Genomic DNA, 115,343 nt, shown 5'->3' with positions numbered 1-115,343 from the left:
TGCCCCGAAAGGGCAAATCCGCGGCTACAGCTTCCGGGAGAACGATTTCTTGCTCGAGCCGGCTGCTGCGCTTGGGGAATCATAGTATGACAGCTTATCCGATTGAGCTGGCAGGATACTTGAGGCGGAAAGTGAATATATATATGCAATACAGGTATCAGGAGGTGCCACATTAACGGCGTAATGCTACCTTATTATTTTCCAGGTTACTCACTATGTTTTCTGTATTTATTTAGCGACCGGGAAACGATATCTCATTGAAGACATTTAAAGGCAGCCGGCTTGTTGGTCGGCTGCCTTTTTCTCTTCATGTCTTTTTCCATATCTTTGACCATTTATGTAAGCGAATACATCTTTAGATGATACACTGTAAGGCAGGTACTACGGCTATGACAATAACCCGAAAATGGAGGAGGAAAAGCAAATGAGTAAGTGCATTCAAACCAATATCGATTGGCCAGTATTCCTGTCCCGTCACGATATGTTATGGCAAACCAAACCTATAAGTTGGGATGAAGGTGTTTTTATAGGCAACGGTCTTCTTGGAGCCATGATATATAGCGAGGAGCATCGAGATCAACGACATGTGTTGAGATTCGTGCTTGGACGGACCGACGTGACGGCTTCGCGTGAAGGGGGGCCTAAGGCGTTTCCTGTGCGCGTCCCAATTGGCGAGATCACGTTGGAGATGGAGGGGTGGATCTATCAGCCTTGTGAGATTCGGCTTGATCTTTGGAATGCTGAAATGCGCGCAGTGATCCCTACGACGAAGGGAGAGGTCAGATTGAGGGCATTGATCCATGCCTTATGTCCGGTTCTGGCCATTGAACTTGATAGCGATGAAGGTGAGCAAAAGGCGAAAATGAGATGGTATTCCTATCCTGAGGTCGATCCCATTCTGAAAAATGCCGATGGAATCAACCTGAACCAACACATACCTGAGATCACTGTTGAACGGACGGAAGAGGAAGGGACTGGATTTGGTGTTCAATCCTATGGCAAGGGTGAAGGCTGCACAACGGCTTGGAAGGTTCATAATTACGGAAAAGTGAAGGAACGAAAAGGGGAACGCGAAAACGAAGTATGGTATCGCCGTTTATGTCTGTTGACGGTGATCAATGGAATATCAAGTGAAGTCAGGGAAATTGCACGCCATGAACTTGAGAAGGTGCCCCAGGAAGACATGACTTCATGGATTTCAGAACATCGCAGTTGGTGGCATGAATACTATCCGGCAAGCTTCGTATCGATTCCGAACACGCAGCTCGAAAGCTTTTACTGGATCCAAATGTACAAGCTGGCCTCTGCAACAAGAAAAGATCTCCTTCCAATAGATAACCAAGGCCCGTGGATGACCTCAACGCCATGGCCGGGATTATGGTTTAATATGAACGTCCAGATGAGCTATTCGCCGGTATATTCCGCGAACCGTCTTGAGCTGGGACAATCCCTCATTGCTTCGCTGCGGCAGCATCAGGAGCAATTAATTCTTAACGTTGCTGAATCTTTCCGCAGCGATTCGGCCGGCCTGGGGAGAAGCAGCAGCTATGATCTGAACAGCCCGGTTGAAGATGAGATCGGAAATTTAACGTGGATCATGCATAACTGCTGGAGGCAGTACCGCTATTCGATGGACGAGACGCTGCTTCATGATGTTGTTTATCCGCTTTTGCGGCGAAGCATCTGCCTCTATATACATCTTCTGGAGGAAGGTCCGGACGGCAAACTCCACCTGCCACCCACGGTATCACCTGAATACGGCTCATTTAAACAACTCACAACCCCCGATGCCCATTACGACCTCTCCCTGTTACGCTGGGGCTGCGAAACTCTGCTGTATGCTGCCAAAAGGATGGGGATTGAAGATCCGCTGCAGGCGTGCTGGGCCGATATTCTTGCCAGGCTTACTCCACTGCCGGTAGACCAAACCGGATACAAAATCGGAAGGGATCTCAGCCTGGATTTCGGCCATCGTCATTTCAGTCATTTGATGGCTGTATTCCCGCTGCATATTGCCGGAAATTCTGAGGAAGAAAGGGATTTGGCCATCCGTTCCCTCAGACATTGGATATCCAAGGAAGGCGATCTGCGCGGCTTCAGCTTCACGGGAGCTGCTTCCATTGCAGCAGCAATGGGTCTGGGCGATGAAGCACTAGCCTATTTGCGAAGCTTAATGCATTTGATTAAACCGAATACGATGTATAAAGAGGCGGGGCCGGTCATCGAGACGCCTTTAGCCGGGGCGGAAGCGATTCACGACATGCTGCTGCAAAGCTGGGGGAACATCATTCGGGTATTTCCTGCGGTTCCGGCGAAGTGGCAGGAGGCTGTATTTCACAATTTGCGTGCTGAAGGTGGATTCCTTGTAAGCGCTGCCTGGAAGGCGGGACAAACGACTTTTATCCGCATTCAGAGTCTTGCGGGGGAACCCTGCAGATTGCTTACGGATCTTGCACACTCAGATCAAGGGTTTGTGATCGAAGTTCAAGGTAAGCCGGCCCATTATATATTACATGAGGATCGTTCGATCGAAATCATGCTGAAATCGGGCGATGAGGCTGTGCTGTATGCTGCAGACGATAAGCGCCCACTGGTAATTGCACCTGTGCCGGCTGAGCCAGGCATGCAGCACTTTTTTGGAGGCAGGAAGCCATGGCGATTGTATGGATTTCCGAAATAACTTCAAGGAGGCATGAGGATCATGTTTAAGCAGCTGCGCAAATACAACCGAAGCGTGATAGTCACTTGGCTGATTTCCTATATAACCGTGTTAATGGTACCCATTCTCATCAGTTTTGTTCTGTATTTCATTACATATCAACAGGTCAAGACGGAAACAAACCGTTCGAATGCGTTGTTATTGGAACAGATGGAGATGTCGATTGACAGCAAGCTGAAAGGGCTTGAGCAGTTGAGCCTGGAGATTGCTTTAAACCGGAATATCTCCAGCTTCTCGAGTGTCGATCCCCCGCTAAGCGATGCCCATTATTATGATTTGTTCCAAATTTCCGAAAGCCTGCGCACGTATAAAAACGCGAATGATTACATTGAGCAAATTTATGTCATGTATACGAACAGTGACACGGTGATCTCCACCTACGATCATATGAACCGCCAGGGTTTGTTTCAAAAGCTGCGCCAGCAGGATAATACCTCTTTTGACCAATGGAATAACTTATTTGAGCGAAAATATGTAAACGACTATACGCCGATGACGTTTTGGGATGGAGGGACTTCAACGCCGGTTGTTGTATTTGCTAGATCCCTTGTTTTTAACACACCGGGGCAGCCGCCGGCAATCGTACTATTTGTCATGAAGGATTCGAAATTAATCGAAAGTGCCCCGCGGCATCCGGATGCAAGCATGTTCATTCTGGATACAGAGAGCCGGTATATTGCCGCTCGGAAAGATCTAGGCCTCCTGCCGCAGCATCTCACCTACGGGGAGCTTCAAGATCAACAGGGCATGGTGTATATGGATGTGCAGGAGCATCAAGCGGCTGTTTCCTATATCACTTCAAAAATAACGGGCTGGAAATACGTTTCCGTGTTACCGGCATCCCTCTTTAACGAGAAAATGCAGTATATGCGGAAGCTTATATGGATCAGCATCGGGACGTGTTTCCTGGTTGGAGGAGTGATCTGCGTACTTTTTCTGCGGAAAAATTATATGCCGATCCAAGTGATGCTCCAAAGTCTCTCGCATAAATTTGGATTGCGGTTTGACGGAGGTTCAAGTGAATATTCCTTCCTTCAAGGGGCCATTCAGCATTATTTTACGGAAAAGGAAGATATGCGTGCCCGTTTTGATCAGCACCGCAACACGATTCGGGCCCATCTCATCCGCAGGCTTCTTAAGGGATCCATAGAAAAGGAAGCCCTCTTTCACGAATCCCTTGCTGCCCATCATATTGAGTTTTCATCCGACCGCTTTGTGGTCATTCTCATGTCCGTGGACGATTTCGGAAAATTTGAACAGTACGGCCAGAACGACCTGTCCGATAAAAAGGAGCAAATGCTGCATTTTATTCTGACGAATGTCCTGGTGGATGCAGCAGCGGGTGATGCCGCCGTATACACGACGGAAATGAATGATGTTCTTGCGTGTGTTGTGAATTTTCAAAAAAGCGACTCTGAAGAGAGGGAGCGGCTTACTCTGCATCGCATATCCGCTCAGGTTCGTGAGTTTATGCAGGAACAGATGCAGGTTGAGCTGACGATCGCGGTCGGAGAAGTCTATTCGGACATATACGGGATCGCACAGTCCTATCATGAGGCACTGGATGCCCTGGAGTATCGGATTGTACTTGGAAGCGGACAGTTCATCCGGTATGGGGATACTCAATTGAATCAGGCGCCGCCGCATCATTATTATTTCCCGCTCAGCGTCGAACAGCAGCTTATCTATGTAGTGAAGAGCGGAAATTACGCGAAGGCTGAGGCGCTGATTGAAGATATTTTCCAGAAAAACTTCTCGGGACATCCGGTATCCGTCCCACTTGCCAAATGCTTAATGTATAACATGGCCAGCACGATGCTTAATACGGTTGATGAAGTCAGCGTTACGGGCAAACGATCACTGGAGTCGCATCTCTTGGATGTGGAACCGCTGCTTTCATGTGAGCATGTCCCGCAAATGAAGGAACAATTGAAGGATAAGCTGAGTCAGGTCTGCGGCTGGATCCAAGCCGAGAAAAGGGACCACCACCGGTATTTAATTGAAGATGTACAGCGCTACATAGATAACCATTTGCATGATCCGAATTTGAATATTTCCATGATCGGTGATGTGTTTCGGATGACGCCGTCCTATATCTCGCGTCTTTATAAAGATCATACGGGGGAAGCGCTGCTGGACACGATTAACCGCTCGCGTCTGGCTGAAGCCAAAAGCCTTCTGACATATAACAAACTGACCGTCAATGAAGTTGCTGGCCGTGTCGGTTATGCGGATGTCAGCACGTTTGTACGAACCTTTAAAAAGTTTGAAGGCATGACTCCGGGAGCATTCCAAAAGGCGGCGCAATGACTCGGAGGACAGACAAGATTACGGGTTTTTAATGAATTGCCTATCATTTTATGTTTTGTCTATGTTCACTTTCGCGAATTTGTTGAACAATGGCTTCGGATACTTTGTTGTGAAAGGGTATTCATCATACTATCCTGAATCGGGGGAATGGCAATGGATCGACGTTTGCGGATAGGCAAAATCTTATTAAGGCGTTTTAAAGCGGGTGTCTCTTCTGTCCTGCTCATGAGCTTGATCCTGGCGGGATGCTCACCAGGAAGCAGCGAGGAGGGTGAACCGAAAGATCAAGCAGGCGCATCTTCAGATATCGGTTCGACCTATCCGCTGAAGACGAGCGAGGGGTTCACATCATGGGAAAGTTTGAACAATAATGCCGTCACTTTCTATTCCAATCTAGCCGAAACGCCGTTTGGAAAGGCGCTCGCGGAGAAAACCGGAGTGAACGTGAAGTATGTCCATCCGAATGATCAGCAGACGAAGGAACAATTTAATCTGATGATCGCTTCAGATGAGCTGCCTGATACGGTCGAATATGACTGGACCGGGCGAAGCGCAGGCTCTTATCCCGGAGGGCCGGAGAAGGCGATCAAAGATGGGGTCATTCTGGAACTCAATGATCTCATTGACAAGTATGCGCCAAACCTCAAGAAAAAGCTGGAAGCAGACAAGGAACTCGACAGGATGGTGAAAACGGACAGCGGCAAATATTACGTATTTCCGATGATCCGCAACCCTTCCGGGCTGGTGTTCCGGGGCCCGATGATCCGAAAAGACTGGCTCGACGACTTGAATTTGCCTGTGCCCGCCACGATTGCGGAATGGGAAACCACGTTGAAAGCATTCAAAGATCAGAAAGGGGCGAAAGCTCCGCTTAGCGTCACGTACACGGGAGGGAATTTTGAAATCCGGGATGCTTTTATCGGCGCCTATCACACATCTAACTCTTTTTATATCGATGATGAGGGCAAGGTGAAGTATGGTCCGGTCGATCCACAGTATAAGGATTTCCTGGCGCTGTTCCGCAAATGGTTTGCCGAAGGCTTGTTCGATAAGGATTTTGCGCTTACGGACGGCAAAGCTCTGGATAACAAGATTTTGACCGGCCAGACCGGAGCAACGGTATCGCTGCTGAGTGGCGGTCTGGGAAAGTGGATGGATGCCATGAAGAAACAGGACCCGAAGTTTAAATTGGTGGGTGCCCCTTATCCAACGGTACAGAAAGGGGAGGTTCCATTTACGGGTCAACGTGATTTTAAATACAACCCCGGACCAAGCAAAGCGATTACAACCGCCGCCAAAAATCCGGAATTGGTCGCAAGGTGGCTGGACTACGCATACAGCGATGAAGGTGCCATGCTGTTCAATTTCGGCATTGAAGGCGAGAGCTATTCGATGGACAACGGAACTCCGGTGTATACCGATTTGATCAAAAATAACGAGAAATACAGCCTGCAGCAAATGGTATCCCAATACTCCAAACCGAATGGCCCGTACGAGGCGGATGAGCGCCGCAATTGGAATACGTTCCCTGAGCAGGATGAGGCCGTTAAAATATGGTCTAAAACAGACGCGGAAAAACACACACTGCCCGCTTTCCTTACCCCCACGGATGAGGAGAGCAAGGAGCTCGGCAAAATCTTGACGGACGTAAGCAACTATAAGGAAGAGATGTTCGTGAAGTTCATCGTCGGCAAGGAACCGATGGAGAATTACGATGCCTACGTCACGCAGATTAAGAAGCTCGGGATTGATCGGGCGGTCGAAATCTATCAGAATGCGCTGGATCGCTATAACGAGCGGTAAGTGTTGATCAGCCCGGAGGAGGGCGATGACCGCCGGATTCCTCTGGGCTTAGATTGATCATGAGGAGTGACAACGGCATGGCGAAACATCCGCCTCAAAAGCAGCATGGGGCTCTATTGACCTCTTCCGGAAGCAGGAGCCTGATCCGCTGGGGAATTCTGAAGGATATCCGAAAAAACCCTTGGCTCTATATGATGTTGACACCGGTTCTGCTCTATTTCACCATTTTTCACTATTATCCGATGTACGGCGCCATGATTGCTTTCAAAGATTTTTCCCCGCGATTAGGAATCATGGGAAGTCCATGGGTGGGCTGGGAACACTTCGAGTCATTTTTTAATGGCATTTATTTCTGGCGTGTCATTAAAAATACGTTGTTGATCAGCTTCTATGAGTTGGTTTTTGGATTTCCCGCTCCCCTGATTCTCGCACTCCTGCTGAATGAAGTGAGAAAGACGGTATTCAAACGGACCGTTCAGACCTTTACCTATATGCCGCACTTTATCTCGCTTGTTGTCGTATGCGGTATGATCAGAGAATTTACGATGAGTGATGGGATCATTAATGACCTTCTGGCGTTATTAGGCTGGGAACGGGTATCTTTACTGCTTGAATCCCAATATTTCCGTACGATCTTTGTCTCATCAGGAATTTGGCAAAATATCGGATGGGGTACCATTATCTATTTGGCAGCGTTAGCCGGTATTGATCAGGAGCAGTATGAAGCCTCAAAAATGGACGGTGCAAGCCGCTGGAAGCAAATGCTCCATGTGACATTACCGGGAATCATGCCCACGATCATCATCCTGTTCATTCTGGAAATGGGCAGGGTCATGAATGTGGGAGGGGAGAAAATCATTCTCCTATACAATCCGTCCACGTATGAAACCGCGGATGTGATTAGTTCTTACGTGTACCGTGTAGGACTGCAGGAGTTCGATTACAGCTTCAGTTCGGCCGTAGGACTGTTCAATTCCGCCATCAATTTTATGCTGGTCATTTGCTCCAATTGGCTGAGCCGGAGGATGAACAATACGGGCTTATGGTAGGAGGAATCTGCTCATGAAACGAAGAATTGGCCGACCATCTTTAGGTGAGAGAGCATTCGATGCCTTTAACTATACCTTATTAACGGTCATCACAATTTGTACGGTTTACCCTTTGGTCTATGTTTTATTCGCTTCTTTAAGCGATCCGACGCTGTACATGCAGCATTCCGGGATTTTATGGAGACCGTTAAAATTCAGTTTCCATGCTTACCAGCTGGTGTTTGAAAACCCGATGATTATTAAGGGTTATGTCAATACCTTCATTATTCTTGCCGGCGGACTTGTCCTCAATATCATCCTTACGGCCTTTGGAGCGTACGCGTTATCGCGCAAAGGACTGCGTTACCGTAAGCCGCTCATGCTGTTTATCGTATTTACGATGTTTTTTAACGGAGGCCTGATTCCATTATATTTCACGGTAAAAGGGCTTGGCTTGACGAATTCGCTGTGGTCTCTGATGATCCCCCAGGCGATTTCGGCGTTTAATCTGATTATTATGAGAACGGCGTTCGAGGCTGTGCCTGACAGCCTGGAGGAATCGGCAAAGATCGATGGGGCTCATGAGTTCGTCATTCTCTTCCGGATCATGATTCCACTCTGTATGCCGGTGATGGCCGTGATGCTGCTTTACTACGGGGTCAGCCACTGGAACTCATGGTTTAACGCAATGATCTATCTGCAGGATCGATCCCTTTATCCGCTTCAGTTGGTTCTCCGCGAGCTGCTGCTGCTCAATGATGCCAGCTCGATGGCTACCGGAGCCAGCGGCGGAGAGGTTGCCATTATCGGTGAAACGCTCAAGCATGCGACGATTATCGTGGCTACTGTTCCGATTCTGCTCGTCTATCCATTTCTTCAGAAGTATTTTGTCAAAGGGGCCTTGATTGGGGCGGTTAAGGGATAAAAAGAGGTTGAGTAGCTAAGGGAGGTTTACGATGAATAAACTAGGGATCACAAATGACCCGCAGTTGGAGACATGGTGGAGGCAGGCTCAGCAAAAGGTAGAACGTTTGATGCAAAAGGATCCTCAGCTTGCACCGCATGCGGCAAAATCCGGAGAGTACGATGGGTTGACATTGGATAACTGGATATCGGGGTTTTGGCCCGGAATGCTTTGGATTTATTACGATATGACGGGAGATAAAAGGTACCTTGATGGAGCTTGGGACTGGGACATCCGAATGGAGCGGCTGACGCTGGAGGAGAACCGCTTTCATCATGATGTCGGATTTCAATATTTGCCGACCTCGATCTTGAAATATAAGCTAACCGGCGACGCCGATGGCAGAAGGAGGGGATTGGCAGCTGCCAATTTTCTGGCAGGTCGGTTCAACCTGGCTGGCCAGTACCTGCGGGCTTGGAACCGCGATCTCCCGGGATGGGCAATCATCGATTGCCTGATGAATTTGTCCATTCTGTTGTGGGCGGCTGACGAGAGCGGGGATCCGAGGTTCAGCCATATTGCTAAAGCGCATGCCGACATGGCCTTACGGCATATGATCCGGCCAGACGGTTCAACGTGCCATGTGGCCGTGTTTGATCCCGCAAGCGGCGAGCTGCTGGAATATAAAGGCGGACAGGGCTATGCTTCGGATTCCTGTTGGTCCAGAGGCAATGCTTGGGCATTGTACGGCATGGCAAACCTATACCGGTACACGAGGGAGCCCAGATATCTGCAAGCATCGCAGCGTGTGGCACACCACTTTATCGCTTCATTGCCGGAGGACATGGTTCCTCCTTGGGATTTTCGCATGCCGAATCAGGAGACCGAGCCTCGGGATACCTCTGCTGCGGCCATTGCAGCATCAGGCCTGCTGGAGCTCGCGGAATTAACATCACCCGAAGTAGGGGCTGTATATCATCATGCAGCCACACGTGTTATCGCTGCTTTATCTGCACGCTATTCCACTTTCGGCGACGATGAGCACGAAGGGATTCTGCATAGTGCGACAGGGCATAAGCCGGAATGGGTCAATGTCAATGTATCCTTGATCTACGGGGATTATTATTATGTGGAGGCGCTCGCGAAACTACGGGGCTGGTCTCATCGTGTATTTTAGTGCCTTACAACGTTAATTGAGGTAAGGGGTGTGGCGATTTGAGTACGTTACTGAAAAAAACGGTCAGGCAGAGGCTTACGGGCCGAGTGGGGATAGGGCTTTTACTGACGTTGTTATTAGGGTCATTAACGTTACAACCTTCACAGGTGAATGGAGCAGCGAATGAAACGGGAGGCAGCCATATGAAATTAGCAGTGAGCGGTGTGACGGCCAGCTCATACCAGGCGAACACGAATTATGCACCTGAAAATGTAGTGGATGGGATCTGGGGAGAAGACACGGTAAGTCAGCAAAGCCGCTGGTCTGCATCCGGACAAGGGGAATGGCTTCAGTTTGATCTGGGGCAGCCACAACAGGTAACCTATGCAAACATTGCTTTTTTAAACGCGCGGGAACGGCTCTCCAGTTTTGAAATCACTGCGTCGGATACGCCTGATTTCGAGCCTGGTACGGTTGTTCTTGGCAAGCAGTCCAGCCGTCAGCTTCAGCCGGAGGACAGTATCCTCCAGACCTATGTGTTTGATCATCCGGTGAAGGCGAGATACCTCCGTCTTACGGGATACGGAAACAGTGCCAGCGGAAGCTCGGGAAATTGGAACAGCATTATGGAAGTGGAGCTGTATGCAGGAAAACCGCCTGAGACAGGGGGAACTGCCCCTCCTCCTCCGGACGCGGGAAGTGTTAAGGAAGGGGAGGTCAAACCTCCTGAATTCAATCATATTAAGGTCCGAACGGCCAAGGAGCTGCAGTTGGCCCTTGATGAGGCCGTCAGCGGAACATGGATTGAGCTTCAGCATGGCAGCTATGAACAAAATGGCCCGTTCGTCATTAAAGATAAGCATGGCACCGCAGCGTATCCGATCCGGGTAACGGCAGCGAAATCCGGCAAAGCGGTGATTGCAGGGAACAGCTACATGCACATTGAGAATTCTAGCTACATCGAGGTAACGGGACTCCAGTTCCGGAATGGAATCGGAGATGAAATGGGTGATCAAACCCTGATCGAACGCGGATTAGAAAACCGCTCCTTGACGGGTGTCCATCCCGGCGTGCAGCTGCAGAGTTCCAGCCATATCTCCATTGTGGGGAACACCTTCGCACTCGATGAGACCGGTCAACGCTACCGGTTCAAGGCAGATAAGCGTTCCGTGTGGTGCCTGGTCAACATCAAAGGGAGCTGCCGCTATGGAGAAAACAGCTATGATCCGAGCGGTGAAGTTTACAGCGGGTCAACACCGTATGAAGATGATAAGCTGCTGACCGACAATGGAACCAACCGGCACTATATCCGGGTTGAAGGTACGAGCAGCCATAACCGCATCGCTTATAATGACATCGGTCCCAAGAAGGGATTTGGGGCTGTGGTGATCTATGACGGCGAGGGCCACAGCGGGCAGAGCATTTCGCAATACGATGTGATTGAATACAATCATTTTCATGATATCGGCCCCCGGGTCAGCAACGGTCTGGAAGCGATTCGCCTTGGGTTATCCAGTTTGTCATTATCCTCAGGCTATGTGACAATCCAGCATAATTTATTTGACGGGTTAAACGGCGAAGACGAGATCATTTCGGTTAAAAGCAGCGATAACGTCATCCGCTACAATACGGTGCGCAATTCGTATGGCGGGATCGTATCCCGTCATGGGAACCGCAACCGCTTTTACGGCAATTTTATTCTCGGCGACGGAAAAACGTCGGGGCTCAGCGGCTTCCGGATCTATGGCAACGATCATCAAATCTTTAACAATTATATGGAGGGGCTAACGGATAAAATCATCCGACTTGACGGCGGCACGCATGACGGGGGACCCGAAGGCGGAACGAACCCGACCGTCCGCTGGGGAGGAGAGAATGAACAAACCGCCGTGTTGAACAGCCTTCCGGAAGAAGAAAGAACAGAGCTGCTGCGTGGACACTGGCGGCAATATAACGTTCAAATTTACCATAATACGATTGTCAATGTAGGCAACAACACGCCTGCATTTACCCTCGGTGGAAGAACCTATCAGCCGGTTGGGACGAAGATCTATAACAATCTGATCTTCAGTCATGCGGGCACCATGTTTAATGAGACCGAAGCCATGATGAAAGCATCGGCCCAGGAACGACCCGAATACAAAGGGAACAAGGTGGAGGGCATTGCGCCTGTTTCGAACAATCCCGTTGTCGGCGGGGCAATCCGCCAAGAGGATCTGCGGCTGGTACGCGGTACTGACGGGTTAATCCGATTGTCGGTTTACAGTCCGGCCATCGATGCGGCCATCAGCCCGCTGCTTGCTCTGGACGACATGGACGGTCAGATGAGATACGCGCCGGATGTAGGCGCAGATGAATATAGCTCCGGCAGATCCGTAACGAATCGGCCGCTCCCGACGGTTGATGTTGGACCCCAGGCATTATTGAAATAATGTGCAGCCATTTCCTGGCTGAATCACACCTATTATGAGCGATTTAGAACGGGACGACAATATTGGGGCTGCGCCGATCAATTTTCCTTGGGAGGATTGATGAATGGCACCCTCATTCATTGAAGTCCCCATTTTTTTACTTGATTACTGGATTGCCAGAATGAACAGAGCTAAATCATACGCTTAGTATGGATCCTAAAGTCGTTTTGCATTGGCTTCCGTTTGCGGCTGTACAACTTGAATTCGGTACTTTATTTCCTTGATCGAATCTGGGTTTATCGCGGGTTCTATTGCACTCCGCAAACCATTTTGAAGGGCACGATCCCATTCCACTTCATTCTCCTGTAAGTATTCATATACCTCATTCGGGAGATCTACGACTAACTGAACCTGTTTGGGATCTCGGGAGGGACTGATTTCGGCCAACCATTCAAGCTCGTTTTCAGATGCATTGATATGCACCGGTTTATTACGGGACTTGAGCCGGGGTGAGACCGATTTTGATCGTTCCTTATTTTTCTTGTTGTTCGCCATATGCCTTTTCCTCCTTACTCACATTCCTGGATAAATCAGTCTATGCATCAAATGGGATTTTGGGCTGGGCGGTAAGGCTCTTAGCGTAATCGAGGCATGGAAGGGGCACTAAACTCCTAGATTTTGATCATTCTAAAAGCTGTACCATGTTCTTTAATGACGCTCATCAAATCATCGGGCGATAGCCAAATCGTAGCTGTATTCTCGTTAGGGTGAATGCCTATATTGGTCTTTTGGAACAAATCTTCATCCACAATAAACACTACTTTTCGTTCCGTGTCGTTCAGGATGCCAAAAGGGGAAACTGCGCCTTTCTGCAAGCCGAGATAGTTGGACAGATCTTCTTCTGAAGCGAAACTTAGCGGCCTAGAATCAAGTGTTCCACGTAGTTGCTTCAGGTTGACCGTTTTATCCTTTTGAAGGGTTATCAAAAAGTAACCTCTTTTTTTGTCGTCCCGAATAAACAAGTTTTTTGCGACTTGGTGTGCATTGGGCAATGCAAAACTGTCCATATCTTCGATTGTGTATGCGGCTGGATGCTCGATATAATCATAGCTGATATTCAATTGTTCGAGCATGTTCAATATCTCTAATTTGTTCATGTAATTCACCTTTCCTATAAATGATGATTTAGTCAAAATACATCCCCTTACCGAATAACGGGCTCCTAACCAAAACAAATTGTATAAGAAGCTGTGCCATCGTGTAAAATAGTTATAAATAGCGAAAGGTATCAGAATGAATAATACCTTGCTTAATATAGTGAAGAATCTCTTCGGATTTTTCCTAGTGGAAGGGGAGGTAAGGTGGAGATTCAAGATATTAAGATATTTATGGCTGTTGCCAAACTTGGGGGAGTGAGCAGTGCGGCCAAACATTTAGGCTATGTTCAATCCAACGTGACTGCACGAATACGCGCGATTGAAAAAGAATTGGGTTGTCCACTTTTTAACCGTCACTGGAGAGGCATGACGTTAAATGCCGAAGGCTATAAATTCCTGATATATGGAGAAAAAATAATAAAGTTAATGGATGAACTGAACGACGCTTTTCATGATGAAGATGATCCCACGGGGTTATTGAGGATTGGATTGATTGAGACCATTAGCGGAGTTCCTAAGATTCTATCATCATTTCATAAAAAGTATAAAAAAGTCGAATTGTCGATCTTATCAGGAGTAAGTAAAGATTTGATTCAAGAAGTTTTAAATGGCGGGTTAGACGGTGCATTTGTGGCAGGGCCGGTGGAGGATCCTCATATTCAAGAGATTCCTGTTTTCGAAGAAGAGGTTGTACTTGTGTGCAGTAAAATTGCGGAAGAATTTCAAAACATACAAAGTACAAACGAACTGTTACAGCAACCATTGCTTTTATTTAAGGAAGGATGTGCCTATCGATCACGTATTTCAATGGGCTTATGCAAGTGGTATGGAACCGGGAAAGATTATGGAGTTTGGAACCTTGGAAACCATTACAGGTACCCTAGTTTCTGGTCTTGGCATATCTCTCCTTTCAAGAAAATCGGTAGAAAAACTAGAAAGAGAGGGGCTAGTTCAATTATTTGCTGTTCCATATGATTTCCGTTTCATTAAGTTTGTATACATACGACGTTCCGACGCTTATATGGGATCGGCAGAGCGGAAATTTATAGATGAACTCCAGGAATTTGTCAGTTTAGGGGAGTACCAGGTTAGCTGCCCCCACCCGTCGGAGTACCAGGTTAGCTGCCCCCACCCGTCGGAGTACCAGGTTAGCTGCCCCCACCCGTCGGAGAAACAATAGCTCAATCATGACACGACGGCAGCCGGCCAAAATCATCGGCTGCTGTCGTTATGTTAACGGACTGAATAATACAATCCATTATTGAATGCACAACGGATTACTTTTTTTCCAAACGGGAAGAGTTAGTCCTTGTGTCTATTTATTTTCGCTTCGTTAAAAATGGATAAGAACCTCGCACCAAGGCAAGAGCCCCCCAAAACAATACAAGCGCCAGAACGGGATGTATCGCGCCTGCAATATGGAGAGCCGTAATATATTGAAAACTGATAAGGACGAACAGACCAAGACTCCCCCAGATCATTTTCCGGTTAAGCTTCCCGATGATGCCAAGGATGAACAGGATGACCGAGATATATCCGAACATGGGAACGAACGACCGATGCCATTTCCAAACTTCCGAATTCCCGAACAAAGCCATTCCGGCCAGAAATACTTGCACAACGATACAAATCAAAAATACTAACGCAAGAATGGAAAACGCCAATCTGCAATATTTCACTCGGGAAGGCTCCTTTTTTAACGCTTCAACGTTCAATGTTCAAGCTCCTTTCATTACATGTAATTGACCATACCTAATTTTGTAGTTCTTCGGCGATCTGGACATAATAATGTTTCAAGTCTCCAGGGTCGTTTGCCGTAATTTTTAGCTCCGTAAGCCCCATATAGCCGCGTCCAATGATTATGCATGTCAAGACGTTCATCTATCCTCAGCTCCTTTACGTTTTGCACATATGACGTTGTTAAGTTCTGATTTGTGACATGTTTGAAAAATTTATATTCCATTGAAGCGAAAAGGGATTATCGGACCAAACGATCAGAATTATGTACCAACTGGAAAAGACTTGTGAGATGGATTCAACAAAAGCAGTCCTCCGTTCGAGACAACATTTACTACTATGAACTTATTGACATATCGATTGAATGGTTAGATAATAGTTCGCATGCGAAATATTTGGCGAAGGGAGCTTGACGTTGGGAGAACAGCGGATCCTGGAAATATTCCAAAGCTACCGCGAGGTCCATCAGGCGTTCTTCCAGCTGATGACCAAAGCGGCGAGCAAGCATAATCTTACGGCGATACAGCTTGTGGTGCTGAGGGTGCTGCAGGAGCACCCCGAGATCCGCCTTTCAGACCTTGCCGAAAAGGTGAAACTCGGCAACAGCACGACAAGCGGAATCGTCGACCGAATGGTCAAGGCCGGTCTCGTGGACCGGGAGCGGACCGAAACAGACAGGCGAGCGATGACGCTGACCCTTTCCGAGAAAGGGACGGCGCTCTGGCGCGAAACGGAAGCCACCCGCCTGCACATGATGCGGTCCCTGCTTGAGCTGCCCGAGGAAGACCAGCGGGAGCTTGACCGCATCCAGCAAAAAGTATTGCGTCTTTTAAGAAAATCTAGAGAGGAAGCTTAAGCCATGACCAATATAGTATCCAATCACTTGCGCAAAGGGCCGATCATGGCCTCCTTGCTCATCGCCGCGTTCGTGGCGCTGTTAAGCCAAACGGTGCTTAACGTCGCGCTTCCGAAAATGATGGCGGATCTCAACGTAACGGAAAGCACAATCCAGTGGCTGTCTAACGGCTATATGCTGGTGAACGGCGTACTCGTGCCGGTCAGCGCCTTCCTGATCAACCGGTTTACGACCCGGAAATTGTTTCTTGTTGCCTCATCCATGTTCGCGCTGGGCACGATCATCTGCGCGTTATCCGGCGATTTCAGCTGGCTGTTGGTCGGCCGTCTCGTGCAGGCCAGCGGCGCCGGCATCCTGATGCCGCTTATGACGGTCGTGACGCTGACCATCTTCCCCGTCGAGGAACGCGGTAAAGCAATGGGCCTCATGGGGGTCGCGATGATCTTCGCGCCGGCGATCGGACCGACGCTTTCCGGCTGGATCGTCGAGAATTACGACTGGCACGTGCTGTTCTACATCGTGCTGCCGCTTGCGATCATCGCCGTAATTTTCGGCGCCTTCTCGATGAAGGACGTCATCAAGACGTCTCGTCCGAAGCTCGACGTCCTAAGCGTAATCATGTCGACGCTCGGCTTCGGCGGCCTGCTGTACGGCTTCAGCGAAGCCGGCACGAAAGGCTGGGATTCGCAGGAAGTCATTATCTGCCTAGCCGTCGGCGCGGTCGCGCTCATCCTGTTTATCGTGCGCTCGATCATGGTGAAGAACCCGCTGCTTGAAATGCGCGTGTTCAAATATTCCATGTTCTCGCTCACGTCTCTAATCAACGCCATCATCACGATGGCGATGTTTTCCGGCATGATCCTGCTGCCGATCTTCCTGCAGAACATCCGCCACTTCACGCCGCTCGATTCCGGTCTTCTGCTGCTGCCGGGCGCCATCCTGATGGGCATTATGTCCCCAGTCACGGGCATGGTGTTCGACAAAATCGGTGCGCGCTGGTTGGCCGTTGCCGGCCTCATCATCACGACCATCACGACGTACGAGTTTAGCCATCTGGAAGCCGATTCTTCGTACAACCACATGATGATCATTTATACGGCGCGGATGTTCGGGATGTCCATGCTGATGATGCCGATCCAGACGGCCGGCCTCAACCAGCTGCCGCGCCGCTTGAACGCGCACGGCTCGGCGATGTCCCAGACACTGCGGAACGTATCAGGCGCGCTCGGTACCGCCTTGCTCGTCACGGTCATGACGAACAAAGCAGCCTCGCATGCGAAAGACCTAGTCATCGCGGGCCAAATCAACCCGAATGACGCGGCCAAGATGGCCGAAGTCACGCAGCAGGCCACCATCTACGGCATCAACCAATCTTTCGTCGTTGCCACCTGGCTGACTGTCGCCGCGCTCGTCCTGGCATTCTTCATCCGCAAGGTGAAGCCGCAAGAGGATACGGTGCAGGTGCCGGTTAAAACGCAGGAACCGGTTAAAGCGTCGGTAGCGAGCGAGTCGGCGGCTCAACCGGCGCTCGCAGAGGTAGCTGCTCACGTGGATTTGCCAAACAAGGATAGCGAATTCCGCAATGCCCTTCGAGGGTTTTTAACCCCGTCTCAGCCCGCGAAAGAGGATGGGCATTTCACCGATAAAGAATATCGGAAGGCGTTGCTGAAGCTGAAGGATGCCACCAACAAGGAAGCGGACCAGAATGAAGAGATGTCCCCCGATAAAGCCTACCGGGAAACGCTCAAGAAATTGAACAGGCTCCGAAAGGAAAATGAGTAAGTAAGCGCGTTTGAATAACCAGCATGAGAGGAGATCAATCGATGAAAATCTATATTGTGTATGATAGTGAAGCGGGGCATACAGAACAGCTGGCCCGTTCCATTGCCAAAGGAGCCCAAAGCGTGGATGGCACTGAGGTGTTCATCAATCACGTTAATAAGGCGAACGTCAAAGATCTTGCTGATATGGATGCGATTATCTGGGGGTGTCCCGGACACTTTGGTACGATTAGCTCTGGTTTAAAGGAATGGATCGATAAGCTCGGGTATTTGTGGGCAAATGGGACGTTAGTGGATAAAATCGGCGCGGTATTTTGTACGACGGCAACCATTCATGGCGGTATCGAAGCGACCTTGCTTAACCTGATTACGCCGATGCTGCATCAAGGCATGATGGTTGTCGGCTTGCCGGCGACTACTCCGGAGAATGCGCTGTACGGCAGTTATTATGGAGTCGGGGTGACTTCTCCTGTCGAAGATACCCACGATGAGCTGATCCAATCGCTATTCGCGAAGGGCCTCGTGCTAGGAGAAACCCTAGGAAAGCGCGTGGCTAATACGGCAAATACCATTGCGGCAGGCAAGAAATTGCTTGGCAATCCTTGAATAACCTAAGGTAAGTACCCGCTATGACATTTATATCAACGAGAGCGCAGTCCCAGTGAATGGGCGCGCTCTTCTTTTTGTTTGCGCAGGATGGCGCCTTTCGGCCGGCTTGCCGGTATTCCGGATATCAAAATATATTTTTTGGATGGTTACCTCCATTTTTGCTATACTAAAGGCATGAAAAATTTAAAGGATACCTCAACCCAAACAGAAACTAAAACCGCACTCCCTACCCATATCCAGAAGCTGACTAAAAAAGGGCAGGCGACACGGGCACGCATCGTGGCCGCTGCCGCAAAGCTGATGTATGAACGCGGCGTTGCCGGCACCAGCGTGGAGGACGTTCAGCAGGAAGCGGGCGTCAGCTCTTCCCAGCTTTATCACTATTTCAAGGAAAAAAGGGAGCTTGTCCTTGCTGTGATTCTCTTCCAGAACGAGCTGGTACTTGGCTCCCAGGAGCCGCTGTTAAGTCACCTCGACAGTATGGAAGCTCTGCAGTCCTGGCGCGATGCGCATGTTCAGTACCAAACGGAACAAGGCTTCCAGGGCGGATGCCCGATCGGCTCGCTGGGCAACGAGCTGGCTGACCTGGAGCCTGCTGCGAGGAAGGAGGTGGCAGCCGGATTTATGCAGTGGGAGCTGGCGATCCGCCAAGGGCTCCGGGCGATGTACGACCGCGGTGAAATGCGGAGCGACGCCCAGCCGGAGCGGCTTGCTCTTGGTCTGCTCGCCGCACTTCAAGGCGGGCTGCTGCTGGCCAAGGTTCGGAAGGAGGCCGGTCCGATCGAAGCCGGTCTGGACGTTATGCTGGACCATATCAGGTCTTTTCTTATTGAGACTTCGCCTGAGTAACCAAAACACAAAAAAGTCTAATTTTGACTTTAATCCCCAAGGTGAATGTCATGCCTTGGGGATTTTTTTGCTACTGTTCATAAGGAAGCATGCAGCTGCCGTTCATTTAACATTTTGGAGTTGACACTCCAAAATAATTCAGGTAGTATAAATCCAAGGGAAAATGGAGTGTTCAATCCAAAATATTTATATTTCCTTACATACTTTTTTAATGCAGACTTACCGGCGATTTACCAGCATCTTTAACTGAAATTTAGCCTGACAATTAAATGAACAAGCAAGTCTAGTTAATTTTTAGCGGTTCAATTGAGAAAGTGTTAATTAAAAAGGAGGAGCAAAACATGTCATTAACTCAAACTTTAGCGGAAGCCAAACAGGAATTTATCGCACATACCCCTTTGGAGATCCAAACAGAGATGTTCCGTCAGATCCGGGAGCAGCAAGAATCCGGTATTCCTTACGGCCGGCAGGAAGGGGAGAAGGCCAAGGATTTTACACTCAAGAATGCTTTGGGAGAAACGGTTAACCTTTATGATGAACTGTCCAGAGGACCTGTTGTCCTGACTTTCTACCGGGGCGGATGGTGCCCGTTCTGCAACAGTCAGCTGAAGGCCTATCAGAAGTTACTGCCGGACATCGAAGCGCTTGGGGGCCAGTTAATCGCGGTCAGCCCGCAAAGCCCGGACAACACACTTTCCCAGCAGGAGAAAGAAGAGCTGACCTTCCAAGTACTTAGCGACACAAACGGTCTCGTGGCCGCTTTCTATAACATCCTTTACGACGTTCCAGATTACATCCAGGACATGATGAAACAAATGGGCATGGACCTGGCGGAATACAACGCGACGAACCGCTGGATCCTGCCGATACCTTCCACCTTTATGATCGATGAATCCGGCATTATCCGTTCCGCCTACGTGAATCCGGACTTTATGCAGCGCTTGGATCCGGAGAATATTCTGCATGAATTGAGAAAGCTGTAATTATTGATGTTATAAGGTTCGTTGTTTCCAAACTTTCGGCTTGAGCAAGGTGTCAATACAGACTCCAAGTATTCTCTCCGAATGGCCGGTAAATCTGCATAATAATATTTAACCAAGGGTAATAGGAGGTATCTGTGTCGTGAAAAGGAGGACCAAGACATGCAGTGGAGAATAAGAGAGGCGAAACCTGCAGATTTTGATGCCATTAACGAGCTCGCCGGACAATTATACAGCATCCACTCAAAGAACCGTCCGGACATTTACAGACCTTGCGATAACCCGCTCGAATACGATTATTTTGTTTCATTGTTGGACGACGACAACGTAAAGGTCTATATCGGGGAAGACGGTGACCGAATAATAGCCTATACGATATTACTTTTCACGGATGCACCGAAGAGGGCTGCTTATAAAGAAAGAAGTTATATAGAGTTAGATCATATCTGTGTGTCGAAAGAGTACCGAGGAAAGAGCATCGGAAGCAAGTTTATCGACTATATTAAAGAGCTCGCAAAATCGCAGCAGATTAGCAGTATCGAATTGCATGTAGCGGAATTCAACGAAGATGCGATCGGATTCTATGATGCAAAAGGATTCAAACCAAGGAGCAGGACACTGGAATTGCCTATCGTATAATATAACGCGTCAGAACTGCACACTGATGTGTAAGGTGACAAGAGCATAAACGCTTAAAAGCCGCGTATCTGCGGCTTTTTTTGTATTAACGAATTAAGTTCTTCTTGAATACACGGCCAATCGATGACGGTGCTTATGATGGCGGAGAGTCTGGAGTATGTGTAGGTGTTGAGGCGGCATTGCGGTATTGGCTGGGTGAGAGCCCAACCGTATTCTTAAACATTTTATTAAAGAAACTTAAGTCCTCGTAGCCGACATCCTGCGCAACTTCCATAATTTTGCGATCGGATTGCTCCAGCAGCTGCTTCGCCACTCGAATGCGTATTTCATTGCGGAATTCAGTGAACGTCTTGCCGATATATTGCTTGAATTTGGTCGAGAATCCGCTCTGACTCATCCGGCACATCGTGCTAACCTGAGCAAGCGTTAACGGCTGTGCGTAATGCTTGCGAATAAACTCGCTGATGTGCAGGATGACCTTCTCGTCGGACGATAACCCCTGCAGGGGGGAATGCTTCCGGTCGTGATGGCAGCGGCTTAAAAAAATAAAGAGTTCAATCAGGCGCGTCTTCGTCAAAATACGATATCCAAGCTTCTTCTCTTTGAAATCGAGAATCAAGCGATGGAGCAGGGATTCCATTTCGATCTGTTCATAGGGCTTCAACCGGAGATGCCCTTGGAAACGTACTGTCTTTCGAAGAAAGGGTTCCAAGTAGAAGAAGTCTACGAAGGAAGCGACATCGGCGAGCGGTTCCAATTCGCGCCGTAACAACTCGGGTTGAAAGAGCACGTTATAAACGACAGGGAGATGCTCCTTGCCCGCTCGATAAGCATGTTCCTCATCCGGCTCGATCATGAAAACGTCGCCTTCCGCGATATGGTAGTATTCTCCTTTATAGTAGTGCTCTCCTTGTCCTTGGGCAACGTAAGCAAGCTCGATGAAGTCATGCGAATGGGAGGGAACGATCTCTCCCGAACTGAATCGGTAGGGAGCGGCATGAAACAGGAAATCACGGCTTTCTAGGAACATTCCGCTGTCCATTCGTGTCATGGGATCATCTCCAATATTTAGCATAGGACTATTCATGACTAAATTATAACGCTTTGCTGGCAATCGGGTAAGACAGAAAAGGCGGGCTGGATCGAATGACCCGCCCGCTTTCGTTCTTATGGCTGTTTGGCGACCAAAGGAAATAAACCGCCGCCGAACGGTTGCCCGCCCTCAAGACCTGCATGTTCTGTCACTAGGTGGCTTTTGCCGCTGTAAATGGTTCCGTCCGGCATGTAAATGATTGCCAATACACGCCTTGGTTCGTCGCTCTGATTCGCGTGCGCGAAGTGGAAGGTGAGACCATGGTGGAACGTGCAGCTGCCTCGTTTCAACGGGACTTTCACCGGCTTCGTCTTCTCCAGCTCTGTTCCCTTGATCTGATCATATAGATCCTGGGGATCCGCTAAGTCAATCCCCCGCAGCGTGCCCACCTTATGGGAGCCGGGAACAAACATCATGCAGCCGTTGTGTTCGTCGACATCATGCATTGGAATCCAGACTGACAAGGCGCCGGGTGCGGTCATCGGCCAATACGGAAAATCCTGATGCCAGGCCGTCGGCTTGGAGTCCTGCGGCATCTTCCATAATCCGTGGTCATGGAAGATGCGAATGCCGCTCGCGCCGCTTAGCTTCATTGCCATCTTAGCCAGCTTCGGGTGAAATGTGTAACGGCTCATGCCGCCATGATCACGCCAAAGGTTTACCTTCTGGTTTAATACCTTATAGTAGCTTCCGCCTTTGACAGAGGTGGCTACCGAATGGTTGCTCTCCTGTGTCATGGCTTCCTCCAAAAACTCGGATAATTCATTCATTTCTTCTTCCGTAAGGGCGTTCTCGATTTCGACGAAACCATTCTCCTGATAAAAATCAATTTTGCTTTGCGGTAACAGTACATCCATCGCGATAACTCCTTCCAACGTATAGGGTGGTAATCTTGATAACACATTACCAAAGGAATATGTTCTAATTCTTGGTGTTTTCTACAATAAAATAAGGTTATTTTTCAAGGTGAAAATGTAAGAACTCGCCTATTTCTTACAGGAGGCAAGATTAAGGGTGGTCACCATGAAAATCGGGCGGGAATAGCGATGAAGGACTTAGTTAAATGCTCGTCGAATGTTTTCCTATTCGAGCCTTTTTGAAGAGGTGTTGAGACGAAATGCATAGGAAACCATCGGACAAGGATCTAGAGAAGTACATCCAAGAAATGGAAGGGATTTTACGAGAGCAGCAAGGAATGACTTTCAAATTTATAAAAGACCATGGGCGGTTTGTTCATACTTTTTGCGCCGGTCAATTAATGTCAAAAATGGGTTTGGATTATAAGGAAGTCGTAGGAAATGAACTAAAGGACTTCCTCCCGGCTGAGGCAGCGGCAATCAAGGAAGGGTACTATGCTAAGGCCTGGGAAGGAAGTGAAGGGGTCACATATGAAGGGGAGTCGCAAGGTGTATATTATTTGGCATCTTTAAGACCAATTCGACAAAACGGTAAGGTCATCGAAGTTATTGCTTCATGTGTGGATATTACCGAACGGAAAAAGGCGGAAATAGAGCTGCAAAGAACAAAGAAACTGCTGGAATCTATCATTGATGACTCAGCAGATGGTATTTGTATCATCGATACAGGGGGAAATGTGGTACGTGTAAACCATTCCTTTGAAATGTTGTACGGTTGGTCTGAGAAAGAGCTAGTTGGCAGGCAGTTGCCAATTGTCCCGCTGGAAATAGAAGATGAACTCAAAGCAATTACCAAAGAAATACAAGGTGAAATGCAGGCAAAGACTTATGAGACGACTCGATTGAAGAAAGGCGGGGAGTTAATCCATGTTTCGATAACCCTTTCTCCAATTAAAAATGATTGCGGTGAAATTATTGCATTAACAGGCATCACCCGGGACATCTCGGAGCGAATAAAATCTGAGGAGTTGTTCCGGAAAGCAGATAAACTAAATGTTGTGGGACAATTGGCTGCAGGATTAGCACACGAAATTCGCAATCCTTTAACATCGTTAAAGGGCTTTCTCCAGATCATGAAGTCATCTGAAATGAGAAAAGTTGAGCACTGTGAGATCATGTTATCTGAGGTTGACAGAATGAATAGTATTATCAATGAGCTATTGATATTTTCCAAACCACAGCCGAAGGTTTTAAAAAAGAACGATATCGGTATCCTTTTGCAAAGTGTTGTAATATTATTAGAAGCCCAAGCGACAATGAGTGGGGTTCAAGTTTACGTAGAAATACATGAAGATCTTCCACCAATTGATAGCTCGGAAGTGGATATTAAACAGGTGTTTGTCAATGTGCTAAAAAATGCAATCGAGGCAACTCCCAAAGGTGGGAATATTCATATTGTTGCCTTTGTGCAATTGAATGACATCATTGTCCGTGTTACGGATGAAGGTGTGGGGATACCTACGGATAACATTCATCGTTTAGGGGAGCCGTTTTATACAACAAAAGAACAGGGTACAGGGCTTGGATTGATGATGTGCTATAAAATTATTCATGACCACAAAGGGAGCCTGCTCATTCAAAGTACCCTTAATCAAGGGACAACGGTCGATATTACATTGCCTTTTGCGAATTGATTTCATCGAGATTGCAAACCGATATTTCGTGTTTAATAGTCAAAATTTAATAGACAAATGGAAACGAGAGGGGCGAGATCTATATCTCGTCCCTTCTTTGTTGTGGATGAATGTTTTTGGACATCGCCTATATGGTTAACCGTAATTGGATAGCTCTTGATTCTATATGAAAAAGAGTGAATTAATTAGGGTAGTATATCGTAAAAACCTCCCTTAATATTGACGGAGATCACTTGTACTTCATAAGGCAAGCGAAAATCCTAATACCTTAAAGGGAGTGTACATAGTGGATAACCTGAAAATTTGGTTTAACGAACCAGCAAAGCTTTGGGAAGAGGCTTTACCGTTAGGTAATGGAACATTGGGAAGTATGGTTTTCGGAAGTCCGAGCATGGAACGAATACAGCTTAATGAGGACAGTCTTTGGTATGGTGGCCCGGTGAACAGGAACAACCCGGATGCTCTCAACCATCTGGATGAAATACGCAGATTGGTGTTTAAGGGGGAAATTTCAAATGCGGAAGAATTGGCCTCTAAAGTGCTGATTGGTGTTCCGGATGGGCAGCGCCATTATGAGCCGCTTGGTGACCTCTATTTGGTTAGACAACATTCTGATCTGGACGTGGTAGATTATCGGAGAGAACTTGATCTAGAAAATGCAATTGCCTCCGTGAGATATACATCAGGAGGCGTCGATTATGATAGAGAATATTTCACGAGTTATCCGGATCAACTTCTGGTTATTCGCCAATCCTCAAGCATTTCTGGCAATTTATCTTTTTCAACAATGTTCGGAAGAGGTACGGTACTAGAGCCTACCCCATGGTCGGATATATTGAAGCGTCCGGTGGGATTTCAAGCTTATCTAGACAGCATCAAAAACAACGAGCAAGGGGACATGATTATACACGGTCGAAGCGGAGGAGAAGGAGGAATTCGCTTTTGCTGTGCCATCCGCGTATTAACAGAAGGGGGACGCCTTTCCTGGAAAGGGAATCAAATTGTTGTAGAAGAGGCTGATGCTGCAACGATCCTGTTCACAGCATGCACAGACTTCCGTATCCAGAAAGAGGAGATGGAAGCCGAGTGCTTGAAAAGAATTCATATTGCTTCAGCCAAGCCATACGAGCAATTGCGAAAGGATCACACAAAAGATTATCGGAATTTGTTCAACCGGGTGGAGTTGTCTATACAAGGGAATGAGGATACCGCATTTCTTTCTGAATTGCCGACGAATCAACGGTTAGAACGTGTCCGGGCAGGAAATGATGATCTTGGCCTCGTAAGCTTGTATTTTCAATTCGGCCGCTATCTGCTTGTCTCCAGTAGTCGTCCTGGCTCGTTACCGGCTAATCTTCAAGGCATATGGAACAAGGATATGCTACCGATATGGGACAGCAAATATACCATTAATATCAATACACAAATGAATTACTGGCCTGCTGAGGTCTGCAATCTGTCAGAATGTCATACACCGCTTTTCGATTTTATAGAAAGACTTCGAATTCGGGGAAGGGAAACAGCCAGGGTTATGTATGGCTGCCGAGGCTTCATGGCTCATCATAATTCCGATATTTGGGCGGATACGGCCCCTCAAGATGTTTGCATCACTTCTACTTTCTGGACCATGGGGGCAGCTTGGCTGTGCCTTCACCTATGGGATCATTACGAGTTCGGGGGTGATATGGAGTTCCTACGTCGTGTTTACGGGACGATGAAGGAAGCCGCGTTGTTCCTGCTCGACTTTTTAGTAGAAGACATGCAAGGGCATTTGGTCACGTGTCCTTCTTCATCGCCGGAGAACCGCTATGTCCTTCCGAATGGGGAATCGGGGGCACTGTGCTTCGGTCCTTCAATGGATAGTCAAATTATTCGAGAGCTTTTTACAAATTGCATTGCTGGCACAGAAATCCTGCAAGAAGATCTAGCATTTGGCCAAACATTACGAGAAGCGCTAGAACGGATCCCTCAGATAAGTATTGGAAAATACGGACAAATCCAAGAGTGGAGCATGGATTACGAAGAACTTGAGCCGGGTCATCGACATATCTCACATCTCTTCGCACTACACCCAGGATCCCAAATCTCATTGAAATCGACGCCGAACTTGGCAAGTGCAGCAAAGACTACGCTCGAGCGGCGCCTGAAACACGGTGGCGGTCATACAGGGTGGAGTCGGGCATGGATTCTTAACATGTGGGCGCGGTTGGGAGAGGCAACGTTATCCCACGAGAACATCTTGGAGCTTCTTCGCTCATCGACACTACCCAATCTCTTCTGTGATCACCCTCCGTTCCAGATCGACGGAAATTTCGGCGGGACAGCGGGGATTGCGGAAATGTTACTGCAAAGTCATGCAGGAGAGATTCATCTGCTTCCGGCGCTGCCAGCCGCATGGCATCATGGGTATGTTCGAGGTCTTAGGGCACGCGGTGGGCTCGAGGTTGATATCGAATGGAAGGAAGGACAGCTGCATAAATCAATCATTCGATCAAAAAGCGCAGGCAACTGTACGGTATCTTATCGAGGGAAAACGGTGGTGTTGGTATTTCCTGAGCCAATGTGGTCCATACAATTGCACCCGGATATGTGGACCAAATAGATGCTGAATCATAAAAAAATTTAATGGCAGGAAGTGCCGTGAGCTTTTTACGGCACTTTTTTTGTTAATCGGTCAGCGGGAGATTTCAATATATTATTGCCTGAATAAGATGGAGTAAAGGCAGGATACTTATTTTAAGTATGGATCAACTCCGTCCAAATTTTTTGTGCCATCATTATTTTTATATATGAAAATCCTTAGCATAACTTATAGTTTATATATTTTTCAGATCGTAATCATTCATGATAGTATATCGATACCGAAACGATAATAGGGAATCGAGATCTCGCCATTCATGTTGATGATTGGACATTGATGATGACTGAGGGGGATAACAAGTTGTGAAACTGCTCGCGGGCACCCTTTTTATATGTTAATTGGATTTAGAAATGGAGGGAACAGCAGCGTGACCGAGAAGCTAATTAGCAAAGAAGAGTGTGACAAACTTTCAAAGAACAGATACGTTATTCGAATTAGCGAAAAATCAATCACGTATTCAGATGAGTTCAAGCGGCTGTTTATCGATCAGTATATGATGGGGAAAACACCCAAAGAGATTTTCGAGACGCATGGTTTTGATGTGAACATCATTGGAATAAATCGGGTAAAGCAAAGTGCGAGTCGTTGGAAGAAGACGATATTATAAATTGTTTTGGGTTCGAGAAGCATCCTTGCGTCTTCAAGTATCTGGAGTTTACTTACAGTCTCAAAAAAATCATGTGAGGCCGCAGCGGATACGGATAAAAGGAGAGATCATGTGTGGAAAATAAATCATTAAACGCCGAACTGATTTATGTAAGTGAGCGGGGAGATGCGGCTGCTGTCGAGAAGCTTCTGAGCGAGGGAGCCAGCATTGATTATAAAGACGTTAAAGGCCGGACGGCGCTTATGGCAGCGACTCAGCAAAACCAGATCGGCGCGGTTCGTTTATTATTGGAAGCCGGTAGTGATGTCAACACGAGAGATATAACCGAGTTAACCCCGTTTATTTGCTCAGGAGCAAACGGATTTCACGAAATTTTAGGCTTGATGCTTGGATATGGGGCGGATCTGGGCAGTGTAAATCGGTTCGGCGGCACAGCACTTTTGCCATCCAGCGAAAAGGGCTATCTGAGAACGGTCCAAGTTTGCCTGGATGCAGGAGTTCCGGTCAACCATGTCAATCATTTAGGCTGGTCCGCATTGATCGAGGCCATTATTCTGGGCAACGGCGGACGCCTTTATTCCGATATTGTCGAGCTGCTCGTGCAAGCCGGAGCGGATGTCCATTTGCCTGACAGGGACGGGAAGTCGGCGCTTCAACATGCCGAAGAACTTCAACAGCACAAGGTCGTAAAGATTTTGATAGGGGATTATTCGGAAGGCAATACGCATATCCGCAGGGCCAAATCGCTTGCTAAAATAAACAATTATCCAGAAGCCCTACTTGTAATCAATCAGGCGCTGGAAGTTAACCGCGAAAACATTGATTTGATTTATTACAAAGGATATTACCTGCAAGAATTAAATCGTTATGAAGAGGCATTGGAAGCATATAACGAAGCACTCGACATCGCTCCGGCGGAGCTGGATTTCTACTTTTATACGACAAATTGTTTACGGCTCATGAAGAAAGCTGAGGAAGCATTGGGCGAATATGATACCGTTTGCGCCCTTGCTCCCCAGGAGACCTTCTACAGATATCATAAATCCAACTACCTAAGAGAACTTGGAAGACATGAGGAGGCGGTGATTGAAATGGATGAGCTGCTCGAGTTGCAACCGTATCGATACGATTTTTCACTCCATTTGGCCAACAGTCTGAGATCCCTAAGCAGGCACGAGGAAGCCATTAGAGCCATTGAAAAAGCGATCGAATATGATCCTGATAATCCTTTTTACCAATTACATAAAGCCCAGTCGTTTGAGCTGCTGGGAAAACAAATTCGGAAATAATAGGAGGGCACCGTCGGCATCAGAGCTCTTGGTGGAACCTGGCTGTTTAGTTACTATCAGTTCTCTCACTTATTTTCTTATTTACCTGCATATCTTCAAGCAGCTGGTTAAATTTTTCGGTTGCCCGCTGGTATGCGTCGGATCCTAAAAATAAGCAGGTCGGTGGGTTGTCGGATTCTACCAACTCGATGAAAACTTCGGCAGCCTTTTCCGGATCACCCAATTGCTTGCCATGATTCGCTACAAATTGTTTAATCCCCTCATGCAGAGGAAGATAATCCGCAATTTTATTATCCGCTATAACAAGAGATTCGGCAGTATTAAACTCTGTTCTAACCCCCCCCGGCGCAACAACCGTTACATTAATACCCATAGATTTCACATCCTGGGCTAACACATCAGACATCCCCATAATAGCTGATTTAGTAGCAGCATAAATACTCCATCCCGTATGCGGAGCAAGTCCAGCGATGGAAGAAATATTAATGATGTGGCCATAGCGTTTCGCCCTCATGTAGGGTAAAACACTTTGGATAACGTAAATACTGCCAAACACATTAACTTCGAAGCTTGACATGATCTCTTGGTTGGAAAGTTCCTCTATAGCTCCACCAATTCCGTATCCGGCGTTGTTGACCGCTACATCTATTTGTCCGAAAAATTCGTATGCCAATTTCATAGATTGATCAATAGACTCGGAACTTTTTAAATCCACTTGAAGTGGCAAAAAAAGATCCTCCGAGACCTGACCAACAGCTCGTTTCAGCTCCTCTACGTTTCTTGATGTAGCAGCGACCCTGTAATTGTTATCTAACAACTTTTTTACAATGGCAAGTCCAAGACCTTTCGAAGCCCCGGTAACATACCATACCTTTTGATCCAGCAATGATATCTCATCCTTTCATGTAATGTGTTTTTATTATGTATCTGCACCTGCTCTGACCTGTATAAGAAAACTTTCAACTTTATGCCTATTCTTGTCATACTATTAACAAACACAATGCTTTACCTTATATTTAAAGCATGAGAGACATCAAATTAGAGCAGAGGTGTTCCGTGTGACCGAAATCGCTTTGCAACAGCGAGAGTTAGCGGGACTCATCAAAAAGTTTACTGGAAAAGATGGGGATCATAATACATTAATTCCTTCACTCCATCTCATCCAAGACTCCAATGCAATGGTCCCAATATGCAGAATTCAAAAGCCCTCATTATGCATAGTTGCTCAAGGTGAAAAAGTAATCATTCTGGGCAATGAAAGTTACAAATACGGTGTTTGTGATTATTTGGCTGTGTCTTTAGATGTGCCAATATCGGGACAGGTGATCAAGCCTTCGCCGGAAGCTCCCTTTTTGTCAATCCGGCTTGATCTTGATGCAGGAGAGATCTTTGAAATCATGAAGGAGACCCATCTTTTTCCCGAAAGCATAGATCATTATCCGAAAAGCTTATTTGTTGGGAAGATGAACATGAGTCTTCTTGATGCGGTGATTCGGCTAGTAAGACTATTGGAAACCCCAAAAGATACACCAGTGCTGGGACCATTAATAATTAAAGAAATCATATATAGGCTGCTTAGTGAAAAAGAGGGCGATGTTTTCAAGCAAATTGCCACCTCCGGTAGTCATTTTGCAACGATTGCAGAGGTAGTAGAACGGATTAAAACAAACTTTAACAAACCTTTACGCATTCATGAATTAGCGCAGATCGCCAATATGAGTTCTTCATCGCTGTACCGGCATTTCAAGCAAGTCACTGCGATGACCCCCGTTCAATATCAGAAACAGCTGCGATTACAAGAAGGGCGGCGACTTTTAATGACTGAAAAATACAACGTCGCGGATGTCGCATTTCATGTCGGCTATGAAAGTCCTTCTCAATTCAGTCGCGAATACGCCCGATTATTTGGGTGTTCTCCGACTACCGATATTTTGCGAATACGGGCAGTCTCGACCAAACTGTGATAAAAGGTCATTTTTATCCGAATGACATTTCTTTTGAAGGAAGCGGCCAACCGAATGTCGATATACCCGGAGTTGCGGTGTCCGGGCAGCGCTTATTCTAAACTGTTGTACCGAAGCCGCCGATCGCGCTAAAATGGCTTTAAATGAAACGCTTTAAAAAAACGGAGGCTTCGCCGTGACGATTAAATGGATCGACTTATCCAGGAATGCGATAGATTTATACGAGCAGAAGCATACGGGCGGACATCTCGTGTCCGAGCACTATCACCAGACGCACCAGCTGCTATTTGTGCTGGAAGGAGAAGGCGCTATCCGGCTGGAGGGGGGAGTACGGGAACTGGCGGTCGACGATACGGTGCTGATCGTGCCGTATTCCGTCCACTCGGTCATGTCCGACTTCAGGCTGACCTTGTTAGTGTTGGCGTTTGATGAGGCGGTGCTCGATCCGGATATGAGGGAGCAGCTGCTCCACGCCTATTTCCCGGCCTCCTGTCTGATGAAGCCGGGATTGTTTGCCGCGAGCGAACTGCGTCAGCTGCTGAGGAAAATGCTGTTCGAGCAATCCAGGGGACTGTCGCCGCTCGTCCGGCTTTCGCTCAAAGTCCAGCTGTCTCAGCTGCTGCTCTTGCTGGTTCGTGCGGCCGGAACGGAGGCCGCCGGAACGGGCTCCAGCTCCAACTGGCTGCGCGCCGAGAAAATTCGCAGCTATATCGATTCGAAGTATTTTGATCCGCTGACTGCAGGGGACATCGCCTCCAAGCTGGACATCAGCACGCGGCACGTGAACAACATCTTCAAGGAACGTTACGACATGACACCGATGCAATATTTGACTGAAGTACGCATCCGCGTCGCCCAGAAGTTGCTGGTGGAAACGGGCAAGGACATTATTTCGATCTGCTTCGAGGTCGGTTACGATTCCGTGTCCACGTTTTACCGGTCGTTCAAAGCTGTTGCCAAGCTGTCGCCGAAAACGTACCGGGAGCTGAACGCGCCCGCGCAAGCCGAGTAGGCAGAGAGCCTTCCGTCAAAAGGAAAAGCGAGCGCACAAACATACGATCAAAGGTACGAGAATGCGAACAGCGGACGACCGGCCGATTGATTGAAACGCAATTTACCCTGCATCCCCCATCGGCTAAGCTCCGGCGGGGGATATTGTTTTTCGCTCGAACAATTCGCTTCCAAAATTGAGAATCGTGTTCCCGGAATCGTAAGAAAAGCGGTTTCACATCGACTACAATACGGTTATACGAAGCGAAGGGAGCAATGAACGATGGCAGTTCGCAATATCGGCATTATTATGAACGGCGTTACCGGACGGATGGGAACCAACCAGCATTTGATTCGTTCGATTCTTGCGATTCGCAAGCAGGGGGGCGTCGCAATACCCGGCGGAGACGTCATCATGCCCGACCCGATTCTGGTCGGCCGGCAGGAGAGCAAGCTGCAGGCGCTGGCCGCCGCCCACGGCGTCGAGCGTTGGAGCACCGATCTTGAAGCATGCCTCAACGATCCGTACAATGAAATTTATTTCGACAGCCAGACGACGGTGCGCCGCGCGGAAAGCATCAAGCAGGCGATCGCCGCGGGCAAGCATATTTATTGCGAGAAGCCGACGGCCGTCGATTTTGAAGGGGCGCTCGAACTGGCACGCATCGCCGCCGAGGCCGGAGTGAGAAACGGCGTCGTGCAAGACAAGCTGTTTTTGCCAGGATTACTCAAGCTGAAGCGCTTGATCGATTCCGGCTTCTTCGGGCGCATCCTGTCCGTGCGGATGGAGTTTGGCTATTGGGTGTTCGAGGGCGACTGGCAGGAGGGTCAGCGGCCTTCGTGGAACTACCGCAAGGAAGACGGCGGCGGCATTATCGTCGACATGTTTGCACACTGGCGCTATGTGCTCGGGAATTTGTTCGGGGAAGTGAAGGCTGTTTCCTGTCTTGCCGCTACACATATTCCGAAACGTCTGGACGAGCAGGGCATTCCGTATGATTGCACGGCGGATGATTCGGCGTACGCCATGTTTGAGCTGGAAGGCGGCATTATCGTGCAGGCCAACTCGTCCTGGGCGGTGCGCGTAGACCGCGACGATCTGCTCACGGTGACTGTCGACGGCACCGAAGGCAGCGCCGTGGCGGGTTTGCGCGACTGCAAGACGCAGCATCGGGTCAACACGCCGAAGCCGGTATGGAATCCGGACATTCCGAATCCATTTCAGTTCCGCGACCAATGGGTGGAAGTACCGGACAACGCGTCGTTCGACAACGCGTTCAAGGTGCAATGGGAAATGTTCTTGAAGCATGTCGTCATCGGCACACCGTTCCCGTGGGATCTGCTTGAAGGCGCGAAGGGCACCCAGCTTGCCGATCTCAGCTTGCAGTCGTGGCAGGAGCGCCGCTGGATCGACGTGCCGAAGCTGAGCCTACGTGAGTAGCGGAAGGCCCGGCTGAATTCAAGATTCGATGTCGAGTAATCTTCATAGCTATACTTCGTGATCAAAAGCCGATTTTTTAATTACCTCTTAAGGAGGGGAATACAGATGACCAAATCGCTGCTCCTCCCCCGCTCAGGGGGAGCGTTGTACGAATATGCTCCGGGCAAAGCCGGCTCGTTCTCCGTTCCGGCCAAGCCGTTTACGGGCCGTATTGCCTTCTCGGCCGCCCATGTCGTCTGCGATCCGTTTGCCGACACCGATCCGCTGCATCACGCGCAGATCGATTGGAACTCGACGCTCGCCTACCGGCACCATCTATGGTCGCTCGGTCTGGCCGTAGCGGAAGCGATGGATACCGCGCAGCGCGGCATGGGCCTCGACTGGAACCGCTCGAAGGAGCTTATCCGCGCTTCGATCGCGGAAGCGCGCTCGGTCGGCGGCAAAATCGCCTGCGGCGCGGGAACCGATCATCTGCTTCCGGGACCGTCGGTCACGATCGCCGACGTGGAAGCCGCCTATGAAGAACAAGTCGGCTTCATCGAAGGCGAGGGCGGTCAAGTCATTCTGATGGCCAGCCGCGCGCTTGCCGCTTGCGCAAAAGGTCCCGAGGATTACGAGCGGGTGTATGGGCGCATTTTGGGGCAGGTGAAACAGCCGGTCATCCTGCACTGGCTCGGCGACATGTTCGATCCCGCTCTGGCCGGCTATTGGGGCTGCAAGGACGATCCGGACGAGGCGATGGACGTTTGCTTGCGCATCATTCGGGCAAATGCGGATAAGGTCGACGGGATTAAAATCTCGCTGCTCGATGCCGGTAAAGAAATCAAAATGCGCCGGGTACTGCCGGAAGGCGTCAAGATGTACACCGGCGACGACTTCAACTACCCGGAGCTGATCAAGGGTGATGAGCAGGGCTACAGCCATGCGCTGCTCGGCATATTCGACGCGATCGCGCCGGCCGCCGCCCAGGCGCTCCATGCGCTAGACGCGGGCGATCTCGTCAGTTATGAGGCGATTATGGAGCCTACCGTCGCATTGTCGCGCCATATTTTCCAGAAGCCGACGTACGCCTACAAGACGGGGATTGTGTTCATGGCCTACTTGAACGGCCGTCAATCGCATTTTCGCATGATCGGGGGAGCGGAGGGATCGCGCTCAATCATCCATTTGGCCGAGCTGTTCGTGCTTGCCGACCGGGCCGGGCTATTGGCCGATCCGGAGCTTGCCGCCGAACGGATGAAGCCTGTCTTGGCGCTGGCGGGTATTCGGCCGTAATAATTTATTGCGATGTTTGAAATCCGGGAGGGATCAGCATGGAACCGCTTCGTTCCATAGACAGACTCAGTTTGAACCAGATTACGACCGATCGGCTGAATATGCGTGAGGCCGTGGAAGCATGCGTTCGCGCCGAAGTGCCTTGGATCGCGCTGTGGCGGCATAAAGTGGCCGAGACCGGCCTGGCCGAGAGCAAGCGGTTAGTGCGGGACGCGGGCCTGCGCGTCTCCAGCCTGTGCCGCGGCGGTTATTTTCCGGCGGCAACCGCGTCTGGGCGCAAAGAGCGGATGGACGACAACCGTCGCGCCGTCGAGGAAGCGGCCGAGCTCGGCACCGACGTGCTCGTGCTCGTTTGCGGACCGGCGCCGGACCGGGATATCGATTTCGCCCGCAAGACGGTCGAAGAGGCGATCGCGGAGCTTGTGCCGTTCGCCCGCTCGCACGGAGTCAAGCTCGGCATCGAGCCGTTGCACCCGATGTACGCCGCTGAACGCTCCGTCATCAATACGCTGGCGCAAGCCAACACGCTCGCAGAGCAGCACGACCCGCAGGACGTCGGCGTCGTCGTCGACGCGTTCCACGTCTGGTGGGACCCCGAGCTGTACGCGCAAATTGAGCGGGCCAGAGGGCGGATACTCGGCTTCCATGTCTCCGATTGGATCGTGCCCGTACCCGACCTGCTGATGGGCAGAGGGATGATGGGGGACGGTGTCATCGAGCTGCGCCGGATGCGTAATGCCGTCGACGCGGTCGGTTACTCGGGGGCGATCGAGGTGGAAATTTTCAACCAACAAGTATGGGATATGCCGGGAGACGAAGCGCTCGCGCTAATCAAGGAACGTTATTTGCAGCACGTATGAATTATTATTTGCAGCTTTGGCGGGCCGGGAGATCGCTTCCCGGCTTGTCAAGGCATAGGTTATGGAGGGAAAGAATGTGAAGATTTGTCGCACCGCGCTGATCGGGATCGGGGGATTCGGGGTTGAGCATGTGAAAGTCATGCAGAAGCTGGCCGGAGAGGGGAGCCTGCAGGTTGTTGCTTTTGCGGAACCGAATGTCGGCGCTCATCAGGAGTCCTACGGTAAGCTGACAGCGCTTGGAGCCATCCATTATACGGACTATGTACAGATGCTCAAGCTTCATCCGGATATCGATTTCGTCGTGATCGTCACGCCGATTCCCAACCACAAGCCGATGTGCATCCAGGTGATGCGGATGGGCTTTCATGTGCTGGTGGAGAAGCCTCCGGCGATAACGATTCAAGACCTGGACGAGATGATCACCGTGCAGCGGGAGACCGGCCGCTTGTGCCAGGTGAACTTCCAGACTACGTCTGGCCAGGCGTTACGAACACTGCTGGAAAAGCTCGGCACCGGCGTGCTCGGGCATGTGCAGCATGTGGTCGGCGTTGGCATGTGGAAACGGCTGCGCTCGTACTACGATCGAACCCGCTGGGCTGGCAAACTGGTCAGCGACGGTCAGTTTGTGTTGGACGGGACGTTCAACAATCCGTTCGCCCACTTGCTGCACAATTGCTTGCTGGCGGCCGGAGTCGAAGGCGCCCCAGGTTTGTACCCGGAATCGGTGCAGGCCGAGCTTTACCACGTCAACGACATCGAGGGGGATGACGTCTCCTGTATTCGCGCCGTTATGGCTAACGGTGTGAGCGTTTATTTTTACGCCATGCTTTGCCACGAAGCGAACGAAGTGCCTTCCATTGCCGTGTACGGAACGCGCGGGGAGGCGCATTGGAATTACCAGAACAAGTTGACGATTCGCGCGCAGGACGGCGAGGAAGACTTGGCGTTTGGTCCGGCCGATTTGATGCGCAACATGTATCTGAACCTGATGGAAGCGATCGAGACCCCGGGCAAATCGCTCTTCTCGCCGATCGAGGCGTGCCGAAGCTTCGTATTGGTATCCAACGGTGCCTATGAGTCGGCCTGCGCCGTTCGCGCCATTCCCGGCCGGTTCGTGACCGAGCGGGAGGATGGCGACTCCACGGTGCGCTTGCTGCCCAGCTTGTCCGAGAAGATGAGGGACGCGGCGGCGAAGCGGCAACTGTACAGTGAATACCCGCTTCCTTGGGCGACGCCGACTCGTCCGTTCCGGATGGAGGGCTACAGGCGATTCGAGCTGTCTGCCGACATCCGCGCAAGTAATGGTCGACCGACTAATTAGAGGCATCCCTTTCGGGCTCTCCAAATTTACCGCCGGTAATTTTATAATACGAAAGTAGAGCAGTCTGCCGCGGCAATTGATGTAAAGTATGAATTATCATTTTAGAAAATGTGATCTCTTATTGAATGAAACACAATGACATTTTGTTCATTCGTTAAGACCTCCATCTCTTGCAAAAAGGGTTGGAGGTTTTTTGGTTCGTAACAGAAGCTAACAGCGTTTTGATAACAATGTTCTATCAGTAGGTGGACACCACTTGTTTAGAGAAAACGGACCAATAGCTTAGGAGAATGGTGTAACGGAAATGTCGGAAGCATTCGGTAGCTGTTTAGACTAATGATGCTTAGTTATTAAAAAAAAGATCGAACGTGCATTAAAAAAAGTTGAATAGCTGTACAGAAGAGTCGCTCATTACGAGCGGCTTTTTTTATTAGGCGGAAAGCAGATGGTAACCAAATATGTAGAGCGTTCGCCTCCTGTGCTGCTGTCGAAGTGCAGAAGGGAGGGATACCTTGCCAGACAAAGCAAAGCGTCAAAGCGTTCATGCAGTAAGTCAGGATACCGGCAATTGCTCTGCCACGACTCGCTATTGACAATTTACCTACTAGTAGGTAGACTGAAGATATGAAAAATTCATCTAATACTTATAACGACATCCTGGCTTGTGCACAATCTCTGATCATCACTGGCGGATACAACGGTTTTAGTTATGCCGACATCGCTGATGTGATTGGGATTCGTAAGGCGAGCATCCATCACCATTTCCCAAGCAAGGTCGATCTGGTCCGAACGCTGGTTGCGCGGTATCGGGAAGAAGCTGAAGCGGGGATGACGAATCTCGAACTCCAGGTATCCAAACCGCTCGAACAGCTTCGGTTCTATGTTGGTTATTGGGAAGCCTGCATCGCGGACGCCAGCGCTCCGTTTTGTGTCTGCGCGCTGTTGGCAAGCCAGCTCCCCGATCTGCCCGAGGAAGTTGGCTTAGAAGTCCGGGCGCATTTCCGCTCCCTGTCGGCGTGGTTGACATCTGTGCTGGAGCGCGGCGCGCAGCACGGACAACTTCAACTGGTGAACACCCCTCGTGACGAGGCCGAAGCTTTCATGGCGACCGTTCACGGCGCGATGCTTTCGGCACGGGCCTATGGCGATCCGAAAATATTCGGCGTCGTGACAGGCCCGCTCTTGGAGCGACTCGCTTGTGGTGAAAGCCGCGATAGCGATGGTTTCAGTCATGATCAAGATGAAAAGAGGTGAACAATCCTTAGCTTAACCCATCTAGAGAGGAGGCTACGTACTATCGAGGTTAAGCTCGATAATTACGAATAAGTCGCATCATAACTGCCAAGTGCCGAAACACGGCATGCCGACTACACATCGTCAGTTTACGATGATCGGGAGAGTGGAAATCCGCGTTGGCAGGCGCGAATGCCGATGCCTCCATCCATCAGCGATTCGATCAGAGATGCTGTAAGTCGCTAGTATCGGCTCGAGACAAGAACAAATTCACCCTTGTCCTTAAGGACTGGAAGGAGACAATTATGTTTGGAATTTCATCACTCGGCTGGGTGCATACGCTCAGCAGCTTGCCCGCCATTCCGCTGGCTGTATATATGTTTGCTCGTTACGGACGGATTGTGCCTCGATCGAGGCCAGGTGTCGTCTACTTCATTTCGATGCTGATTGGCGCTATCACAGTATTTCCCATTGCACATCAGTCGGTCAGTTATATCATTGGTACGGCAACGATCCTGCTGCTGCTCGCCGGATACGGCATCGGGCGTATTTCGGGCTTTGGGCGTGCGGGCAAGTACCTCGAAACAATCTTCCTGAGCCTAACGGCGTTTCTGCTGATGTTGCCGACCGTTACCGAAATTCTGACCCGTGTTCCAAATGGCCACCCCTTGGTCGCCGATCTAAATTCGCCAATTCTCCTCGGCTGTCAAGCCGGTCTCGGCGTCATTCTCATTCTTGGTTTGACGGCCCAAATCATCCATTTGCGCAGGCAAAACAGGCTTGGGGCATTCGCCCCGGAAGCCAAGATGGCTGCCGAATGATGTGGGCGGGCAGATCTTGCGGCGATGGCGCACAACACCGATGATCGAACGACAATGAAGAGTGCTGACATCGCTAGGGTCGCCCTCGCCAGACGCTCACCGTCGCCGAATACATAAATTTTCCGCCATGTAGACCGGAAGACGCTATTCCCCTCAACGATGTATTGTTATCGCGAATCCGGCGAGGAGGGAAGAGACCGCCAAGATGCTGGCTAAGCTGCTGCATTTAATGGCTGGATAACAGCAGGAATCCATAAAAAACCGGCAGTCGGGATCCTTATTCCCGTCTGCCGGTTTTTTAATGGATAAATTTAGTTCAGGACGCCATTCAAGCCGATTACGCGCCTGGCGTCGACTCTCCGTATTCCCTCACCGGTTTCAGCTGCTTCTTGCGCAGCACACTGGTGACCGCGCTCCACTACTTCCAGTGGGCGAACCGCGGCACCGGCGCGGATCAGGTGGGGGTTACCAGTCTTTACCCGCGCCCGCCTGGGATTTGATGTAGTTGGGAATATCCTCGGTCTCGGTGACGGTCAATGCCCCCTCAACCGTCATCGCGTCTGTCAACACATGCTGCCGGAACACGGAATACAGCGGAATATCCCAGTACTCGGTGTTCTGGTAGTTCTTTACGACAGCATTGGAACCCCAGTAAACACCCGAGGTATCGACATTGGCCAGCCCTGGCACATCGTCACCAAAACTGTCCACGACTGCTGGCGTCTCCAGGACCCCCTTGATGGCATGGCGAGACAGCTCTATCTGTCCCTCCTCCGAGACCAGCCATTTCACGATCTGGAGAGCCTCCTCCTTATGGCGCGCCTGCGGTGGAATGAACGCCGCCATCGTGTTGGGCTGGTACGTCGTCTCTGAATTTTTCTTGAATACTGGCACCGACGTGACGCCGACATCGATACTCTTCAACCACTCATTGTATTTCGCTTCGTCCCCATCCTTGATAAAGAGTTCGTCGCCAACGTATGCCGGCAGCTTCTGCAACGAATCCACCGCCATCGCGACATGCCCGGGACGGCTCATGTCACCTTTGAGGAAGTCGGTGACCGTGGTGAACCCGTTACGCGGAAGCCAGAGGAAGCGATCGATGTTCTCTCCCAACTGGTTCCACCCTGGTGACGTAATGTCTACCTTCACGTCCTCTGGTGCGGGCTCCTCGCTGTCGGTCGGCTGGAACGGATACAGCCCGAGCTGGTTATACTGCATGTAGTTGTCGGGATGCTGCATGTATCCTTTGTATGCGTCGAGCCCATCCTGCCTGGTCAGCTTCTTAGCCAGCTTGAAGATCTCATCGTACGTCATGCCCGGCGTCGGGTACTTCTCGCCGAACTTATCGAAGATCTTCTTGTTGTAGTAAAGCATATAGTCGTCGATAAAGAGCGGAACGCCGTAGATCCCGCCATCGGACCGTGACTTTACCATCTCCACTGCGGCCGGGTTGAGCGTGCTCAGGTCGATCCCGCTCTGCTCGATCATAGGAGTCATGTCCTGGACCCAGCCAAGAGGTTCGAGGTCACGGTCGATCCGGTTGTACGGGTTCTCGATGACGATGTCGGGCACGACCCCGGCTTTATCCAGATCCTCATAGCGGACCGGATAGTCCCAGGTGCCATACTTGATCTTTAGTCCAGGGAAGGCTTCCCGAAGCTTGTCGCCGATGATCGTGTTAAATACCGTGTCGCCGCCGGTGTGGTCGCCCTCGTCCGCGCCATATTCGAACGGTTTGTAGTTAGCAGCGAAGATGTAGATCTCATCGTCATCGACAGAGTAGGGTGTGTTGTACCGGTTGGGTATGTTTACGCTGCCTGTCCCGTCCGCGGCCGCTGCGCCAAGGGGCGCAACCAAAGAAAACGTTAGCATCAGGCTTAATGCTTTTTTGAAATTGAACATCTCAATCCTCCTTGTAATATGGATACTATTTTTTTACTGCTAATTCTTTACCACTGCCTTTGCAATAAAATCCGCATGTGCCAGAGCTACATACAGTCTGTGAAGAATGCTCAAGATGAACTCTTTCAATGACCTCAGGTTTTTTCAAAACGACGGATACTCTTTAATAATTCATTTGCATTCACCAATTTTTATCACCTCCTTACAAATCTTTCGATATAACGGACACCATACGCGGATACTATCGATTTTCCACGTCCTTTTATTGTCATTCACATAGAATACGGAACCAATCATTTTCCACGATTAATAATCAATAACGGGAAGGCCACAATAAAAGCCACCGCCATTTACAAAATGTTCTTTAAAATGGATAAAAACACAATATATCCTTGGAAAGTATCCATTTGTTATAAATTGGATTATAGATAAGGATCACAGCAATAAATATGGGTGAATGAATATATTACATGGGTCGATACAACCTATATACTCTATTAAATAGTTTTAGGATGGCGTGCCCTTTTACATACTTGCCATTCCTGCTGTCAAGTCGGGACGATTATATTTCTTACTTGATCCTGTGCACGGAGCGGCGGACATACATTTCAATGGCTGGTTGGAAGTGAAAAGGAGGGCGGTAGAAAACAGCATTCGGACCAGTATAGTCGTACCCATTTAGGCAGGCAGTACTGGCATCTGTTTTTGTAGGAGGGGATCCGCTTAACAGGAAAGGGGAAATTCATCCCGTTTATTACAGGATGTTAATCGATATACAATAACCACAGATATCATTGGGGACGTAAAAAGATAACTCCTGTACCGGTACAGGAGTTATCTTCTATTTTAGTGGCTTAAAAACCACACTCGGATTTATATCGAACATAGGTGTGTTTTCTCCAGGCTTAAACGGGTATTGCCGAGGAAGGCATACACCTACTTTTTTAAGTTATTACCAAATTGATTTAAGGGAGTACATTTTTTTATTTGATCCCGAATGTAAAATGATAGACATAAGAGCTCCTTAATACAGTCGGAGGGATGAGAGGAATGAAAGCGGTTTTAGACAGCTCCCGAAAGTACGGTGCAACAAAAAGGAAAAATAACTTTATGCACTACATCAAAAGAGACGGTCTTTTATATTTTCTTTTGCTGCTGCCTATGGCGTATATCCTGATTTTCAAGTATGCCCCCATCTATGGCCTTGTTATGGCATTCCAGGATTACAACATTTTTGAAGGAATTAGAGGGAGCGAATGGGTAGGACTGGATGTGTTCCGGTTTATTTTCGAGCAGGACAGCTTCTACCGTGCATTGAAGAATACGCTGGTCCTGAATGTTCTGGACTTGATCGCGGGATTCCCGGCGCCCATACTTCTGGCGGTGTTGCTTAATGAAGTGAGACAGGCAAGATTCAAGAAAATGACCCAGACCGTGTTGTATCTGCCCCACTTTTTGTCCTGGGTTATTATCGGCGGTATGGTCTATCTGATGTTTTCTAACAGCGGCATGGTCAACAATTTCCTGTCGAGCTTCGGTTTGGAGAAGATCGAGTTTCTATCGCGGAAAACACCTTGGTTGATTACTTATATTGCCGTTGGCGTATGGCAAAATATCGGATGGGGCACCATCATCTACTTGGCGGCCATAACCGGAATCAATAAGGAATTGTATGAGGCCGCCGATATTGACGGCTGTACGAGGCTTCGCAAAATGTGGCATATTACACTGCCCGGCATTAAATCAACCATCAATATTTTGCTGATTCTCCAAATAGGCAGAATGGTTTCCATCGGGTTTGACCGTCCCTTTGTGATGGGGAATTCACTGGTTAGCGATTACTCTGATGTGATCAGTACTTTCGTGTACAGAGTTGGTATTAGTTCGGGTGATTTCTCCCAGGCAACAGCGGTAGGATTGTTCCAATCCGTGGTTGGCCTGATCCTGCTGTTATCTGCCAACTTTATTGCGAAAAAATTAGGCGAGGATGGGATATGGTGAGGATGGCGAGCACTAGGGGCAAGAAGAAAAAAATGACTGTAGCGGATATTGCCATTATCGTATTTATCGTGGCATTGTCCTTCACTTGTATCGTTCCGTTCTTGTATATGATTGCGCTTTCATTCAGCTCCAACGAAGCGATTATTTCCCAAAAAGTAGGACTGTGGCCAGTAGACTTCACAGCAGAAACCTACAAAACGATTTTGAGCGATATGGATATGCTGTATACGCTTGGATACAGTATTGTGCTTACGATTTTTTATACTTTGGTATGTATGTTACTGACCATTTGTGCAGCGTATCCGTTAACGAAGAAGCGGCTGAAGGGAAGAAACTTTATTTTGACGGCGTTGGTCTTCACCATGTATTTCAGCGGCGGTTTAATTCCCTCCTATATTCTGGTTAAAAACCTGGGAATGATGAATTCGGTTTGGAGCTTGGTTTTACCGGGTGCCATGAGCGTGTTTAATTTGATCATCCTGAAGACCTTCTTCAGCAATCTTCCGGAGAGCCTGGAAGAATCGGCCGCCATTGACGGGTGTTCGGATCTGGGCATTCTCATCAAGATTGTGCTCCCCCTTTCGCTGCCTTCGATCGCCACATTAAGCCTTTTTTATGCGGTGGACAGATGGAATGGATTCCAGGATGCGCTGTTCTACATTACGAAAAAAGAGCTGTATCCTATGCAGATGAAGCTATACCAGATCATATCGGCCAATCAGCAGCTGGATAGCCAACAAGGAGGAGAAGGAAGTGTCGGTTCCTATATTGTCCCTGAGTCTCTGAAAGCGGCCAGCGTTATGTTTACAACCATACCGATCTTGTTGATCTATCCCAAGCTGCAGAAGTATTTCGTAGATGGTGTGATGACCGGAGCTATCAAGGGCTGATGGGGGACGGATCAAGATGATGGGGGGTGATTCCCGGGCTGGCGGATGATGGATATAAAGAGGAAAGGGATTTACAGCTTAGATGATTCACAATGAATTCAACGTGAAAGGGTGGTTTAAAGTGAATACGGGCATGAAGAAGAAATTAGCAATTCTATGTAGTACAGCGCTTTTGGCCATTGTTACGGCAGGCTGTGGAAGTGTTGACAAGAAGAGTGGAGAGACGGCATCATCGGCCGAATCAGCAGCATCTTCCGGTTCCCCTGTAACCTTAACAGTGGAAGTGTTTGACAGAGGTATTCAGGGACAACCGGACTTGAACAACAACACATGGACCAAATATGTCAATGAAAAATTCGGCAAGCCTAATAACGCCATTGTAAAGTTTGTTCCTGTACCCCGTTCCCAGGAAGTCGACAAGCTGAATGTGTTGATGGCTGCCAACGAAGCTCCTGATATTTCCTTCACCTATGACGGTAATACCGTAACCCGTTTCGCAAAAAGCGGTGGCCTCTATACACTGGATGAATTGTTGGAGAAGCATGGCCAGCAATTAAAGTCTTACCTGGGCGAGAAAGTTCTTTCCTACGGGAAATATGAGGGCAAACAAATCTCGATCCCAGGCAAGCGGACTCTGATTGCTTGGAACGGCATGTTTATCCGCAAGGATTGGCTGGATAAGCTGGGAATGCCTGTTCCAACGAATCGGGATGAATTATATAATACCCTTGTTGCTTTCCGTGACAAGAACCCGGGTAATGTGGATGGTGTCCTTCCGTGGGCAACAGCGGCTTCCGGCATGAACTACACCTTTGGCAACCTGATTCCTTCGTTCTGGGGTCCGATGTCCGAGGAGGAATTCGTTACCACCACCAATTGGCTGAAGCCCGGCACCAAGGATGCTTATAAATGGCTGAACAAACTGTACAATGAAAAGCTGATCAGCCCCGACTTTGCACTGGATAAAACAACCAAACAAGCGGATGCCGATGTGACCAATGGCAAGGTAGGCTTCTACGCTGCCAACTGGGATTATCCACTTTCACAAAAAATTCGTGAACCACTGAAGCAAAATGCACCTGATGCCAACTTTGTTGCTGTAGATACCTTCAAAAACGATGAGGGGAAATACCTGAAAGAGATGTACAATGAAAACGGGATTTTCTCCTTCATCCCGAAAAGCAGCAAGAATGCGGAGCTGGCCATAAAGTATCTGAACTGGATGGCTGATCCGGAGGTGTTGTTCTTCCTTCAGTTTGGTGAAGAAGGCGTCAACCATAAGCTGGTAAACGGCATCCCGCAAGGGATTGCGCAAACCGGCGAAAATATGCAAACGAGCAATCTGAATATGGATTATACTCTAATTGTAAACGGTGCAGAGTTGGGCGATACCGAAAAGAATGTCCGAACGTACGCAGCAGCCTTAGCAGCCGGAGATCAGAGCTATGAAAAACTGGCTGTCGATTCATACAAAATCAATACGACGGATGGTTATACAGGCTTCTATTATGGCGTCTCGAACGAAGCCAGTATTAAATACGGCAAAACATTGGGTGACATGAACAAGCAAATGAGTGACAGGCTGGTCGTTGCCAAGCCGGCAGAGTTCGACGCCTTGTATGACAAGCTGGTGAAAGAATATATGGATGCCGGCGGTAAGGCAGTTCAAGACGAGAATATAAAGAACTATAGAGAAGTCAAAGCACAGAGCAAGTAATCCATTGCATACGGATAAACCAGTCTGTGGTTTATCCGTATTTCGATTGCTGTTCCCGAATAATTTTGCTATTATTCGGAAGAATCCATATGTTCAGGAGGATACCCATGTACAAGGTCATGATTGTCGATGATGAGCCGTGGGCAATTAAAGGAATCCGCAACGCCTTCGATTGGCATAAGTATGGATTTGAAATTACCGGACAATTTAAAAGCGCTTACAAAGCGTGGGATGCCATAAAAGCGGATGAACCAGATTTGGTATTTACGGACATCCGTATGCCGGAGATTTCCGGACTGGATCTGATGAAGAGAGCCAAAGGAGAGGGGCTGAACATTGAGTTTGTCATCGTAAGCGGATATGCGGAATTTGAATACGCCCAGGAAGCGCTGCGCTACGGCGCGCTGGATTATTTCCTGAAGCCTTTGGATATTGATAAGACTGACCCGTTCATTGCGAAGCTGGCCATGCACTTCTCCCGGAGAAGCACAGCACGCAACCAACTCCTTCTGGATGCGCTGACCTCGGCGGATGAGGACGAGATAAGGCGCTTTCTACCGGTTTCCGATGATGCAGCCGTATGCTATTATCAGGTGCTTGTCATCTATTCCGAGGGAGAAAAGCAGGATTTCAGAAAGCAGCTGTTTTTGGAAGGGAAGCCTGTTAATGCTGTGGGAGTTGAAGCCGGAACCGGAAAAATGCTAGTTGTTCTGATGACAGAGCAAAGGGCTTATCTGGAAGGACATTGGGATGAATGGGTTTTGAATAAGACGGGTATACATGCGGTGGGCATCAGCAGCATCTCCAGCCAGCTTCAGCACATGAGCAAGCTGATTAAAGAAGCGGACCTGTCCGCGTCCCAGTTTTTTCTGGAGGAAGCCGGAGGCATCGTTCACTACGAGCCGAGGCTTCATCTGGTGAAGCCGTATATCGATGAAATCTACCATATCCTTCACGGAAATCAATTAGACGACGTGGATGCGTACATTAAAAGGCTGCAGGCATATTTCAGGGATTTTCATCTGGGCATGACTGAGGTTGTCTACTTGTGGAATCAAGCCGTAGGGATTCTTATCAACGCATATTCTGAGGAATTGAAGGATATGGAACTGGAATTCCTGAATTATTCCGAGATCAAGGAACGATTTGAACACTTTGAGTCTCTATGCAGCTTTTTACATGAGGTCCTCGTCTCCATCAGGATAGGAAACAGCCGCTCTTTGCAGGAAGGGGACATTCAGTCCTGCTTCAACAGGATGATAAATTATATTAACCAGCATTTTGAACAGAAATTGTATCTGAAGGATTTATCCTCCCAATTCTTCATTAATCAGGTGTATTGTTGTCAATTATTCAGAAAAAATCTGGGAAAAACCTTCTCTGAGTATGTGTCGGAGCTCAGAATCAAGAAAGCCCGTGAGCTCCTCAGGCAAACGGATCTATCGATCGAGGAAGTGGCCATTAAGGCCGGGTATGTCGATTATTATTATTTCAATAAAGTGTTCAAGAAGCATTGCGGGATGACGCCCACCAAATTCAGAAAAAGTTAATATGAACGGAGCGGCGGGCCATGAAGATCAGTAAACTGAAATTGAAGCATCAGATATGGCTTATCTTTTTATTCTCTATCGTTATATTTACTGTCATGGAGTTTTATTACTATTATAGTTTCTCGAATTTAACCCAGAAGAGAGCCGCCCATTACAGTAACCAGATGATTGAACAAACACGCCGCAAAATTGATTCTGCGTTTAGTGATATCAGGGTCAGCACCAGCATTGCGGTCAATAGCAAACGGATTCAGGAATTTTCTGTAGTGGATGATGATTACATAAGGGCGTTTAATAGCGGTCCAAATGCATTGGATCTCATGGAATATATGAGATCCTTTAATTCGTATGTGGACGGAATTGTAATTAATGACATTCAGGGTAGACGTCTCTACAGCTTGGCGTCAGCAAGCGGAGATATTTTTTTTCTCGATCGTTATGATGCCTTTATCCAGAAGTATAAGGATGATCCTTCGCTTCGGGACAAAGGGATGTTCACATCGATTCTAAAAGATGACAGAACAGAAACAGAACAGTTCTTTTATATAGCGCCGATTGTGGAGGCCATCGGGGGAATCCATTTCTCCCAGATTACAGGTTACTGTACCGTTTTGGTCAATATGGAAAAGATGCAAGGGCTTGTGGAAAATACGGAGCTAACGCCCAACTCCACCTTGTACATTCTGAATAGCCGGGATGAGGTGATTGCTTCCACCAATTTCAAAGCCCGAGGCGCGTTATTCAGGGACGTTCTGTCTATGGATAAGGGCATCCTGCTTAACGGGGTCAAAACAACCATCGACAGGGAAGATATTCTTGTCCAGGTCAAGGGTTTGGAGCAGGCAGACGGGTGGCGGGTTGTGAGTATGATTCCGGTGCAAGAACTTACTTCGGATATGAACCCCATGCGGAAAGTCAGCATTATCGTGGGAATTGGGATTATTCTAAGCATGCTTATCATGGGCAGTTTCTTTATGAACAATCTGATGCGCCCGGTGATGGGACTTGTTCTGGATATGAAGAGAGTGGGGAGTCGGGACATTGGCTTCCGCATTAAAGTCCGGTCTACCAATGAGGTAGGCATGCTGGCCTGTGACATTAACCGGGTGATCAATGAAAGGGAGGAGATGGCAAGGGATATGTTCAATACCCAGGCCAGATTATATGAATCCGAGCTGAGTCAGAAGCAGGCGGAGTTTTCAGCCCTGCAAAGCCAGATCAACCCTCATTTTCTCTATAATACGCTGAATTGCATCAGCAGCATCGGATTGGAATATGGAAGCAGGGAGATCGCGCAAATTGCTTCTTGCATGTCCAAAATATTCCGGTACAGTATAAAAAAAGATGACCTTGTGCGGATAAGGGAAGAACTGGACTGTATTCAGGCTTATATGAACATTATCGCCATCCGGTACGAGAATAAATATATCATCGACATCGATGTGGAAGAGGGACTCTTGGAGATGAAAACCCCCAAGATGATTCTTCAGCCCATTGTGGAGAATGCGGTCTATCATGGGCTGGAGCGGATGGATCAAGGGGGAGGGCTTCAGATTACCGGAAGCATGGATGCGAATGGGGATGTGTGCTTCCAGATCACGGATACCGGGAAGGGAATGGAGCCGGAGCAATTGGCTTCCCTACAGGCTAAACTGGGCATGGTGTACCCGGAGTCTGCACCAGATGGCCAACCTGCTACAAGCATCGGACTATCCAATATCCATAACAGGCTCCGGCTGCTGTTCGGAGACAATTACGGGATCGCCATTGAAAGCCGTTTCGGCCAGGGAACAACCGTGACCGTAAAGATTCCGATGCTGTTAAACCACCGCAAACCTTCGGGAGAATAGGGTTATGCCCGCTGTGCCGGACACACCACTACACCGTAATGGTCACCCGGATATCCTTGGATCGAAGTATAATAACAATGAGTATGTAAAGGTTATCCTTCAGGACACATCCCTTAATCGGGGATGGTGTCCTTTTTATATTCGGCTTTTCTAAAACGATTACAAAAAACAATTTAAGATAGTACATTTTTTAAATTTTCTCGGAAAGTAGAATGAGGACATGGCTGGAAAAATCAATGCGACTGGGGGATGGGTAATGTTGAAAGCGGTTTTATGGGCTAGAAAAAGATTCAGGTATCTGCTGTTTTGTCTCGCAGTGCTGCTGATGCTGTCGCAATGGAATGGAGCGGCTATGGCGGCAGAGTCGACGCCGGATCGAGCGGATAAGGCATCCGATTTGGCATCCCGGCAGGGGGGAAAGGATGTATCTGATTTCTACAATGTTATCATGCAAACCGGGGCCGACCCTTGGGTTTATAAGCATACGGACGGCTATTACTACAATGTATTTGTCAATGGCAGCGGCATCATGATCCGCAGAGCGAAGACCATTACCGGCATTGATGCGGGCGAGAGAAGCCTAGCCTGGACACCGGTTAAGGGCACCATGTACAGTTCCGATGTTTGGGCCCCTGAAATGCACTATCTCAGAGATAGCGATGGCCAATTCAAATGGTATATTTACTTCGCAGCCGATGACGGAACCAACGCAAACCACCGCATGTACGTACTGGAGAACGCCAGTGATAATCCGATGACAGGAACCTGGGAGTTCAAAGGAAAGATCACCGATTCCACCGACCGCTGGGCAATTGACGGCACTGTGCTGACTGTAAATGAGAATCACTATTTCATTTGGTCCGGGTGGGAGGAAACGGACGGAAGCTTCCAAAATTTATATATCGCAAAGATGAGCGATCCACGGACCATCGGTTCGGAACGGGTACTCATTTCGACGCCTGAACATGACTGGGAAACGTCTCCGGGCAGGATCAATGAAGGCCCCGAGGTCACGATAAAGGGCGACACCATCAATCTGATCTATTCCGCCAACGGAAGCTGGACAGACAGTTACTCCCTCGGGCTGATCACGGCCAAGATTGGCGACGATGTAATGAACCCCGGCTCCTGGGTAAAACGGGATAAGCCAATCTTTTCAAGCGCCAATGGTGTTTACGGCCCTGGCCACCATAGTATCGTCTCATCTCCTGACGGCGTGGAGGACTGGATCATTTACCATGCTGCCCGCTGGTCGGGATCAGGCTGGACCCGCAAAGTCTACACGCAGAAATTCACCTGGAACGACGACAATACGCCGAACCTGGGAGAGCCCGTAGATCCGAACATACCGATTGCCACGCCTTCCGGCGAGCCGATGCGGATGCGCTATGAAGCGGAAAATGCGTTGCTGGTGAAGGATCCGTATGGCGAAACTTATCCGGCTGTCCGGCGGGAAAGCACCGCTTCAGGCGGGATGAAGATCACGGGCATCAAGAACGCCAATGATTACGCCCAGTTTACAGTAAATGTGCCGGATGCGGGATTTTATATGCTGTCCGTGCGCAATGCCAACGACTCCCCCAATGCAGCGGAAGCCTCCCATATCTTATCGGTCAACGGCAGCTCCGGTACCAAATTGAGCATCGTCTATTCCGGTCCGAATCGTTGGGGAGCCTCCACGGCGAAAGTCTACCTGAAGGAAGGCGACAACATCATCCTCTTCTCGAAGGGTAACAATCTGGCCGAGATCGACAGTATGGATCTATTCAAGCTGGATACATCGGAAATTTTATTTGAATCTCCGGGATTCACCCTGGGGTTGAACGAAACCCGTAGTTTGTCCCTGTATACGGTAACGGGCGCTACCTATACCGCTATTGACACAGGTGCTTCCTTCAGTTCTTCCGACACGAAGGTAGCCGTTATTGACGAAGGGGGTCAGGTCAAGGCTGTAGGGGCGGGCAGTACGACAATCACCGCGGCATATAACGGGAAAACGACTACGGCCGCGGTAACCGTTGTCGCAGAGCCTAAATCTGTGCAGTCCCTTGACATGAGCGGATTGGACAGCATCCTGACCAGCGGACAGAAAAGCAGCCCATTGCAGTTAACTGCACGCTATAACAACTATGAAATGAGGAATGTGACAGCTGATGCTCAGTATACCAGCAGCGATCCCGCGGTGGCCCGGATTGATTCTGTCTCGGTCATCCCATCGGTATACGCAGTTAAACCGGGCACAGCTCTTATTACAGCCGAATACAACGGCAACAAAACGGCAATCCATTTGACGGTAATCGAGGCTTCTGATACGGTTCAGGTGGTTTCAGCCGTGAAGACTCCTTCCGGAGTGACTCCTGATCGGCCCAGCGTTGTAGATGTTGTCTACAATAGCGAGTCGATGACGGCGGAAGTTGTCAGCTGGAAGCCGGAGGGAATGGATTTCAGCTCTCTTGGCACGGTTCAAGTGCCAGTCACCCTGAAGGTGGATGGCCATGATATTCCTTCCACTGTAGCCGTAGAAGTTATTGCAGGATGGGGCCTTGATGACATTGTGAATCAACTCCGCAATAGACTGGCGAATTTCTCTTATCCTTTGGGCGATGGGCTAGGCAACTATAGCCAATCCAAGTATGACGCCTTCGTGGCCGAGGTGGACAAAGCGGAGGAGATGGCCTCCAACGCGGATCTGAGCAAAGAGCAGATTGACGGGGAACTGGATAAACTTGCTCAGGCGGAAGCGGCTCTGTTAGGTTCGCTTAACAGCGTGCAGGATGGCGTTGTCTATAACGCTTATCGGGATTTCTCCGGCGATACGGTGGGCAAGTACCCTTATGGCATTACCACCGAAGATCTGACCAATGGCGCCGCCGCAACTGTACAGGAAGAAGACGGGAATAAATTTCTTCGACTGACCACAACCGCTACTTCGGGCAAGGCAAACCTGCTCCTGCCATATACAGGCGAGGTAAAGGCTGAGCCGGATCAGCGCATCGTCATCGAATATCGCGCCAGATTAAACAGCAGCTTCCCGTACGCCAATGGCGCCATGATGAGAAATGATAGCGGTACCGACAATTATTCCATGGTCACGGCTTTTGATTCCGGTAAGTTTATCGTACAGAACGGTGGATCCAAAAAAGCAGTCCAAAACGTCTCCTACAATACATGGTACAACATCAAAATGGTAGCAAACTGGGATGCCAAGACTTACACCGTCTATATTGACGATGTTCCGGTGGCCACGGATTACAATTTCCGCCACACAGGCGGCGACAAGCTGATCGGTCAGCGGTTCGGTATCGACGGCTACGCCAATGCCTCCATAGACTTCGATGATTTCAAAGCGATGGTTGCAGGAGGACCGAAGGCTGCGCCCGAAGGTCTTGGGCAAGTCAATGAAACAGCGGTTGGGGCCAATGATGGACGTATCAACGGGGTGAATGATTCCATGGAATGGTCTTCCGACAATGGGGGCACCTGGTTCAATGTAGAAGGTGATGCTCTTGTTAAGCTGCGGCCCGGGACATATTGGGTTCGATACCGCGAAACAGACACTCATAAAGCAAGTCCTTATGTGGAGTTCACTATTATGGCCTTTAATCAACCGATTCCAGTCAACGGTGTGAGCCTGAACCTAACCAGTGCACAATTGTATACCAACCATGGGCGCTCTACTGTCCAGCTCACCGCACATGTGGAACCCGCTGAAGCAGCTAATAAGACTGTAACGTGGAGGTCGTCAAACCCGGCTGCAGCTACTGTGGATGAGAACGGTCTGGTGAGTGTTCACGCCTCCGGCACGGCTGTGATTACGGCGACCACTGCAGACGGCAGCTACACAGCGTCTTGCGTTGTGACTGTCGGTGTATATGCGAGCAGCGGCGGCAGCAGCTCTGACAACGAGCTTGCCGGTTCGACCGCCCCGACCACGCCTGTCATGACCACTAAGAATGCGGACGGAAGCACAACCACCAGCGTCACCGACCAGACAACCGGAACGGTTACGAAGACCACCGTCTGGCCGAATGGCGACCGTAAAGTCTTGATGAAGGAACGCAATGGTACCCTGACAAACTGACCGGCCAGAGGTTTGGACTGGAAAACATGTCCAACGTATAGTAAATGAATGAGTGAAGACGAAAAAGCGTACAAAGGTCATAAAAAGGCCAATTTCATCGCTTTAGAAAATGCGAGACTTGTCTTGGGGTATCTGATATCCACATTTAAAGGCAGCCGGCTTTTTGGTCGGCTGCCTTTTTATCAACTAACGGGCAGGATAGTTCATTTAAAGCTATTTTTTATTTTAATCAATCAATTGATTTCGACTAGAATTATACTACATTACTTTTTGGAGTTGATCGAAGAAACTACGCACACGAAAGTGATTGTCCCAGGTTATGCGAACGAAAGTTACTTGAAATATAACGTCCGATAAAACCGTTTGAAAGAAAAACAATAGAATCCTCATCTGTTGTCCCAAACAAACAACCTAGGCTCTTTTGTAGCTATCAACAGAGCCGGAACAAGAAGGAGGGATTAGTATGTTATATGATTTGAATGTGTATGAGCCGGATCAGTTGGTTCAGGTTGCCCACGCATTGTCCACTCGGGCGAGGGTGGATATGCTGAAGTTGCTCTATACCCGTAGCATGAATATTATCGAAATTTCGGAAGCGCTCAAATTACCGGTTTCGACTGTGGCGAACAACGTCAACATTTTGGAGGCGGCCAAGTTGCTCACGACGGAGCTGAAGCCTGCAGCTCGAGGGGCGATGAAGGTATGCACCCTCATTTATGATGACATTCATATGAGCATCAACCCGGCCATACCATCCAGCAAGGAAAATGACGTCGTGTATGAGGTCTAAATCCCGATTGGATTGTACAGTGATTGCGAAGTATACCCTACCTGCGGTATGGCAAGCGACACAGAAATGATCATCCGTGATTCCGAGCCGGCGAGCTTCTACCATCCGAAGCATATACATGCGCAGATTATTTGGTTCAGCAAAGGTTATTTGGAATACATTATGCCGCTGGAGCTCCCGCTAAACGTTACAATTAAATCGCTTGAGCTGTCCATGGAACTCTGTTCGGAGGCACCCAACTTCGATAACGAGTGGCTGTCGGATATATCGGTCCGGGTGAACGGAATTGAAATCGGAATGTGGACGAGCCCGGGAGATTTCGGAGATCACCGCGGCAGACTTAACCCTTCCTGGTGGCTCGATAGGATGACGCAATACGGCCTCTTGAAAACATGGCGGGTCGAAGGGGGCCGAACAACAATGGACATGAAAAAAGTATCGGGTGTAGGTATCGGTGATCTTCAGTTGGAAGGTCGTCCGTATTTGCGCCTGCAGATCGGAGTGGATTCGAATGCTGATCATAAAGGAGGCATGAGTATATTTGGCCGGCAGTTCGGGGACTACGAGCAGGACATCAAGATGCGGATTCATTATGTTCCCCATAACAGGTGAAGTATAAATAACCATTGAAGATCGTTTCACTCAGTCGTGGAACAAAGGACTGGAAGCGATACAAAAAAGATTCGACAATGTCAGGCGACTCAGCTGCTAACAAATCCATGTGGTTCATACCATCCGAAATATACATTTACCTTCACGGATAAGAACCTGTTCCGGTTCCCGATAAGGTGATGCAGAAAACGTGATGAATAAAAAACAAGACATTATTTATTCATCAAAGTTATACGGACGCATATCTGTAGATGAGAGAATTGCATCCTAACCTACTGCTCACCCTTTATTTTTTGAGTAGCTTAGTATCCTGTGGTACATCGTTTTGTTCTTCAAAGTGTTAAAGATGCTCATATCAGGCTTGGTATTAATCTCCAAAACCCAGGGTTTCATTTTGTTATCAATGGCTATATCTACTCCGAAAGCTCGTTTACTTCTATATTTTTCACCAAGAACAGTGCTAGCATCTTTCCCTAATCTCTCAATGATTTGAATATACTTTTTCCTTGATTCGCCACTCAGATATGATTTAAGTAAGGTATCTATAGGTAAGGGAGTTCCTCCAGAATGAAAATTCGTTACTATTTTATTACGTTTCGCTTGTCTTCCAATAATCCCAGTAACATCTAATGTTCCTTTTCTATTCTTTTGTACCATGACTCTAATATCGAACGGACGATGATTGTGTTTTAACAGTTCAATTCCTTCTTGAACAATATATTTATCCCTAATTAGAATACTTTGAATTGGAGTATATAAGTCATTTAATGAGCTGAAAATACGCGAATTCGAACCGGTACGTAAAATAAAGCTATTCTTGCCCTTCGTGATTTTATATATCCCATGACCACCCGTTCCCTCATCGGGTTTTAAGTAAACTGATCCATACAATGTCAGCATTATTTTAATGTTAGACAAAGTTGCTTTTCGAGTGTCTGGCAAAAATATGCGTATCATTTTATATTTCTTCATGAATTCGTACTTTCCCAATTTCCCCATTTTATATTTTACCTTCTTCACTAGATCTACCTCCAATTGTTTCGCAAAGGTATAAAACCATTCATATTTCTAGCTCGCGTAAGTTTTTCAACGATCTGCATTCCTCATACCGGTCGTTTGGATCCACCTCCTTTCTTCACATACATTACGCTTCAGATTCTGTTCAGGACTGTGCAGATACCTATCTGTTTGCACGACTTAGGCAAAAGCCGCCGCTTTTTCTAGTGAGCAATATAAAATAAGGCCACGTGCGAGTAAGTACTAGCCATGGAAAGTCTCCAAAGAAGTACCCCCACCGATGTTCGAATTGATTACCGAGGACGTTAAGGGATTTTTCAAAGTATTACAAGAAGAAGGCATAAAAGTAATCGGAGACGTAAAAGAGAATGTCTGTGGGGACCGTTTTCAAGTATGCGATCCAGACGGAAATAGAATCACGATTATTCAATTTTAACTTACTCTGATTTCTGCAGCTTTTATTTATAAGCTAATGCACAACAGCAGCCGGCAAGTAATCGGCTGCTGTTTTAGTTAAACTAAAGGGCAGAATTGCTCAATACAATCATAGAATACCTAATATGGAATTTGCCGTTTGGAGGGCGGAAAATGGAATTCATATTTATTCGGCATGGTCAGGGAGAACATCTCAACGATTATCCAAATCGGTTGAATACTCCGCATCTTAGTTTTACAGAGTACGGCAAATTTCAAGTAACGAGCTACGAAAATGAAATAAAAATAGCAATGGATGTTTCTTTATTCAAGTTCTGAGGGGCAAGCCTTGGTCACGTTGGAACCTGAAAATTGGAGGGCGTTATTGAGATGGCTAACCTGATCAACGCTGCTAACGTATCATCTTCACTACCGCGTGATCGTCTGACTGCGACGATAGAGTGGAATTCAGGAGATACGCTTTCGGGATTACTATAATCAGGTGAAATTACGGAAGCCGGAAGTTATGAGCGGTAAACTACGGGATACCTTAGTTCAACAAATAAAGGAGCAGTCTTGCCCGCGGGCAACTGCTCCATTTTTTTATTACGCTAAGGGTATAGATCATAAATAATCGGCTGACTTCATTCAACAAACGAAAGTTATTAACTGTTAGAGGCATCTTGTAATAACACACACGGCTCTAGCGGCCTCACAAGCAGGCGCACACACGCTATCAAAAAAGCAGTCATCATTACATTTTCGCGCAATTTTATTGCATTCCTCAAGACATGTTGGGTTAGAGGTTCCGAACTTTTTGATTGCTGCAGCCATTTCCAAATTAAACTTCGCAAAAAGCCGTTTTAAAGCGCAATCTAGCTTCTTATTGATCGTGAAATTGAGTTTCGTACCATTTTGTAACTGTATGGATTTTGAACCGCAGCTGCATCGTTTACATTTACATCCTGGAGTAAAAGCTTTGATCCGCTCTCCATTGATGAGTCCACTAATAACCGTTTTATTATTTCTTCTGGTTTGTTTTAGCATTAGATTCCTAATACCCGGCAAAAATCCCTTGCCAAAAGCTGCCTTTTGCCTAACAACATTCCCGTTGATTATTTTTGTTCTTATCGTTGCCAGGTTTTTATTACCCATCTTCAGAATTGTAACAGCCTCGATCTCATTCGCCGCAACCTTTGAAACAAGAACGACCCTTAAATGGAGTTTTCCGAAATTCTTACTCTGAATACTAGTGTTCCCACAGAATTTGGTGACACCTTTTATGGTTTTAATGAAGGTGGCCATTGTACTACCTCCTTTTATCATTTACTAGTACTATATGAACTTGAAAGGGGGAGGGGTTGGACACATGCATACCATCCAAACAAAAATGTTAACTAGATGCTAGACCAATAATTAATAAAGGCAATAAGTCTCACAATGGGGTAAAGCGTGTCATCGATTTGCGCAACCGCGCAATCTTCATCGTTCTCTCATTTAATACAATAATATTGTATTAAATGCCGATAAAGTGAATATTTAATTAAACGATTCAAGAATATTGGAGAAAAACGTTGACTTTGCATAGAAAATGCCGATATACTCGCGATATATTACAAATATATTGTATGAATTGAGGTGATGAGATATCGGTGGCAGGTGAAAATCTATACGATCATTCATCTATGAAAGCGTTTTAATATAATCGATGAGGTGATAAGTTTGAACTTAAAAAGAAGTATTGCGGTCGTGCTGTGTGTGCTGCTCTTGATTGCCCCTCAGGCGGCATTCGCCTATAAGAATCCGACAACACTGCCGGATGAATGGGGACAATATGGACTTGGCGACCCTTACGTGTTGAAGTTTAACGGTACATATTATTTATATGTGAGCACGAGAGATACCGATATCGGAGTCAAAGTGTGGAGCTCGCCAGACCTTGTCCACTGGAGCTATGGAGGATTGGCCGCAACCGACCCGGTTACGAAGGGAGCCTACGCTCCTGAAGTCGTTTATTGGAACGGATATTTCTACATGTATACCTCTCCTGCCGGCAATGGTCATTACGTGCTGCGCAGTGAGAGCCCGACCGGTCCGTTCACGGTGCAGACGGGAAATTTGGGCCATTCGATCGATGGCAACGTCTTCATTGACGATGATGGCAAGTGGTATTTCTATCATGCGAACGGAGAGGGCATTCTCGCGGCTGAAATGCCTACGCCGACGACGATCGGCACCAGCGTCAAAACAGGTGCAAGCATGAACGGTTGGACGGAAGGATCTACCTTGTTCAAGCGAGACGGCAAATACTATATGACGTATACCGGCAACCATGTATTCAGCAAAGGCTATCGGGTCGACTACGCTGTCAGCACAAACCCGCTCACGGGATTCGTGCGAGATACCGATAACCCGATTCTGATCAGTACGGAAGGTCCGACAGTCGGTCTTGGCCATAATACGGTCGTCGTTGGCCCGAACTTGGATTCGCGCTATATTATTTACCACAATCTCGAAGGAAAGGGCATTGTCGGACCTCTTCGCCATATGGGGATGGACCGGATCGTGTTCAACGGGGATAAAATGTCAGTGCTCGGACCGACGGCAACCGACCAGCCGGATCCGGAGATGCCGGATTTCGAGGACCGGTTCAATGGTACGGAACTCAGCACGGCATGGACGAATGCGGACGGTGTCGGCTTGAGCATCGATTCCGGACTTCTGCGTCAGCAAGCTGCCGGTACAAGCAGATTGTTGACCACTGCTGCGGCCGGAAGCAGCTATACGGCAGAATTTAACCTGCAGCTGGCTGAGTCCAGCAATACCGAAGGCCAGCGGCTCGGGGCCGTATTCTCCTACAAGGGGGATAACGATTTCGGCACAGCGCTGTTAGATCCGGCGAGCAATTCTCTGAAGACACAGTTCCGGGTGAACGGCGCCGATCAGGGATGGGAGGAGAGCACGCTTCCGGAAGGGTACGATTATACAAAACTGCATAATATCCGGGTTGAGAAAGCAGGGGACACGTTCAAAATCTACGTCGACGGCATGCTGAAGCAGACGCGCAACGTGAAGCTTGGCGGCGGCAGTATCGGTTACGTCACAGAGAACGCGAAGGCTAATTTCGGTTATGTCGCTTTCAGCAACGACGTAAACGGAAGCAGCGATTTTGATGCCGCGAAACCGGTGCCGGGTCAAGTCGAGGCAGTTCATTATCTGTCAGGCGGCGAAGGGGTCGGGTATCACGAACAGACGCCGGGTACAATCGGCGATTACCGCGGAGATGGCGTGGATACGGGCAAAGCAGATGACAGTACCTCACATATTACCGCTTTCGAAAAAGGCGAATGGCTGCAATACCGGCTGAACATCGCGGAAACAGGCAAATACGATATCGATCTCTCTTATGCAGATGCAGCACTGGGCAGCAAAGTGCAGCTCACCCTGGATGGTGGACAGCCGCTGGGCGAGTTTGAACTGACAGGTGACACTGACGCTGCTGATGCAGAATGGCTAACCGCACAGCTGAATGGAGTAGAATTGCCGGCAGGTAAGCATATCTTGAAGCTGACTGCCGTAACGGGCACAGCCTCGCTAGACAAGCTGTCGTTCCACCGACACGTGGACGTTCCGGTTCTCTATGATAACTTCGATGATGGCCAAGATGACGGCTGGAATCGGTATGAAGGCTTCTGGAGCGTGAAGAGCGACATTGCCGAGGAGGAGCAAGCTTACGACGCGTATCATCCGATACCGGGTACGATTGGCACAGTCCACTATATCTCCGGTGGCGAAGGTGTCGGTTATCATGATAATACACTCCAAAACATCGGCGGCGAGTACCGGGGAGATTCGGTCGACATCCGCTCCAATCCGGTCAGCGGCGGTTACAACGTCGGCTGGAACCAGACGGGCGAATGGCTGAAGTTTAACATTGACGTAGCGGAAGCGGGAACCTATAACGCAGAGTTTAAAGTGGCTACTACGATGGATGGTGGTCAGATCCGGCTATGGCTGGATGATACGACGGATCTAACAGGTATCGTAGACATTCCGAAGACCGGTGACTGGAACATCTGGAATGTGGTGCGCAAATCCGGTGTTACCCTGCCGGCAGGCAAGCATACGTTGAAAGCCGAGACGGTCCGCGGAGAATTTGATTTTGCAAGTATAGCGATGACGAGGACGGATCAGCCGATACCGGTACCCGGCGTCATCGAAGCCGAGCATTACAAGCCCGGCGGTGAAGGTGTAGGCTACCATGATTTGACGCCTGCGAACATTGGGGGCAAATACCGCACCGATAGCGTCGACATTCGATCCGCTGCATCCGGTGATCAAATCGTGGGCTGGAATCAAACAGGCGAATGGCTGAAGTACAACATAAACGTTGCGCAAGAGGGACTGTACGATCTCGACTTGTGGGCGGCTACGACGTCCACGGATGCACAAGTCCGGCTATGGTTGGATGACACAACTGATTTGACAGGCGTACTGGGCGTTCCTTCTTCCGGCGACTGGAATAAGTGGAAGTCGGTGACGAAATCTGGTATTAGGCTGCCGGCCGGTGATCATGAACTGAAGGTGGAAATTGTCAAAGGCGAGTTTGACATGACGAGACTGTCGCTCAGCCAGTTCGATAAGCCGCATGTGCTGCCCGGATTCATCCAGGCAGTTGATTATAAGGCAGGCGGCGAAGGTACGGGATACCATGATCTGACTCCCGCTAATATCGGTACGGAATACCGGAATGATGCGGTCGACATCCGCCGGAATGCGGGCGGCAGCTACAATGTGGGGTGGAACGCTACCGGCGAATGGTTGGCCTACAACGTAGATATTGCCAAGGCCGGCGTGTACAACGTCGATTTCGTGACCGCTACCTCGATGGACGGTGCGAAGGTCCGGCTATGGCTCGACGACGCAACCGATCTAACCGGTGAAGTCGATATTCCGAATTCCGTCACCTGGGAGAACTGGGCGACAACAACGAAGCAAGGCATCTATCTCCCGGCGGGCGCACATACCTTGAAGATCGAAACCGTGAAAGGCGAATTCGACTTCCAAGGAATACGCATTCATCAGAATCCGGTCGAACCGAAGGTTGCTCATACCGGCGAATATCAAGCAGCGGTCGGCAGCTTCGGGAAAACCTTGATCGGAGATGCCAATTGGTCGGATTACAGCGTGGAGTCTGATATCAAGCTGATTAGCGATACCGGTGACGGAGGCATTCTGTTTCGGGCGAGCAACCCGGCTCACGGCAAGGAGCTGAATCAGAACAATGCGGATTTCGTGCAGGGATATGTCGCGTATCTGAACAAACAGGGCGTTCATCTCGGCAAGCTGAATTACAGCTGGACCTATTTGACAGGGGCGCCGCTTGAAGTGAAAACAGGCGAATGGAAGCATGTAAAAGTCGTTGCGCAAGGTGCGCGCATCCAAGTGTATGTCGATGATATGAGTAAGCCGCTTATCGACTATACGGACCGCAGCGGCAATCCATTCACACACGGTAAGGTCGGCATGCGGACGTTTATGAATGAAACGAGCTACGACAATTTCACGGTTCTCCCTGCCCCCATTAACGCTCCTGCTATCGGTAAGCTGCTGGAATGGTTTGGCTCAGCCGGACAGTTAGACGAGAAGACCTCGAAGCTGCTGGATAAGGAGCTTGAGCATGCAGCCGATGCGGTCAGCAAGAATAAGTCGGACTGGAAGCAGGGGATCAAACATCTGGAGAATTTGCTGAAGCAGCTGAATAAAGAGAAGAAGCAGGAAGAGGTTTCTGATCAAGCAAAAACCACGCTCAATCGGAGCGTTAACGCACTTATTGAGGTGTGGAGCGCAAATCTGGGCAAGTAACAAGCCAAGTGGCGATTAACTAATAAAAACGTCCCTGTACCGAAGGAGTATCGGTGCCGGGACGTTTTTGCATTATTGTATCGGAAAATGAATTGAAATCAGGAGGAGGTTCTCATGATGTCAGGAGCTCGCGAATCAAACCTGTTTACACCAATTACACCAATTACACCAATTACACCAATTACACCAATTACACCAAAAGAACAATTGATACAGTTGGTATATTATAATAAATCTGCAACATTATCCATTAGGATTGCGTTTACCTAACTGAAAAGAGGTATCGCAAATAAGTTTTGACTACAGAATTGAGCTAGGGTCCAAAGTATAATAGAACCGTGGGAGTAATCATCTATGAAAAAAACAAAAATCGCATTAACACTTTCTTTAGTGTGTACCTTACTAAGCGGTAATCCCGCGATAAGCTTCGCCAATAATTTTTCGAATACGGTTGACAATGGAAAAATTGAAAATGGACGATTGCTTATTCCACTACGTGCTGTTTCAGAGAGATTCAATTCAGAAGTGACTTGGAACCAGGCAAAAAAAAGCATTACGGTTATTCGTGGCAAACAAGAGCTATTGCTGCTTGTTAATTCTCGTACTGCTTTATTAAATAACGCTGCTCTCAGCCTTGATGTGCCAGCAAGAATGGATAAGGGAACAACCTATGTTCCTGCACGTGCTTTTGCTGAAGCCTTTGGCGGTACAGCGCTATGGTCCGAACTAGAACGAAAAGCAACCATTACGATCGGTTTGCAACAGGTCTTTATCCATACAGAGCCGCTCAAGTCTTGGAGAATGAGTCAGGAGAGAATAAATGTACTTAATGCAAAGATAAATGAAGCCACCGATCTCTCAAGCTTTTCGCAAATTCGAACATACTTCAGCCCTTATTTCACTGACTCATATATAAACAAGATCATTTACAGTAATGGCATTAAAAATAACGCTATACTAACAAAAATGGCCGATATTACCTACAGCAGCACGACAGCGGCGAGAATGCACCAATCTGCTTACTTTGAAAGTGGTCCTATCAATCTCGAGCTCGTTGATCGTTATGTATTCTATAAATTTGTTGATAACAAATGGAAGGTAGACGATGTGAATGTGGGCAGACAAATCATTGAACCATAATACGGATTAGCAGTTCATGAAGAGTCTGTATCGAGATACCATTTTTAATGGGTCAAGAGAGGATGGTTTCCAAGTCATTGGATTTTGGATGTACTGAAAAACAGTAATTCCGGATGCCACGAATCTATCAGTCGTACCTCTGTAATTCATATGTTTGACAATACGTAAATGTCTGATGATTGAATATGTTGTCAAGAATAACAAGGGAATCATCCACGATTTTGGCCATAGCTACGTTCAAAATGTAAGTGTAATGCCCATGGAATTGAGCATTGCGTTATCGCATGAAGTGATATCGGCAGCGATACCGCAATAAGCATCGTTGTATTATTGATGTGGCAGATTCATTTCAAAAGAGAAAGACAGGGGATTGAATTGCAGATAAAGGTTGTTACTTTCAATATTCATCATGGGAAAGGGACGGATGGAAAATTAAACCTGAACAGAATAGCCGAAGCGATAGAAGAAAGTGAACCTGACCTTATCGCTCTGAATGAAGTCGACAGACATTTTTCCAAAAGAAGCCATTACTTGGATCAAGTATCATGGTTAGCCGGACGATTAAAGATGAATGCGGCTTTTGGTGCGGCGATCAACATCAAGAAAAAGAATCGTACCATGATTAGACAGTACGGAAATGTCCTTTTGTCTCGTTATCCCATTGTGTCGGAGAAAAACCATCCTATGAAATCCGGTATGATCGAAGGCCGATCTTTATTGGAAGCTGATGTACTCATTAATGATAAGCCACTCAAAATGTATGTCACCCATCTCAGTCTGAATCCACGCAGACGTAATAAACAAATTGAATTTATTGCGGGCAAAATTAAGGAGGATCGTTCGCCTGTTGTCATCGCGGGAGATTGGAATATGAAACGGGGGGGTAAAGCATGGAGCACCATAGCGGGAATTGTTCAGGATTGTCATATGGCGGCAAAAACACCTTGCAATACGTTTCCATCGTCACATCCCGTCTTGCAGATTGATTACATTTTCACTAGTCGGAATATAGATGTTACTTCCGTTGAAGTCATTAACAAGATACCAGCAGCCTCAGACCATCTACCGTTAATCGTAACATTGAATTTGGATTGATGCTTCCGCTTAGGCGGTTCAATGATTGTGTTTTATGAAACAGTTTGCTTTCTAGGGAAACGGATTCTTGACCCCGGTGAACGGATATGCTAAGTTGTGTTCATATTCATGAGATCTCGAGGGGAGGGATAAAGCGATGTCGGAATTAGAGGTTGTGGATGTTCAAGTGAACCTGTCATATCCCCGTTTTTTTGGCATGGTTCACCGAATAAACAATCAGTTACCGGAGCTTTATCCCCCATATATACATCTGCCAAGCGATTTTTGAATGGATGACGCTCGGTTTATTTATTGTATGGTCGGGTTACGTGAGCGCCGAGAAGCACTGGTTGGACTGGTGTTTTTTCGGCGTTTTTTCTTGGCTTCCGTGTAACGGGCGGGATAGGTTTATTTTTCCCGCCAACACTTAGCTGGAGGTCGATTTGATGTCACAGATTTATGTTTCGAACCTGACGTTTGCCTATGAGGGTAGTTACGACAACATTTTTGAGAACGTCCATTTTCAGATCGATACCGATTGGAAATTAGGATTTACGGGCAGGAATGGAAGAGGGAAAACGACGTTTCTCCACCTGATGCAGGGGCAGCTCGAATACAGCGGGACCATATCCGCGAACGTCGAATTCGATTATTTCCCGTTCGAGGTACAACATAAGGAATACCTTACCATAGATGTAATCGGCGAGGTCTATCCGGACTATCTTCACTGGAAGCTGATTCGGGAGCTTAACTGGTTGAAGGTATCGGAGGATGTGCTGTACCGCCCGTTTAATACTTTGTCGAACGGAGAGCAGACGAAGGTGCTGCTGGCAGCCTTATTCATCAAGGAAAACCGTTTCTTACTGATTGACGAGCCGACGAATCATCTCGATATGCACGCGAGAAAGCTGGTCGCCGATTACCTCGACCGAAAGAACGGGTTTATTTTGGTCTCCCACGACCGGGCCTTTCTGGATCGCTGCGTCGATCATATTTTGTCCATCAACAAAACCAATATCGAAATCCAGAAGGGGAATTTCTCGACATGGTGGGAGAACAAGCAGAGGCAGGACCAATTCGAGCTGGCTCAGAACGAAAAGCTGAAACGGGACGTTCAACGCTTATCGGATTCCGCCAAGCGGACGAGCGGCTGGTCGCATGAAGTGGAAAGTACCAAAAACGGAACGAGAAATTCCGGCTCCAAAGTGGACAAGGGGTATATCGGTCATAAGGCAGCCAAAATGATGAAACGCTCGAAAGCAATCGAGCAGCGGCAACTCTCTGCCATTGAGGAGAAAAGTAAGCTCCTCAAGAATATCGAGAACGCGGAGAGTCTCCAAATTTCTCCGCTACCATTTTACAAAAAGCGCATCGCCGAGCTGGACCGCATATCGGTTTCATACGGGTCGAATACGGTATGTGAAGGCGTGACTTTCGAGATTGAACAAGGGGAGCGGATTGCGCTATCTGGTGCAAACGGTTCAGGCAAGTCCAGTATTTTGAAGCTGGTCTGCGGCGAGGGTATCCCATACAGTGGAGGGTTCCATAAGGACGCCCAGCTAAAAATATCATACGTAGCCCAGGATACGTCCCACCTTCGAGGGGATTTGTCCGAATATGCGAAAAGCCGCGGGATTGATGAAAGCCTGTTTAAGTCGATATTGCGAAAGCTTGATTTCTCGAGACTGCAATTTGAAAAGGATATCTCGACCTACAGCGGCGGTCAAAAGAAGAAGGTATTGATCGCTAGAAGCCTCAGCGAAAGAGCCCATTTATATATTTGGGACGAGCCGCTTAATTTCGTTGATGTCATCTCCCGCATGCAAATTGAAGAGCTGCTGCTCGAATACACGCCGACGCTTCTGTTTGTAGAGCATGACAGCGAATTTGTGAACAACGTTGCCACCAAGGTTGTTGAACTATCTAGGTGATGATTCAGTAATGCCGTTTTCGCTTTTAAGTACAGGTTGGAAATGACGATTACAGCATAACTCAAGCCTCTCATGGATGGATTTGTAGCGATCCGTCATGAGAGGAGTTAGCTGGGATGTAAAGCGACAAGAACATATAAACGCTTATTAGCCGCGCGTGGCAGCGGCTTTTTTTGTTTTAAAGATATAAGTTCTTGTCAAAACCCGATGAAAAGAACATATATCGTTAGCCGAGAAAGATAAGAACATGTGTGGTTAGGCGTAACTGATTCGGATCAACAATTACGAGGTTGGCGCTTAAAACGTGACTACAAAATCGGGATACTTAAGCTAACAGGCAGGATAGCTTAATCGATTCGCGAATATGAAAATATAGAATCGTAAATAGTCATTTTCCGATTCAACGCATATCGTTTTTTTTCCGTACATATCGATTCGAGAAAGGAGTGGAAGTCTAATGAAGTACGCAAAACTCGGCAGAACAGACATGGAAGTGTCCCGCATTACGTACGGCGCAATGGAACTGGGAGGAGGCAACGCCTTCTCAGGCGGATTGACTCGCTGGGAGCTGAGGCCCGAAGAGGACAATATCCGGCTTCTCCGCCAGGCTTTTGATAACGGTGTAACTTCGTTCGATACCGCTGAGCTCTATGGGGCAGGACGCTCAGAGTTTATTGTAGGAAAAGCCCTAGTCAATGTAAGAAAACAATGCGTAATCGCAACGAAGGTTAGCGCTCATCACCTACGGCCCAAAGATATCCGTACGGCCCTGTGGCAAAGCATGTTCCGGCTGAATACGGACTATATCGACTTGTATTACATCCATACGCCCAGTAACGAAATCCCGATCGAGGAATCTATGGGTGAGCTGAGCAAGTTGAAAGAAGAAGGCGTTATTCGCGCAATCGGTGTATCCAATTTCTCTCTAGCTCAGCTGAAGGAGGCCATGCAATATGGACGGGTTGACGCGATTCAGCCTGAGTATCATATGCTCCAGCGCAGTATCGAAGACGAATTGCTTGGTTATTGTTTGGAAAACGATATCAGCATCATGAGCTACAACTCCCTTGCTAAGGGGATTTTGACCGGGATTTTCCACAAAGGCAAAGAAGTTACGGATTTTCGCAAGGAGAGGCCTTTATTCCAATCAGAAAATCTGCTGAAAACTGTGGACCTAATCCGTCTCTTGGAGGAAATAGCCGCAGCCAAGGATGCCACTCTCTCGCAAATCGCAATTAGTTGGCTGCTACGCCGGAAGGGTCTGACTTCGGCGATCGTGGGCACGCAGAACGAGAAGCATTTCTTTGAGAATCTGCATTCCATTGACATAGAACTGAGCGAAGAAGAAGCGACCAAGCTGGACGACGTAAGTATACAGGCACTAAAAAATCTCGGCTAAACATCTTTTCCTTGTTCAACGTAGGCATCAGGATTTACTTATGTATTAATAAGGCGACCTGGGGTGGTTGCCTTTTTTTTATATTTGTAAGACGATAAGATCTTACACGCTTAATAGCCGCGTTCATAGAATACCTAATATCGGATTTGATGGAGGGCGAATAATGGAATTCATTTTCATTCGGCACGGTCATGGAGAGCATCTCAACGATTATCCAAATCGGTTGAATACTCTGCATCCTGGTCTTACAGAGTACGGTAAATTTCAAGTAACGCAGATACGAAATGAAATTAAAATGGATCCTGATGATTTAGTTCTTGTAAGTCCAACTAAACGTACAATTGAGACAGCAATTATTATAAAAAATGACATGGAATTCATAATTTCTCCATTGGTTGGTCCGAGAATGTTTCCTCAGAACCCCGAGCTTGCTTTTTTAGCTTGTGATCACATCCTTACTAAAACTGAAATTACAAATCTGTATGGAAATACTGAAATTCTTGATTTCAATTTGGATTGCTGGGAAGAAGGGATCAATAGGATCGAACAAGATATTTTTGAAGGATATGCTACGCGGCTATTAGATTGGATCGGGGAAAGCCATAAAAAGATATTCATCATTTCACATGATGGTACGATAACGAATTATCGGATATGGCTCGGAGAAAAAGGATTGACCAGAAAAGATTTTCTCGGTGAGGCTGTGGTATATCGAATGAATTTGTAGTCTGTTGGTCGCAAAGCTAACGGGGAACGATAGCTTAGGAAGATATTTAAAGGCATCCATATAAATAATACGGATCAGGGCATCCATAGTGGACACCCCTTATCCGATGTTCCAAAACAGTCAATGTTAACAGTGTTATTGAGAAATCGAGTCTTTTAAAAAATCTGTAAAATTCACTGGGGATCTGCCAATCAGGTTCTCTAAAGCGGGATTGGTTTGCGAGAAATCTCCCTGTCGGCTTGCTTGAAACATCCCCGTAAGCATACCGATCATCGCTTCCGGCAGTCCTCGGGATATCAAGTGGTTCCGATATTCATCATCCGATACGACCATTCGCCGAATCGGCCGATCCAAGACCTTGGAAGCAATCGCTGCGATTCTATCCATGTCAATCGCTTCAGAAGCCGTAAGGTAAGGTGTTAGTCCGTCATATCTCTGCTCTGTCAGGATTACCGCTGTGGCCTCAGCCAGGTCGGAATGCGTGGTCCAGGCAACAGGACCGTCTTCCGGAGCAATCAATTCCCCTGTTTTCAAGGCATCACCCATCCACATGATCGCTGATGCGGCATAAAAGCCGTTTCGCAGCGACGTGAACGCCATTCCTGAAGATTGTAGCATTTCTTCTGTTGCAGCATGAACGTTCATGGGAGAAAAATGCGACGTTGCAGATGAAAACATTTGGCTAGTGTACAGCAGTCGTTTAACGCCAGCTTTCTTGGCCGATTCGATTGCGGTTTGATGCTGACGAACAGCAACCTCTCCCAAGGAGTGGGACGAGATCATAAGAACTTGAGACGCATCCTCAAATGCGTGAAGAAGACTTTCGGAATCATCGAAATGTCCTTGCCGAACACGAACTCCGCGTTCTTTTAGATCTTGTGCTGTGCTCACATCGCGGACACTTACACCAATATCCCCAGCAGGAACACGTTTGAGAAGTTCCTCTACGACCTTCCGGCCTAATTTTCCACTCGCCCCTGTAACAACAATCATTTCTACGCTCATCCTTTCGTTTGCAAATCAGATATAGAGTTTCTTGCCATACGATTTTGCTTGTGCAATCATAATCGTATAAGTAAAAGTTAAAAGGATTGAGTCCGTGCGAACAACCTGCAAAAAGCTGTTTTTGTTGTGTTCCCGACATTTTAGTCCTATTGTCTGTTATTTGAGTTCTAGAGAAAGAGGGGGATATACTGTCGGTAAATCCCGAGGATCCGCGTGTTAAAAGAACCCGTCAATTGTTCGTGCAGGCTTTTAACGATTTGGTTGGGAAAAAGAGAAACGTCTATTCCATTTCTGTGCACGATATCACGAACCAAGCAGTCGTAAATCGAACAACATTTTATGCGCATTTTCAGGATAAATATGACTTTCTTAAATATTGGATGACGGAAAAATTCCAAATGTCTATAAGGGATAGGCTGTCGGAAGAAACAAGATGCAATGCGGACAATTTGCGAATTCTTATTCAAACCATATTCGATTTTCTTTTGCAGTTTCAACAATGTAGTACGCCGGGAGACAAGCAGTTTGAAGCGATGTTTGAAAATGCCATGCATCAGGATCTTCATCGATTCCTGCTTAAACGAATAAATGAAGTGGACACACAGGGCTTATCGCAACAAAAATTGAAAGCCATGGCACTTGTTATCAGTTGGGGCATATTCGGATCGGCTTTGCAGTGGAGCCGGAACCCTCAAGATCGCTCAGTGGAAACGATGTTTGGAGAAGTCATTGAGGTTCTATCGATCAATTTGGCCCCTTTTTGGAACCAAACAACCAGCTAAAGACACAACTCCTGTCCTTTAACGGTACAAGTTCTTGTCCTCCGACAGCAGTGAATGTAAGACGACAAGAACATACACGCATAAAAGCCGCGTAGCTGCGGCTTTTTTTGATTTCAAAATATAAGTTTTTGTCAAAACCCGACGACAAGAACAGGGCAGGATTGTGAAAAAGTAAAAATCAACTTTCATAGCAGGGGATAGATGAAGAATATAGAATGATGGAAGTAGTTCATTCTCTGATGGCAACTATATTAAAAAAGAGTGAAGGGGAGGAAAACATGGAGACAATGAAAGACAATGATCCGATTGTCGTGTCGGTCACCCGTATGATTCGCGTGGGGGATGTAGAGGCGCTGCGTCGCATCCTCGATGAAAACCCTATGCTTGCGTCAGCCAGGATCGTAAATGATAAGGGTGAGTTAAGTACTTTTCTTCATGCGGTCACTGACTGGCCAGGTTACTTTCCCAATGGCCCGATGATCGTTAAAATGCTAGTCGATGCGGGTGCCGACCCCAATGCCCCGATTACGGGTTCATGGCATTCTGAGACTCCCCTGCACTGGGCAGCAAGCAGCGACGACGTTGACGTGGCTGAAGCTTTGATTGATGCTGGAGCGGACATTGGGGTACTTGGTGGTTCGATCGCTGAAGGCACGCTATTGGACAATGCAGTTGGTTATGGTTGTTGGAATGTGGCTCGGCTTTTAGTCGCGCAGGGTGCCCGTGTCGATAAGCTTTGGCACGCCGCGGCCCTAGGGTTGATGTCTCGGGTTGAGGAACTTTTAAGTTCTGATTCGTCATCAATTCCAGATGAAATAAACTATGCGTTCTGGCAAGCGAGCCATGGAGGACAACGTCGGGTGGCTGAATTGCTACTCTCCAAAGGAGCTGACATCAATTGGACCCCTAATTACACGAATCAGACGTCACTCGATACAGCAGCCAGTCTTGATACCCGGAGGGACACCATGATCACTTGGCTGAAAACCAAAGGGGCTAATTCGTCTGGACTATAAGAGTAGAACGAGTGCCCCATTGCGTTAACGGGAAACGATAGTTGAATAAACGACCAGGAAGAAGCTGTCGGCGGTGATCGGCAGCTTCATTACGTTATCGGGCAGATTAGTGGAGAATCGTCATTAGCTATATTTCAACGATCGACCCGTTTCAAGGAATAAGAATGATGAAAAATGGATGGCATTCATGGTATGAACGGAGAAATATCTAAAGTGAGATGGGATGCACTTTCTTTGATACGGCATTTAGTTATGGACAAGGTTAAAATGAAAAATTGGTTGGAGCAGCATTGCATCCAATACGTGACAAAGTAAGGATATCAACAAAGTTTAGAGTCTATAGGGAAAATGGAGATGTGGAAAAGCAAGTAGAAAAAGCTATAGATGGAGCACTTAAGCGACTGAATACAGAATAAATTGACCTCTTCTATTTGCATCGAATCAATCCTGAAATTCCTGTAGAAGAAGTGGCATTTGGTGAAGGCAAAATAATTGAGAGTGGTAAGATTAAAGGGTGGGGATTGTCACAAGTCAGTGAAGATGAGATCCGATTAGCAAATAATATTACACAGCTTACAGCCTTTCAAAGTGAATATTCGATGATGGAACGATATGTTGAAGAAAGCGTCCTACCGACTTGTAAAGAATTAGGAATTGGAATGGTTCCCTTTTCTCCTTTAGCCAGTGGATTTCTTTCGGGGAATTACAGTGAGTCTACAGAATATACTGGGGATGACGTCAGAAGAGTAATTACTCGATTTGATAAAGAAAATATCGTTGCCAACCAAGCATTACTTGATCTTCTAGATACATTTTCATCAATAAAAGGAGCGACACCTGCACAAATATCTTTAGCTTGGCTTCTGTATAAAGATGAATGTATTGTGCCTATTCCAGGCATGCGGACCCTTGATCGAATTCAGGAAAATTTAGGAGCTGCGGATATTTCATTAACTATTGCTGAGTTTAACAAGATTGAGAACGCATCTGTCTAAAATTAAAATATATGGAAACCGCACAGATGAAGATATAGCTAAGTTGAAAGAGCTGAATTAATAATTCCACATATGAAAGATCCACTCATCCAAAGGTCACGCTTAGACCGCACAGGCGTTGATAATCGAATTAATTCCTCAAATAATGAGCACACTTCATCAAAAATACCATGACAACTTTTTGTGCGCGAACGTACACAATGTTACCGATCCAAGGTTCAGATACTCTGGAGGCTAAATTTATTTTGGAAATGACGGTGATGAAAGGGGAGCAGCCAGATACGGTTCAAATGACATTTCGACGAGATGATATTAATGCCTATAGGGAGGATGATATTAATGTTTATTACTATCTAGAAACATGATTAAACAAACGGAAACGATAGCTCAATGAAACCCATCTAAAGGCAGCCGGCTTTTTGGTCGGCTGCCTTCTTCTTAACGAACGGGCGGAATTGTTTAAATTTACCATCCCCTGTTTTACTAAGTACTCGGTCTGGCCCGTACTGTGCACATGAGCAATCCATGAGAAATTGGGCCTGCTTTTGGATGATAAAATGTAGACAAAAGGAGGCTGCATATGGGACGTGTAATCCTGATGATGAATGTGACACTGGACGGTTGCTGTGACCACACGCAGGTGATTGCGGATGAGGAGCTCCACGAGTATACGGAGGACCTGATGGACCGGTCTGATGGTCTGCTTTTCGGACGTGAAATCTACCAGCTGATGGAAAGTGCTTGGCCAGCCATTGCCAGCAGCGGCGACGGACCTCAATTCTTAGTCGACTTCGCACGCAAGCTCGATCGGAAACCCAAGTACGTCTTCTCGCGGACACTGGAACACGTGTCGTGGCAGAACTCTTTCTTGTTGAAAGGGCCTGTTTCAGAAGAGGTGCCACAGCTTACGGCAGAAGGGAAGAACCTAGTCGTTAACGGCGGTCCCGGTCTCGGTTCCACCCTGGCACAACTAGGCTTGGTGGATGAGTATCACTTCCTGGTACAGCCAATCGTTGCCGGACGTGGCCCCCAATTATTGGGGGGAGTTCGTGATCGACTGGATCTGAAGCTGACCGAGACCCAAACGTTCGGCTCCGGCGTCGTGGTGCTTCGCTACACGCCAGTTCGTTAACTGTCTGGCTGATCACCGCGGCTTGGCACTGCCAGACGAATATATACGAGCACAAGAGGTAGCCGGCATTTATTTGTCGGCTACCTCGATTATTTCTGATGAGAATCTCTGTTCCAAATTACGACATCCATTTTCAAGATGTCCACCCTTATGCCCAATCTTTCTATGGTGAATTCATAAAATGAAGCTGCATCCGATCCCTTCAGCGGCGAACGAACCAATAATTTCTTAATGATCCAGCCGACTTCATACAAACAGTTGGGCGATTATCCGGTGGTAGCTGAACTTGGACACCAGCAACTCTCTCGCAGCAACCGTGTCTGCCATGAAAACATGGTTTACAAATCCTTGAACAACAAGTTCTGGTATAATAGCAAATAGCAGGCATCTGTTTTCTATGGAGGTGAGGCAGTGAAAACAATCGGGGTAGGATTCTTACATGCATGGCTCTATGCAAAGTCAGTGAAGGATATGGCAATGCTTTGCATAGAGATTAGGAACAATCACATTGCCAACGATGAATCGTAATATTCTACGAACTGGCTTTGCACCTTATTGATTATCAAATAAGGAGTGAGGCAAGTGAAATATTCAAAAGCCGAGTCTATTTTCCCGGAAGAATTGCTTCGTATCATTCAAGAATACGTTCAAGGCGAATTGGTTTATATCCCAAAACCCAAAGAGGCACACTTAAAGTGGGGCGAGAAAACACGCAGCAAGAGTATGGTCTCCGCTCGAAACGCCGAGATTCAATCCCGATTCCGCAATGGAGCCAGCATAAGGGAGTTGGCAGATCGGTATTTCTTGTCCTGCGAAAGCATAAAGAAAATTATTTATAAAAAGAACTAATGAAATCCGCTAAATCGTCATATCGATGGTTTAGCGGATTTGTGCATAAGATGAATTAAATCAACTTATACATAGCAACCGCACCTCTAAATGGATAGACTCAAGTTGAGGTTGTTGTGCTGAAGGACAGCCGGCTCATACGAAGGGGTGTAATGAATGAACGAAATCATAAGGAAGAAGCTGCTGGACAAAAATGAACGGTTGATCAACATGGTGATCGAACGCGCAAGAAGAGATTTTCCAGACGATATCGCAATTATTGGGCTTACGGGCTCGTTTAGCACCGGGGACTTTCACGAGAAGAGCGATCTCGATTTAATTATTATTAATAATACAGACAGGGCATGGGGAATATCCGATTGCTTTATCTTAAATGACGTTGGATATGACATCTACTGCACGCCATGGGATACAAGAATACACGCGCAGTCCACCTTGGAGAGTCCTGGCGTATCAAGCCTAACCGAGCTCAAAATTCTCTATTATGCAAAGCTTGAGGATTTGGAGAAATTGAACGACTTCAGGCAAAAAGCTCTTGATTCTCTTGCGATGCCGATAGGAGAAGCTTGTCTTAATCGAGCAAGAAAATGGATCGATCTGGCTAAGCAAGCATACAGCGATACGATGCTGAGAGATGATATCGGCTCAGTGCGCCATGCATCTGCCGGCGTTCTGTACAATCTAGTCAATGCCTTGGTCAGCATGAACAACACGTGCATCAAACGTGGAATCAAGCGATATTTGGAAGAAATACGCTCGTATCGTTATGTTCCAAGTGATCTCGAATCCTTATACATGTCAGTCATCGAAGCTCATACCGTCGAAGATATCCGATTTGCATCTTTAAATATGTTGAAAAGCGTTACGAGGTTACATCGCATGATGTGTGATAACTTCATTGTTAAACCTGCCCCGACTTTCGATAATCTGAGGGGAACTTACGAAGAATTGTGGTGCAACTACCGCAATAAAATCTTGAACAGTGTTAAAATGAACGATGCCTCCTATGCCTTTCTTTCGGCCTTTGGAGCGCAAGAATATCTTGATGAAATGGCTGCGGAGAAAGGAACCAAGAAATTTGATCTCATGCAGTACTTTGATGCGAGTGATTTACCTGTGATGAAGGAGAAGTTCCTTGAAATGATGGATGAATATGTAGACGAATATGGTAAGGTCGGCAGAGAAGTCGAACATTTCACAACCTTCGAGCAATTATATGCTCATTATATGAATCATTGATCATTTATCCCGGTTCGTCATAAGTCCGCGGAAACCGCGGACTTTTTTATGATAACTGCAACCGAGGCTAAGCGACAAATCGATATGATGAGGACGACTTTTTACAGTAGGGTCAGTGAAGTTGAAGCAGGGGAGTCAAGAAGTACAAGAAAGCTAACGGGCAGTTTTGTGCAAACGCGTGTATGAGCAAGAATGTCAAAACGACCCTGCCGGCCCACAGCCAGCAGGGTTTTCGTCAATCCTGATATTTGGTTTACCAACAAAATGCTGCCAAAATAATGACCAACAGAATGAACAGCACAAGGATTGCACCCATATTGTTGTGCAAACCATAACCATAACCTGCGCCAACTCCTCCTACAACTCCACTCATCCCATACTACCTCCTTAGTTTAACGTACAATGTATCTTATGAATTATTCAGGAATGGGTATGGGCGAAGCGGTAAATAGATAATGGCTCATTCCACGTTTGTAGGATGAGCCATAGAAGTTCTGCGAATGAGCGGATTACTGAGACCCTCTACATCTTTATGATACAAGATCATTAAAATATCCCACCCAACAGATACGGGATGGGATAGTTCGGACGGATGTAAATGAAGAAGAGCAAGTAATCGCGGCGGCAAATTATTATATGTAGAGGTTACTCAAAATGATCCAAAAACATTTATACCCTGCCAGCACAAGCTGGCAGGGTATAATGATGTTCACTTAGAAAAAGAAAGATTTAGTTATGATCACCAGCAAGATAAATAGGACTAAAATAGCTGCAGTGCTGGTACCAAGACCACCATAACCATAACCTGCTCCGCCTACAACTTCACTCATGAGTATGCCCTCCTTTAGTTTAGAGTACATCATATCTTATGGATAAATGAGCATTTGGGAAGGGCAAACTTCTCAAGGGCAAACACTCATTTTTTATTTTCGGACTATAAATTAGAATGAATCAAAAAAACAACCCTGCCAGCTAATAGCCAACAGGGTTTTCGTCATTCCTTGTTCCTTATTCTTTATTACCAACAAAAAGTCGACAAGATAATTACCAACAAAATAAAGAGCACAAGGATAGCACCAACATTGTTGTGCAAGCCGTAACCTACGCCACCAACAACACCATCGCTCATACATGTACCTCCTTTACCAGAAGTTAATATTACAATATGTGTATTCCATCGTTTGGTATGGGTCAACACACTTGATGTATGATTTTTTTCTTGTTGAGGTTCCATTTATTAACTTCAAGCCAGAACAAGATGACAAACTAAACCTTTGGGTTAAAGAAAAATGCCCTGCCGGTAGTAACCAGCAGGGGTCTTAGTGTTACCAACAAAATGCTTTCAAAATAATTACCAACAAAATAAAGAGCACCAAGATAACACCTATTTTTCCTAATGAAAACGCCCGCTTCGAAAGCGGGCTGCACCTTATTTCATCAAAGAGCTTTCATGAGCTACAATACTATATGCCCCATATAGATAATTGGTTCTTACATACCAACAAGAAAATAATCAACAGGGTCTTCATCATTCTTGACTCTTGTCCTGATCAGGATAGCCTTTGCCTGCCTCTGGACTCCTCACGAGAGTATGTTGAACATGAACTCAATCTTGGAGGTATATGATGGAGCATCATGTATTTGATTCAAAGTACTTGACTATGACGTCAGGTCATAGTGCATAATTCTGTGTGAATTCATAATTAGGAGTGGAGAGACATGAACATAAAAACATTGCGTTCAGACCAAATTTATAAAAAAGTTGCCCAAGCTTCGCCCGAAGATAAACTTGAATTATTCAGAAACGAAATGATGGCTCCTTTTATGAAACAATGGCAAATTCAACAAATCCCTTTTAGAGCGGAAGAAGCGAATGGTTTTGACGTAGTTACATTTAATAGTATGATGCATCGATCCCCTGATCAGATTACCCAGAAGATTTCACCTGAGGTAGAGTTGATTTCGTCAGATTCTTTTTGGTTAGAGTGTGAGCACGCTGTAAGGAAGAGCCTCCGTCTATTTATAGAACATGAAATCAGTCTCCCCGTATCTGAATATTTGTTTACCATTCAACTAGGGAATCCGGAAAACCGCGCCTTAACAATAAACGAAGGATATAGCGGCTTTGGGGGTATTCCCGGGTTTATCTGGGGTACAATCTTGCCAAATGAGTACACGATTCCTCGAATGAAGGCTGCGCTGGCGCACGAATGCAACCATAATGTGCGATATCAATTTATTCAGTGGGATCACACCGTTAATTTGGGAGAGCTCATTGTAAGTGAAGGATTAGCTGAAAACTTTGCTACGTTCATGTTTGGAGAAGAGTGGCTCGGACCTTGGGTAACGAAAACAAATGCAGAAACACTTAACAGGCGCATTAAGCCCGTGATCCGAGAGCAATTGCAATTAACGGGGTTTGATCAATTTGCCCCGTATCTTTACGGTGACGAGATCGCAGAACTTCAGAACTTTAAACCGGTCAATATGCCTTACAGCGCCGGCTACGCTTGCGGATTTTATTTAATCCAGTATTACTTAAGAAAGACAGGAAGAACGATCTTTGAGGCAACAATAACGCCTGCTGCTCAAATACTAGACGAAGTAAAAGGATTTTGGGATGAAGAAACCATTATTAGCGGTTAAAGATATTGTTCAGATAACAGGCATTACTGCTCGTACCTTGCATTATTACGATAGAATCGATTTATTTAAACCGACACATCTAACGGAAAAAGGGTATCGCCTATATAATCGAAGCAGTTTGGAAAAACTTCAAACCATTTTATTCTTAAAGGAATTGGATTTTTCCTTGAAAGAAATCGCGGACATTGTAAAGCTGACCAGGCAAGAACAGAAACAAATATTAAAGAAGCAGAGACAAACTTTATTATTGAGAAAACAAAGACTGGAAAACATCATGACGGCTCTCGATGAATACGTAGCGGGGAATGATATTAGTAATTTGCACATTTTTAACCATTCTTCCGTTTTGCCATTAAAAGAACAGTATGCCAATGAGGCAAGATTCATTTATGGCGAAACAGAGGCGTACAAAGTGTATAATGAAACGATGGAAAATTTATCAATAGAAGAAAAAGAGAAACGTTTTTCCGATATTGAAGAAATATATAAACAAATTGCGTCTTGTATCCATCAGGATCCTTCCTCCGATGAAGTGCAGCGATTAATCGAAGAGTGGAAAGAAAATCTAATGCAATTCATGACCTGTGATGAAGAGCTACTGGCTTGCATTGCCAATACCTACAAATTCGATTCGCGGTTCAAAAACTACTTTAATCAATATGGTAATGAGGATTTAGCAGATTTTCTTTACCGTGCAATAATGCATAATATCAATCGGTAATCATCTCAATGAACACTCACTGGTTATGAAAATTAATGATTAAGCTAACGAGGAACTTTAGTCAACAAAAAAAGGAGCAGTCTTGCCAGCGGCAACTGCTCCTTTTTTATTACACAAACAGGCAAGATAGTTACTGAATTATTTCCTCAACTACCTAGGATAGCTAAGGATAAATAAATTGGGCGTTGGTATTAAATGAGGGTAATGCCTGTTCATGGGGTGCACTTCGGCAACCGGCTTAAAGGTTGGCTACTTTATCATTGAACTAATAGTAAGAAAGATTATAATATAGAATTTCTACATTTTATGAAAAACTACCATTAGTTACTTTATATGTATCATGCGATTGAATTTTATGTCGATATCAGTCGAAATAGCTTGACTATTCGGTTCTAATTCCGATAAAATCGATCGTAATATATTGAATTGAATAAAAAAGTAGATTAGGGGGCGTCACCGTCTTGAGCCATTCATGGAGACTTGGTATTGATATAGGGGGTACCTTTACAGATTTAACGGTGCTGGATGAACAAAGTGGTACGCTTACGGGTGTAAAAACACCGACGGTCCCTTCCGATCCCGCTCTAGGGATTGCCAATGGATTGGCTTTATTGAAAGAGAAGGGGATAGAGCCGCAGGACGTGCACTACTTTGCGCACGGAACGACAATCGGCCTTAATACTTTATTACAGCGCCGCGGTGAGGCCATATCGCTTCTTGTTACAGAGGGGTTCAGAGACCTCTTGACGCTTCAGCGTCTGCGTCTGCCCATTCCTTACGATTTCAGTTCCCGACTGCCGGAACCGCTTATTCCTAGAGAACGTGTATTTACAGTGAAGGAGCGTCTGCGTCAGGACGGATCTGTTCACACTCCATTGGATCAGGATAGCCTGGATGAAGCTATTCGCTCTGTGATCGCTTCTGGGGCGGGCGGTGTGGTGGTCTGCTTCCTCCACAGCTATAAGAATCCTGTTCATGAACAGCAGGCCGTTGAACGAATCCGTGAACTGGCGCCGCATCTTGGCGTTACTGCCTCCGCAGAATTATGGCCCCAAATGAGAGAATACGAGCGTGCAGCAATGACAGCGGTGAATTCCTATATTCAGCCGAATGTACAGCGCTATTTTGAGACTCTACAGGAGCGTCTTCAGGAAGAAGGCGTCTCGGCCCAGCCGTTCATCACCCAATCCAACGGAGGGATCATGGACATCGGCACAGCTGCGAAGGCCCCGGTACGGACGCTGTTCTCGGGTCCTGCAGCAGGAGTCATCGGTGCGGTACAGGCGGCCAAGTCCGCAGATATCAGCCATGTTATCACGTTTGATATGGGAGGCACGAGTGCGGATATATCGATTATTGAGGACGGGCAGCCGACCTTTACGCAAATGAATCACTTGGCAGGCATGCCGGTGATGCTTCCTTCCGTTTCCATGTATTCCGTTGGAGCGGGCGGGGGTTCATTTGGCTGGATCGATAATGGCGGACTGCTGAAGGTTGGACCGGAGTCGGTAGGCTCTTCCCCTGGTCCTGCCTGTTATGGCCGAGGCGATAAGGCGGCTCTAACGGATGCCTATCTGCTCTGCGGGTATTTGAATCCGGAACGGTTCGCGGCCGGTCATGTTCAGCTTTACCCGGAACGTTCGGCAGTAGCGATAGCTCCTATCGCAGATTATCTCGGAACCGACGTGCGCGGAGCGGCAGACCGAATGATTCAGGTTGCGGTAGCCAACATGTACGCGGAACTGAGCGCGGTTATGGAGCAGCATGGATTCGACCCGCGTGAATTCAGTCTGCTGGCCTTCGGCGGCGGCGGTCCTGTGACAGCCAACTTTCTGGCTGAAGAAATTCAGTCAGAGAGTGTTCTTGTACCGCCAAGTCCGGGCACGCTGTGTGCTCTTGGCGCTTTGACAGCCGACTTTGCATATGATGCGGTCTTATCCCTGCAGAAAAAATTTGCGGATTTGACGATGGGTACCTTGGTTCACGAGTTTACACAACTGACTGAACAGGCACAGCAGTGGCTCGCAGATCAGCATGTTCAAGGCCTGGAAGGAAGCACGTTGTATTATTCCGTTGATGCACGCTATGCGGGACAGGCCTTTGAAATTGAGCTGCCTCTGGACGGGGTCATGCTGGAAGATCCGACAGGTGAGCAAATGATCGCTGCATTCCATGATCTGCACCGAAGACAATACGGACACAGTGATGCGGCCGCCGAATTGGAATTGATCAATTTGCGAGTCCGTCTGACGGGGCATACTCTGAAACCACACGTCGCTTCCGTCCCCCTGGCACAGGGAGAAATCAGCCCAATAGGGACCCGCAGCATCCAGTATGGCGGGCGGGAATATGAAGCCAGCGTGTATGCGCGCAGCGACATGTATGCCGGGCACCGTGTGGATGGGCCGGCTATTGTTGAGCAGGACGATACGACTGTGCTCATTCTGGCTGGCTGGCAGGGCATCACGGATGCAGCAGGCAACCTGATTTTGAAAAGGAAAGAGGTCAGCGCATGAAGACAGATCCGGCAACTTTAGAGATAATGCGCAGTTATTACAATGCCATTGCTGCGGGTATGGGGCATGTCATTGAGCGCACTTCATTCACAACCTTCGTGAAGGAGTCGGCGGACTTTGCAACGGCATTGGCTACGCCGGACGGTGAATTTTTTGTCTATCCTAAAACAGTAGGGGTTACGATCTTCCTGGGACTTAGTCTGAAACGGGCAGCCGAAGCCTGTCATCCGCTGGAGCCGGGAGACATTATTATCACGAATGAGCCTTATTCGACAGACGGCTTGGCCACCCACCTTCCTGACGTTCATGTGTTCAAGCCCATTTTTGTGAATGGTGAGCTGATCTCCTACGCTTGGGCTTTTGTACACTGCAGTGACGTCGGCGGGCTGGTTCCATCCAGCATTTCGCCTGAAGCGACGGATATTCATCAGGAGGGTTTGCGCATTCCGCCGGTCAAGCTATACAAGCGTGGAGAACCGAACGCGGATGTGCATACGTTCCTGAACGCCAACAGCCGTTCGCCGCAGCTGAACCTGGGGGATTTTAATGCCATGGTAGCCGCAGTCAACACAGCAGAGCAGCGAATGCTTAGCATGGTGGAAAAATTCGGCGTACAGGCCGTCAAAGACAGCATGGAAGATCTTATGGAACAGGGAGAGCTTCGTTCCCGCAAAGTCATCGACCGGATTCCTGACGGCACGTATGAGTTTGCCGATTATCTGGATGACGACATGCTCTCGGATACGCCGATTCGGCTTGCTGTCGCGGTGACAGTCAGCAGCGGGGAGATCACACTGGACTTTTCCAATTCGGATCCCCAAGTAAGAACAGCTTTTAACCTGGTCACGAACGGCAAGAAGCACTCCTTCCTGTTCCAGGGACTGATCAACTATATTATCAGCTCGGATCCGTATATTCCGGTCAATGGCGGAATTACCCGCCCGATCTCGGTGGTCGCACCTGCGGGAACGCTGGTTAATCCAGTGTATCCGGCTGCAGTTGGTGTTCGTCATACCATTACCATGAGGCTCTATAATGCGGTGCTGGGGGCATTGGCCAAAGCGATTCCTCACGGCATTCCGGCAGCTGGCGCAGGGCAGTCGGCCATCGTTGTGCTGTCGACACCGGATGCACAGAACGGGACGCGAAACATGGCCGTTGTGCAGCCTATGGGCGGCGGAGGCGGCGGCCAGAGCAAAATGGATGGCGCGGACGGTATCGACCATGCCTCCGGATTCCTGCGGAATACGCCGATTGAAAGCCTGGAGCAGCATATCCAGGTGCTTGTCCATAAATACGAGCTGCTCGAAAATACAGCAGGACCAGGACTTCATCGCGGCGGTCACGCGATTCGTCTCGACTTTGAAATTATAGAGGAAAGCTCGATCGTGACCGCTCGCGGAATGGAGCGTCTCCGCTTCCATCCTTGGGGCTTGAACGGCGGACGTGCAGGTTCTCTGGGCAAAGTTCAGTTGAATCCCGGACGTGAAGACGAACAAAACCTGCCGAAGATCAGCGTGCTTCATCCGAAACCGGGTGATATTGTCAGCATTCATTCTCCAGGTGGCGGTGGATGGGGCAATCCATTCGAACGAAGCCCGGAAGAGGTGCTGGCGGAGGTCCGCTCAGGTCTGCTCGGCCTTCACGAAGCTGAACAGCTGTATGGTGTTGTGCTTGTGCCGGTGGACGGTAAGCTGACCTTAAATCAAGAACATACTGACCGGATTAGAGCAGAACATCCTGTGCAGGCTGAATTCTGGGATTTCGGCCGTGCACGTACGGCCTATGAACAAGTGTGGACATCGGAAGCGAGTGACCGCTTAGCCCGACTGCTTCAACAGCTGCCGCCAACTCAACGTGCGGCACGCAAGCAGCTTGTGCATGAGCTTGCTGATGCACGAATAAAGGGCGAACCGCTGAATGAAGCTGCCATTGATGCATTGTGGACAGAATTGGTATAGAAAACACTAAGGATATAAGGTGGTCAACGAACATGACAAAGAAAAAGAAATTTGCATTTGGTGCCTTGCTGCTCAGCCTGACTCTTATTGTTTCAGCATGCGGCGGACAGGCCAGCAATACGGAAGGGGCAGCTAGCGGAGAGCTTCCTAAAACAAATAAGGTGGTTATCGGCGTATCTGGCGGAGACTGGGAGAAAAATATCCGTCAGGCTGCTTTGGATAAATTCGAAAAAGAAACTGGCATTGACGTAGAGGTTGTAACAGGAACAGATGCCGAATGGTATCCCAAATTAAAAGCGGGCAATGGAAAAAATGCTCCCTATGATGTTCTCATTCTTCAACCTGATACGATTCAGCGCGCTGCAGGCGCAAACCTTCTCCAACCGCTGGATACAAAGAATGTACCGAATCTTGCCGATCTTTATCCATCGGTAGAAGACCGCTTTACGAAAGACGGCAATATTTATGCAGCCGGCTTCAGCATGGGACAGCTGGGAATTGTTTATCGCAAGGATCTGGTGAAGACACCTCCAACCAAGTGGACGGACCTTTGGAATCCTGAGTTTCAAGGCCATGTGGCTGTTTCTTCACCAACCTATTCTGCCGGCCTGCAGTTTTTCTCCGGTCTGGTACATGCACTTGGCGGCCAGGAAAGCAATGCCGCGGATGTGGACAAAGCGTTCACCAAGTTGGCTGACTTGAAGCAGAATGCCGTGGCATTCCCGGATAATTCCGGTTCCATCCAGACGCTGCTTGAGCGTGGGGATGCATGGCTCGTGCCGTTCTGGGATGGCCGAGCGTTTGCGATGCAGGATTCCGGTCTTGATGTGGGCTTTGTTTACCCTGAAGACGGTCCGGTTGCTGCAGTAGCAAGCTGGGCTATTCCAAAGGGCAGCAAAAACCTCGCTAATGCTTACAAGCTGGTGGATTACCTGTCCAGCCCGGATACACAAAAGGCGTTCTCGGACCTTTCGCTCTATGGCATGACTAATAAAAACGTACAGTACAGCGACACATTGAAACAAAGAGTTCAGGTTGGTGAGGAAGCTTACAAGAAGCTGACCTGGGTTGACTATGCAACAGCTACCCCTAAATTGGCAGAATGGACTGACCGGTGGACCCAAGCACTGGGTGGGGGCAAATGAGCCGTATCCATATTGATGATGTAAGCCGCCAGTTTGGTGATTTTATCGCATTGCAGCAGGTCCAGTTGGAGGTTCGGCAGGGAGAGTTCTTCTCTCTGCTGGGTCCAAGCGGATGTGGTAAAACAACGCTGCTTAATATGATTGCCGGTTTTCTTGATCCGACGACCGGCCGTATTCTGATCGGGGATAATGATGTCACCGGTCTGCCGCCGTACCGCAGGGGACTTGGCATTGTATTTCAGGATTATGCACTTTTTCCGCATTTGACTGTCTTCGATAACGTGGCTTATGGACTGAAGGTTCGCAAGCAGTCGAGAAAGGAGATCATAGGACGTGTGGAAGAAGTGTTGGCTCTGGTCCAGCTCTCGTCCGTGGCCAAGCGTCGTCCTCATCAGCTGAGTGGCGGTCAACGTCAGCGGGTCGCGATTGCTCGTGCTCTTGCCATTGAGCCATCCGTTCTGCTGCTTGACGAGCCGCTCAGTAACTTGGATGCCAAGCTGCGTAAGGAGATGCAGACCGAGCTCCGAATGATTCAGCAGCGAACCGGCGTGACCACCGTTCTCGTTACTCATGACCAGGAGGAGGCACTCAGCCTCTCGGACCGGATCGGAATTCTGGGCCAAGGCGAACTGCAGCAGGTCGGTACACCTCTGGAAGTATACCGTCGTCCGGCCAATCGGTTTGTTGCTGATTTTATAGGTCAGGTGAACCTGATTCAGACGATGGCAGATCCGGTAGTGCCTAGCCGGCGTATCGCGAAGGAATATGAGACGGCCTCGGGCGCTCCGCTCATCGTGGAGTCTGCTGAAGCTGATCGGGCCGGCATGTACATGCTGCGACCGGAACGGATCAAGATCTCCATGACACCTGGTCCGGCAAGAGAATCCAATTGGACTCCGGGCGTTATTTCTCATGTAGGGTATGCCGGAGACCAGATCCGATTAAAGGTTCAGCTGGCCGGCAAAGGCGAGTTGCAGGTTGTTGCTTCTGATCCGGCATTCCCGTCACTTCCGTCCGTTGGTGACCGCTGCGAATTATTCTGGGAAGCCCAGGATGTAATCGCCCTCCCACAGGAAGGAGTGTAGCGTATGGCTCGCCAATCCGCTGTGAGACGAACGCAATCTTTTTATTGGCTTATGCTCTCGCCGTCCCTGCTGTTCCTGCTGGCTTTCCTGGTAGTTCCTTTTATCATGCTGATTGTGCTCAGTTTTCGTGAGGTTGACAGTTTGTTGAATGTACTGCCTACGTACAGCATTAAAAATTATGTTCAGGTATTTACCACATCGTCATATCTCACGACGATCCGCTCCACACTTGGAGTGGCGGCGCTGACGACTGTAATTGTGCTTATAGCAGCCTACCCGGCTGCTTATCTACTCGTAAGGACGTCGAATAAGGGATTGCGGACCTTCTTTTATATTCTGCTGATCTCACCGCTGCTGACGAGTGTAGTCATTCGTACGTTTGCTTGGATCGTCATTCTCGCCCAGAACGGTCTCTTGAACGAGGTGCTGCTCAAACTGCATTTGATCGATGAGCCCTTATCCATACTGTGGAGCATGAAGGCCGTCGTTATTGCGTATGTTCAGGTCATGCTGCCGTTTGCCGTTCTGCCGATCGCCACATCGATGGGTGAGATTCAACCTAAGCTGCGTGAAGCGTCGATGAGCCTTGGAGTCGGCCGGGTTCGGACCTTCTTGCAGGTTACGTTCCCACTTACGCTTCCAGGCATGCTCTCCGGCGCAGCAATCGTGTTCTCCCTTGCAGCAGGCAGCTATATCACGCCCTTGCTCGTGGGCGGGCGTCTGCAGCCGCTGCTGCCACTGTCCATCTATCAGCAGGCGGTGCAGGTCTTCAACATGCCCTTTGCAGCTGCACTAGCCATCACACTGCTGGCGCTGGTAGGCATTGTGGTTGGAGTGATTAGCTGGATATCTAAGAGATGGGAGGCGAGATTTCATGACTGATCCAACCGCCAATCGAGGTAAAGTGCGCAGGGGACGCAAGTTTTCTGCCCTGACTACACTCATATGGATAGCAGGTATTCTGGTGTATCTGTTCCTGATCTCGCCGATCCTTGTTATCGTTCTTTCTGCATTTAGTCCGACTGAGTATCCTACCTTCCCGCCGCAAGCCTTGTCTGTGCGCTGGTTCACAGCTGTATTCCAGAATAGTGACTGGTGGGATGCGCTGCGTGTCAGCCTCATCCTTCTGGTTATTGTGACTCCGCTTACCGTGTTGCTTGGAACAGCAGCAGCCTATGGCCTGGGACGGTTAAAGTTCAGGGGGCGGGAAGCGATTCAGTCCTTGATGCTGTCGCCATTAATGATTCCGCAAGTCGTACTCGGGATCGCACTTCTGTATGAGTTTACCAGCTTGGGAATTATAAATTCCCTGACCGGTTTGGTTATTGGACACATCGTTGTAGCCTTTCCCTATGTCATCCGAGTCGTCAGTGTCAGTGTGACCGGACTGGATCCGAAGCTTGAATCGGCATCGATGAGCCTTGGGGCAGGAAGATGGACGACATTCCTGAGAGTGACTCTCCCGTTGATCAAACCAGGCATGATCGCCGGTACGGTTTTCTCGATCGTGGAGTCCTTCGGTGAAGTATCGGTCAGCATGTTTGTATCTTCACCGGGCAATATTACCATACCTGTTCGCATTTTTAGCTATATTGATCAGACGTTTGACCCGTCGGTGAACGCAATTTCCGTCTTGTTTATCGCCGTAGCGGTGATCGCTTTGATCATCATAGACAAGTCGGTGGGTCTAACCAAAGTGATGTGAAAACAGAACTTACAAAGTATGCAGCAAATATGTCTAGGCCAGGTTAACGGTGAAACGTGAGCCTGGCCTCTCTGAATAGAACAGGGGGAATATGAATGACTATTGCAACATGGATGGAGCAGGCGGAGGCCCTGCAGGAACAGGTCGTCGCGTGGCGCCGGCATTTTCACCGTTTTCCGGAAGTATCATTTCAGGAGGTTGAAACATCGGCTTTCATCGAACAGCAGCTGTCTTCCTTCGGGAATCTGGAGCTGTCACGTCCAACACCAACTAGTGTGATGGCCCGCCTGATTGGAACCCGGCCTGGCCAAACGTTGGCGCTGCGTGCCGATATCGATGCGTTGCCGATTCAGGAGGAGAACGAGTTTGAGTTCGTGTCACAGCATCCTGGCATCAGTCATGCATGCGGTCATGACAGTCATGCTGCCATGCTGCTTGGGGCGGCCAAGATCTTATCCAGCCGGAAGGATGAGATCGCAGGTGAAGTCCGCTTTATATTTCAGCATGCTGAAGAACAGGTTCCGGGAGGTGCACAGCAGCTGGTAGAGGCGGGCGTACTCGAGGGCGTGGACGCCATCTATGGCCTTCACCTCGTCTCCTGGATACCCACAGGCCAGATCGGTGTCATTGACGGTCCAGCGATGGCCGGAAATGATGCCTTTGAGATTACGGTTCGCGGGAGGGGGGGGCATGCGGCCTATCCGCATCAGGCGGTGGACGTAATCTCTGTATCAGCCCAGTTGATTACCAATCTGCAACATATTGTCGCCCGCCGTCTGGACCCTCTGGATCATGCCGTCCTCTCGCTGACCCAAATTCATGGCGGAACTTCATATAATTCATTTCCCGAGGAACTAAAGATCCATGGTACCTTCCGAGCCTTTGATCAGGAGGTTCGCAACTTCATGCCAGGCATGATTCGTCAAATAATTGAAGGTGTTGGAAAGGCGCATGGTGCTGTGTGTACTTTGGATTATCAATACGGGTACTTCCCACTAATAAATGATAAGAAGTTGGTGGACCTCGTAAGAGGGGTTGCGAGAAATTTCTTCGGGGAACAGCGGGTACAGGAGATGAAGCCCGTGCTGGGTGCCGAAGATTTCTCCGCTTACCAGCAGCATGTTCCTGGTGCATTTATTTATATTGGATCAAGTAACGAAGCGAAAGAAAGTCATTACCCACATCATACGCCGCGTTTTAACGTGGACGAGGATGGGATGGATACAGGGCTCAAACTACTGTTGTTGATGGTGGATAAATGGCAGCAGCTCTAGTGATCATAAGTTATCCAAGTAAAAAAGTGCACATAATCCAAATATCTTCTCCCCTTGCTAGGAGCAGGGGGGGATGTAAGATGACAAGAACATATACGCTTCATAGCCGCGCAGCTGCGGCTTTTTTTGTTTTAAAGATATATGTTCTTGTCACTAAAATTCGAGGGACAAGAACATATATCTTTAGCCAAAAATGGCAAGAACATATATGGTTAACCGTAGTTGATTAAGAATTAACAATTACGAGGTGGCGCTTAAAACGTTACTACAAAATCAGGTAATTAAGCTAACGGGTAGGATAGTTCAAAGGTTTCCGCGAATACCCTATATATGGAATTGATTACGGATTTCGTGAATAAGACGTTGTCGGAATCAACGAAAAGAATTTATGGCGTCTAATCAGTCATTATGGAGGACTTATATGTTGATATCAGAAATTTCTCTAAACACGTTGAATCGTGAGCAGATAACTAATCTCTTGTATGGTAAGAACATTGAACTAGACAAAGGTAATAATACAGGGGATTGTGTTTTTGTATTTGGTGGAACATATATGGAACGTACAGAGAAGGCGGTTGAATTATTTAATAAGGGAAGAGCGCCCTATATATTATTTACTGGAGGGGATAAATACGGTCAACATAGTGTTTCTGAAGCAGTTATGTTACGCAATAAAGCACTTGAATTAGGTGTGCCAGAAGATAGAACAATTATTGAATCTGAATCCAACAATACACTGGAAAATATCATTTGCTCTCTTTTAGTTTTAGAACGTAAATTTGGTTTACATAAAATAAAACGCTTGCTGCTTGTTAGTTCTCCAGGACACATGCGCAGATGTATTTTAATGTGTAGAACTTTTATGCCTCCGTGGATCGAGCTGATATGGTGTCCAGATAATCGATCTGTAGGGCAACGTGATAACTGGTGGAACGACCCCGAATGGGAGCGAAGAGTTATGGATGAAGCTTTCAAAGTTGTGAACGGAGTAAAAGAACGATACTTTATAGATGCAGAAGTAGATATTTAGAAATTATTCAACAAAAGGGAAACAATTTATTTTAGGATGCAAACCCGAGGAAGGCTTTGACATCCGATAACACGTTCGGATTTTAATGGCACCAATGAATGATATTAATTTTGATGGGAGGGTTTTTATTGGAAATAGCAATCATACCTCTTAACGAATCTCACATTTCTCAAGTTAAAGGTTTGATAGCTGGCTACATAAATTCTACTTCGAATAGAGTGGACGAATCAGAGTTATCACCAAAGCAGCTAAAACAATGTGAACAAATACTATATCGTTTTACTAAAGACAGCTCAGCTCATTGTTATTTGGCCAAGCAAGATCATGAGTATATTGGGTTCATCGTCCTTTCCTGGAGCTTCTCAATAAGCAAAGGCTACCCAGTATTACGTATAGAGGCTTTATACTCATCAGAGAAGCATAGAAATAAGGGCGTAGCTAGGAAGCTAATGGAGCATGCCACTAAATTAGCTATTTCAAACAAAGCAACAAGATTACAGCTAGAAACAGATGATGATAATGTCCCAGCTCGTACTTTGTACAAGCAATTAGGATTTAAGTTAATAGAAGGTAAGGGTGTATATATGTCATTTTTATAGCGTAATTGGTTTTGAACTAACTGAGAAAGTTTAGTTAAATAAACGATCAGGAATTAGCTGCCGATCAGCATCGGCAGCTTCACTACGTTAACGGGCTGTTCTTAAGGACGATATTTATAGGGTATACCGAAAATTAAAAGAACCAACAACAATTAAAAAGTGGGGAAGAAGGAGGGTCTAGCCATGGGCATTAGGAATTATCTGATTGAAGGCGTGTCCGGCACCGGCAAAACTTCGGTCTGCAAAGAATTGCAGCGGCGCGGCTACCATGCCATACATGGTGACCGTGAATTGGCTTATCAAGGCGATCCGGAAACGGGTACACGGACGGATGGCGTCGCGCACGAGCACCACATTTGGCATGTAGATAAAGTAAAAGCTTTGGTCGCCAACCAGGATGAGGCAGTTACATTTTTTTGCGGTGGTTCTAGGAACTTTTCGAAATTCATAGATCTATTTGACGGCGTGTTTGTCCTCGATGTCGACCTTGACACATTGAACCGGCGGCTTGACGAGCGACCGGAAAATGAGTGGGGTGGAAAGAAAACAGAACGGAAACTCATTGCGCGATTGCACCAAACGAAAGAAGACATTCCGAAAAACGGAATTATAATCGACGCCACCGCGCCGATCGAGCACGTCGTTGACGAAATCATCCGTCAGAGCGAAGAAAATAAACGCCAAGGAAAGTAACTTTTAGACATTTACAGACAGCCCAATACACCGGCGCACCTGGTTACGAATTGTCCTATCCACTGCGCTCGGGGAACGATAGTTCAAAATAAGGGAGCAGAATGCCGCGGGCCGGCAGCTGCTCCATTTTTATTGAAGTAACGAGCTGCATAGAATAATAAGAAGCGCCTAGGAACCAATTGGATTACAAACACACATAATGTCTATAAAGTAATATTTGGAGGAATCGGATTTTATGGTCATAGGTCGTGTTCCTGAGCAAATTGTAGTGATTGGGGCAGGGATGGCGGGTTTGGTATGCGCTTTGGAGCTTATGAAACAAGGGTATGACGTGCGTTTATTAGAGGCAAATAGCCGACCGGGTGGTCGCATATACACGATGCGGGATCATTTTGCCGACGGATTGTTTTGTGAAATCGGGGCTGCCTTCATTGGAGAGCATCATTTTCTCACATTGAGTTATGCCCAGCAAGCCGGGGTTCAATTAATAAATTTACCTGTCCCCAATCGAAGTTTGTCATATATCGACGGGAGATTAATCATAGATTCTCCGGCTGAACCTGCAATATGGCCTGTTTCACTTACAGCCGAGGAAAGAATTTTAGGATATGCGGGAATGTTGGAAAAGTACCTCATGCCGGGGCTTAAAGCGGCGGGTAATCCTTTTTTGCCGGGCTGGCCCACAAAACAAGCGGTACAGCTCGATTCAATGACAATGGATGAATATCTTAGAGATCAAGGAGCATCTGCGGGTGCGATGAAGCTGTTTGAGATCGGCTATATGCAGATGTTAGGTGATGGTATTCGCAAAGTATCTGCATTACAGCGACTGCTTGACTTAAAAATGGCCGGTTCCGAAAGAAGTTCAAAAACTATCGTAGGTGGAATGGATCAACTACCGAAAAAGCTTGCCCTTACAATTGGCTCTAATATCAGTTATGGATGTGCTGTGACGCATATTGAACATAGTAATAAAGGAGTAACTATCCGATTTAATCATTCCGGCGAAGTTTTCACGATCTGCTGTGATCGGGTCATTGTAGCCATTCCCTCTAAAGTCTTGCGTACAATTCATTTTTCACCGCCACTTAGCAAAGAAAAAAATGATGTCATTCAAAATCAACTTTCAACTTCCGTTACGCGTACCGTCATCCAAAGCAGAACTAGATTCTGGAACAACTTAAGTTCCTTTGCTACAGTAAATACGGATCTGAAAATTGGATGGTTGCTTGATGCTACATTCAGTCAAACGACATCAAGGAGGGGGTTAATTTGTTCGTACTCCTCCGGTGAATCGGCGCGAGAAATATCTAGAGCTGGTCATTTTAACTCCGCTGTATCAGAAATCAAACAGGTGCTTCCTGAATTGTCGTCTAATTATGAAGGTGGGACAGTCTTTTCTTGGGATCATAATCCTTATTCTCGAGGCGCGTATGCTTGGTATAAGCCGAAACAGATGATTCGAATGCTCCCAACACTATCTGCCGAAGAAGGTAGAATTTACTTTGCTGGCGATCATACAAGTCTTTTTCCGGGTTGGATTGAAGGTGCGATCTCTTCTGCGTTGCGAACTGTAAATCAAATTATTGCCGGAAACAGCATATAATACGAAATGTATGTATTCATAACTAGTACGAGACCATAACCTGAGCCATGAGGTTGAAGTGGAATACATCGGGGCTTCACATTAGTAAAGAACGGTCGGCAGCCTTGCTGTTAGTTCTAAGAAAGAATTGGTCTTAATCAAAAAAAATCTGTAAGACGACAAGAACATACAAGCTTAATTGCCGCGTAGCTGCGGCTTTTTTTGTTTTGACGATATATGTTCTTGTCAAAATCCGGGATGCAGATCAGTTGTGTTCATTGTTTCACTAACGGAGAATGTAAGCATAAAGACGAGCTGGTAGATGGTCATGACGATTGGAAAACGCTGATGGTAGGTTCAACTATAGTTATTCTATTATTGACTGAATCTAGATTAACGGTTGCGCCAATCGGCAAAGCGGCTTTATAAAAGCCATGACCTGTGGCAAGGTTCGTTATCGTCGGCTTACCGAGAGGTACAACAAATTCGTTGATTAAATCCTCATAGGATTTACCATAAGCCGCCTGGCAGCCTGAGCACTCTCCCATAATAATGCCGATGCAGTCACGAAATTTTCCGGCAAGCTTCAAATGATTCAAGTACCTGTAGACGGTATTGGTAGGTTCATGTGTTTCTTCAAGAACGAGAATTTTACCCCTTGTATCGATTTCGAAAGGCGTACCCAACGTATCGACAAAGGATGTCAGATTACCGCCCACAAGCTGCCCGGTAACGTTGCCCGGAACACGGCTTATCAGCGGCATTCCCGGCGGATTCAAAATTGTCCGGGTTAATGAGTATACGGATGTCGCGGAAAAAAACTGATCGAAACTATAAGCGGGCGTTTCGGATTTGAAGTCAATCAACAGCAGACTATGGAATGTTATTAAATCCACATATTGATGCAGTACGTTTAATAGTACCGTTATATCGCTGTAACCTGTAACAATTTTTGGATTATTTCGGATCACAGTATAGTCAAGGTAAGGAAGAATTCCAGCCACTCCTGTACCGCCTCTGGTGGGTAGTATCATTTTAACCCGCTCGTCTTGAAACATCATCATCAAATCAGAAGCCCGCTGCTCGTCTGTGCCGGCAAGAAACCCGTTTTGAGCATATACATATTGACCCAATACAACATTGAACTCCATTGCTCTCAAAATTTCGATCCGTGCATTAATTACGTCTGCAGCGAGCGGGCTGCCCAAGGTAACGACTCCAACGGTATCGCCCCTCTGCAAGATTGGCGGACTTATCGGCATATGCTTATCTTCCTTCCTGAAAATAGGAGAAGCCATTGTGATATCAAATCTTTAGAGTATATTGGCAAAGTCCCAAGCACAGTACTTAAAAGGAGCTTGAATGAACCAAGAAACCCTCTTTCATAAAGGGAATAAAATCTTGTTGAGTCGAGGTGGTCCCCCGAGCACAAGGCCTTTATCCATAAGCAGCACCTGTTCTTTGTTGGAACGGCGCCCATGTTGCGGGATGGGCACGTCAATTTGTCGCCGTAAGGGTATGATACGTTCCGGATTTTGTCCGAGCGTAGGGTCGCGTACTTGGATTTGACCGGGAGCGGCAATGAGACCAGCGCCCGTCTTGAAGAGAAAGGTCGAAACACAATCATGTTCTGCGCATTCCAGGGGCCTGCAAACATCCTGCGCCTCTACGGAAACGGAAAGATATTCTCCCGGAGGAGAGAGAGGGAGCCGTTATACTGGATGTTCGATCCGCTGCCCGGCGTCCGCAGATCATTGTGGTCGATATACATCAAGAAAATCCATACATCCTGCGGCTATTCGGTGCCGTTCATGTCGTACGAGAAGGGAGAGGGACAACGCTATTCAAGGGGACTAAAACCAGTTCACATTACGCAAGTAACCGAAGAAGTGGTAGGAAAGTTGGTACATTAGTGCTTCATTATTGAACTAACGAGGAACTTTAGTTTAATAAGAAAAGTGCAGCAGTGATAAAGAGAACATCCCTGTAGATGTTCTCTTTTTTTTTCTTAGTTAGGATTATCGAGCGAATGAGCTACACTCTCCAAAATGTTGAGGTTTTGATACTGATGCGATATTGTCGCTGCAAAAGGCTCGGGAGCGTCCTTTAATATTGAACTAACGGACAGGAATATTGAGAGTTGGTAACGAATACATAATTTGATTTTCCATTCAATTTATTGGGGTACTTGGTGGTTCGATCGCTGAAGGCACTCTATTGGACAATGTAGTTGGTTATGGCTGTTGGAACGTGGCCGAAATAAACCATGCGGCTGTTTCATGGCGACATGCTGGAATGTATTCCTTTCAGTCGTGGCATGCACGCCAGGCAGGAGCCAACGAATGATCTTCAGTTGAACGCTATGGAATGTATGACGATTTTTATATTGTTGTCGGGATAGATCATGAAAGTTGCCCGCTAATTATGATGGAAATAGAAAATGCGAGACTGAATGCAGAATGGAGGAGAAGGATGGACAGAACGATAGGCTTAGGGATCCTGGGGTTTGCTCATGGACACATCAACGCTTACATCGAAGAATGGAAAAATCCTGAGCATGGCATCAAAGTGGTGGCCGGGTGGGACCACGATCTCAAAAGGCTGGATGCTGGCAGTAAATCCTTTAAGATCAACCCTTATTCGAGCACGAAAGAGCTGCTGAGTCGCAGCGATATTCAAGCGGTCGTCATCGCCGCGGAGACTTCGATGCATGCCGAACTGGTTGAGCTGGCAGCTGCCTGCGGCAAAATGATCGTGCTGCAAAAGCCCATGGCGCTCTCGATGTCCGAAGCGGACCGCATTGTAGAAGCCGTACACAAGCATTCGGTACCGTTCACGATGGCATGGCAAATGCGGGTGGACCCGCAAAATCTTCAAATGAAGCAATGGCTTGAAAGCGGGGAGCTTGGCAGGGTGTTTATGGTAAGGCGCAGACATGGACTTCCAATGGGACTGAATGCGGAATTCGCCCAATCTTGGCATGTAAACCCGTTGTTCAATCGGGATATTTGGGCGGACGACGCGTCTCATCCGGTGGACTTTCTTCAGTTTCTGCTTGGGATACCGGAGACGGTTACGGCTGAAATCGCATCGCTCTATAATCCGCAGATTCCGAATGACAACGGAATCGTCATCTTTCGTTATCCGAACGGTCCAATTGCCGAAGTGAGCTGCTCTTTCACCTGTACGGCGGCAGAGAATACGGTAGAGATCATCTGCGAACGAGGCACGATCGTGCAAAATTACGGGGATGTTCCGAGCTGTAACGTACCGCGTCCGGAGGATATGGAGGGGCTGAAGCGGTTCGATGCACAAACCGGCTCCTGGACGGTCAGCGAGATCGGCAGCCCGTCCAATCACGGGCAGCGCATTCGCGTGCTCGCGAAGCCGCTGGCCGAATTTTTGCGGGGCGAACGCGGTCCGATTGCAACGGCGGAGGAAGGCAGAGCTTCCCTTCGCATGGTGTTGGCGAGCTATGTTTCCAATCAGGAAGGCCGCCGTGTCAGACTGGATGATCCGGGAATTGATGGCGTATAGACGGAGAGGAGGAACAAGGGCGCTATCCATCTCCGCCGGTCCGGCCGTGCATTCGGAATTCCGTCGGCGTGAGACCCGTCTCCTGCTTGAATTGATAACTGAAATAGTGAAGGCTCTTAAAACCGAATTTTTCCGCGATCAATTCCAGCTTCTCGCCCTGCAGAAGCGCAAGCTTCGCCCGTTTGATCCTTTCCCTGATAATAAAATGCTTCGGCGTCACCCCCATTTCATGTTTGAACAGCTTGGTGAAATGGACCGGATGATAGCCGCACAAGCTGGCAAGTGTTGCAACCGACCAGTTTGTGCCGGGCTCATCCTGCATCGCTTGAATGGCCGGCTCGATCTTGTTCCTCGATCCCTGTACGGGCTCGTTCCCGAGCAGTTGTCGACAGATCAGGGCAATCGCCTGCATCATAAGCGAACGCAGTGTCAGTGTATATCCCGGAAGCTCGGATTCGTATTCGTTAACCATTTTAGACAAGATCGGTTCAAGTCCGGCCACGGATAGCAGGGTAGGAACCGTGACTTCTCCGTAAGACGGTACATGAAAAACGGACTGACGCGGGGCGCTGAATGAGCCCGGATCGCCATATTTGATTTGGAGTCCGGGATGGACGGGCAAAGGAGAAGGGGCGTGCCAATGGAAATGAACGCTGAAATAATCCGTCGTTCGAAAAGTCGTCAGCTTCGTTTGGCATTCCGGACCGTAACAAACGCATTCCCCCGGCCGAATGGCTACTTTTTGTCCTCCAATCTCGAGCTCCGCGCAGCCGGACACGACATAGAAAAGCTGATTGTCGGGGATCTTCCGATACCCCCAGTCCGTACCCGCCTCCGCCGTTGCCCGGGCAGAAAAATTGACCGTTGGCGTAATCATGTCTAATGTTCCGGTATACATGAACAATCTCCTCCGTCTGAAGCTTAAACTTGGAAATACCCAAAAAGATGATGGATTTCGGAAAATACAATGATGAGCATTCCCTTTATGATAAATCTGTAAAAAGCGTTTACATCCATTATTATAAAACGAGCGGGAGCGTGAGGTAAGATGCTGAATGCAAACCAGTTGGCCGAATTCGAGAAGAATGGTTTTGTGAAAGGCGGCATTGTCTTAAACGACGAGGAAGTGGAGCGTCTGCGCGAAGAGCTTGATTTAGTCATGGAAGGAAAGTCGGTGAATAAACCGGTCCTGAACCGAAACATGCTCGCGGAAAGCAGCGATTCCCTTCACGAGGGGATGAAAATGACGGTCAGTGAGAAAGTGGTGCAAATCGTCAACATTTGGATGGCCAGCGACGCTTTCTTCCAGCATGCCGCGCATCCGGTCATTTGCGAGGAGATCGCCCAGCTGTGCGGCACCGATACGCTGCGGATATGGCATGATCAAATCCAATACAAACCGCCCGTCTCCGGCGGTCCGACGAACTGGCACCAGGACCACCCGCTTTGGCCGATCATTCAGCCCGCGGATTTGGTCAGCGCTTGGGTCGCGCTCGACGATGCGGTCATCGAGAACGGCTGCATGTGGATGGTGCCCGGCAGCCATAAGTGGGGGAACCATCAAGATTATTTGGCGAACACGCCCGATTTCATGCCTTATCATCGTCAGCCGGAGCTGCTGCCCGAGGAAGCAAAAGTGGAAGCGGTACCGTTTGAAATCAAGAAGGGGCAGGTTGGCTACCACCATAGCCTCACTTGGCACGGAAGCCCCCACAACCGTTCGGAGCGCAAACGGCGGGCAATCGCCGTTCACTACATGCCGGGCCATACCCGTTACGAGCCGGACGGCAGCCATCCGATGCTGTCATATGTCACGGTTAACAAAGGGGACATTCTGATGGGCGATCATTTCCCGGTCGTCTTTTCATCGGCCGCCATTGGGTGATGAAGATTTGGTGAAGAGGTTGAAGGGGCACTCGACACCGGGTGCCCCTTTTCCTTACAAGATCCGTTCGGAACGGTTAAAGAAGGTAATGAAATTATGCTGTTGCGCTTGCAGGCAAGCAATACGAGTCTTAGGAGACAGCTTCCGGCCTTATGTTGGATAAGAAGCAGTGCTTTTTTATCTGTATTGGCTGATTCCAATAGGGTTTGGTTCACGGATGTCCGTTCTGTGATGCAGGGCGTACTGTCATTTTAGCTGTTCACATATTTTTTTTTGAACGTTTACGAATACCTAGGGCGGTGATACCAATCCCGAGAATGGATGCTGCGATCGGTACAATCATCGCTGTGCGGTAGCCGTCAAGCATTGCTTGTGGTGATTTGTCGGAACCTGTGGCGCCAATCTGTATAGCAGTTACGACCGCCAAGCCGAGCGCGGCACCAAATTGGAAAGAAGTGTTCAATAGACCGCCGGCGAGCCCTTGCTCTTCTTCCGATATTCCGTCCGTGGCGGCGATGGTTAAAGGTCCATAAGTCAGAGAAAAGGCGATACCGGTCAGAATCATCGTCGGAAACATAGCAGCATAGGTCCAATTCAGACCGATGGGAAGGAATAGGGCGTAAGCGACAGCAGCGAGACAGAAACCACCGAAAATCACGGGAATGTTGCCGAAACGATGTACCAGTTTGGGAGTCAGGGTAGGTGCGAGTATGGAATCGACACCGACAGCCAACAGGGCAAGACCGGTTTCAAAAGATGACCAGCCGCGCAGTTCTTGGAGGTATAGCACCGTTACGAATTGGAATCCGAAAAAGGAGCCGGCAAACAACATGGCACCAAGGTTAGCCCTTACGAGTGAGCTAGCAGCAAAAATGCCTAGACGTACCAAGGGAGAAGCCGAACGTCTTTCTATTGTCGCAAAGATGCCAAATAACAGAGCACTGCATGCTAGTAATCCGATGGTCCAACTCCAGCCTAGATTGGAAAATTCCACGACACTGTAGACCAACAGCAGCATGGCCGCTGTAATGCTGGTTGCTCCGGCCAGATCGAAGCCTTGGGCGGGGGCCTCCAACCGTCCGGAGACCGGTATGAGACGAATGGCAGCTAGAAGAATCACGAATGCAAATAGCACTGGACCGTAGAAAACCCATCGCCAACTGATCTCACTTAAGACCCCACCGACCACGAGTCCGAGGGAAAACCCGGCGGCTGCCGTGCCAGCATATACAAGTAATGCCTTGTTACGTGCATTTCCTTCCGTAAAGCTTGTCGTGATGATGGATAAACCGGCCGGAGTCATAAATGCCGCACTAATGCCTGTTACGAATCGGGCGGCGATCAGCATCCAGCCTTCGGTCGATAATCCTCCAAACCCGGAGAAGACAAAGAAAATAGTGAGCCATACCAGAAACATTTTTCTTCGCCCGAACAAGTCGGCTGCCCGCCCCCCCAGCAGCATGAAGCCGCCATAACCCAGTACATAGGCGCTAACCACCCATTGTAGCGAACTGGTCGACATGCCCAGTTCAGCACGGATGGAAGGTAATGCAACGCCAATCATCGACACATCGATCCCTTCCAGAAAGATGGCTCCGCATAATACAAACAATAAGCCCCATGAGAGCTTGCCGGAACTTTGGATACTTTGAACATTTGCCTTCATTGACTTTGTCCTCCTTAACAAGCATAATCAGCTATTACGGAAACGGCGGATGAGTTGCGACGATTTCCGTATTGGCACAACGAGATTATCTATCATATAATCGAGGAATAAAAGTACGCACTTTTTTGTATCATTTTCACCAAAAGGTGATATAGGAACCAAAAAGTACCCGTTAGAACGGAGGGAAGAAGGCTATGAGAGCGAATATGCCGCAGTCTTTTAACATCCCTATTGAAGCTACGCTGGAGGTCATCGGGGGGAAATGGAAAACGCTCATTTTATGTCATTTAACGTATGGGGCGAAACGAACGAGCGAGCTAAAGAAAATGACCCCTGGCATCACCCAGAAAATGCTGACCCAGCAGCTTAGAGAGTTGGAGGAGGATGGGGTGATTATTAGAACGGTATACAACCAGGTCCCGCCGAAAGTCGTGTACGAATTAAGCGAGTTGGGCAACTCACTTCGACCGGTAATCGATGTCATGTGCGAATGGGGCGAACGGTACATTCAGGGATCGATCGAGAAGAGGGTAAGCTCACAGGCAAGCTCGAATATGTGACATAAACGACGGAGCATAAACGACGGAGAAATTAAAAAAGAGCTCAGCTTGGTAAGCGTTAGGCACACTGAACAAAAGAGGGTCTGCAGTCCCTCTATTTTTGTATTCGATGCCGCCTCATTTGAGGTGAACCTTATCACAAATGACACCAATTTTAGGTGTGCTGGCTGGTATAGGCTTGATTTTGCTAATAAAATATCTATAATTGTGTTTAAAGGATTAAACCAATGAACTTTAGAGGTGAATCGCATGAGCCAGCAAACTGAGGATGTTCTACAACAATTTAAAGATTGTATCCCTCTATTGGAAGTGCTGACCGATGAAAATCGGCAAGCCATTATTATGCTGTTAGCACAGAACAAATGGGGACTTAATGTTAATACAATAGCAGGACATATCAATTTGTCTAGACCGGCTGTATCCCATCATTTAAAGGTGTTGAAACAGTCTGGTTTTATTAAATCTGAAAAAAAAGGCGTAGAAAATTATTATGTATTGACTGTCCGTAAACCACTTGAACAACTCAAGTTATTAATTACTGCCGTTGAAGACGAATGCAATGGTCTTAGTGATTAGCAAAAAACATAAGCGGATATTCTAGTTATATTTATTTAGCATTTTGGTTCGTTTGTTTAAACCAATAATCAAATAATGGAAGTGATATTAAATGAAGGCTATGACCATTAAGAAGTACGGAAAAAATGTTCCAGTCGTGATGTCAGAACAACCAATGCCGAACATCGGAGAACATGATGTGTTAGTGGAAATTCATGCAGCCAGCTTAAATCCTATTGACTATAAAATTAAGGAAGGGAGAATGAAATTACTATTGAATTACAGGTTTCCTCTTATTTTGGGGAATGATTTCTCAGGAGTTATAGTCAAGGTTGGCAGCCGGGTGAATACATTTAAACCCGGAGATGAAGTTTACGGAAGACCTCGCAAGAACCGAATCGGAACATTAGCTGAGTTTATTGCTGTCCATGAGGAAGATATTTGGCTGAAACCGCAGAATCTATCGTTTGAAGAGGCGGCATCGCTACCACTGATTGGACTTACGACTTACCAAGCATTTGTGGATATATTAAATCTTCAAAAAGGCCAAAAAATTTTAATTCACGCAGGTTCGGGAGGCGTAGGAACTTTCGCCATTCAACTGGCCAAGTTGATGGGCGCATTTGTTGCCACAACTGCAAGCGAAAAAGGCTATGAACTGGTCAAATCGTTGGGGGCCGATCTAATTATTAATTATAAAAAAGAGAATTTTGAAGAAATCCTTAACGGATATGACGCTGTTTTTGATACTTTAGGTGGAGAAGCTTTGGAAAAATCATTCCGCATACTGAAACCAGGCGGACAAATTGTATCCATTTCCGGCATGCCAAACGCCAGATTTGGAAAAGAGGCGAAATTGGGTTGGATGAAAACAACAATTTTGTCCATCGCGAGTCGTAAAATCAAAGCCCAAGAGAAGAAGAGCCAAACGAGGTATCACTTCCTTTTTATGAAACCGAGCGGAGAACAATTGAAGGTTATAAAAGAATTTATTGAAGGAGGACTCATTAAACCTATTATTGATCAGGTGTATCATTTGAAAGATGCCGAGCAAGCATTTAAATATCTGGAAAGCGGAAGGGCCAAGGGCAAAGTAGTCATTAGAATAAAGTAATATGTTATAGACGACGAATTGATGTTGAAGAAAGAAATAGGTGACTGAATTAACGGGGAACGATAATCTGGGAAGTTAGGATCTAAGAAGATACAATAATATCAGTTTCATATTTCAAAGAGCCTTATATATTCTACGTAACCGAGATAGAAGTAACATCGGGCGCCATTGAATGTGAACATGAATTTCTAGTTGGGTTCAAGCGTGGAAGGCTAAGCTATCGAGCGGTTATTTTTCAATACCTCTTGTTTTTATTCTCTGGACAATGGTAAATTTATGGGAACGTGGGTTTGCGTTTTGTGTTTTCCACGGATAGGGGGAATAGGTGTGATTGAAATTGTTGAAAAAGAGCAATTTTCGGTATTAGGAAAGAGGGTTGCAGATGAAGCTCACAAATGGATACCGCCATTATGGCAAGAAGTAAATAATAACTATATTGAGATAAGCAACCTCGCCATCCATCATCATGTGCAAGCGGCTCCCGTTTGTTTCGTTAAGGAGTCGATGCGTACATGATCGAATTGACAAACCGTCAAGCTCGGCAATTTCTGTTATTGAAGCACGGGCTGTTAGGTGAATATCAATTTACTGGAAAGCAGGGAGTATTGGATTTTGTGCGGCAGGTCGGCTGTATTCAATACGATCCCATCGATGTTTGCGGAAAAAACGCCGAATTGGTGCTACAGTCGCGAATCAAAGGATTTACCAAGAACATGCTCGACGAGTTGCTGTATAAAGATAGATTACTGATCGATTATCCTGACAAGAATCTGGCTATTATGCCTCTCGAGGACTGGCCGTATTTTGAGCGGTACAGGGAGGCCGCCCGACAACATGCCAAGCGCTATCCCGAAATGGAAGTGTTGACTGAGCAAGTGCGGGTTCACATCCAAAATCACGGTGCGCTAAGTTCGGATGATCTAAAATTGGATGGAAATTTCTCGTGGCAATCGGCCATCCACTGGAGCAGCGGAAACAATACATCCCGGTCGGTGCTGGAACAGATGTACTCGACAGGCGAGTTGATTATCCATCACAAAAAAGGAACACGTAAATATTACGATATCGCCGGGAAGTACATACAGCCCAATCTGCTGAATGCGTCGGAGCCACTAAAGGTCGAGCTTGAGCATCACAAGTGGCGGGTACTGCGCCGGATCGGTGCTGTTGGCCTTTTATGGAATCGGGCATCCGATGCCTGGCTAAACATATGGGGATTGAAAGCGGAGCAGCGCAACGAGGTTTTCCGCCAGTTATTGGACCAGGCTCGCATTGTTGCTATTGCCGTAGAGCAATTGAAGGATACGCTGTACTGCCGCGCGGAGGACTTGCCGCTTATTGAAGCCGTCCTGCAAAATCCGGAGCCGAATTTTCGCTGCGAACTGATTGCCCCGCTGGACAATTTGATATGGGACAGAAAGCTGATCAACGAATTGTTTGGCTTCAATTACACGTGGGAGATTTACACGCCCGCAATCAAACGGAAATTCGGCTATTATGTGTTACCTATATTATACGGAGAAAGCCTAATCGGACGAGCCGAGGTCATCGCTGAGCGAAAAGCCGGGACGCTCGTTGTTAAAAATATCTGGTACGAGAATGGCATACAGCCAACAAAGCAGTTGCGAACAGCATTGAACAATTGTTTTCAATATTTCGCATTATTCAACGGCTGCGAGACGATTTCTACAGAGTCTATGGACTGATATTTCCAGTTCCCCGGTACCCGATAAGCCTTTCTTCATTCTTTACCGCTACCTCCTTTACAAAAAAGCAGATTATGTTTGGTTACCCTTCCGGTTTGACAGTAAAATGGCTTATTTGGATTGGAAAGAAGAATGGCGAATTGAAGATTATGAATAATAGTTGAACTTATGTGTGCGCCATGGGCGTTACTACAACATTAGATTAATAAGCTAATGGGCAGTATAGTTTGATAATCAATCATGCAAAAATGTGGTGAACAAATGTGAGCATGTTGAGGTGAAAAATGGAGATTCGTGTTTTGGATTCAAAAGATGCTGAAATTTATCGTGAGTTAAGGTTAAAGTCTCTGAAGGAAAATCCTGAGGCATTTTTGACTACGTATGAAATTGAGGAAGATAAACCGATTGAGAAACTTCGAGGTAATCTCATTGCTTCAGATAATCGATTTACTTTAGGCGCCTTTATCAATAGTGTGCTCATTGGTACCGTAACATTTGTTAGGGAAAGTAACCCCAAAATCGTACATAAGGGCAATGTCTATGCTATGTATGTTGCACCTGAATTTCGAGAAAAAGGAATAGGTAAATCCTTGGTTCAAGAATTGATTATTAAGGCGAAAAAGTGTGATGGACTTGAGCAGATTAACCTCACAGTCATCTCAAATAATAACGCGGCAAAGCGACTTTATGAGACTATCGGTTTTGTAACTTATGGAACAGAGCGAAATGCCCTAAAGACTGAATGTCAATATTGGGATGAAAATTTAATGGTCTTCCGATTGAACTAACGGGAAACAAGAGCTCAAATCATGACAGGACGGCAGCCGGCGAAAATGTTCGGCTGCCGTTATTATGTTAACAGGCAGTTTAGTCGCAATAATATGATATATTTGGATAGAAAATACAGGGAAAGAGAGCACTCATTTAGGGGAGGCAGGGATGGCAACCACAATAGGGCTAATTAGGCATGGAGTTACCGAATGGAATAATCTTGGCAAGGCTCAAGGTATATCAGATATACCTCTAAACGAAGAAGGAATAAAGCAAGCTACTGCTTTGGCAAATAGATTTACAAGTGAAAAATGGGACATTATTTTCTCCAGTAATCTGACGAGAGCTAGGCAAACTGCTGAAATAATACGGCAATTTTTAGGAATAGCCTCGGTATTCACGGATGATCGTATTAGAGAAATTAATTGTGGGCTAATTGAGGGCACCACCGAGGAAGAACGCATTTCTCGTTGGGGAATTAATTGGCGTGAGCAAAATCTTGGGATGGAAGATTTCAAAATGGTTGCCAAGCGTGGGCTATCTTTTCTCGAAGAACTGAGTGTGGGTCATGCTGGAAAGAGAATTTTAGTTGTCAGTCATGGAGCATTAATTGGTTTGTCATTGCAACATCTTATGCCGCAGCTGTTCCAAAAAACGTATATAGATAACACCTCTTTAACTATTCTTACACATACAAAAAACGATTGGACATGTCAATTATATAACTGTACCAAGCACCTTTCGTAAGCTACTGAGCAAGCTATCTGGCGACGAAGATAACATCCGATTACTATTCCACGCTCGAACTCCGTTTGCCACATACAAAACAATAACTGAAAAGAAAACGAATAAGATATTTCTCCAAAATAACGACGTTAAAACAACAGTTAGAGCAGTCAAACACCATATAACCGTAAACCATAATGGATACTTTGATAAATATTTTTTAAGTATGTGCTCCTCCTAAAAACCGCAATCCGGCTACACTTAAATTACTTCAAAGGGTAGTTTTAATGAAAAGTATCATATAACTTTTGTAAAACAATTTGGTGGTGATTACATGTCAACTTCGAATATAATTCAGGCCGTATTTATTGACAGGGATGGGACTATCGGTGGCTCTGAAGAGGTTATTTACCCCGGTGCTTTTAAATTATTTCCATTCTCAAAACAATCGTTTGAAATCCTTGGGAGTGCTGGGGTGCCCATTTACGCTTTTACAAATCAACCTGGTATATCTCGAGGAGATGCAACGATGGGTGACTTTCAGGACGAACTCACTTCCTTTGGCTTTGATCATATATACATATGCCCACACCAACGTGAGGAAGGCTGTTCCTGCCGCAAACCCTCACCGGCTATGCTCATTCAAGCAGCAGTAGATCACGATCTGGAGTTGAAGAATTGCGCCGTTATTGGTGATAGGTGGACCGATATGATTGCAGCCCAAAGAGCGGGGTGTATCAAGGTGTTAGTAAAAACAGGTTCTGGCGAGAAGGATTTGGCCAGATATCGTAGTAATCAATTTTTTGGAGAATGGCTTGAAGCTGCTCCAGATTATGTAGCTGAAAATGTTCTAGAGGCGGTCAACTGGCTCTTAAAATAGCTATTCAACCTACGAGGAACTAAGAAAGAAGAAACGGCAGCCGGTGAAGAGGCTGCCGTTTTCTCAACATACAGGTAGCATAACCGAATCGAGTTAGAGCACGAAATTGAAGATTTTTTCTAGAGGCAGATATGTTTCGGCTAGGATTGGCATCATTAAGGCATACACCGGTGAGGAACGCATAAGAGGTACGGGAAATGGAGTGATAACGTGCGGGAGAGCGTAGGAGATATACATGAAAAGATGAGAGCCGAACAAAGCAATGAAACGGACGATGTGCTTGTCTGTCGCGCTAGGGCAGGCGATCAAGAGGCTTTTGGTGAACTGGTACGCCGTCACCGAGCCAAAGCCTACGGTTTTGCATATTCGATGTCGCAGGACACCTATTTAGCCGATGATATAGTCCAGGAAGCTTTGGTCGGTGCATTTTTACGCCTCAGCAGTTTACTCGAGCCCTCACGTTTCGGGCCGTGGCTGCAACGTATTGTTCGAAACCAGACATACATGCGCCTGCGCCGTGGTGGTCCCTATGGCAAAGAACAGCCTCTTTCTATGTATAAACCATCTACTAGTGAAAGCAACTGGGGAGACGCTGAAGCCGTGTTGTTTCACCTGACTCGGTCAGTCTCGGTAAGACAGGGTATAAGCCCTGAGGAGCGTCTTGTTCGTGAGGAAATGCTTCAGGGTCTACGGGATATGTTACACTGTCTCAGCCCACGAGAGCGGGACGTGTTCGAGGCGCATTTTTACCGGCAACTACATTCGAAAGAAATCGCTGAATTGTTTCGAATGACCGTCACGAACGTAAACAATCATCTCTTCCGTTCTCGTACCAAGCTTCAACGTGAGCACATCCGAGTCCATATTGCCGGATACTTAAAATTCCGTCAAGCTCTTGGAAAGCCCAAAAAACGGATACTGGACGAATTCGGAAAGCCATTTTAATGAAAAGGAGTTTTGTGTCATGGCCAATGAGGATTGGAAGACGGAACTGCGAGGGACATGGACATCAGCGGGGCGGGCAGCGCATTGGGCAATAGTAAAGAAACGGGTGTTAAGCCTCACCGAATTTATGGGGTACTCGAGTCATGCGTTCCGCATTAACATCAATGGAGACAATGTCGATGTCGCCGGACCAACCGGTTATGAATGGGAAGACATTTTGCCGAAGGGGTTGTTGAATCTAGGATTCCGTTGTAAATGGTTACGAACTCCAAATTTTACACCGCCGACACCTGAGGTGCTTGCCGTAGCACTTGAAATGATCCAAGACAGCATTGATCGTGGAATACCTGCTGTCGGGTGGGATTTAATTATACCGGAGTTCGGGATCATATACGGATATGATGACGGAGAGAGTATACTTCATGTGAAGGATCCACGGGGGGATGGAAAGCTACCCTATGAGAAGCTTGGTCGAGGACAGGTTACCGAGATGTTTGTGCTCACCCTCACCGATTCGTTTGATATTAGCAAAGAATTAATGCTATCCGGAGCGCTCGATATGATCATTGACCATGCCCGTAGGCGTCAGCACAAATATGAATCGCCGAAATACGAAAACGGTCTAAAAGCTTATGAAGCATGGATTCAAGCGTTTACAAATCGGACTGTAGATGCATTTGGTAATTCTTACAACACGTCGGTTGTCTATGATGCGCGTAAGCATGCTTACCGCTTTTTGCGCGGTCTGGCCATGGATTGGAACGGAGTATCCACTTTGGAAAAAGAAGTGCGGAAACGCGCGGAATGTGCGGCTGAACATTACGCGGATGTTGAACAATCGCTAGCGGCATTAAGTGAAATGTTTCCTTTCCCGGACGGAGGAACACCCAACGATCCCGTTCATGCCGAACGAGCCATTACTCAACTGAATGCGGCAAAAGCAGCCGAAGAGAAGGGCTTGTTGGAGCTTGAGGCTATGCGTGAACTGCTTTCGGCGAAACTAATGGGTTAATTGGTAAGCGCGCAGTGACGGCAACTCAAGCTCACATACAACCGATAGTTAATTTACCCTCCGCACATCATTATTGTTTTCAAAGTATTATGTTCCTTTTAATAAGCCCAGCATCGTGCTTTCTCTAGGAGTTCAAACTAATTAAGTCGGATAGTTAGTGCAGTGATTGTTAAGCTAACGGAGAACGATAAATCTATACCAAAAGGGCTGCCGAGTTGCAGCCCTTTATTCCGCTAACGGGCAGGAGAATTCCAAGGGCTATGACAACGACAAACTGCGGGTGAGCTTATGATGAGAGCCATTCTAAAAACTCAAGTCGATTTCCAAAAGGGTCGTTTAAATAGAAGCGTTTTACTCCTTCATCAACCCTTGCTTCATCATCGATTACTTGAATATTATTGTGATGCAGATATTCGCGCAACTCATCTAAGTTCTGTACGTGAAATGCTGGGTGAGCTTTTGAAGCGGGAACAAAATCACTTTGTACTCCGATGTGTACTTGATGAGTACCGCATTGGAACCAAACGCCACCACGTTTTTTTAGAATTTCAGGTTTAGGAATCTCCGTCCAACCCAATAAGTTATTAAAGAAATTCCTAGCCTCTATTTCGCATCCTTCTGGGGCAGCCAGTTGAACGTGGTCAAGACCAAAGAAATTGTAAGCCATATAATTCCCCCCCTCTTATAGTTTCATATAATGGAACGACGTTTCATACTATAATTCCATTTTATTGTAATGCTCAATAAAAATCACTATCTGAATAAATTAAAAAAAAGTGCTTAATGAAATAATGGAGAGACATCAATTTTCAATTTCAGTCGTTAGTGTTATGGCTCCCTTAATAAAGTATACTCATGCTGGTAATGGACAACGCTTAAGGTTAAATACATATTTTCTTACGCGGGGGGTCATCGCTTCATGAAATTTGAACTTGGACGTTGCTTGCTGAGTGAACGATTGATGGAATCCGGAAAGTCAGCGGAATGGCTGGCAAAAGAATTGCTTTTTAAACCGGAACGAGTTTATGACTTTATTGAAAACAAAAGAGTGATGCCACTCAAAATTGCTATATCGATCGCCGATTCCATCGGTTGTGATGTTCGTGCCTTGTATGAATTAATTCCGAACGAATAAGAAGTAAAGGGAGATTAATGGAATAAGTGGTAGGTGGCATTGAGGCTATAAATGAGATCCATTAAGCTAACGGGAAACGAAAGCTCAATGAAGACAATTGAATGTAGCCGACCAAAAAGTCGGCTGAATAGAAAAGGGTAATGTAATGATTTCAAATAAATATCCATGCCCGAGTTACAAAAATCCATTCCACGTCTAATACATAAAGCATAAACTATTGTTATGATTTGGCTAGTAAAATGGAGGGTGTACATGGATTACATACAACATTTAAGGTCAATGGTAGGGAACGAGAAGGTCATTATGGTAGTTGCGGGTGCATTTGTTTTTGACAAAGAAAATCGAGTACTGATGCAGAAACGTTCTGATAATGGTCAATGGGGATTTCCAGGCGGGTTTATGGATTTAGGAGAGAGCGTTCAAGATACAGCGAGAAGAGAAGTTTACGAAGAGACGGGGCTTACATTAGAAGAACTTAAGTTATTCGGGATCTATTCTGGCCCTCAGTATGACAAGACATTTTCTAATGGCCACCAAGTATCACTGGTTCTAATTTCATTTGTCTGTAATCAGTATAGTGGTGAGTTAGTTGAAAGTAACGAGGAATCGATACAGAATAAATTCTATTCTCTTAAAGAGTTACCCGAGAATATATTCACCGAACATAAGATGCTTATTGATGATTTATTATCGGATAAACAACTACCGATTATTGAGTAAAGTTATTGGGTGAGATGTGCCAAAAGAAATGTAAGACAACGAGAACATCTTATCAAAACTCGAAGACAAGAACATATATCGTTTCCGAAAAAGACAAGATCAACCACTAATTGATAAGAATAAACACCTACGAAGTTGGCGCTTAAACATTACTACATTCATTATTAATCAACGGCACGATTGTTGAATTAGGATACTGCGGCAGCCGATCAAATGATCGTCTGCCGTTTTCATTAGGCCCAAAGACGTTCTTGCGGTCAGACGTCCTAGTGCTAGGTGCGCAAGAACTTGAATAGCCATCTTCTCGTTAATTTCTTGATTTGAGGGAAAGCCACAATTCGAAAAAATTGGATTAGACCCTTGGGAGCCAGTAAAAGAGTAGTTACAAGAAGAAATACTCTTCCATATAATTAGAATTATATGGAAGTTGATTTGCGATGAAGGTGGTGTGGAATTCGATGAAAATCGCGGTAGGGTTTGTGCACGGCATTGGGAAGCAAAAAGAACATTTTCATGAGGCGATGGCAGGCGACATTAGCAAGCGGTTAGGTGAAATATGTCCAGCGGTCGAGCTGGTCAGCAAGGGGATTTATTGGGCGGACATCACTGATCGACTTGAAGATGAACTTAAGGAAAAGCTTGCGCCTGACAATCTGCACTGGGACAAGTGGATCGATGCTCGTGGGTACGCGATTAGCTTTTTAGGTGATGCGATTGCCTATCAGCCGCTGCCCTATAAAGCAGGTGACGATGACAAAAACTACATCTACACCGCAATTCACGAACGATTTTATGAAAAGCTGCAGGAGCTCGCGCAGTGCACAGGACCTAGCGCTCCGCTGTGCATCATTAGCCACAGTCTTGGCACCATCATCGCGAGTAACTTCTTATACGACCTGCAAAACGGTAGGTTGCCAAGCGGCAAGCTTGCTTCGATAAGTGAGAATCCTTCTGCACTCGTTCGCGGCGATACGCTAACACATTTTTACACAATGGGCAGCCCGATCGCGATCTGGACGATGCGGTATAAGGACTTTGGCAAGCCGATATCGTTTCCTTCGCCTGCTCTTTTGGCCGAAGGGCTCCCATACGGCGAATGGGTTAATTTCTACGATAAAGATGATGTGATCGCCTATCCGCTCAAGCACTTAAGCCCGCAGTATGATGCGGCCGTGACGGAAGATGTGGAGGTCAGGAACCCAGGTTTTCTGGCCAGCACCCCGCTTAATTCGCACGGCGGTTATTACCGCTCTAAGACGGTCATCGATCGGATTGCAAAATCGCTTGCAGACCTTTACAACCAAACAACCCGACAATCGATTCATTAAGCCAGCGCTTTAAAAAGGCGTAATTTATATTTTTTGCGCAATCTACTCAATAATGATTTAACGGCGGCCGGTATTAGTAATCGGCTAAGCAATTACAGCGTCAGCCAAAGGAACAGGAGACACTTAAAATCACCGGCACGGATGCCGGTGATTTTTTGTTGAAACAATCTTTTTATTTATTTTTGCCTGGGGTCAAGAGGTGTATACGAAAGTAAAGACTAGTTTATAGAACAGCGGGGAGCTTCTTTATATACTAGAATTATGAAAGACTGCAGTACATTTTGCAGCGAAAACAATAACGAAATATACCGGAGGGGTAAAATGTGAAGAGCAAAAAGGTACTTGCAATAGTCTCCTTGACGCTTGCATTGGCAATGACAGGCTGCAGCAGCAAAACGTCGCCTGGGCCAAACCATTCGTCTGGAAATGCCAAGGAACCGATCGAAACAACAGGCACAGGAAACGGCAATGATATGATTGAGGTTTCAACGGTTTCACCAAGCGATCCTTACTTGAAATTTGACGAAGGCGAAAGCTTCGACAAAAACTCAGTTTATGATGCTTATGAAAAAGATATCGGTGTCAAAATTACAAACAAATGGGTTGCAGATATAAGCCAATTTAAAGAGAGGGTAAAAATAGCCATCGCATCCAACGATCTTCCGGATTTCCTGCCTGTAAATGCAACACAGCTTAAAGAGCTTACTGAAGCGGATATGATTACGGATTTGACAGACATTTATGATCAGAATGCTACGGAAGAGACGAAGAAGTTTCTGACCATGGACGGCGGCATGCAAATGAAAACAGCGATGATCGACGGGAAAATGATGGGTATTCCCAGCTCATACAACCCGTTCAACTATCAATTCTTGTTCGTTCGTACGGACTGGCTGAAGGAACTGGGCCTGCCTGAGCCTAAAACTATGGATGATTTCTTGAAAATTGCCGAAGCGTTCAAAGCGAAGAATCCTGGCGGCACCAAAGAAGCTTACGGTATTGCGGTCAGCAAGAGCCCATTTAGTATCGAGACAGGCGTGACCGGTCTGAGAGCGTTCTTGAACGGCTATCATGCTTATGAAAACATTTGGATGGAAGACGGAAACGGCGGTTTGATGAACAGCGATATTCAACCCGAGATGAAGCAGGCTCTTGCAGCGCTGCAAGACATGTTCAAAAAAGGGCTGATCGATCCTGAGTTTTCGGTTAAAGATACGGAAAAAGCTGCTGAGCTCATCTACGACGGCAGCATCGGGATGGTATTTGGCGCTTCCTGGACGCCGGCGCAGCTTGCGAAAGGCGCTGTGAAAGACGGCAAGGTTGTTCAAGAATGGGGAGTGTTCCCTATCCCTTCAATCGACAACAAGCCCACATTGAATCAAATTGGTCTTGGTGTGGATGAGTACTATGTGATCTCTAAACAAGCCAAGCATCCGGAAGGCGTGATCCGTTTGTTAAACCAATGGATCGTCGCTGACAATCATCCGACAGAAGAGCAGAAAGTATATGGGTATGGTAAAGACCGTGTGGAAAAAGGCAACAACTACTGGCTGCTTAACCCGCTTCGTGTGGGCAAACAGTTCGACAATAACGGCGAAATTTTGCCCAAAGCCATTGAAAACAAAGACGAAAGCATCCTTGAGACAGCAGACCAAAAAACGCGTTATGCACGCGCCATGCAATACGTTGAAGGCGATACAAACATGTGGTGGGAATATTTAATCTCCGGTCCTCATGGAGCCTTTTCTCATGTACCAGAAATTCAAAAGAACAAGCAATACTTGCAAAACAAATTCTACGGGGCGCCTACTCCGACGATGGCAGACCGACAAGAAATTTTAACGAAGAAACGTGATGAAATATTCATCAAAATCATGATGAACCAAGTATCCGTAGACGAGTTCGATAAATTCGTTGAAGAGTGGAAGAAGCTTGGCGGCGATGAAATCACGAAAGAAGTTAACGAGTGGTATAAATCGCTTCAATAGGATCGGTATTGCAGGGAGGGAATGATTCTATGTCATCCCTCCTTTTTTCAAGAACAACCAGGTTCTTGAACAGGAATGCACAGCTTGAAAAGTGAATCAGCGAGGTGAAGATATGAATAGTCTGACGCGCATATGGAAGAAGGAATGGCCGCTTCATTTGATGCTGCTGCCGGGTTTGGCTTTTATTATTATGTTTAGTTACATTCCAATGACAGGAATCATGATGGCTTTTCAAAAATATGTGCCGAGTAAAGGGTTGTTCGGCTCCCCGATGATCGGTTGGAGGAACTTCCAATTGTTAATGGATTATCCGGATATCGGCCGTATCTTCTTTAACACGGTATATATTGCTGTCATGAAAATCGTTGCCGGTTTGTTCGTGCCGATCACCATTGCTATTTTGCTTAATGAATTGCGTAAAGAATGGATGAAAAGAACGTTCCAAACACTGGTTTATCTGCCCCATTTCTTATCCTGGGTGTTACTGAGCGGTATTCTGATCGATATTTTGTCTCCTTCCTCCGGCATATTGAACCAGCTGCTTGGATGGTTCGGCATGAAGCCGATATTCTTTCTTGGCGACAATAACTGGTTCCCTTATGTCATGGTCATCTCCGATGTATGGAAAGAATTTGGGTTTGGCACCATTGTTTATTTGGCGGCGCTGACCGGAATTAACCCTACGCTTTATGAAGCCGCAGAAATGGATGGCGCGGGCCGCTGGAAACAAACGCTTCACGTGACGCTGCCGGGTATGATGCCGATCATCGTTCTTATGCTTACGCTTAATATCGGCAATGTGCTGAATGCCGGATTTGATCAAATCTTTAACCTGTACAGCGCGCCGGTTTATGAAAGTGCCGATATCATAGATACTTTCGTCTACCGCATGGGGATACAGCAAGCCCAGTTCGGATTTGCCACAGCTGTCGGCTTATTGAAATCAGTCGTATCCTTTATTTTCATTTCCGTATCTTATGTACTCGCATACCGACTAGCGAATCACCGTATTTTCTAATCGAGAAAAATTCGGTGATGCAGAAAGGAGACAGACCGTGGTCATGAAACCGTCATTCGGAAGAAGGGCTTTTCTAGTTGGCAATCTCATCTTTCTCGCGTTTATATCTATTTTATGCTTAATGCCGATTATTCATATTTTGGCGATTTCCTTCAGCTCGGGTTCGGCGGCGGCAGCAGGTAAGGTTGCGCTGTGGCCTGTAGAATTTACAACTGCGGCTTATGATAACGTGTTCGGCAAGCCTGAATATTTAAGAGCCTTTGGCGTTTCTATAGAGCGGGTTGTTGCAGGGACGGCATTAAGCATGCTTTTAACGATTGTTACAGCTTATCCTTTATCCAAGGACCGCCATACGTTTCGTCTAAGAACCGTTTATGCCTGGATCTTCGTTTTTACGATTTTATTCAACGGCGGACTTATTCCTACCTATTTGACCATTAAAAGCTTGGGACTTATTGATTCTCTCGGAGCGCTGGTGCTTCCTGCGGCGGTTAACGTGTTCAACGTCATCCTGCTTTTGAACTTTTACCGCAATTTGCCCAAGGAGCTTGAGGATGCTTCGCGGATTGACGGAGCCGGGCATTTTGCAACGCTTTGGAAAATATATGTTCCGCTATCGTTGCCCGCACTGGCGACAACGGGGCTTTTTACGATGGTAGGGCATTGGAATAGCTGGTTCGATGGCATGCTTTATATGAATCATCCGGAAAACTACCCGCTGCAAACCTTCTTGCAAACCGTTATTATTAAGATGGATTTCCGGTTTATTAAATCAGAAAATGCGGAACTCATGCTCCAGCTGTCTGACCGTACAAGCAGGGCGGCACAAATCTTCGTTGCGGCTTTCCCGATTCTTATTGTCTATCCATTCTTGCAGCGGTTTTTCATCAAAGGCGTTGTAATGGGAAGTGTAAAAGAATAGGCAGGAAGGTCGTAGATCTCGGGCACAGGAGAACAAACGATGAAAAGTATATTCTTTTTACAGGATTCCTCTATATTCAAAAAAATAATGGCCGCCTTTTTGGCGGCCTTGCTGCCGCTTATGGCTATTACCTGGATGATTAATGAGCAAGGGGCCCATCATATCCGCAGTGAAATATCCGATTCGATTTTGAATACGACGCGGTTTTATTTAGACTCCCTGGATCAGGAAGCAGACCGGATCAGCCGATATTTGCCTAACTACGTCATGGACAGGGATTTAATGGAAGTGGCGGCGACAGGTGAGCAGATGAACGCCTATGAGCGGTCGTATAAAATACTGGATATTCAGCACCGCTTGGATTTAATGAAAAATTCCAGTCCGTTTATTCGCGAGTCGAAGGCGTACATTCCGCAGATCGAGCGCACGGTGCTGAGCAACAGCTTTGAAACCAATCTGAATGCGGACGAATATGAAGCAATGCAGCCAGACAAGAAGCTTTATACGGGGCCCTTTATTTATTGGCAGGACCGGTTGTTTATGACGATGCAGTACCCTGCAGGCAAAAAAGACCCGCTCTATGTGGTAAGCGTAGAGCTCTCAACCGGAAAAATTAAAGAAACATTAGCGCAAATCGGCAATAGCAGGGGAGGCCAGACCGTATTGTTTAATCTGGAGCGCGGCTGGGAAATCAATAGCGGCCCCGACCTTGAATTGCATGATCTGATGAAGCAGCTGGCTTTTGAAAAGCAGGCAGCGAACGTGGATGAAGGCTATGATACGATCCATTACAAAAATAAGCGATTTCTGACCGTATTCAAGTATTCCAGCCTCTGGAATTGTTACATGGTAACGAGCATACCGGAAGAGATGATACTCGGTTCGTTGCAGGTATATAAAGCTTTATTT

At 47.2% G+C, this 115,343-nt stretch carries 97 protein-coding genes and 1 pseudogene (2 of these 98 cut by a window edge); 81 read left to right on the top strand and 17 right to left on the bottom strand.

What is annotated here, in order from left to right:
• From CJP46_RS25435 to CJP46_RS25400, 8 genes are all read left to right on the top strand, one after another.
• Positions 1–85 carry the final stretch of a sialidase family protein gene (locus tag CJP46_RS25435; RefSeq protein ID WP_094598441.1) on the top strand. Its footprint begins 950 nt before the window's first position, so 85 of the gene's 1,035 nt are visible here — the last part of the coding sequence; the start codon falls outside the window, past its left edge; the stop codon is at positions 83–85.
• A 339-nt stretch (positions 86–424) separates the two neighbouring features.
• Positions 425–2,680: a glycosyl hydrolase family 95 catalytic domain-containing protein gene (locus CJP46_RS25430; RefSeq protein ID WP_179281327.1), complete on the top strand. Its 2,256-nt coding sequence runs from the start codon at positions 425–427 to the stop codon at positions 2,678–2,680.
• 21 nt (positions 2,681–2,701) lie between these two features.
• The gene (locus tag CJP46_RS25425) at positions 2,702–5,029 is read left to right on the top strand and encodes a helix-turn-helix domain-containing protein (RefSeq protein WP_179281326.1); all 2,328 of its coding nucleotides are present in this window, start codon (positions 2,702–2,704) and stop codon (positions 5,027–5,029) included.
• Between the two features lie 153 nt (positions 5,030–5,182).
• A complete protein-coding gene (locus CJP46_RS25420) occupies positions 5,183–6,832 on the top strand; it encodes an extracellular solute-binding protein (RefSeq protein WP_094598438.1) in 1,650 nt (549 codons plus the stop codon).
• A 191-nt stretch (positions 6,833–7,023) separates the two neighbouring features.
• The gene (locus tag CJP46_RS25415; protein WP_256992541.1) at positions 7,024–7,881 is read left to right on the top strand and encodes an ABC transporter permease; all 858 of its coding nucleotides are present in this window, start codon (positions 7,024–7,026) and stop codon (positions 7,879–7,881) included.
• 13 nt (positions 7,882–7,894) lie between these two features.
• Entirely contained in the window at positions 7,895–8,785 is an 891-nt protein-coding gene (locus CJP46_RS25410; RefSeq protein WP_094598436.1) for a carbohydrate ABC transporter permease, read from the top strand.
• A gap of 31 nt (positions 8,786–8,816) precedes the next feature.
• Positions 8,817–9,941 carry a glycoside hydrolase family 88 protein gene (locus CJP46_RS25405; RefSeq protein ID WP_094598435.1) on the top strand — a complete coding sequence of 375 codons (1,125 nt, stop codon included), beginning with the start codon at positions 8,817–8,819 and terminating at the stop codon, positions 9,939–9,941.
• 182 nt (positions 9,942–10,123) lie between these two features.
• Positions 10,124–12,352: a chondroitinase-B domain-containing protein gene (locus CJP46_RS25400; RefSeq protein ID WP_094598434.1), complete on the top strand. Its 2,229-nt coding sequence runs from the start codon at positions 10,124–10,126 to the stop codon at positions 12,350–12,352.
• Positions 12,353–12,547: 195 nt separating this feature from the next.
• Here CJP46_RS25400 and CJP46_RS25395 read toward each other — a convergent pair whose 3' ends face one another.
• Positions 12,548–12,886: a hypothetical protein gene (locus CJP46_RS25395; RefSeq protein ID WP_094598433.1), complete on the bottom strand. Its 339-nt coding sequence runs from the start codon at positions 12,884–12,886 to the stop codon at positions 12,548–12,550.
• 116 nt (positions 12,887–13,002) lie between these two features.
• Positions 13,003–13,488 (bottom strand): prolyl-tRNA synthetase associated domain-containing protein, encoded by a 486-nt coding sequence (locus CJP46_RS25390; protein ID WP_094598432.1) that lies wholly within the window; start codon positions 13,486–13,488, stop codon positions 13,003–13,005.
• 231 nt (positions 13,489–13,719) lie between these two features.
• Between CJP46_RS25390 and CJP46_RS37645 the strand changes: the two are divergent.
• Positions 13,720–14,668: pseudogene (locus CJP46_RS37645) on the top strand (LysR family transcriptional regulator).
• 139 nt (positions 14,669–14,807) lie between these two features.
• On the opposite strand, the gene CJP46_RS25380 reads toward CJP46_RS37645, so the two are convergent.
• Positions 14,808–15,167 (bottom strand): DUF6220 domain-containing protein, encoded by a 360-nt coding sequence (locus CJP46_RS25380; protein WP_143813030.1) that lies wholly within the window; start codon positions 15,165–15,167, stop codon positions 14,808–14,810.
• 473 nt (positions 15,168–15,640) lie between these two features.
• Between CJP46_RS25380 and CJP46_RS25375 the strand changes: the two genes are divergently transcribed.
• From CJP46_RS25375 to CJP46_RS25350, 6 genes are all read left to right on the top strand, one after another.
• Positions 15,641–16,081: a MarR family winged helix-turn-helix transcriptional regulator gene (locus CJP46_RS25375; RefSeq protein ID WP_094598430.1), complete on the top strand. Its 441-nt coding sequence runs from the start codon at positions 15,641–15,643 to the stop codon at positions 16,079–16,081.
• Positions 16,082–16,084: 3 nt separating this feature from the next.
• Positions 16,085–17,863: a DHA2 family efflux MFS transporter permease subunit gene (locus CJP46_RS25370; RefSeq protein WP_094598429.1), complete on the top strand. Its 1,779-nt coding sequence runs from the start codon at positions 16,085–16,087 to the stop codon at positions 17,861–17,863.
• Between the two features lie 41 nt (positions 17,864–17,904).
• Positions 17,905–18,468: an NAD(P)H-dependent oxidoreductase gene (locus CJP46_RS25365; RefSeq protein WP_094598428.1), complete on the top strand. Its 564-nt coding sequence runs from the start codon at positions 17,905–17,907 to the stop codon at positions 18,466–18,468.
• Positions 18,469–18,645: 177 nt separating this feature from the next.
• A complete protein-coding gene (locus tag CJP46_RS25360) occupies positions 18,646–19,320 on the top strand; it encodes a TetR/AcrR family transcriptional regulator (RefSeq protein ID WP_094598622.1) in 675 nt (224 codons plus the stop codon).
• Between the two features lie 341 nt (positions 19,321–19,661).
• Positions 19,662–20,303 carry a peroxiredoxin-like family protein gene (locus tag CJP46_RS25355; RefSeq protein WP_094598427.1) on the top strand — a complete coding sequence of 214 codons (642 nt, stop codon included), beginning with the start codon at positions 19,662–19,664 and terminating at the stop codon, positions 20,301–20,303.
• 159 nt (positions 20,304–20,462) lie between these two features.
• Entirely contained in the window at positions 20,463–20,939 is a 477-nt protein-coding gene (locus CJP46_RS25350; protein WP_094598426.1) for a GNAT family N-acetyltransferase, read from the top strand.
• Between the two features lie 133 nt (positions 20,940–21,072).
• On the opposite strand, the gene CJP46_RS25345 is transcribed toward CJP46_RS25350, so the two are convergent.
• Positions 21,073–21,990, bottom strand: a complete 918-nt coding sequence (locus CJP46_RS25345) for an AraC family transcriptional regulator (RefSeq protein ID WP_179281325.1) — start codon at positions 21,988–21,990, stop codon at positions 21,073–21,075.
• Positions 21,991–22,106: 116 nt separating this feature from the next.
• Positions 22,107–22,889, bottom strand: a complete 783-nt coding sequence (locus CJP46_RS25340; RefSeq protein WP_094598424.1) for a phytanoyl-CoA dioxygenase family protein — start codon at positions 22,887–22,889, stop codon at positions 22,107–22,109.
• Between the two features lie 260 nt (positions 22,890–23,149).
• Between CJP46_RS25340 and CJP46_RS25335 the strand changes: the two genes are divergently transcribed.
• From CJP46_RS25335 to CJP46_RS25320, 4 genes are all read left to right on the top strand, one after another.
• Positions 23,150–24,583, top strand: a complete 1,434-nt coding sequence (locus CJP46_RS25335; RefSeq protein ID WP_094598423.1) for a PAS domain S-box protein — start codon at positions 23,150–23,152, stop codon at positions 24,581–24,583.
• A gap of 286 nt (positions 24,584–24,869) precedes the next feature.
• Entirely contained in the window at positions 24,870–27,185 is a 2,316-nt protein-coding gene (locus CJP46_RS25330; RefSeq protein ID WP_094598422.1) for a glycoside hydrolase family 95 protein, read from the top strand.
• Positions 27,186–27,591: 406 nt separating this feature from the next.
• A complete protein-coding gene (locus CJP46_RS25325) occupies positions 27,592–27,831 on the top strand; it encodes an HTH domain-containing protein (protein WP_094598421.1) in 240 nt (79 codons plus the stop codon).
• Positions 27,832–27,944: 113 nt separating this feature from the next.
• Complete coding sequence (locus CJP46_RS25320) at positions 27,945–29,120, top strand: ankyrin repeat domain-containing protein (protein ID WP_094598420.1); 1,176 nt, start codon at positions 27,945–27,947, stop codon at positions 29,118–29,120.
• Positions 29,121–29,166: 46 nt separating this feature from the next.
• Here CJP46_RS25320 and CJP46_RS25315 read toward each other — a convergent pair whose 3' ends face one another.
• A complete protein-coding gene (locus tag CJP46_RS25315) occupies positions 29,167–30,006 on the bottom strand; it encodes an SDR family oxidoreductase (RefSeq protein ID WP_094598419.1) in 840 nt (279 codons plus the stop codon).
• A 172-nt stretch (positions 30,007–30,178) separates the two neighbouring features.
• On the opposite strand from CJP46_RS25315, the gene CJP46_RS25310 reads away from it, so the two are divergent.
• The 8 genes from CJP46_RS25310 to CJP46_RS25275 all read left to right on the top strand — a co-directional run bounded on the left by CJP46_RS25310 (position 30,179) and on the right by CJP46_RS25275 (position 39,025).
• Positions 30,179–31,084, top strand: a complete 906-nt coding sequence (locus CJP46_RS25310; RefSeq protein WP_256992523.1) for an AraC family transcriptional regulator — start codon at positions 30,179–30,181, stop codon at positions 31,082–31,084.
• A 175-nt stretch (positions 31,085–31,259) separates the two neighbouring features.
• Positions 31,260–32,096, top strand: a complete 837-nt coding sequence (locus CJP46_RS25305; RefSeq protein ID WP_094598417.1) for a helix-turn-helix transcriptional regulator — start codon at positions 31,260–31,262, stop codon at positions 32,094–32,096.
• 261 nt (positions 32,097–32,357) lie between these two features.
• Positions 32,358–33,515: a Gfo/Idh/MocA family protein gene (locus CJP46_RS25300; protein WP_094598416.1), complete on the top strand. Its 1,158-nt coding sequence runs from the start codon at positions 32,358–32,360 to the stop codon at positions 33,513–33,515.
• A gap of 105 nt (positions 33,516–33,620) precedes the next feature.
• Positions 33,621–34,790 (top strand): dihydrodipicolinate synthase family protein, encoded by a 1,170-nt coding sequence (locus tag CJP46_RS25295; RefSeq protein ID WP_094598415.1) that lies wholly within the window; start codon positions 33,621–33,623, stop codon positions 34,788–34,790.
• A gap of 38 nt (positions 34,791–34,828) precedes the next feature.
• Positions 34,829–35,650 (top strand): sugar phosphate isomerase/epimerase family protein, encoded by an 822-nt coding sequence (locus tag CJP46_RS25290; protein ID WP_094598414.1) that lies wholly within the window; start codon positions 34,829–34,831, stop codon positions 35,648–35,650.
• 76 nt (positions 35,651–35,726) lie between these two features.
• On the top strand, positions 35,727–36,971 hold the full coding sequence (locus CJP46_RS25285) for a Gfo/Idh/MocA family protein (protein ID WP_094598413.1): 1,245 nt from the start codon (positions 35,727–35,729) through the stop codon (positions 36,969–36,971).
• Positions 36,972–37,595: 624 nt separating this feature from the next.
• Positions 37,596–38,225, top strand: a complete 630-nt coding sequence (locus tag CJP46_RS25280; protein ID WP_094598412.1) for a TetR/AcrR family transcriptional regulator — start codon at positions 37,596–37,598, stop codon at positions 38,223–38,225.
• A 284-nt stretch (positions 38,226–38,509) separates the two neighbouring features.
• Complete coding sequence (locus CJP46_RS25275) at positions 38,510–39,025, top strand: hypothetical protein (RefSeq protein WP_094598411.1); 516 nt, start codon at positions 38,510–38,512, stop codon at positions 39,023–39,025.
• A 465-nt stretch (positions 39,026–39,490) separates the two neighbouring features.
• On the opposite strand, the gene CJP46_RS25270 is transcribed toward CJP46_RS25275, so the two are convergent.
• Complete coding sequence (locus CJP46_RS25270; RefSeq protein ID WP_094598410.1) at positions 39,491–40,930, bottom strand: ABC transporter substrate-binding protein; 1,440 nt, start codon at positions 40,928–40,930, stop codon at positions 39,491–39,493.
• Between the two features lie 1,110 nt (positions 40,931–42,040).
• Between CJP46_RS25270 and CJP46_RS25265 the strand changes: the two genes are divergently transcribed.
• From CJP46_RS25265 to CJP46_RS37420, 8 genes are all read left to right on the top strand, one after another.
• Complete coding sequence (locus CJP46_RS25265; RefSeq protein WP_256992522.1) at positions 42,041–42,931, top strand: ABC transporter permease; 891 nt, start codon at positions 42,041–42,043, stop codon at positions 42,929–42,931.
• Positions 42,925–43,821: a carbohydrate ABC transporter permease gene (locus CJP46_RS25260; protein WP_094598408.1), complete on the top strand. Its 897-nt coding sequence runs from the start codon at positions 42,925–42,927 to the stop codon at positions 43,819–43,821. Before CJP46_RS25265 ends, CJP46_RS25260 begins: the two co-directional genes overlap by 7 nt.
• A gap of 82 nt (positions 43,822–43,903) precedes the next feature.
• Positions 43,904–45,538 (top strand): extracellular solute-binding protein, encoded by a 1,635-nt coding sequence (locus tag CJP46_RS25255; protein ID WP_256992521.1) that lies wholly within the window; start codon positions 43,904–43,906, stop codon positions 45,536–45,538.
• 107 nt (positions 45,539–45,645) lie between these two features.
• Positions 45,646–47,088, top strand: coding sequence for a response regulator transcription factor (locus tag CJP46_RS25250; protein WP_094598407.1), 1,443 nt, complete (start codon positions 45,646–45,648; stop codon positions 47,086–47,088).
• Between the two features lie 20 nt (positions 47,089–47,108).
• On the top strand, positions 47,109–48,938 hold the full coding sequence (locus CJP46_RS25245; RefSeq protein WP_094598406.1) for a sensor histidine kinase: 1,830 nt from the start codon (positions 47,109–47,111) through the stop codon (positions 48,936–48,938).
• Between the two features lie 256 nt (positions 48,939–49,194).
• Positions 49,195–53,019 (top strand): family 43 glycosylhydrolase, encoded by a 3,825-nt coding sequence (locus CJP46_RS25240; protein WP_094598405.1) that lies wholly within the window; start codon positions 49,195–49,197, stop codon positions 53,017–53,019.
• Between the two features lie 463 nt (positions 53,020–53,482).
• Positions 53,483–53,809: an ArsR/SmtB family transcription factor gene (locus CJP46_RS37425; protein WP_306431087.1), complete on the top strand. Its 327-nt coding sequence runs from the start codon at positions 53,483–53,485 to the stop codon at positions 53,807–53,809.
• Between the two features lie 66 nt (positions 53,810–53,875).
• Positions 53,876–54,421 (top strand): hypothetical protein, encoded by a 546-nt coding sequence (locus CJP46_RS37420; protein WP_306431086.1) that lies wholly within the window; start codon positions 53,876–53,878, stop codon positions 54,419–54,421.
• A 279-nt stretch (positions 54,422–54,700) separates the two neighbouring features.
• On the opposite strand, the gene CJP46_RS25225 is transcribed toward CJP46_RS37420, so the two are convergent.
• Entirely contained in the window at positions 54,701–55,441 is a 741-nt protein-coding gene (locus CJP46_RS25225; protein ID WP_256992520.1) for a YheC/YheD family protein, read from the bottom strand.
• Between the two features lie 277 nt (positions 55,442–55,718).
• Between CJP46_RS25225 and CJP46_RS37640 the strand changes: the two genes are divergently transcribed.
• Positions 55,719–55,874 (top strand): VOC family protein, encoded by a 156-nt coding sequence (locus CJP46_RS37640; protein ID WP_373558036.1) that lies wholly within the window; start codon positions 55,719–55,721, stop codon positions 55,872–55,874.
• Positions 55,875–56,524: 650 nt separating this feature from the next.
• Here CJP46_RS37640 and CJP46_RS25215 read toward each other — a convergent pair.
• Positions 56,525–57,157, bottom strand: a complete 633-nt coding sequence (locus CJP46_RS25215; RefSeq protein ID WP_094598403.1) for a hypothetical protein — start codon at positions 57,155–57,157, stop codon at positions 56,525–56,527.
• Positions 57,158–57,565: 408 nt separating this feature from the next.
• Here CJP46_RS25215 and CJP46_RS25210 point away from each other — a divergent pair, with 408 nt between their 5' ends.
• The 7 genes from CJP46_RS25210 (at position 57,566) to CJP46_RS25185 (ending at position 67,988) form a co-directional block, all read left to right on the top strand.
• Positions 57,566–61,717, top strand: coding sequence for a carbohydrate-binding protein (locus tag CJP46_RS25210; protein ID WP_256992519.1), 4,152 nt, complete (start codon positions 57,566–57,568; stop codon positions 61,715–61,717).
• 114 nt (positions 61,718–61,831) lie between these two features.
• Entirely contained in the window at positions 61,832–61,987 is a 156-nt protein-coding gene (locus CJP46_RS36685; RefSeq protein WP_179281324.1) for a hypothetical protein, read from the top strand.
• Between the two features lie 84 nt (positions 61,988–62,071).
• Complete coding sequence (locus tag CJP46_RS25205) at positions 62,072–62,857, top strand: copper amine oxidase N-terminal domain-containing protein (protein WP_094598401.1); 786 nt, start codon at positions 62,072–62,074, stop codon at positions 62,855–62,857.
• Between the two features lie 375 nt (positions 62,858–63,232).
• The gene (locus tag CJP46_RS25200; protein WP_094598400.1) at positions 63,233–63,952 is read left to right on the top strand and encodes an endonuclease/exonuclease/phosphatase family protein; all 720 of its coding nucleotides are present in this window, start codon (positions 63,233–63,235) and stop codon (positions 63,950–63,952) included.
• Between the two features lie 425 nt (positions 63,953–64,377).
• Complete coding sequence (locus CJP46_RS25195; protein ID WP_094598399.1) at positions 64,378–65,862, top strand: Lsa family ABC-F type ribosomal protection protein; 1,485 nt, start codon at positions 64,378–64,380, stop codon at positions 65,860–65,862.
• Between the two features lie 457 nt (positions 65,863–66,319).
• Positions 66,320–67,261 (top strand): aldo/keto reductase, encoded by a 942-nt coding sequence (locus CJP46_RS25190; RefSeq protein WP_094598398.1) that lies wholly within the window; start codon positions 66,320–66,322, stop codon positions 67,259–67,261.
• 163 nt (positions 67,262–67,424) lie between these two features.
• A complete protein-coding gene (locus CJP46_RS25185) occupies positions 67,425–67,988 on the top strand; it encodes a phosphoglycerate mutase family protein (protein ID WP_094598397.1) in 564 nt (187 codons plus the stop codon).
• Positions 67,989–68,123: 135 nt separating this feature from the next.
• Here CJP46_RS25185 and CJP46_RS25180 read toward each other — a convergent pair whose 3' ends face one another.
• Positions 68,124–68,981 (bottom strand): SDR family oxidoreductase, encoded by an 858-nt coding sequence (locus tag CJP46_RS25180; RefSeq protein ID WP_094598396.1) that lies wholly within the window; start codon positions 68,979–68,981, stop codon positions 68,124–68,126.
• 251 nt (positions 68,982–69,232) lie between these two features.
• Here CJP46_RS25180 and CJP46_RS25175 point away from each other — a divergent pair, with 251 nt between their 5' ends.
• From CJP46_RS25175 to CJP46_RS25150, 6 genes are all read left to right on the top strand, one after another.
• Positions 69,233–69,775 carry a TetR/AcrR family transcriptional regulator gene (locus CJP46_RS25175; RefSeq protein ID WP_256992540.1) on the top strand — a complete coding sequence of 181 codons (543 nt, stop codon included), beginning with the start codon at positions 69,233–69,235 and terminating at the stop codon, positions 69,773–69,775.
• Positions 69,776–69,990: 215 nt separating this feature from the next.
• Positions 69,991–70,791 carry an ankyrin repeat domain-containing protein gene (locus CJP46_RS25170; protein WP_256992518.1) on the top strand — a complete coding sequence of 267 codons (801 nt, stop codon included), beginning with the start codon at positions 69,991–69,993 and terminating at the stop codon, positions 70,789–70,791.
• Positions 70,792–71,222: 431 nt separating this feature from the next.
• Positions 71,223–71,786 (top strand): aldo/keto reductase, encoded by a 564-nt coding sequence (locus CJP46_RS25165; RefSeq protein WP_179281323.1) that lies wholly within the window; start codon positions 71,223–71,225, stop codon positions 71,784–71,786.
• Between the two features lie 580 nt (positions 71,787–72,366).
• Entirely contained in the window at positions 72,367–72,918 is a 552-nt protein-coding gene (locus CJP46_RS25160; protein ID WP_094598393.1) for a dihydrofolate reductase family protein, read from the top strand.
• 582 nt (positions 72,919–73,500) lie between these two features.
• Positions 73,501–73,767, top strand: a complete 267-nt coding sequence (locus tag CJP46_RS25155) for a CD3324 family protein (RefSeq protein ID WP_094598392.1) — start codon at positions 73,501–73,503, stop codon at positions 73,765–73,767.
• A 156-nt stretch (positions 73,768–73,923) separates the two neighbouring features.
• Positions 73,924–75,006, top strand: a complete 1,083-nt coding sequence (locus tag CJP46_RS25150; protein WP_094598391.1) for a nucleotidyltransferase domain-containing protein — start codon at positions 73,924–73,926, stop codon at positions 75,004–75,006.
• A gap of 253 nt (positions 75,007–75,259) precedes the next feature.
• Here CJP46_RS25150 and CJP46_RS36885 read toward each other — a convergent pair whose 3' ends face one another.
• From CJP46_RS36885 to CJP46_RS36880, 3 genes are all read right to left on the bottom strand, one after another.
• The gene (locus tag CJP46_RS36885) at positions 75,260–75,379 is read right to left on the bottom strand and encodes a YjcZ family sporulation protein (protein WP_218831055.1); all 120 of its coding nucleotides are present in this window, start codon (positions 75,377–75,379) and stop codon (positions 75,260–75,262) included.
• A gap of 340 nt (positions 75,380–75,719) precedes the next feature.
• Positions 75,720–75,836, bottom strand: coding sequence for a sporulation protein YjcZ (locus tag CJP46_RS36280; RefSeq protein ID WP_143813029.1), 117 nt, complete (start codon positions 75,834–75,836; stop codon positions 75,720–75,722).
• A 188-nt stretch (positions 75,837–76,024) separates the two neighbouring features.
• Positions 76,025–76,135 carry a YjcZ family sporulation protein gene (locus CJP46_RS36880; protein WP_218831054.1) on the bottom strand — a complete coding sequence of 37 codons (111 nt, stop codon included), beginning with the start codon at positions 76,133–76,135 and terminating at the stop codon, positions 76,025–76,027.
• 590 nt (positions 76,136–76,725) lie between these two features.
• Between CJP46_RS36880 and CJP46_RS25145 the strand changes: the two genes are divergently transcribed.
• From CJP46_RS25145 to CJP46_RS25085, 13 genes are all read left to right on the top strand, one after another.
• On the top strand, positions 76,726–77,652 hold the full coding sequence (locus CJP46_RS25145; RefSeq protein ID WP_094598390.1) for a DUF2268 domain-containing putative Zn-dependent protease: 927 nt from the start codon (positions 76,726–76,728) through the stop codon (positions 77,650–77,652).
• Positions 77,627–78,373 (top strand): MerR family transcriptional regulator, encoded by a 747-nt coding sequence (locus CJP46_RS25140; protein WP_094598389.1) that lies wholly within the window; start codon positions 77,627–77,629, stop codon positions 78,371–78,373. The genes CJP46_RS25145 and CJP46_RS25140 overlap by 26 nt, the downstream gene beginning before the upstream one ends.
• 461 nt (positions 78,374–78,834) lie before the next feature.
• Positions 78,835–80,889, top strand: a complete 2,055-nt coding sequence (locus tag CJP46_RS25135) for a hydantoinase/oxoprolinase family protein (RefSeq protein WP_094598388.1) — start codon at positions 78,835–78,837, stop codon at positions 80,887–80,889.
• A complete protein-coding gene (locus tag CJP46_RS25130) occupies positions 80,886–82,850 on the top strand; it encodes a hydantoinase B/oxoprolinase family protein (RefSeq protein WP_094598387.1) in 1,965 nt (654 codons plus the stop codon). Before CJP46_RS25135 ends, CJP46_RS25130 begins: the two co-directional genes overlap by 4 nt.
• 32 nt (positions 82,851–82,882) lie before the next feature.
• The gene (locus CJP46_RS25125; protein ID WP_094598386.1) at positions 82,883–83,995 is read left to right on the top strand and encodes an ABC transporter substrate-binding protein; all 1,113 of its coding nucleotides are present in this window, start codon (positions 82,883–82,885) and stop codon (positions 83,993–83,995) included.
• Complete coding sequence (locus tag CJP46_RS25120) at positions 83,992–85,080, top strand: ABC transporter ATP-binding protein (protein WP_094598385.1); 1,089 nt, start codon at positions 83,992–83,994, stop codon at positions 85,078–85,080. Before CJP46_RS25125 ends, CJP46_RS25120 begins: the two co-directional genes overlap by 4 nt.
• A 3-nt stretch (positions 85,081–85,083) precedes the next feature.
• Positions 85,084–85,962, top strand: coding sequence for an ABC transporter permease (locus CJP46_RS25115; RefSeq protein WP_094598384.1), 879 nt, complete (start codon positions 85,084–85,086; stop codon positions 85,960–85,962).
• A complete protein-coding gene (locus CJP46_RS25110) occupies positions 85,955–86,785 on the top strand; it encodes an ABC transporter permease (RefSeq protein WP_094598383.1) in 831 nt (276 codons plus the stop codon). The genes CJP46_RS25115 and CJP46_RS25110 overlap by 8 nt, the downstream gene beginning before the upstream one ends.
• 95 nt (positions 86,786–86,880) lie before the next feature.
• The gene (locus CJP46_RS25105) at positions 86,881–88,059 is read left to right on the top strand and encodes an amidohydrolase (protein ID WP_094598382.1); all 1,179 of its coding nucleotides are present in this window, start codon (positions 86,881–86,883) and stop codon (positions 88,057–88,059) included.
• A gap of 421 nt (positions 88,060–88,480) precedes the next feature.
• The gene (locus tag CJP46_RS25100) at positions 88,481–89,089 is read left to right on the top strand and encodes a YdcF family protein (protein WP_094598381.1); all 609 of its coding nucleotides are present in this window, start codon (positions 88,481–88,483) and stop codon (positions 89,087–89,089) included.
• A gap of 128 nt (positions 89,090–89,217) precedes the next feature.
• Positions 89,218–89,688 carry a GNAT family N-acetyltransferase gene (locus CJP46_RS25095; protein WP_094598380.1) on the top strand — a complete coding sequence of 157 codons (471 nt, stop codon included), beginning with the start codon at positions 89,218–89,220 and terminating at the stop codon, positions 89,686–89,688.
• Between the two features lie 183 nt (positions 89,689–89,871).
• Positions 89,872–90,381, top strand: coding sequence for an AAA family ATPase (locus CJP46_RS25090; RefSeq protein ID WP_094598379.1), 510 nt, complete (start codon positions 89,872–89,874; stop codon positions 90,379–90,381).
• Between the two features lie 235 nt (positions 90,382–90,616).
• Positions 90,617–91,987 (top strand): flavin monoamine oxidase family protein, encoded by a 1,371-nt coding sequence (locus tag CJP46_RS25085; RefSeq protein WP_094598378.1) that lies wholly within the window; start codon positions 90,617–90,619, stop codon positions 91,985–91,987.
• A 305-nt stretch (positions 91,988–92,292) separates the two neighbouring features.
• Here CJP46_RS25085 and CJP46_RS25080 read toward each other — a convergent pair whose 3' ends face one another.
• On the bottom strand, positions 92,293–93,228 hold the full coding sequence (locus CJP46_RS25080) for a S66 peptidase family protein (protein WP_094598377.1): 936 nt from the start codon (positions 93,226–93,228) through the stop codon (positions 92,293–92,295).
• Positions 93,229–94,438: 1,210 nt separating this feature from the next.
• Between CJP46_RS25080 and CJP46_RS25075 the strand changes: the two genes are divergently transcribed.
• Positions 94,439–95,503, top strand: a complete 1,065-nt coding sequence (locus CJP46_RS25075) for a Gfo/Idh/MocA family protein (protein WP_179281322.1) — start codon at positions 94,439–94,441, stop codon at positions 95,501–95,503.
• A 22-nt stretch (positions 95,504–95,525) separates the two neighbouring features.
• Here the strand turns inward: CJP46_RS25075 and CJP46_RS25070 are convergent, their stop codons facing one another.
• Positions 95,526–96,401, bottom strand: a complete 876-nt coding sequence (locus CJP46_RS25070; protein WP_094598375.1) for an AraC family transcriptional regulator — start codon at positions 96,399–96,401, stop codon at positions 95,526–95,528.
• Positions 96,402–96,551: 150 nt separating this feature from the next.
• Here CJP46_RS25070 and CJP46_RS25065 point away from each other — a divergent pair, with 150 nt between their 5' ends.
• On the top strand, positions 96,552–97,388 hold the full coding sequence (locus CJP46_RS25065; protein WP_094598374.1) for a phytanoyl-CoA dioxygenase family protein: 837 nt from the start codon (positions 96,552–96,554) through the stop codon (positions 97,386–97,388).
• A 259-nt stretch (positions 97,389–97,647) separates the two neighbouring features.
• Here the strand turns inward: CJP46_RS25065 and CJP46_RS25060 are convergent, their stop codons facing one another.
• On the bottom strand, positions 97,648–99,054 hold the full coding sequence (locus CJP46_RS25060) for an MFS transporter (RefSeq protein WP_094598373.1): 1,407 nt from the start codon (positions 99,052–99,054) through the stop codon (positions 97,648–97,650).
• A gap of 194 nt (positions 99,055–99,248) precedes the next feature.
• Here CJP46_RS25060 and CJP46_RS25055 point away from each other — a divergent pair, with 194 nt between their 5' ends.
• From CJP46_RS25055 to CJP46_RS25010, 10 genes are all read left to right on the top strand, one after another.
• Positions 99,249–99,614 carry a winged helix-turn-helix transcriptional regulator gene (locus CJP46_RS25055; RefSeq protein ID WP_094598372.1) on the top strand — a complete coding sequence of 122 codons (366 nt, stop codon included), beginning with the start codon at positions 99,249–99,251 and terminating at the stop codon, positions 99,612–99,614.
• Between the two features lie 249 nt (positions 99,615–99,863).
• Positions 99,864–100,190, top strand: coding sequence for an ArsR/SmtB family transcription factor (locus tag CJP46_RS25050; protein ID WP_094598371.1), 327 nt, complete (start codon positions 99,864–99,866; stop codon positions 100,188–100,190).
• Between the two features lie 91 nt (positions 100,191–100,281).
• Positions 100,282–101,283, top strand: a complete 1,002-nt coding sequence (locus CJP46_RS25045) for an NADP-dependent oxidoreductase (RefSeq protein ID WP_094598370.1) — start codon at positions 100,282–100,284, stop codon at positions 101,281–101,283.
• A gap of 327 nt (positions 101,284–101,610) precedes the next feature.
• Complete coding sequence (locus CJP46_RS25040) at positions 101,611–101,799, top strand: hypothetical protein (RefSeq protein ID WP_094598369.1); 189 nt, start codon at positions 101,611–101,613, stop codon at positions 101,797–101,799.
• Positions 101,796–102,989, top strand: coding sequence for a winged helix-turn-helix domain-containing protein (locus CJP46_RS25035; protein ID WP_094598368.1), 1,194 nt, complete (start codon positions 101,796–101,798; stop codon positions 102,987–102,989). The genes CJP46_RS25040 and CJP46_RS25035 overlap by 4 nt, the downstream gene beginning before the upstream one ends.
• Positions 102,990–103,288: 299 nt before the next feature.
• Positions 103,289–103,777 (top strand): GNAT family N-acetyltransferase, encoded by a 489-nt coding sequence (locus CJP46_RS25030; protein ID WP_306431085.1) that lies wholly within the window; start codon positions 103,289–103,291, stop codon positions 103,775–103,777.
• 151 nt (positions 103,778–103,928) lie between these two features.
• On the top strand, positions 103,929–104,507 hold the full coding sequence (locus tag CJP46_RS25025) for a histidine phosphatase family protein (RefSeq protein ID WP_094598366.1): 579 nt from the start codon (positions 103,929–103,931) through the stop codon (positions 104,505–104,507).
• A gap of 313 nt (positions 104,508–104,820) precedes the next feature.
• Positions 104,821–105,366 (top strand): HAD-IIIA family hydrolase, encoded by a 546-nt coding sequence (locus CJP46_RS25020; RefSeq protein WP_094598365.1) that lies wholly within the window; start codon positions 104,821–104,823, stop codon positions 105,364–105,366.
• A gap of 243 nt (positions 105,367–105,609) precedes the next feature.
• On the top strand, positions 105,610–106,311 hold the full coding sequence (locus CJP46_RS25015; protein WP_094598364.1) for an RNA polymerase sigma factor: 702 nt from the start codon (positions 105,610–105,612) through the stop codon (positions 106,309–106,311).
• Positions 106,312–106,330: 19 nt separating this feature from the next.
• On the top strand, positions 106,331–107,323 hold the full coding sequence (locus tag CJP46_RS25010) for a hypothetical protein (protein WP_094598363.1): 993 nt from the start codon (positions 106,331–106,333) through the stop codon (positions 107,321–107,323).
• 286 nt (positions 107,324–107,609) lie between these two features.
• Here the strand turns inward: CJP46_RS25010 and CJP46_RS25005 are convergent, their stop codons facing one another.
• Positions 107,610–107,990, bottom strand: a complete 381-nt coding sequence (locus CJP46_RS25005; protein WP_094598362.1) for a VOC family protein — start codon at positions 107,988–107,990, stop codon at positions 107,610–107,612.
• Between the two features lie 252 nt (positions 107,991–108,242).
• Here CJP46_RS25005 and CJP46_RS25000 point away from each other — a divergent pair, with 252 nt between their 5' ends.
• From CJP46_RS25000 to CJP46_RS24970, 7 genes are all read left to right on the top strand, one after another.
• A complete protein-coding gene (locus CJP46_RS25000; protein ID WP_094598361.1) occupies positions 108,243–108,458 on the top strand; it encodes a transcriptional regulator in 216 nt (71 codons plus the stop codon).
• Between the two features lie 252 nt (positions 108,459–108,710).
• Positions 108,711–109,178, top strand: coding sequence for an NUDIX hydrolase (locus CJP46_RS24995; RefSeq protein WP_094598360.1), 468 nt, complete (start codon positions 108,711–108,713; stop codon positions 109,176–109,178).
• A 458-nt stretch (positions 109,179–109,636) separates the two neighbouring features.
• Positions 109,637–110,506, top strand: a complete 870-nt coding sequence (locus CJP46_RS24990; RefSeq protein WP_143813028.1) for a chemotaxis protein — start codon at positions 109,637–109,639, stop codon at positions 110,504–110,506.
• Between the two features lie 323 nt (positions 110,507–110,829).
• Positions 110,830–112,494, top strand: a complete 1,665-nt coding sequence (locus CJP46_RS24985) for an extracellular solute-binding protein (protein ID WP_256992517.1) — start codon at positions 110,830–110,832, stop codon at positions 112,492–112,494.
• A 112-nt stretch (positions 112,495–112,606) separates the two neighbouring features.
• On the top strand, positions 112,607–113,512 hold the full coding sequence (locus tag CJP46_RS24980; RefSeq protein ID WP_094598358.1) for an ABC transporter permease: 906 nt from the start codon (positions 112,607–112,609) through the stop codon (positions 113,510–113,512).
• Positions 113,513–113,555: 43 nt separating this feature from the next.
• The gene (locus CJP46_RS24975; protein WP_094598357.1) at positions 113,556–114,434 is read left to right on the top strand and encodes a carbohydrate ABC transporter permease; all 879 of its coding nucleotides are present in this window, start codon (positions 113,556–113,558) and stop codon (positions 114,432–114,434) included.
• A gap of 39 nt (positions 114,435–114,473) precedes the next feature.
• Positions 114,474–115,343 carry the 5' portion of a sensor histidine kinase gene (locus tag CJP46_RS24970; protein WP_094598356.1) on the top strand. 861 nt of this gene lie beyond the right edge of the window, so only the first 870 of its 1,731 coding nucleotides appear in the window; its start codon is at positions 114,474–114,476; its stop codon lies beyond the right edge, outside the window.

This window comes from Paenibacillus sp. XY044 (assembly GCF_002257645.1).
Classification (GTDB): domain Bacteria; phylum Bacillota; class Bacilli; order Paenibacillales; family Paenibacillaceae; genus Paenibacillus_AQ.
Note: the sequence above shows the minus strand (reverse complement) of the source record. Positions and strands in the feature narration are given on the sequence as shown.

Excerpts from the sequence above, each read along its gene's own strand:
- CJP46_RS25430 (WP_179281327.1), top strand. The coding sequence starts at position 425 with ATGAGTAAGTGCATTCAAACCAATATCGATTGGCCAGTATTCCTGTCC.
- CJP46_RS25425 (WP_179281326.1), top strand. The coding sequence starts at position 2,702 with ATGTTTAAGCAGCTGCGCAAATACAACCGAAGCGTGATAGTCACTTGG.
- CJP46_RS25420 (WP_094598438.1), top strand. The coding sequence starts at position 5,183 with ATGGATCGACGTTTGCGGATAGGCAAAATCTTATTAAGGCGTTTTAAA.
- CJP46_RS25415 (WP_256992541.1), top strand. The coding sequence starts at position 7,024 with ATGATGTTGACACCGGTTCTGCTCTATTTCACCATTTTTCACTATTAT.
- CJP46_RS25410 (WP_094598436.1), top strand. The coding sequence starts at position 7,895 with ATGAAACGAAGAATTGGCCGACCATCTTTAGGTGAGAGAGCATTCGAT.
- CJP46_RS25405 (WP_094598435.1), top strand. The coding sequence starts at position 8,817 with ATGAATAAACTAGGGATCACAAATGACCCGCAGTTGGAGACATGGTGG.
- CJP46_RS25400 (WP_094598434.1), top strand. The coding sequence starts at position 10,124 with ATGAAATTAGCAGTGAGCGGTGTGACGGCCAGCTCATACCAGGCGAAC.
- CJP46_RS25395 (WP_094598433.1), bottom strand. The coding sequence starts at position 12,886 with ATGGCGAACAACAAGAAAAATAAGGAACGATCAAAATCGGTCTCACCC.
- CJP46_RS25390 (WP_094598432.1), bottom strand. The coding sequence starts at position 13,488 with ATGAACAAATTAGAGATATTGAACATGCTCGAACAATTGAATATCAGC.
- CJP46_RS25370 (WP_094598429.1), top strand. The coding sequence starts at position 16,085 with ATGACCAATATAGTATCCAATCACTTGCGCAAAGGGCCGATCATGGCC.
- CJP46_RS25365 (WP_094598428.1), top strand. The coding sequence starts at position 17,905 with ATGAAAATCTATATTGTGTATGATAGTGAAGCGGGGCATACAGAACAG.
- CJP46_RS25360 (WP_094598622.1), top strand. The coding sequence starts at position 18,646 with ATGAAAAATTTAAAGGATACCTCAACCCAAACAGAAACTAAAACCGCA.
- CJP46_RS25355 (WP_094598427.1), top strand. The coding sequence starts at position 19,662 with ATGTCATTAACTCAAACTTTAGCGGAAGCCAAACAGGAATTTATCGCA.
- CJP46_RS25350 (WP_094598426.1), top strand. The coding sequence starts at position 20,463 with ATGCAGTGGAGAATAAGAGAGGCGAAACCTGCAGATTTTGATGCCATT.
- CJP46_RS25345 (WP_179281325.1), bottom strand. The coding sequence starts at position 21,990 with ATGACACGAATGGACAGCGGAATGTTCCTAGAAAGCCGTGATTTCCTG.
- CJP46_RS25340 (WP_094598424.1), bottom strand. The coding sequence starts at position 22,889 with ATGGATGTACTGTTACCGCAAAGCAAAATTGATTTTTATCAGGAGAAT.
- CJP46_RS25335 (WP_094598423.1), top strand. The coding sequence starts at position 23,150 with ATGCATAGGAAACCATCGGACAAGGATCTAGAGAAGTACATCCAAGAA.
- CJP46_RS25300 (WP_094598416.1), top strand. The coding sequence starts at position 32,358 with ATGGCAGTTCGCAATATCGGCATTATTATGAACGGCGTTACCGGACGG.
- CJP46_RS25295 (WP_094598415.1), top strand. The coding sequence starts at position 33,621 with ATGACCAAATCGCTGCTCCTCCCCCGCTCAGGGGGAGCGTTGTACGAA.
- CJP46_RS25290 (WP_094598414.1), top strand. The coding sequence starts at position 34,829 with ATGGAACCGCTTCGTTCCATAGACAGACTCAGTTTGAACCAGATTACG.
- CJP46_RS25280 (WP_094598412.1), top strand. The coding sequence starts at position 37,596 with ATGAAAAATTCATCTAATACTTATAACGACATCCTGGCTTGTGCACAA.
- CJP46_RS25275 (WP_094598411.1), top strand. The coding sequence starts at position 38,510 with ATGTTTGGAATTTCATCACTCGGCTGGGTGCATACGCTCAGCAGCTTG.
- CJP46_RS25270 (WP_094598410.1), bottom strand. The coding sequence starts at position 40,930 with ATGTTCAATTTCAAAAAAGCATTAAGCCTGATGCTAACGTTTTCTTTG.
- CJP46_RS25265 (WP_256992522.1), top strand. The coding sequence starts at position 42,041 with ATGCACTACATCAAAAGAGACGGTCTTTTATATTTTCTTTTGCTGCTG.
- CJP46_RS25260 (WP_094598408.1), top strand. The coding sequence starts at position 42,925 with ATGGTGAGGATGGCGAGCACTAGGGGCAAGAAGAAAAAAATGACTGTA.
- CJP46_RS25255 (WP_256992521.1), top strand. The coding sequence starts at position 43,904 with ATGATTCACAATGAATTCAACGTGAAAGGGTGGTTTAAAGTGAATACG.
- CJP46_RS25250 (WP_094598407.1), top strand. The coding sequence starts at position 45,646 with ATGTACAAGGTCATGATTGTCGATGATGAGCCGTGGGCAATTAAAGGA.
- CJP46_RS25245 (WP_094598406.1), top strand. The coding sequence starts at position 47,109 with ATGAAGATCAGTAAACTGAAATTGAAGCATCAGATATGGCTTATCTTT.
- CJP46_RS25240 (WP_094598405.1), top strand. The coding sequence starts at position 49,195 with ATGTTGAAAGCGGTTTTATGGGCTAGAAAAAGATTCAGGTATCTGCTG.
- CJP46_RS37425 (WP_306431087.1), top strand. The coding sequence starts at position 53,483 with ATGTTATATGATTTGAATGTGTATGAGCCGGATCAGTTGGTTCAGGTT.
- CJP46_RS37420 (WP_306431086.1), top strand. The coding sequence starts at position 53,876 with ATGATCATCCGTGATTCCGAGCCGGCGAGCTTCTACCATCCGAAGCAT.
- CJP46_RS37640 (WP_373558036.1), top strand. The coding sequence starts at position 55,719 with ATGTTCGAATTGATTACCGAGGACGTTAAGGGATTTTTCAAAGTATTA.
- CJP46_RS25215 (WP_094598403.1), bottom strand. The coding sequence starts at position 57,157 with ATGGCCACCTTCATTAAAACCATAAAAGGTGTCACCAAATTCTGTGGG.
- CJP46_RS36685 (WP_179281324.1), top strand. The coding sequence starts at position 61,832 with ATGATGTCAGGAGCTCGCGAATCAAACCTGTTTACACCAATTACACCA.
- CJP46_RS25205 (WP_094598401.1), top strand. The coding sequence starts at position 62,072 with ATGAAAAAAACAAAAATCGCATTAACACTTTCTTTAGTGTGTACCTTA.
- CJP46_RS25195 (WP_094598399.1), top strand. The coding sequence starts at position 64,378 with ATGTCACAGATTTATGTTTCGAACCTGACGTTTGCCTATGAGGGTAGT.
- CJP46_RS25190 (WP_094598398.1), top strand. The coding sequence starts at position 66,320 with ATGAAGTACGCAAAACTCGGCAGAACAGACATGGAAGTGTCCCGCATT.
- CJP46_RS25185 (WP_094598397.1), top strand. The coding sequence starts at position 67,425 with ATGGAATTCATTTTCATTCGGCACGGTCATGGAGAGCATCTCAACGAT.
- CJP46_RS25180 (WP_094598396.1), bottom strand. The coding sequence starts at position 68,981 with ATGATTGTTGTTACAGGGGCGAGTGGAAAATTAGGCCGGAAGGTCGTA.
- CJP46_RS25170 (WP_256992518.1), top strand. The coding sequence starts at position 69,991 with ATGATGGAAGTAGTTCATTCTCTGATGGCAACTATATTAAAAAAGAGT.
- CJP46_RS25160 (WP_094598393.1), top strand. The coding sequence starts at position 72,367 with ATGGGACGTGTAATCCTGATGATGAATGTGACACTGGACGGTTGCTGT.
- CJP46_RS25150 (WP_094598391.1), top strand. The coding sequence starts at position 73,924 with ATGAACGAAATCATAAGGAAGAAGCTGCTGGACAAAAATGAACGGTTG.
- CJP46_RS36885 (WP_218831055.1), bottom strand. The coding sequence starts at position 75,379 with ATGAGTGGAGTTGTAGGAGGAGTTGGCGCAGGTTATGGTTATGGTTTG.
- CJP46_RS36280 (WP_143813029.1), bottom strand. The coding sequence starts at position 75,836 with ATGAGTGAAGTTGTAGGCGGAGCAGGTTATGGTTATGGTGGTCTTGGT.
- CJP46_RS36880 (WP_218831054.1), bottom strand. The coding sequence starts at position 76,135 with ATGAGCGATGGTGTTGTTGGTGGCGTAGGTTACGGCTTGCACAACAAT.
- CJP46_RS25145 (WP_094598390.1), top strand. The coding sequence starts at position 76,726 with ATGAACATAAAAACATTGCGTTCAGACCAAATTTATAAAAAAGTTGCC.
- CJP46_RS25140 (WP_094598389.1), top strand. The coding sequence starts at position 77,627 with ATGAAGAAACCATTATTAGCGGTTAAAGATATTGTTCAGATAACAGGC.
- CJP46_RS25130 (WP_094598387.1), top strand. The coding sequence starts at position 80,886 with ATGAAGACAGATCCGGCAACTTTAGAGATAATGCGCAGTTATTACAAT.
- CJP46_RS25125 (WP_094598386.1), top strand. The coding sequence starts at position 82,883 with ATGACAAAGAAAAAGAAATTTGCATTTGGTGCCTTGCTGCTCAGCCTG.
- CJP46_RS25120 (WP_094598385.1), top strand. The coding sequence starts at position 83,992 with ATGAGCCGTATCCATATTGATGATGTAAGCCGCCAGTTTGGTGATTTT.
- CJP46_RS25115 (WP_094598384.1), top strand. The coding sequence starts at position 85,084 with ATGGCTCGCCAATCCGCTGTGAGACGAACGCAATCTTTTTATTGGCTT.
- CJP46_RS25110 (WP_094598383.1), top strand. The coding sequence starts at position 85,955 with ATGACTGATCCAACCGCCAATCGAGGTAAAGTGCGCAGGGGACGCAAG.
- CJP46_RS25105 (WP_094598382.1), top strand. The coding sequence starts at position 86,881 with ATGACTATTGCAACATGGATGGAGCAGGCGGAGGCCCTGCAGGAACAG.
- CJP46_RS25100 (WP_094598381.1), top strand. The coding sequence starts at position 88,481 with ATGTTGATATCAGAAATTTCTCTAAACACGTTGAATCGTGAGCAGATA.
- CJP46_RS25090 (WP_094598379.1), top strand. The coding sequence starts at position 89,872 with ATGGGCATTAGGAATTATCTGATTGAAGGCGTGTCCGGCACCGGCAAA.
- CJP46_RS25085 (WP_094598378.1), top strand. The coding sequence starts at position 90,617 with ATGGTCATAGGTCGTGTTCCTGAGCAAATTGTAGTGATTGGGGCAGGG.
- CJP46_RS25080 (WP_094598377.1), bottom strand. The coding sequence starts at position 93,228 with ATGCCGATAAGTCCGCCAATCTTGCAGAGGGGCGATACCGTTGGAGTC.
- CJP46_RS25075 (WP_179281322.1), top strand. The coding sequence starts at position 94,439 with ATGGACAGAACGATAGGCTTAGGGATCCTGGGGTTTGCTCATGGACAC.
- CJP46_RS25070 (WP_094598375.1), bottom strand. The coding sequence starts at position 96,401 with ATGTATACCGGAACATTAGACATGATTACGCCAACGGTCAATTTTTCT.
- CJP46_RS25065 (WP_094598374.1), top strand. The coding sequence starts at position 96,552 with ATGCTGAATGCAAACCAGTTGGCCGAATTCGAGAAGAATGGTTTTGTG.
- CJP46_RS25060 (WP_094598373.1), bottom strand. The coding sequence starts at position 99,054 with ATGAAGGCAAATGTTCAAAGTATCCAAAGTTCCGGCAAGCTCTCATGG.
- CJP46_RS25055 (WP_094598372.1), top strand. The coding sequence starts at position 99,249 with ATGAGAGCGAATATGCCGCAGTCTTTTAACATCCCTATTGAAGCTACG.
- CJP46_RS25050 (WP_094598371.1), top strand. The coding sequence starts at position 99,864 with ATGAGCCAGCAAACTGAGGATGTTCTACAACAATTTAAAGATTGTATC.
- CJP46_RS25045 (WP_094598370.1), top strand. The coding sequence starts at position 100,282 with ATGAAGGCTATGACCATTAAGAAGTACGGAAAAAATGTTCCAGTCGTG.
- CJP46_RS25035 (WP_094598368.1), top strand. The coding sequence starts at position 101,796 with ATGATCGAATTGACAAACCGTCAAGCTCGGCAATTTCTGTTATTGAAG.
- CJP46_RS25025 (WP_094598366.1), top strand. The coding sequence starts at position 103,929 with ATGGCAACCACAATAGGGCTAATTAGGCATGGAGTTACCGAATGGAAT.
- CJP46_RS25020 (WP_094598365.1), top strand. The coding sequence starts at position 104,821 with ATGTCAACTTCGAATATAATTCAGGCCGTATTTATTGACAGGGATGGG.
- CJP46_RS25015 (WP_094598364.1), top strand. The coding sequence starts at position 105,610 with ATGAGAGCCGAACAAAGCAATGAAACGGACGATGTGCTTGTCTGTCGC.
- CJP46_RS25010 (WP_094598363.1), top strand. The coding sequence starts at position 106,331 with ATGGCCAATGAGGATTGGAAGACGGAACTGCGAGGGACATGGACATCA.
- CJP46_RS25005 (WP_094598362.1), bottom strand. The coding sequence starts at position 107,990 with ATGGCTTACAATTTCTTTGGTCTTGACCACGTTCAACTGGCTGCCCCA.
- CJP46_RS25000 (WP_094598361.1), top strand. The coding sequence starts at position 108,243 with ATGAAATTTGAACTTGGACGTTGCTTGCTGAGTGAACGATTGATGGAA.
- CJP46_RS24995 (WP_094598360.1), top strand. The coding sequence starts at position 108,711 with ATGGATTACATACAACATTTAAGGTCAATGGTAGGGAACGAGAAGGTC.
- CJP46_RS24990 (WP_143813028.1), top strand. The coding sequence starts at position 109,637 with ATGAAAATCGCGGTAGGGTTTGTGCACGGCATTGGGAAGCAAAAAGAA.
- CJP46_RS24980 (WP_094598358.1), top strand. The coding sequence starts at position 112,607 with ATGAATAGTCTGACGCGCATATGGAAGAAGGAATGGCCGCTTCATTTG.
- CJP46_RS24975 (WP_094598357.1), top strand. The coding sequence starts at position 113,556 with ATGAAACCGTCATTCGGAAGAAGGGCTTTTCTAGTTGGCAATCTCATC.